An 89,098-nucleotide genomic window follows, 5' to 3' on the forward strand; every position below is an offset into this window, starting at 1 on the left:
CCGCCGGTGCCGCCAAGCGAAACATTGACGGCTCCGCCAACACTCATCCCGCCGGCTGCGCTCGCGGCAACCGAGAATCCACCATTGCCGCCACCGCCGCCAATCGACTGGGCCAGCACGCCATGCGCCTCATCGCCGCGCGTGATGATGTGGTCCGTTTGGGTGACCGTGACGGTCCGGGCATAGGATCCGGCCCCGCCGCCTCCGCCAATGGAGACGCCAACGCCGACACCGGCCGTGCCGCCGGCGGCGACATTGCCCGTCGCAGACCAGCCGCCATTACCGCCACCGCCGCCGATCGACTGGGCCGCGATTCCGTGGGAACCGGTCCCGGTCGTCTCGACCACGCCGGTCGATGCAACCCTCACATCATCTGCGTGAGCACCGTCACCAGCCGCACCACCAAGCGCGACATTGACCGCTCCGCCGGCTGTGCCGCCTGCCGCCAGGGATCCCGAGAAGGCAAAGCCGCCATTACCGCCACCGCCGCCAATCGATTGTGCCAGAATGCCGTGGGAAACATTGCCGAAAGTGAAGACCGTCCCGTCCGACGTGACCACCACGTCGCCATTGACGATTCCACCACTGCCGCCATCACCGCCGAGCGAGACACCGACACCAACTCCAGCCGTCGCGCCCAGGCTCATTGTTCCTGTCGCCGACCAGCCGCCATTACCGCCACCGCCACCGACCGATTGCGCGAAGAGACCGTGCGAATTGTCGCCGGAAGTCGCGATAATGCCATCGCTGTTGAGCGTTACCTGGCCTGAATAGGATCCGGCTCCGCCATTGCCGCCGAGCGCGACATCCACGCCGACGCCAGCGACACCGCCGCCGGAGAGCGAACCGGAGAATGAGAAGCCGCCATTGCCGCCGCCGCCACCGATCGACTGGGCAACCAGGCCATGGGCATTGCTACCCGAAGTGATGACATTGCCGGTCGCGTCGATCAGCACGGTGCCGCCAAAGCCACCCGCTCCACCGCTGCCGCCGAGGGATACACCGAGGCTGACAGCCGCGCCGCTGGAAACCGCGAGGTTGGCGGTACCGGTCCAACCCCCATTGCCGCCACCGCCGCCGACCGACTGGGCCAGCACGCCGAAGGAGTTATTGCCACTGGTCTGGATCGTGTCTGCGGTCCGGACCGTGACGGAATCCGAGTCCCCCCCGGCTCCGCCATCGCCGCCCACGGCCACCGAGACAGACGCTGAGGCGCCAACGCCGGCACTGACTGCGCCGGCAAAGCTCTGGCCACCATTACCGCCACCGCCGCCGACCGACTGTGCCAAGACGGCATGCGCATTGTCGCCAAAGGTCAGGACCGAGCCGTCGAGATCCATCTCGACAACGCCGCCCATGCCGCCGGCTCCTGCGTTGCCGCCAACGGCCACACTGACCGACCCGAATGCCCCGATGGAGCCGGCAACCGAATAGCCGCCATTGCCACCGCCGCCACCGACCGATTGCCCGACAATTCCGGTCGAGCCATGGCCGCGGGTTTCGATGAATGTGCCATCGGCACTATTGACCCGCACAATGCCGCCTTCACCACCGACCGCGCCATCACCGCCGACTGCGACACTGGCGAAGAGACCGCCGGAAACCGCGCTACCACCATTGCCGCCGCCACCGCCGATCGACTGGGCGATGATGCCGTTCGAGTTCTCGTTGGTCGTCAGGATATTGCCATTGGCGTTGACCGTAACCGTATTCGCCGAATTTCCGGTTCCACCTTGGCCACCGACAGAAACCATGCCGCCGGCGCCGCCGCCATTGCCGCCACCGCCGCCGATGGACTGGGCAACGATCCCGGTCGCGCCATTGCCCTGGGTCTGGATCAGACCGCTCGTCGTAACGGTGACTGTATTGCCGGTACCGCCGCCGGATCCGTCACCGCCGATGGCCCCGATGCCGCCGCCGGCGCCGCCATTGCCGCCACCGCCACCGATGGACTGGGCGAGAATGCCGAATGCCCGGTCGCCCTCGGTGAGGATGCTGCCCATGGTGATGTCAACAACACCGCCATCGCCGCCGACATCGCCGTCGCCGCCAATGCCGACAATGCCGCCGCTGGTGCCGCCATTGCCGCCACCGCCACCAATGGCCTGTGCCAGAACGCCGTGCGCGTCGGTTCCGGTCGTCGAAATCGTGCCGGTCCCCGTCACCGTGACCGTCTCGGCGCTTCCGCCCGCATCACCGTCGCCGCCTATGGCTGCCAGACCCACGGTCGAACTGCCATTGCCGCCGCCGCCGCCGATCGATTGCACCAGAATGCCCAGCGCGCCTTCGCCGGTAGTCGTGATCAGCCCGTCATTATCGACATGAACCTCGCCGGCCGCACCGCCAGAGCCGCCCGTGCCGCCCAGCGCAACAAGGCCGCCAGTGCCTCGCCCGGAGCCGCCACCGCCGCCGATGGACTGGGCCATGATACCGTGACTGCGATCACCGGTGGTCGTCGTGCCTGTCGAAATAGCACCATCATTGTAAACGGTTACCGTACTTGCATCGCCGCCGGAGCCGGAGCCTGCCCCCAGCGCGGCAATTCCGGCAGAGGCACCGCTGCGGCCGCCACCGCCGCCGATGGACTGGGCGGTGATGCCGACAGCATCGTCGCCGCGCGTGGTGATCGTACCTGTCGCCGCGTTGGTGACAAAAACCAGACCGCCATTGCCGGCCCCGCCGCCGCCGCCGCCAAACGCCACCAAACCACCGGATGCCCCGGCATCGCCGCCAGATCCACCAATACTTTGAGCCACGATCCCGTCGGAATAGGTCCCGGTGGTGATGATGGAGCCGTGATTGGTGACCGTGACAGTCGAGCCATTGCCCCCGGTGCTGCCGGAATCGGCGTCACCGACAATGCCGAAACTCGAGCCGGCATCGCCCGCTGCGCCGCCCATGGACTGGGCCAGAATACCATTGGCACTGAGGCCGGTGGTGCTGATGGCGCCATGATTGACGACTGTAACCGTTCCACCTTGGGATGCCGGTCCGGAAGATCCTCCGTCAGACCAAATAAATCCGCTACCGCCGTCACCGCCCGATCCGGCGCGGCTGAGGGCGAACACGCCATGCCCTTCATCGCCAGATGTCGACACGTTGACATAGGTCGTCAAGGAAACCGTTCCGCCGGCGCCGCTGGCCCCACCTTCATAGCCATCGAAGCCGAATCCGGCCGCATTGCCGCCATCGCCGCCATCGCCGCCGATCGAAACCGCACTGATGCCAGGCAGGTTGTCCGATATGGCGTCAATATCGCCATGGCCGGATGAGGTCAGGGTATGGATGACGTCCGGCCCGACCCCACCGTCCTCACCCGGATCACCATTCTCACCGATCGTGAAGCATTTGATGATGCAGATACGGGCGCCCCAGGCATTATCGCCGTCCGAACCGTGCGATCCGACCTGGCGGTCAGAGAAAATGTTCGTGTTGCCAGCCGGTATAGCCGGATTGACCGTGGTCGCGGGCGAGCCCGGAGACCCGGTGATCCCGGACGAGGCCGTCGTGATGTCGCCGCTGCGGGAGGTAACCGACGAGAAGGTGAAGCTGTTTCCGTCAGCGTCTTCTGCCGTGTACGAAACGATATTGGCGAACGGATCGACATTCACCGCGGTGACCGTGTAGGTCGTCGCAGCGCCCGCCGTATCGGACGTTGCAGTGGGGTCAACAATGGTGTCGCCGACGGCTGCACCGACAATGATCACATTGAAGACATCCGTCATGACGACATTGTCGCCGAGAATCGCCTCGACGGTTTCATGTACACCGGTGATCGGATTGACAACGGTATCGCCGACATCAACCGCCCAGGCCGCCGGACTGGCGATTGCCGCCACACCAGCGCTGGCGAGCGCCAGGCTCAATGCTTGAGGGGAGGTGCCGAGAAGCAGGTTTGAAACACGGCGGGACCGCATCGACTGGCTCCCGTCGGAAGCCTTCAGAAACTTGTACAAACCAATCCCCCCGGAACACACAACTGACGCTAGTCTCGGGGTTTACGCAATATTTGTACCGCCCCCCATGGGAGCTTAACGCAAGCTTAACCTTTTAGCGACCACCCGCTCCTGAATACTGAAATTTCGGGTGGGGGCAACGACCGGAACGCTGGGCATTCCATCACTAAAAATCCGTCCGTGCCCCAAATCAACAGCTCAGCCTTCATCGCCCTTGGGCGCAGGATCGTCATTGGTGGACAGGCTATTCCGGCGCCGCCAGAACCAGAAACCAGCGCCTGCGGCGGCCAGGCCCAGCAGGCCCAACACCACCTGGAAGAATAGCGACATACCGCCCTGTCGCCGGCCTTCGACCACACGCGCGAGCTCGCTGGCAACCGTTTCCGCCTCATTGGCAGCCCGCAGATCGACGCCGAGCGCATTGCCAATCTGGGCCAGTTGGTAGAGCGAGGGGTCATCCGCCTCGACTCCCAGCGTGATCAACTGGCCTTGCATCCGGGCAATCGGCTCGACCATGACAATTTCGAGGGACTTGTAGCCATCAGTCTGCCGGTCCTGCCAGGCCCCCGGGTCTGTCACACCGACAAACACCGGTCGACCGCTGACCTCAACATAGCGCATACCGCTCCAACCGCCATTTTCCGACGGCGAGACGTACAACAGCTCGCCATCCTCATCGGCCACGCGAATTTCCGGCCCGGCATAGCTTCCGGTCCAGGCATGAAGCTGGATACCAAGCACGCCGCGGCGAGGCGGATCGACCCGGAACCAATCCCAGTCCTGGTTGGCGATCCTGATGACGCTGTGGAAGGGAAGGTCGATCGCGCGCGCCTGGCCGATCCGGTCATTGGGCTCGAAAGCGTCATTGGGCGGTCGAGCGGATAGCCTGCCCTGCACAAGGCCGCCAGCCGGGCCGTTCGGGCCCGATCCAGCAAGTTGCAGGCGGTGCCGGCCCGGCCCCAGGACCAACACTTCACTCGTGGTCTGTTTGCCCTCGCCTTGGTCGTCGGTGCCGTCGTGGATGGTGATTTCGGCCAATGAATCGGGACCCGAAAACACATCGAAATGAACCTCGGCTGCCCGCTCCAGTCGCAATGCAATCTCGGCCGTGCCGTCGCCATCCAATTCGATGGTGATAATCTCGTTTGGGTCCAAGCGGGTCTGTGCTCGCGACATGGGAGCGGCAAGCAGGACCACGCACACCGCCACAATGACGATGCCGATAAAGCCACCGTCTGATGGACGAGAGCGATTGGATGACATCACCGGCATCATCCGTTCTCCGGTTCGGCCCGGGAAACCGCATCCCCGACGCGCTGGCGCGCTTGTGGCAGGGACATCAGTCCGCGGCGCGCCTGATTGGCACGGTTTCGAACCCGGTCCATATCCGCCTGTCCCCGAGAGCTGCGCCCGACATCGGATATTGTCTCGCTTGGCCGGGAATTGATGCCCCAGCGCAGGCCCGACTGTCGGGTACGACCATAGTACACGCCGTAATCCTTGATCTCATACACAGCGAGACATCGCCCGTCCGGCAGGACACGTTCGATATAGTTGTGCTCGGTCAATGTGATACGGTCCAGATGACGGCCGCCGTCCTCGATCTCGACGGCATAGCCCGACCAAGTCTCAGCCTGACAGTTGAGTGGCGTCTGTGGTGCCGCAACCCGATCCGGCTCAGGCGGCGGCGTCGCGTCCGGCGCCTGATGCCGGGACAGGACTGATTCCAGATCGCGGATCGCCCCGGTCACATTGCCCTCACAAGTCTCGGCGCCATCGGTGAAGCTGGCATAGCGCCACTCCTCCGCCCGTGGATCGGCAAAGCTGGTGAACAGCCCGCGCGCCTGGGCATGGGCAGCCGCCAGCGGAGTGCCTCCCCCGGCAGACGCCGAAACCAGAAAATCACGAATGCCCTCGGCGTCCCGCGTGAAACGCCGGGTCGTGAAACCGCCACAACCACTGAAGACCACCGCCGCAAATTCGATCAACTGATCTTCGGGAAGATTTTCAAATGTTTGCGTGATTCCTGCCCTCGCATTGGCGAGCCGGCCACCCTCATTCATCGAGCCCGACCCGTCGAGAATGATCAAAAGCGAAAGCGCCGGCCCCTCACCCAACCTGTGCCAGGTGTCAGGCCCGCCACTCGCGGCCGTCGCCCCGGCCCGCAGCGCCTCCAGTCCGGCCCAGTACAGCCCAGCGCCCCATTGTGCAGGATCATTGATCGTGACCGCGGTCGCCGGATCAGCATCAAGCGGCTGGTCAGTGAGGCTGACGGTGACCGCGAGATCTCCGTTCTCGTCGCGCAGGCTGGACGCTTCCTCCAGATCGAAATGCGCCTGCCAGCGATCCTCGTCACCACTGACTTCGGCTGTCGCGCCACCGATTGTAACAGTCGGGGCGTCGTCCAGTGGCGCGGAAAATTCCAGACGCATCCGGCCCTCGCCGCTTTCACTGACGGTGCGCGCCACATCGACATCGAGTGTGCGCACAGGCGCTCCCAGCGCAAAAGTGGTCAGCTCCCTCTCCGCGTCATAATCCGGGCCGCCGGACCACTCAGCGCGGTAGGCAGTGCGACCGCCAGCACGCACTTCGATACGTGTCAGATGAACGGGAATACGGTCGACCAGCAATTGATGGTCTTCATTCGGCTGGGCACCGCTGGTTTGCCGATCCGCATCGGTCCAGGCGCCGCGGCGCGATTGCACGCTGACCCGCAAAGGCAGGGGTCCGCGCATGGCGTCATAGGCCTCATCTTCCGGTATTTCGTACCGACCGCGCCAGCGTCGCGCATCCAGCCATCGCCCATCAAGGGGCTCACCGCCCAAGGTCAGGATTTGATCTTCCGCATCGCGCTCAATCTCACTGTCGAAACGCAGCTCCACGGTCAGCTCTGCGCCCGGACTGACAGGTCGGAATGCCCTGTCTTCCGGATCGGAAGGCTCCTCTGGAGGCGTATCAAACAACCGCTCCGGCTCGGTCAATTCAGTCTCGGCAACGGGCGGCGCGGAGTAGGCATAAACCGGCAGGTCCTCGCCTCGGGCGGAGACCTCGACCGTGACCAGACGGGGGATGTCCACCTCCCGACGCAACACAAAGCGACCTGCGCTGGCGCGGCCCGGGTCCTGTGCATCAGAGGCTGCCCGGGTCACGAAAACATAGGTGTAACTGTCGCCACTGCCCGGGCCGCCAGCCGGGTCGGCGAAGCTGACATCGCTGAAAATATCATCAATCCGGAAGCGGATACGGCGGTCGCTCCAGTCGACAATATCGGTCACGAGGATGGCACCGTCCGGGCCCAGGCCAAGACGCAAATCCCCCGCGCTTTCCCCGAAATGCCGACCCCGAATTTCGATGGTGTCGCGGGTGTCTTCCAGGACCGCGACAACGCCGTCGGCCGCGAGATCATCCTCGTCGACCACATCAACTATCGGCGTCCGGTCACACCAGTTGGCAACTGACTGCAGGGCCAGCCCAGCATCATCCATACTGAAGGCAAGGCTCTCATCGGCACTGAAATCCCAGCTCACATAGCCGGGATGCAGCGTGTCGACCCGATCATCGCCAAAGCCGGGAGCGGACCAATTATCATTGACGACTCGGCACAACGGCTCTGTTCGCTGGCGTGTGCCGTTGAGCTGGACGAAGGCGTGCTCGGTTATGCCGGCGCCTTCGTCTGTCTCGTCATACAGGCGCTGGGCAAGGATTCGGCAGGTGGCCCGTTCAGACTCTTCCGCCGACCCGCGCAGATCAGGCAATAGCGTATCAGACTGGCGGCAGAAATAATCAGCGTGGGACCGATTGAAAAAGCCGAATACCGTTTGTGCGTCCCGCCCCCGCGGATCACGATCAGGCAAGGTTGTGATCGCCGGCGGTTCGAGATAGCTGGCGACCGGGTAAGTGTCGCCGGTCGGCACACCCAGCAGTGTTCCCATCCCGCCCTGCGCCATGTTCAACCCCGACGGATCGGCGAAGGCCGCCATCTGGGCACGGACATAGATGCGGGTCACGGAAAGCGTGTCATTGCGGCTGTAGATGAAGCCCCGGATCTCCGGCGGCAGATCAGAGGTCGAGGCATTGCCAGTGACTTCATTGATCACATTTCCAATGCGGAAACCGGCCTGGGCCATGGTCGAGATCGCGCCCGCGGCGGCGAATTCACTTCCCATGCCAAACACAATGGCCTCATTGGTCGCCCAGGCATTGTAGCAATGTGGCCCAAGGCTCTCTCCGGCGCCATTGCTGACCGTCGCGCCATCAACACCAAAACCGCTGCCATTGCGGCCAAAGGCCCGGATCACGTCCCGAAAGCCAGCACTCGAACAGGCCATCAACTCATTATACTGACGCTGTACAGGAAGGGCCGTTTCGGAATTGTATTCGACGATATAGCCGGGCAGGCTGACGCGGGCCGCATAGCGCCCCCGATGCATGTCCCACGCTCGATAATCCCCCACACCAGGATGCTCTTCCTCATCTCCAGCGCGGCGCCAGTGAGCGATCTCGAGCCTGGCGGCCGGCGGATCGCCCGGCTCGGTCAACCCGAGGCCTTGCCCGATCCAGTTGAGGCTACGCTCCGCCAGATTGACCACGGTATTGACGACACCGACCTCCGGCGAGGACAGGGCATCCGGCACGTGCGCGACCGACTGGTACCCGTGAATGATCCCGGTGAAGGCGCCTGCCATGAGGGCTCGCGTCGGGTCCAGGGCAATGCCATTGGCATTGTATTCCGGTGAACCCCAACGCTCGAACATGTGGCCCATGGCCCAGCGATCCTGCAGGAAGTGCTGGGCGTAGCCCTCAAAGGCCAAAGCCTCCATCTCGGCTTCCCGGACCACATCACGGTAGGCTTCCATGTTGGCCGGATCGGCTTCGATTCGTTCACGCAAACGGCGGGCCCGCGCAGCGAGCCCCAACGCTGTCGCGTGAAGCCGCTGGTAGGAGCGGGTCGCTTGCGAGCCGAAGTGCGAGGCATTGAAACCGCCGCCCTGCCAATAGGAATAATTGTGGCAATTGGCCGGCGTTCCTGCCGGCATTTCACCACTGGGCAACGGTGGGCAGAGTTCGTTCCGGTTGATCCAGTCATAGAGGGAATAGCTGAAATCAGGGATACCGGCGAAGTTTGCCGCACCGGGAACCGTACGTTGCGGCAACCCCATGATATCGTCAGGATCCCAAGTCGATCCCTCGCGTTCACGGCCGATTTCCGGACGGAAATACCCGGTGGCCAGATCACGGACCACCAGGCGATTGTCCGGCGAGAACCCCCATGGAGAGCCCGGCGCAGCCCTGTCGAGCGCGACCTGGGCCAGCCAGGCGTGTTCGTTTTCATGACAGCTGTCGCGCGCACTTTGATGGCAATAATAGATGCCATGCCACTTGTCGGCATCTGTCACATGCCCGCTGTACGCTCCGGCGCGGGCCGACTCCTTGGTGTCGTACGCGGTGGTCAGACCCAGCAAAGCCACCACAAGCCCCAATCGCGCGACATGGGCGACGCGGCGCCATCCGGTCTGTCTCGGTGGCAGGATCATTGGACGGGTGCGCACCAGGCCTCCTCCGCGACAAAAATCGCATCAAACTCGGCCATCGCGCTTTCGAGCGCGGTTCCGGCCCGGTCCGCAAAGCGGTCGCGGCAAGCTTGCGGGCATTCCGCCTGGGCAACGCAAGCCCTCAACCTGCCGGCCTTCTCCTCGGGCGTCGCTTCCGAAGCGGGGGCGAGACAGGTCAGCACGCTGTCCATGCACTGGCCCCATTGGGCGATTGGATCATCCAGACCCGGATAGTGGACTGCGGTCAGGACCAGGTCGCCGTCAGTCGGACTGCCATGTCCAACCGGTCGTGCCTCCATGAAAACCGGGCATTCTGCAGTCCCTGCGACACAATCGGGATCAGCCACATAGTTGCCGTCGGCCCACAAATCGGCCGGGGGGGCATCGCGCGAACTCATGAACCACCACACGACAATCGCAGCCAGCATGAACAGTGCTGCCGACAGCAGCAGGGCTACAGGCATCGGGCGCCGTGCACCAGCAGCGCCTGGAGCGGCCTGTTCGTCCATCCGGTCTGGGTCTGGTGTTCGGTCTTCGCTCATACAGCCTCGCTGACACGGCCCAAGGGAGCCCTGCAATTGGTCAGAAAACGCGGAACACGGAAGGCTGAAGCTTAACACGCTAACCGGGAAGGTCGAGGCCCATATTGGCGCCACGACGGGAGGTAAGATGCGCTGACACACCGGCCCACAATCAAGTCCGGCGCTGACCCAACTCGCCCGTGGCAGCTCTTTTCCGGCAAAGACGAACGCCTGGTCCGGTCGGGCTCACACGATTTCTGCGTGCCGTTCTGACGATTTGTCATTTCCGGCACGCCGCCATGCGAAGATGTCGCCGAAGGACATTTGGGCGCGGCTTGACTCCTACAGACCCTCATCCGGTGGGCCGTGCCCGATAAATTGTAGGACATCATCACTTTGCGGGTCGGAGTGGCTTTTTTAATTCAGGCATTGGTTGTAGCTTCGACGGCATTCGTTCCAGCGTGGTCGGGTGCCTACAGGGCAACTACGTGGCGGAGCAATTTTTCGTAGCTTGGGGGTCCGGGCTCGATGGGGGAATGTATGAGCAATTTTCTGTCCGCAATCGCGACGGCGATGTTGGGTTTTTCCAAACAAGGTTCCGTCCAGACGTCAGCCGTTCGGACAATGACGCCGCCACGTGCCAGTCAATTGTCCGGACTGGCGGCCGTTGCGCTTGCCATTCCGATGCTTGCAGCACCAGCCGAAGCCCAAACCTTTGGTGAAAGTGCCCTTTTCGAAGCGAATGACGGCTCTCACGTGGACCCAGGGGAAACCTTCGGCGTCACGCTCTCCTTCTACAGCGATTTTGCCAACACACTCGCGGATGTATCCACCGGACTTGACCTCGATGGCGTCATTCCGGGCGCGGCCCTGACCCCGGGGTCTCTCGCGTTTTTCGGTTGCGGCGACAATGCCAAATTTGGCGGCTCTGGGACCCTGACATTTGAAGACATAGACATTGCAACCACTTTCACGCTTTGCCGGATTACTTTCGACGTCAGCGTCCCCGCAGGCACGGCCAGCGGCGATTATGTTTTTTCGACTGAGCCTCTCACCGGCACGGCCACGCCCGACGGCGCATTTGTGTCCGACCTTGGCGACTTCACCGTCCCGGTCGACAACGACACTGTTGCCCCGTCATCAACGATCACCGGCCCGGCCGGTCCGGTAAGCGCGGCGTTCAACGTTTCTGTGTCCTGGTTCGAGAACATTAGCGGCACGCCTCCAGAGGCAATTGACGGATTTTCCCCGTCGGACCTGACGGTGACCAATGCAACCGTGGCGTTCGCCGACCTGGGCGGCGATGGCGCGCAATCTGGCGACGACACGGAGGGCGTAACCATCGAAGTCACGCCAACCGGCGGCACACCCATCACCGTCCTGCTTCCTGCCGCGACGGTTCAGGACCAGTCTGGCAATGACAACCTGGCATCGAATACCTACAGCGTCGTCTACAGCGCGGCCGGCGACCCGGCCGATGATGTCGACTTTTCGATGCAGTGGTTGCCGAACAGCGTTGATGCCGGCGACACGGCCACAGCCCGCTTCACCATTACCAACAACTCCGCACTCGCCCTGACCGCAGGAGCATTCTCATTCGACATCGACAATCCGTCGACGTCAAACTTCGTCGGCGTTCCGCCGCTCGCCACGCCATGCGGAGCGGGATCCTCAACGTCCTTTTTTAACTCCGATACATTCGCCCAGTTTAGCGGGCTAGAGCTGATAGCGGGTGGTTCCTGCACGTTCGATCTGAGCGTGACAACCGATGCGGGCCTCGCGAATACAAGCTACGGATTCGTGACGGGTACCCTGTCATATCTGCTCGATGGCGACGCCGTCACCGACACTAACGCGGCTGCCAGCCTGGTCATCGGCGGTGCCGAAGGTGGCGCGGGCGAGATTGAATTCACCAAGACATTCGACGCAGCCAGCGCTGCGCCCGGTGACTCGATCGATCTTGAATTCTACATTGGCGCAACAGCCGACTTCTCGGCTACCGGTCTCAGCTTCACAGACGACCTCGACGCAATGCTTTCTGGCGCAATTGCGACCAACACACCAATCGCAGACGCATGCGGTTCCGGCTCGACCTTGAGCGGGACGAGCACCCTGACCCTGACGAGCGGCAGTATTGGTGCCGGCGAGTTGTGCCGTTTCACAGTCACTGTTTCAGTTCCCGGAGGCGCGACCGACGGCACCTACACCAATACAACCGGCACGCTGTCCGCTACCCGTTCCGACACCGGCGCCGAAACCATTGCGGCAGCCAGTGACTCATTCGATGTGGTGAGCCCCGCTGCCACTCTTCCAACAACAACCATTTCAGGCAGCACAGATGACCTGGGTGTTGGGTTGGACAGAGATCTCGACATTCGTTTCAGCGAGGCGATCGACAGTCTCGAACTCGCGGATTTTGACCTGACGAACGCCACCGCCAGCGCCCTCACTGGATCCGGCACCGACTGGCAGGTCACCGTCTCACCAATCGCAACGGGAGCTGTCACAATTCAGGTCCTCGCCAACATCGCCCAGGACGCCGAAGGTGATTTCAACCAGATATCCAACCCGTTCAGCTTTACGGGCGTAACCCCAACGCCGGAGATCAATGTCACGGGCAACTCCGTCTCGATTCCGGACGGTGACACACTGCCCATCGCGGGCGACCACACCATCTTTGCGTCGGTTGACGTCGCGGCCGGTCTGACGTCTCGCACGTTCACAATCGAAAACCTTGGGACAGGGCCCTTGAGCGTCACCAATGTGGCCATCAGCGGGACCCACTCTGCAGACTTTACCGTGTCGGCTTCACCGGCTGCCAGTGTCGCTGCTGGTGCGAACACAACATTCCAGATCCAGTTCGACCCGAGTGCGACTGGATTGCGGCAGGCGACCGTCACAGTGACCAATGATGATGCCGACGAAGCCAGCTACGATTTCGCGATCGAGGGAACGGGTTCATCGGCTCCAGAAATCACCGTATCCGACGCGTCGGGTGCTGTTGATATTCCCTACAATGACACCACACCCAGTGTGGCCAAAGGCAACGATTTCGGGTCCACCGCCGTGGACGGCGGAACAGTTTCTGCGACGTTCCGCATCGACAATATCGGAACCGCCGACCTGGTACTGGGCGCCGATGCCGTCAGCATTTCCGACTCCACGGACTTCACCGTGACCGCGCAACCGGCCAGCACGATCACATCGGGCTCGTCCTCGAATTTCACGATTCAGTTTGACCCGTCTGCCGTCGGCTCCGGAAGCGGCACAGTTTCCATTGCCAATAATGACTCCGACGAAGCGCCATTTTTGTTCGCTCTGACCGGAATCGGAACCGACAACGCGGCCCCGACCGGGCATTCGGTGGCATTCGATGCGAGCACCTATGGCCCTACCACATTCACCGCGGCCTCTTTCACGATTGATGATCCGGAAGTTCTGGCAACATTCGCCTATTCGATCAGCACCTCAGGCGGCGGGGACCCGGTTACGGGCAATGGAACGATTCCGACTCCAGCACCGGGAAGCCCCTCCGAGTACCAGGTGACAGGTATTGACGTGTCGTCTCTCTCTGACGGCACGCTGACAGTCAGCGTCACCCTGACTGACCCATCTGGCAATGCGGCAGCAGCCGTTACCGATACGGCTGATCTCGACCTGACCGGCCCTACCCCTGCCATCACCACGGGGGCCGCCGATCCGGTCTCCGGAGCGTTCAGCGCGTCCATTGATTTCGGGGAAGCGGTCACCGGTTTTGCGCTGGGCGACATCGACGTTGCCAACGGCGCGGCATCCGCGTTCACCGACGCTGGCGCCGGTCTCTACCCCGCCACCATCACCCCGGCAGGTGACGGGCCCGTCACCGTCGACGTCGCAGCAGGCGTCGCCCAGGACGGGGCCGGCAATGACAACACTGCCGCAACCCAGTTCTCCATCACCAATGACGAGACAGCGCCGAGCGTCGCGCTCAGTGGTCCCACGGATGATCAAACGGGAACCTTCACGGTCACCGCGGTGTTCTCGGAGAGCGTGACAGGACTTGGTCTGGCTGATTTTTCAGCCACCAATGCCACAGCGTCCAACCTCACAGGCTCGGGCACCAACTACACTGTCGACATGACACCCACCGCGACAGGCACCGTGACCGTCAACCTCCCGGGTAATGTTGCCCAGGACGCTGCCGGAAACGGGAATACAGCCGCAGTCGTGTTCACAGTCGATGCCGACCTGAATTTGCCGACTCTCGACAGCTTGATTGTTTCGGATGCTGACCTTCGCCTCGAAGATGTCGGGACTACAATGACACTCACGGCGACATTCAGTGAAGCGATGGATCCGGCAACCGCTCCAACATTTGCTTTCAGTTCGGACATGTCGACGACGCTCGCATTCCAGAGCGGCGCATATTCGGGAGGCGATACGGTCTACACTGCCACTTACACGGTTCTGGACGGCAATCAGGTCGCACCGGATGTCGATGTCAGTGTTGGCACAGCAACAGACGCCGCGGGCAATGCCATGGCCGACAGCACTGTGGCCGACCTGTTCAGCGTTGAAATGCGTCGTGGATCGCTTTCCGTCTCAGTGGCCGTATCGGGTGCTGTTGACGGTGCGTTCGAGTTCGATGGCGACCTCGGCGCCTTCACCGTCACGACAACCGGACAGACGGGTACAACCAGTTTTGCCGACCTGACGGAAGGTTCGTACAGCTTTACAGGCGCGACGGCCGACGGCTTCAACCTGGACAGCATCACTTGCATCGGGGGCACCGCTTCCAGCGATGTCACCACCGGAGCGGTCACCATCACGCTTGAGCCTGCGGGCTCCATTTCGTGTGAGTTCACACAAATCGCGGAACCGGATGTCGATGAAACCCAGATTCCGGAAGTCAGCATCGAACTTCCCACCCTGACCGATGACCCGACCACCGCGACCAGCGTGTTCAGCCTCAACAATGTCGGAGGCGAGGCCTTCTACTTCACGGCGTCCACGGACCAGCCGTGGCTTGTTATCGATCCTACATCGGGCTCCATTCCTGCCACTGGAAGCCTCGATTTCACCGTCAGCTTCACAGCCGCAATCCTCGACCTCGAGCCGGGCACCTACAACGCCGTCATTACGGTCTCCGAAGTGAGCCCTGCTGGACAGCGCGGCACGGTAAGCAAAGCCAATTCTCTGGAAACCATCAACATCCCAGTTAGCGTTTCTCTCGAACCGAGACTGGGCGAATTGACCATCGTGACAAACACAACCTCCCAGGAAGAAGGCGAAGGCAGCTTCACATACGCTTCAACGCTCGCCGCGCTTGACGGTCAATCGGTCACCACTGCCGGAGGCACAGCAAGCATTTCAGCCACTGATGTCCTGAGAGGAAATTACGCGCTGACCCAGCTGGTGTCCGAAGGGTGGGACCTGGCCTCGCTCTCCTGCACCGGCGATCTCGACGGCGGCAACGTCTACGACCTGGTCAACGGCGAAGTCCAGATTGACCTCGATGCAGAGGAATCGATGGTCTGCACGTTTACCAACCGTCGAAACGAGGACTACATCCGCGGCATCACCCTCTCGGCGATCCGTAATTTCATGGCAACGCGCGCCGACCTTATCCTCACCAACAGCCCCCGCCTCACAGGCCGGATGCGTGGAGATCGGACGTCTGGCACGCCAAACCGGTTCGCCGCAGATTTCCAGGACGGACGGCTGCAGGCTCAAATGTCGACCAGCCTCAGCGCCTTGCGCAAAGCCGCTGAGAACGACGCACCGCAGGTTCCGGGTTCCGAGCAATTCTCATTGGCGGGCCGGACCGGGGCAGCCAGCCTCGACGTCTGGATGCAGGCAAGCATGTCAAATGTGTCCGACAATCGCGCCGGATTGAACTCCGAAGCCGATTTCTCGATCGTCCATATCGGTACCGATATGATGGTCTCGGACTCGCTGCTCGCCGGCGTGATGCTGCAGTACGACCAGGCCGACATGACGACCGGAGCCTGGAACAGCTCTGTCGAAGGCAATGGCTGGATGGTTGGCCCGTACATGGTCACGCGCCTGGCCGAGGCGACCTATCTTGATGTCCGGGCGGCCTGGGGCAAGTCGGACAACACGGTCAACCCGATCGGCACCTATACGGACAGCTTCGAGACGGACAGGTGGTTGCTGGAAGCCAATCTGACAGGCGATATCCTTCACGGAAACTGGCGCGTATCGCCTGGCATTGGGCTCGCCTATTTCAATGAAACCCAAAACGCCTACACGGACTCTCTGGGCATCGTCATTCCAGGACAGACCATCACCATTGGCCGCCTGACAGCAGGGCCGGAAGTCGCTTACCGGTTTGCAAGCGAGAACGGCGGTTTCGTTGAACCGTATCTGCAACTGAACGCGCTCTACGATTATGATGACGCAGACGTATTCAATGCAGCGGGACAACTTCAGACCCTCGGTCACTTCCGCGCCGATGCTCGATTGGGCATCGCCGCCGAATTCTCCAATGGAGGCCGATTGGCTGGCGAAATCTCGGTACTGGGACTGGGTGAAGGGCAATTTGAAGCCAACAGCGCCATGATCCGCGTAAGGCTTCCCCTGAGCCTCCAGCAATAAACCGGCGAGGCGACCATCAACGGGACTACCAACGATGGTCGCCTCACCGACATGTGCCCGCTAAGCTGTCGTGGCCATGACCGATACGCTTGCCCTCTCTGACCGCATCCGCTTGGACCGTATGGTCGATGCAGGTCTGATTACCCAGGCAGAATCCGTGCACGCCGCGGCACTGCAGCGCCAGACCCGCGAGCCTTTGGACCGTGTCCTCGCTCAAGCCGGACTGGCGACAGAGCTGCGCATCGCGCAGTTTTTTTCCGAGGCATATGAAACGCCGCTGGCGGTGCTACCAGAGACACCAGCCTGTTCAGACACACCCGGCCTCGATGCGGTATTCGGTCAGCTAAACCCACTCTTTCTTCAATCGGAGCGGATATGGCCGCTCGCTCTGGAAGGCGACGATCTGATTGCCGGAATTGTGGATCCAGACAATCAGGATGCCCTCGCTGGGCTGGAATTCGCAACAGGCGTGCGAGTCAGGCCGATGGTCCTGACCCAGACGCAATTTGAGGCTTGCAGTGCGTCAACCAGATCGGCGGATGCCGAACTCACTGATGCAACAGACCTGGACCTGGCGGCCGATACCGAACGATTGCGGGACATGGCCACCGCGGGCCCCGTCATCCGCCAGCTGGACAATGTGATCTCGGCCGCAAGCCGGTCCCGGGCGTCGGACATACATATCGAGCTCCAACAGCGCGATGCCAAGATCCGTTTTCGGGTGGATGGGTTGTTGCGAGACATGGAAACCTGGGGTCTGGCCCAGGCCCTGGCTGTAATTTCACGCGTCAAAGTTCTCGCTGACCTAGACATAACGGAACGGAGACGGCCGCAGGATGGACGCTTTTCCGTCCCCGTATCCGGGCACTCGCTCGACCTCCGGGTGTCGGTCGTTCCCGGCCAGTACGGTGAAAGCCTGGTCATCAGATTGCTCGACACCAGTTCCACTTTGAACACGCTCAGCGATCTTGGCATGTCGAAAGCTGTAGCGACTGTCGCGAAAGAAGCCCTGGCCAAACCACATGGCCTGATTTTGGTCACCGGCCCTACCGGCAGTGGCAAGACAACGACCCTTTATGCATTTCTCCGACAACTAGCGACCACTGAACGCAAAATTCTCACGATCGAGGATCCGATCGAATATCGCCTGAACGGCGTTGCCCAGTCTCAGACTAACTCGGCCATCGGAGTGACTTTTTCAAGCGCACTCCGGGCCTTTCTGCGCCACGACCCTGATGTGGTGATGGTTGGCGAAATCCGCGACGACGAGACCGCTCGAACCGCTGTTCAAGCGGCTATGACGGGACATCTCGTGCTCTCAACCCTACATACCAATGACGCGGAGTCGGCGGTCTTGCGACTTCGGGACATGGGGATTGAAGACTATCTCATCGCGGCGACCCTTGTAGCGGCATTCGGTCAGCGTCTGATCCGCAAGACGTGTGTGAACTGCCACGGAAACGGGTGCGCTCATTGTCAGTCGACCGGGTTTTCTGGCAGGGCCGCGATTTCGGAAGGCTTCCTGGTTGATGATCTGGTCCGAAGCGCCATCCGAAGCGATAACCCGGAAACGGCGCTGGCCTCGGCCCTGGCTCAGGGCGGTTACAAGCGAATGTGGTCCGACGGGCTGTCCAAAGTGAAATCCGGTTTGACAACAATGGACGAGTTGACCCGAACGCTCTCTGATCTCCGCCTCGCAGACAATATGCCTGTCCATGACGACTGACCCCATCTCATTTCGTTTTCTGGGTGAAACGGCCCAAGGAAAGATGGAAAGCGGCGAACTGCGCGCGACCCACGTCGATCACGCCCGCCAAAAGCTGGAAGCCCGTGGTCTAGCTGTCGTCGAGCTGAAGCCAGTCAGGCAACGACAGGGCCTGTTTTCCAGACGATCAAGTCTCAACCAGCCGATGCTCACGGAGTTTACGCGGGGCCTCGCAGATATGGTGCATTCGGCCGTTCCGGTTCCTGATGCGCTGCAATTCATTATCGAAGCAGAACCCCAACGCCCCATTCGGCTGTTCGCCGAACGCATCGAACAGGCAGTGCGCGCCGGCACTTCGCTGAGCCACGCGATGGAACAAGACCCGGCCCAGCCAGACCGTCTCCTGGTATCTGCGGTCGCGGCCGGCGAACGATCGGGTCAGCTGGGTGTAGCACTAGGATATGTAGCCGACCGACTAGAAAGAGCGCGCGAAATTCGAGACATGCTTGTCGGCCAGATAGTTTACCCTGTAATCCTGATGAGCGTCATTTTCCTCACTCTGCTATTCCTCTCATTCTTCATCCTTCCGCAATTCGAAGCGATTTTCTCCGCAGCCGGGGCCAACCCACCGGTCGAAACGCGTTTGGTTCTGTCGGCAGGGTCTTTCATCCGACAATTCGGCATATGGTTGCCCGCCGTAGCGGCGGGCCTCGCTTGGGGTGTCTTGCAAATCTGGCGACGAAACCCTTTGCTCGCCGGGCGTCTGCAGCGATCGGTTCCCGTTCTGGGACCTGCTCTTACAGCCCTGGATGCAGCCGGTTACAGCCGCACCATGGGGGTCCTGCTTGGGACCGGCGTTCCGCTGGTCCGCGCCGCAGAGGTGGCCGCAGAATCCGTCACCAATGTTGGCAGCCGGACCAATCTGCGAGCAGCCATCGGGGCCGTTCGCGGGGGTCGCCCCCTTTCACAGGCGTTGACGCAGGCCGGTGGGATGCCCGAAGCTCTGATCAGGCAGATCCGCTTGGGAGAAGCGAGTGGGGATCTGGGTCGGGTCTTCATCCGGGCCGCCTCGCGGTATGAGCGGGAAGCCGAGGGACGGTTGAAGCGATTGACAGATTTGCTGGGCCCGGCGCTTATCCTCGTCTTGGGCGGCTGTGTGGGAATTGTGATCGCCGCGGTCCTGTCGGGAGTATTGAGTCTCAATGATGCCATCTACTAGGCCTTCGAAGGAGCGCGCGCCGAAAGAAGCCGGCCTCACCTTGTTCGAGCTTCTGGTCGTCCTTGTCATAATCGGGATTCTCGGGACGATTGTCGGCCCACGAGTGATCGGATATGTGGGCCGGTCGCGAACCGACGTGGCGGCGGCTCAACTGGGCTCGATCCAGACTTCACTTGAACTCTACTACCTTGATGTTGGCCGCTATCCGACGGCTGAGGAGGGTTTGAGCGCGCTGGTCACCGCGCCCGAGAACGTCCAATCTTGGCGCGGACCGTATTTTGGCCAGGAATCGGGTCTGATTGACCCTTGGGGACGCCCCTACCTGTATCAAATGAACGCGGAAACCGGTCGGGTCACAGTCGGTACGTTTGGACGAGATGGTGTCGAAGGCGGAAGCGATGAAGCGGCTGACATCTTCCGAAACTAGGTCAGCAATCCCGGGCCCGATCGATGCGGGAGTGACGCTACTTGAGACCATGGTCGCGTTGGCCATCCTCGCGCTATCGACAAGTCTGGTGACTGTCACGCTCCTGCCCCGGCAATCCGAACGGGAGCTGGAAAGTATTTCAGGGCAATTGGCGTTGAACCTCCAGGCAGCGGGCGCCGAGGCTCAAATAGCGGGCGCGTCCATAGAACTAATTGTGCTGGAACATGGCTATCGAATTCCGGCGTTGGGCAGAGATGTAGAGTGGGCGGAGTCTGTGGGAGCGCGTTGGCATATTGCGACCCCGGATGGCTGGAGGACGATGTCCCGTCTGTCGCTAACCGGACCGTCGCTCACAGCCCGGGAAACCCGTATCGACCTCTCGTTGGGCGATCAGACCCGGACGGTTCGGATAGAAGCGCTTTCGGCGCGTGTCAGTCATGACTGAACGGACACATCACCACGGATACGCTTTGACCGAGACATTGGTGGCGATGGTTATCGCCATGGCGACTGTGGTCACGGTCATGGCGGGCCTCGCCTCCGCCTCCGAGAGCTCACGCGCAGCCGCAGGGCGGCAACAGGACATATTGGCGTTGCGCAATATCGAAGCCCGGTTGCGGGCCGGAATTTCACCAAACGCGATCGCCGACCAATACCCGGCCTGGCGAATTGAATTGTTGCCGGCTGATCGACCTGCCGATCCACAAACCGGTGCGGTCTTGACCGTCGCCTTCATCAGTCGACACGATGCCCGGGGCTCTGATCTCGAGGTCGTGTTTCTCGAACCCGGCACACGAGCGGTCGGAGGTCGGCCGTGACAGCCGCTCTCAAATCCTCACGAATGTCCGGTTTCACCCTGATCGAGGCCCTCATGTCGGTTCTCGTCCTTGCAACGATAACAGCGTTGCTGGTCCCGGCCGTATTTGGCGGCATCAGGCTGGAAAGGGCCGTCGCCACCCGGTTGGCGGTGCGAGAGCAACACTACCGTCTCGACACGCTGCTGAGCGAAGCATTGCTCCACACGCAGCCCTTGCCGGCGGACTTCGGGGCGCCGGCTCTCGAAGGCGACGCGCGCAGCATCAGGATCGCCACGAGAATTCAGGACTCTGGGCACCTGTCTTGGCTTGTCGTCACTTTTTCAGGGACGACTGCGACGCTGGAACTGATCCCGTTCTTCGGCCGGTCTCCTAGTCTTACCTCCATCACGCTTGACGCGGTCGGCCGCAATCCGCGCTTCCACTATTTCGGTCGGGACCCAGCGCGCGGTCAATTGGCCTGGACCGACGAGTGGTCCTATAGTCACTTGCCCAGGCTTGTGGTTCTCGACTTTGATCCTGTTGATGGCGACAGTCGCCGACTGGAAATAGCCGTGCCATCGAATGGCGGCTTTACATGCAGTTTCGATTCAGGGCTGGGTGCATGTCTGGGGGGGGATCCATGGCACTGAATCCATCATTGTTCGATCTCGTACGCACAATTGATGAAGTCCAGACTTGGGCTTTCGATAAGGTTTGCCAACAGCTTCCCCGCCCCATCGCACGCCTTGGCAATCGGGCTGTCGCCCGACTGGCACAACTGGACGAGAGGGGTCGGATATCGGAGCGCGGCATTCTTGTGCGATCATGGTTTGGCGATGAACATGTTGTCCAGAAACATCCCCGGTCCGCTGCACTGCCGCTACGCCTCGCCCTTCCGGTGAGCCGTGTATTCAGTCGGCGCGTCGCGATTCATCCGGCAATCATTGCGCGGGGAGAGGCCGCCATCAGGACACGCTTGGCAAGGGTCACTCCGTTGCCGGAGAGCGAGGCGATGCTGGTGTGGTCTCTCGCCGGTAAAACGACCGCAGACCAAGCCGACATCAAGGTTTGGGTGGCCCACAAGGAACAAGTAGAGCAGGCAGCCAACCTTGCTAGCGAGGCGGCCAACGACTGGGAAGTGGTCCCTGAGGACACCTTGGCTGGTGAGCGTTGCCCTGCGTTTATCTCCGCCACCCGCTCATCCCTTTTCAGGGCGATGAATTCCACACTGGTTTCCGGCCTGGTTGTCACGGCTGTTGTCTGCGCGGTTCTGATAGCTGCAGATTTTAGACAGGCTCGCGCCCTGGATGCGACCATTGCGGCCCGCGAGGCAATGCTGATCAGGGCAGCGCACCTTCGTGACCTTGCCGAAATTCGACCCGATGTCGATGCAGTTCTGGACGTTGAAAATAGCTACACTCGGCCGCCAGCCCTGCTGGGCCTTCTGCAGGAATTCGCCAGTTCCGCTGCTTCACCGATCGGGATTTCGAGGATGGAACTGATCGACCCGTCAACCCTGCGGGTCTCGGTCGCCGACACGGACAGCCCCGCAATCGACTACAACCTGCCCGGTCAGGAAACGCCCGATGATCCGTGAGCTAATGCGCAATTTGCCGCCACGCTGGGCCATCTGGGTGGCCTGGTTTGCCGTCATCGTTCCTGTCCTGGCGCCGCTCGCCTTGGTGGGCACCCTGGCACTCCCTGTGATTGCTCGGACAACCGAGTTGGCCGACGCGCGCCAACAAGTCTCCCTGCTTGCCGAACGCCTCGCCGCTGGTGAATCCGAATTCCGGGCCTGGCATGAGGGCCTCGCTCGCACGCCGAACGAAGTCACCGAATATTTTGATCGAGAGCGATCCCGCGAAGTTTTTGAAGCTGCGTATGACCGCTTTGTCGACGCCGCAGAAACCTCCGCCGTCCGAACCAGGCAGGCCGGGGCTGTTCGCGAAATTCCAGTCAACGACACGGTCGGCGATTTCCAAGCCCTTTGGGTTGGACGAGGGCCGCCAGAAGCTGTCTTCGAGCTCCTTCTTGACCAGCAGGAAAGCCCGCTCCGGATTGCGAGCTTCACCTTGCGTTCGACAGATGCCCAAGGAACGGTCGAAGTCGATGCGGTCATCGAGTTTCGCAAATCCTTTTTGCTGAACGGAGCTACAAACTGATGCGCTGGCCCCTCGCTTTCATCGGGACCGGTATCGCCGTCACGGTCGCGCTCCTGGCCTGGCCACAGGATGAGGCCAGACTTGATAGCGCAGACCTTTTCCCCCACCAGGCCGTAGCCCGTGTGAATTCCGGCGAATGGTCCCGCGCCCTGGCCAACCGTTTCGTTGCATCATCGCGAGCCGATCGGCCGACTTCGCAAACCCAAAACAGCCCGCTCGAGTCCGTCTCCCTGATTGGAACGATCGAGGACGAGCGCGGTGGTTGGGCGCTGCTAATGCGGGCGGGGGAGCTGACCACACTGGCAATCGGCTCCGAGATTGATGGGTACGTGCTGGTCGAGCTGACGCCGGAGGAAGCCGTGTTTGAACGAAACGGGTCCAGAATCTCAATTGCACGCGCAAGCTGACGCGGCGGCAAACTTTGCTGGCTAGGACTCGAACTGCCCGGTAGGCTTGCGAGCCGTCAACATGAGGAGGCGATAAAGTGTTTGAGCGTGGTTTGGTGCGAGCGATTGCGCTCACAACCTGCATCGTCGGCATTTCAGGGTGTGCAACCCTGACTCCGAATGCGGCGAACGTACACAATGATCAATACGCGCGTCAGCCACTTGCCTCCCATACCACTCCAGAGCCATCGACGCCGGTACAGGCGGAGGGGTCAGACCGCGTATCATCTTCCGAAGCCGCCAATGCAGTACGTGAGGCGGACAGGCTTGTGTATTTTGACAGGCGCGTCGGGTCGCACCTCAGTGGCCGCGCCGTCACTGGAGACCTGACCGGTCGCACACTGAGATTAAACTTTACCAATGCGCCAGTAGCTGAAGTCGTCCAGGCCGTAGTCGGCGATGCCCTGGGTCAGACCGTGATGGTCGCCGATGGTGTCGACGGGCGAATTTCGCTGACTTCTCCAGAACCCGCGCCCGCGCTTGCTGCGTTGGCCGCGCTTGAAACAGTGCTCGCCGAGTCAAACCTGGTGCTCGCCGCCCGGGAATCCGGCTTCCTGCTCGCGCGACTCTCCGACTCCCAACCATCACTTGATGGGATGTGGGGAGAGCTGGGGTATGGAGGCCGGGTTGTCTCGGTACGGCATACGGCCCCGTCTGCCATCATTTCGCTGATTGATCCGTTCCTGTCGGACCGGGTCGAGGCGGTGCCCCACGACGAGTTGGGCATCCTTATTCTGGCTGGCCCCGGATCCGATATAGATGCTGCCCGGGATGCCGTTGAAACGTTTGACCGTCCTCTCCTTACCGACCGGATCGTCGGTCTGTTCGAGCTTCGGTACGTATCGGCGGAAACTGCCGAGACGGAAATCGATACGGTGCTCAACGGTTTGGGAGTTTCGTCGCAGTCGGTTCAAACGATTGCCATGCCGAGACTGAACATGTTGCTCATTAGCGCGCGTGAACAGTCCCAGTTCGAACAGGCCCGCGGGTGGATCGAACGCTTTGACCGTCCGTCTGCCGGATCCGAACGGCGCCTGCGCTATCATCTTGTGAACAATACGCCTGCAACAACACTCGCCACACAGATCACGGCGGCCTTTGCAGGCGGCCAAACCGGCGACGGAGCGGTGTTCGAGCCTCGGTTTGCTGACGACTCGGCGACCGAGCGGAGCGAGGAGGCCGACAGGGCAGGTCGATTGGCCATCATTCCGGACGAGTTGAACAACGCACTCATCATCCGGGCCACTGACCAAGAGTATCGCGAGATAATCGAGCTCGTCGAACGCATGGATGTTATGCCGCCTCAAGTCTTGATCGAAGCCACCATCGCCGAAGTACGACTGGCTGACGGGCTCGACTTCGGGGTCCGTTGGTTCTTCGAAAATACCAATGGAAGCGAAACTTCTACGGCGAGCTTTTCCGACAGCACAACCGGCGGGACCGACCCGACCTTCCCGGGCTTCAATTATGCGTTCTCCGGAACAGATATTACGGCGACGCTCAGTGCGCTTCGGTCGATCACGGATGTGACGATCCTGTCGGCCCCGTCGATCATGGTACAGAACAATCAGACAGCCCACCTGCAAGTCGGCGACGAGGTTCCGATCGTGACGCAGACGGCCACCTCCGTCAGCGAAAACAACGCGCCGATAGTGTCATCCGTCGAGCTTCGCGAAACCGGCGTCATTCTACAGGTTACCCCGCGGATCAACGTCAACGGGATGGTGGTTCTCGAGGTCAACCAGGAAGTCTCGAGCGTCCGCCCCACTACAACTTCGGGAATAGATTCTCCAACGATCCAGAAGCTCGAGTTCACGAGTACCGTATCGGTGCGCAGCTCCAGCACGATAGCCTTGGGTGGCCTGATCCGTCAGTCACAGTCAGACAATGAGGCCCGCATTCCCCTGTTGGGCGACGTGCCCGCAATCGGCAACATGTTCCGCAGCCGTGGAATATCGAGTGAGCGAAGCGAACTCGTTATTTTTCTCACCCCGAGGATCATCCAGTCCGAAGCGGAGTCGTCGGCCGCCCTCATCCACGTCCGCCGACAACTTGAAGCCCTGGAGGCACGACAACCCGACCTCTTCGACCGATGAAACGCGCCATGTCCGGGGATGATCGCGGCTCTGCGCTGATCTTTGTCCTCTGGACGTCAGGCCTGCTCGCCGCCTTATTGTTGGCGGTCACCGCGTTGGTGCACGTCCACATGCGGACGGCCAGCGCAGCTCAGGGCGAATTGACTGCGAATTCCGTCCTGCGTTCCGCGCTAGAGGTCGCAGCATTCGACATCGCGACCGGCGGCAGGACCCAACTGGCGAGCTTGCCAACAACTTTGCAAATGGGCGAGCATGCCGTGACTGTACGGCTGGCCCAAGCCCAGCACCTTTTGGACGTGAACATGGCAGATCAGCAGCAATTGAGCGCCCTGTTCGAACAATTGGGAGAGTCAGAACCGGCCGCAGCCAGGCTGGCAGATGAGATCCTCGACTGGCGGGATTCAGATGACCGGGTTCGCGCGTTGGGCGCCGAAGCCACGGAGTACGCAGCCCGAGGCGAGGAAGCGCCACAAAATCGGCCCTTCGTGTCCATCGAGGAAGTTGGGGCTGTCCTGTCTGTGACGCCACGCCGACTGGCTTGCCTGGCTCCGTTCGTGACCGTCCTGGGCGGCACTCCCCCACCAGCGAGGGACTCGGGGCGCTTTGCGGCCACATCGGAGATTGAGGGAATGCGCGTGGCGCTGGAGGCAAGCCTCACCTTGCCCTCTGGACATCGCCGCTCAATGGTTGGACTGGCAGCTTTCAGAGTCCGGCCTGACTCACCCTATCAATGGATCGCGTTCGGCGAGGATTCACTACAGACCGAGAGGTGTACGCCAAGATGAACAAGACAAGTTTGCGAGCAGACCTGATCCGGGGCGACCAGTCGAAACGATTGGTTTTCGCCGCATTGGTCATGATTGCACTGGCGACCTTCTTCTGGACGAGTTCACGCTACCCATCCCTCGACGAGAAAGCGATGATGAGCGGCGCCATCCAGCTGGAGGACCCACTCGGCTTCGAAGCCCTCATTGCCCTCGACCCAACAGCCAGCACGATTGAACGGATTGGCGTTTCGACCGTGAACTGGATCAACACCAACAAGAAGGGAATGACTTTCGGCTGGCTATTCGGCGCTGCGTTTCTCACGCTGCTCGGCTATTTCCGGCGACGCAACTTCAAGAATAGTTTCGCCAATTCCGCCTACGGCCTTGTTATCGGTGCGCCCTTGGGTGTGTGTGTGAATTGTGCCGCGCCGATTGCGCGCGGGCTGTTTCAAGGCGGGTCAAGGGCGGAGACGACCCTGTCCGCAATGATCGCCTCGCCAACCCTGAATGTTGTCGTCCTGACCATGGCGTTCTCCTTGCTGCCATTCTACATCGCGATCACAAAAGTGGTGTTGAGCCTGTTCGTCATCCTCGTCGGCGTTCCGTTGGTCTGTCGGCTGTTGCCGGCCGAACGTCTGCAACGCACCGTCCCCGCTGAGACGCCTGTGCCGCAGGCCCCGTCGCTGCCGGAACCGGGCGCCGAGACCCTCTCCGCCTCCGCAATCGGCTTCCTGACGGACTATCTTCGAAATTTCTGGTTCATTATCCGGGTGACCGCGCCACTGATGTTGTTGGCGGGTTTTCTCGGCGCGGTAGCCGGCACCCTGATCTCGCCTGACCTCGTAAGCGGCCGGGAGTTCGGATTGCTTGGCGTGCTCGCCGCTGGAGCTGTCGGGACTTTCCTGCCTGTTCCGATCGGTTTTGACGTTGTGGTTTCCGGCGCTCTGCTCAACGGTGGCGTCGGCCATGGATTCGTAATGACCCTGGTTTTCACGCTCGGAAGTTTCAGCATCTACTCACTGTTGATTGTCGGTACATCCGTCGGCTGGCGGGCCGGCGGACTGTTGGCCCTCATGGTCGCAACGCTCGGAATCGCCAGCGGGATAGCCGTCGATGCCTACCACAAGTATCAGACACAACGTGCCATTGAGTTGCTCACTTCGGAGGACGAAGTCGGGTTGAGGTTCGATCTGTCGCCCCAGGGCCTGGGACTGGGGTTGACGGTGCAGTCCGCCGAAACCCCACAATCCGCTCCGCCGACAGATGCGATAGTCGTGGAGCGAGTCCCTTATGCAGACCGCCCTCAGGACGACTCGCCATTCACACGCGTTGAGGCTTGGCATCTGGGGATTGACCAACCGATCGAGTTCTCGTTTTCCGACATGTGGCCCCCGTTCTGGGAAGGTCGCAGTGTGGCCAGCGGTGATCTGGACGGCGACGGTCATCCGGATCTGGTGTTCGCATCCACTCGAGTTGGACTTTACATCTACTTCAATGATGGCGACGGCGGGTTTCGCGGCGGAGCCGTCGAAGATGAGCGCCTGGGTTCGCTTCCCGTATTCAATGCGACGATTGTCGACATCGACAATGATGGCTGGCGAGACGTATTCCTGACCACCTACCAGCAGGGAAACTTCATCCTGCCCAACAGGAATGGGCGCCTTGACCCTTCCAGCCTGCAGCCCGTCACAAATCGTCCGGATGCCGTATTGACCCTCGCCACAAGCTTCGGGGATATCGACACCGATGGCGATCTTGACGTGGCACTCGGGAACTGGGCCGCCGGTTGGTATCGGCGAGTCCCCGGGGAGGAGTCCCGAAACCGGATCCTGTTCAACGACGGCGGCGACCTGAACGGTGAACAATTCCTGGAGCTACCGGGCATACCGGGTGAAACGCTCTCAATACTCATGAGTGACGTAGACAGTGATGGAAATCCGGACCTGATAGTTGGCAATGATTTCGAGGTCCCCGACTACGTCTACATCGGTGATGGGGCTGGTGGATTGTCGGCGGTCACACACCAGGACGGTCGCATCCCAATGACCACCAACACAACCATGTCGGTCTCTGCGTTCGATGTTGCGAACAATGGTAGGATGGCGCTGTACTTTGCCCAGATCGCCGGTCGCGCGGACGGCGTGTCCGACCGATTGCGGATGCAGCCGATTGACCGCTATTGCGATGACATCGAGCGGGAGTCTGACCGGGCAATCTGCGAACAGAACATGTCCATCAAGGCGTGGTACCGGCCGGGGAACAGTCTTGACCCTTCAAATGCGCGCCGGTGTTCGGGTTTTGATGAGCCATATCGGTCAGAGTGCCGCGGCATGATGATCAAGGATCTGGCCATCCAGAATGACAATCCGGACATGTGCGACTTGATTCCGGTGAGCCAGCCCAGGATTCAGGCCTATTGCAACATGCACTTCCGACCCGTTCGCCCGATGTCCCGGGACGAGCAATCGGCTGCACTTCCTCAAATTATGTCCCGGAACGTCATGCTCGAGCCCGACGATTCCGGAACCTATCTGGAAACAGCCCAAGTGCGCGGCGTGGAAATTGGCGGGTGGAGTTGGGACGTTTCGGTTGGCGACTTCGACAATAATGGTTGGCAGGATCTCTACATTGTCAACGGCACCTGGGTCCCCAATGAAGTCTCGCCGTCCAACATCCTCTTGAGCAATACCGGTAATGGCTTTGAGGAGAGCACCGAGCAATGGGGCATGACGGACTTTGCCCTCACCGCCGCCGCCAGCGTTCTCGATCTCGACGGTGATGGCGACCTCGACATCATCACCGTGCCTGTGAACGCACCGGTGACCGCGTTCATCAACAATGCCGGTAGCAACTCGATTAGTGTTCGGCTCGAAGACCATGTCGGAAATCGGGATGGAGTTGGCGCGCGAGTGGAAATCATCGATCAACAACTGCCAACCGGATTGCAGTCCCGAGAGATCCAGCTGGGCGGCGGCTTCATGTCGTTTGACTCCACGACAGTGCATTTCGGTCTGGGCGGGCTCAATTCCGTTGACGGACTGAGAGTTCGCTGGCCAGACGGTGAAGTATCGGACATTGAAGGCCCGCTACCGGCGTCAACAACCTACTTGGTTCGACGCCTCTCGCGTGAAGGAGTGACAGAATGAGTCGTCGGTATTTGTATGGTGCAGCCGGACTGGGGGTCTTGGCACTCTCGATTGCCGGCGCTTTCATTCTGTATGGGGCGGGCAACAACCACCGGCTTTCCGACGAACAAATCGAAACGCGTATGGCCGATGCGACCGAAGCATACGGACAGGCCCGCTATCAGGAAGTTGCAGAAATACTCGCCGAACTGGCAACGGCGGAAGTGCCCTTGGCGCAATACAGGCTCGGCATGATGCACCAGCAGGGGCTTGGCGTACCGCGCAATACTGCCAGGGCTATTGAATTGCTCGACGCAGCTGCGGCCAATGGCATGGGTGACGCCCGGGACGCCTTGGTAGAAATCCTTTTGGAGGCGGCTGAAAACGCTGACAGCCCCGAATCCGGCGTCCCCTACTACGAACACGCGGCTTCAATTGGCGACGTGCGGGCCAAAGCCATCCTTGGCTCCTATTATTTTAGTGGGCAAGTCTTGTCCCAGGACCTTGGACGCGGTGTGAACCTGCTGCGGGAAGCTGCAGAGGGCGGGGACGTACGCGCCCAATCAAACCTTGGGTATGCCTATCGAACCGGAACCGGCGTGGTTCGCGACGACGCGGCGGCATTTCGCTGGTATCTCGAAGCGGCGGAAGCCGGCATGGTCCGAGCACAAGCCGCAGTCGGCCTCCTTTACGAGGAGGGTGCCGGAACAGAGCGAAACCTTACGGAAGCCGTCCGCTGGTATCTCAACGCCCTTGAAGCCGGTGCGCCAGGCGTCGCTGTCCGCTTGGGACGCCTCGTCGCTTCAGGAGAGATTCAGGCGGGAAACCACGATGAGGCTGTCGATTGGGTAACATCAGCCGCACGCGGCGGTGACGCGACGTCGATAGAGTGGATTCAAAACGAGTCGGAATCCGGAGATGTTGCTGCGCTGTACGCGTTGGCAACCATGTATGACGTCGGCGAAGGCGTGCCGCAAAACTCGCGTCTCGCCGCCGAAAGCTACCAGCAAGCTGCGGAGCGGGGTTCACCTCCGGCTCAACTGGTAATGGCTCGCCGCATGGCTGCGGGCGAGGACGGCGATCCCGATTATGTTATGGCGCATGTCTGGGCGAACCTGGCGGCGGCCAATGGCGTCGAGGGCGCAGCCGCAGAGCGTGACCTGTTCGGACAATTCCTTTCTCCGGCCGAACTGACCAACGCCCAGGATCTGGCCGCGAGCTGGCGACCCGTGGAATAAGTCGGACATGATGATCAATTCCGCATACCGCTGTACTGGCCGTCTGCTTATCTTGGGGGCCGTATCTGCGCTTCTGGTCACATCGGTCGCTGGCGCACAGGAAACATCCGGGCTGCCCGACGTCGAGGCCGCGCTCGACAGGCAAGCGTATCACTCGGCACTCGAACTGGTTCGGCCTCTCGTGGAGGAAGGCAATCCGGACGCGACTTCCATGCTGGCGCACATGTTTCGCCGCGGCTTGGGCCTTCCGCAGAACTACACCCGGGCCTATGAGCTTGACCGGATAGCCGCGCGGGCTGGCGTGGTCCGCTCGCAGAACGCTCTTGGACACGCTCTGTTGGCTGGTTTCGGTGCCGAGCAGGATATCGAATCTGCGTTGTACTGGTTCGAACAGGCCGCGCTATCCGGGGATCCAGATTTCCAGTTTGACTATGCCGCCACACTAGCGGGCCTGCCTCAACCTGATTTCGAGGCTGCCGCCCGTTGGTATTCACTGGCAGCCGAACAGGGGAATGCCGAAGCCCAGGCCAATCTCGGCGTGCTGTACCTGCAGGGTGACGGAGTAGAGGCCAATGAGGCCGAGGCTGCACGACTGTTTCGAGCTGCCGCTGAATCGGGCAATGCCCAGGCCCAGAACAATCTGGGCCTGTTGCGGGTCCGCGGGATCGGTGTCGAACAGGACTACGAGGCTGCGGCCCACTGGTTTGGCCTGGCTGTGGACCAGGGCTTGGCCGAGGCCATGAGAAACCTCTCCATTCTTCATGAATCAGGCTTCGGAATGCCCGTCGACGAGGAAGCCGCGAGGGCACTTCTGGGTCGAGCCAGGGCGGTAGAGGTCGGGAATGTTGCCAGCCTGATCGAACAACTGGGTGTGCCATTCGACGACAGACTGGTCATGCCGGACTGGAGTCTGCCGATGGACCCCGCCGAGAACGCCGCAGCCGAGGCCGGTGAAACTGTCGCGCTCTATCGGACGGCCTTCAGATATCTTGACGGATTGGGAGTCCGGCAGGACACAAGGCTGGGCCTCGCCCGATTGCAACAAGCTGCGCGCCAGGGGTCCGGCGCCGCAGCGCTCAATCTTTGCGTACTTTATGCCCGGGGCTCCAGGGTTCCCCAGAGCTATCGAACCGCGCTGGTCTGGTGCAGCATCGCGTCCTATCGCGGTCAGGCGCGTGCCGAGCTGTTGCGCGACCGTCTTATTCTCACACTTCCGCCAGATGTCGTCGCAGCAGCCCAATCACAAGTCCCGGACCTGTTGGCGGCCAATGACGGCGGAAACCGGCCCTGATCGCAGAAAACGTAATGTCGCCAAGTGCGAAGGATTGTGTCGCAACCAGCTTGTGTATATGATTCCGCTCGAAATGAGAGGTACTCAATGCGGGTGCAAAATCTGATCTTCCTGGTGGTTGCTGCCATTTGGTTTGTGTCACCATCAGGAGTGGCGATCTCCCAGTCAGATGGCGAGACGTCAGCGGACTCTATTTCGGTCCGACTGGCCGGTACGCGATTGTACTTCGACGGCGAGCCGGGTTTCTTCAATTATTCGGTTCGCGTGACCGGACCCAATGGGTATCTCGGCGAGGTGTTTTCAGCGCGCCGCCCACCGAGTTTCCGTCTGAGCGACCATGGCACCGTTGAGGACGGTGTCTATCGATATGAAGTCACGGCCGCCACCCGCGAGGTGGTCCAGTATTCGACTCCAAGGTCACGCAGCACCAATGGGCGCGATGCGACGTCGCAAGAACCGCGCATTGGAATTGCATCCGACGGCAACTTTCGCGTCGTCAATGGACAAATTTTCGCCTCGTCCGAGGCGGAGTCAGAAACCTGATTATTGCCGCAATGGGGGGCATTCTCGTGAAGCAGTTTCGTACCATAGCCAGTTCGCTGGCCCTCGCTCTCGGACTCTCAGTGGGGGGCCCTGGAGCGACCTCGGCCGACTATCAGCATCTTGATGATGTCATCATCACTTTCAGCCTTTGCGTCGGCAATGACTGCGTCAATGGTGAGAGTTTCGGATTCGACACCCTGCGGCTGAAAGAAAACAATCTCCGCATCCATTTCAACGATACCAGTACCTCAGCCAGCTTTCCCACACGGGACTGGCGTATCGTCATCAATGACTCGGGGAACGGTGGATCCGATTATTTCGCGATCGAAGACTCTGATTCCGGTCGTCAGGTTTTTCGCGTCGATGGCGGAGCGCCATCAAATTCACTCTACGTCGACAGCAGCGGCGAAGTTGGCGTCGGGACCTCGACCCCGGTGACGGAAATCCACGTGGTTGACGGTGACTCTCCGACGCTGCGCCTTGAGCAGAACGGCTCCAGCGGCTTCACCCCGCAAGTCTTCGACCTGGCAGCCAACGAGGCCAATTTCTTCATTCGGGACGTTACCAATGGCAGCCAGCTGCCCTTGCGAATTCAACCGGGCGCCGACAGCAACGCGTTTTACATTGCCTCCAACAACAATATCGGGTTGGGCACAGCAAGCCCCGATGACAACCTTCACATCATCGACTCGTCGGACGGTTACTTCGGCATCACGTTGGAAGATACCGGCGCAACCGGCGGAACCGGTTCCTGGCGCATGGTTCATGGTGGCCAGAACACGACGTTCCGGATTTCCCGGGCCGGTAGTGGCCTGTCCGAGCTCATCCTTTACGAAGGCGGAAACCTGACAATCGGCGGCACGCTCACGACCGCGGGCAGCTGTAGTGTCGGCTGCGATGCGGTGTTTGAAGAAGGCTACGAACTCCCATCGATCGAAGATCACGCCGAAGCCATGTGGACCAATCGTCACTTGCCGAATGTCGGCCCCACGGCCGAGCAAGGCCCGATGAACATCTCGGACAAGGTTGGTGGTATTCTCAATGAGCTTGAGACTGCCCACATCTATATCGAGCAACTTCATCGCGAGCAGCAGGCCTCGCAGGCGCAGATTGCCTATTTCGAGGAACGCCTGACCCGACTTGAACAAAACTGACGGGGCGGGAACGCAAGTCAAATGCAGGGCAGGCCCGTCCGTTCGATGGGCCTGCCCTTTTTTTGACGCCCCGGCAGAGAATCGGGAAGGTCGACATATTCACGCGCAGAGTCAGGCGAGCCCCGCCTGATCCGCGTCTCAACCGAAGTTCGGCGACAACACCGTTCCACTCCGAGATCTTGCGGCCCGGTAGATCAAGGCGCCAACCATGTCATCACAGCATTCACTTCGCGCGCCTCGACCAGACATCAACAAAAGAGGCCTGATGGTCCTGACCACGCTGCTGCCATCTGTAGCGATGGCACTGGCAGTTCTCTATCTGCTGCCTCGTGGAGTCGAGTTCAGCGACACGGGCTTCTACTACAACTCCATTTTCAACCTGCGGGAAATTGACATGCAGACCACGCAGTTTGGCGTTGTCTGGCATGTATTTTCATTCTCCGAATCCTTCCTGTTCCACCGCATTGCGGTGTTTGTCCTCATCTGGGCTGGCGCTTACTTTCTGATCCGGCAGAGCCATGAGTTTTGTGTTGGATCCACCCCGAGCCACCTGACAGAGGCAAGCCATGTATTTCTGGCAGGGCTGGCCGTAACGCCATTTTACCGCAACTGGGTACCGGACCCGTCCTATAACGCAATTGGATACATCCTGCTGCTGATGGTCACCGCGCTGGCGCTCAGGGTTTCAGTCCGCTTGAGACGGTCGGACACGTGTTGCCGCACCGAAATGCTGGTGACGGGAAGCCTGTTGATTCCCCTTTTTCTGACCCGGCCCTTGGCGCCACTGATCATCGCCCTTGTCGCCGTACCGCTCGTGCTGGGCTTTTCCCGACCCGATCTGCCTCGTCTTGCCAAGGCCGCAGGCTGGTTGCTCGCCGGGGTTGCCGGCTACCTTGTTTTCCAAACCCTGACGGTGGAACCGCCTTGGACAACATTGGAGCGGATCGATGGCGGATTGGAGCGTCGTGTCCTGCTTGAACGCGACGGAGCGCTGGGCCGAGGACTTGAACGGTTTTTCGAAGACATCTCGACATTTGGCGGACGGGATTGGGCTACGTATTTGCCATTGGCTGCGTTTGCGGCCCTCGTTCTGGGTCGCAACCTGATTCCGCCTGCCTTATCCCGAACTTCTGATTGGGTCGGGGTCGCGTTATTGCTTGGAGCGGTACTGAGCCTCGCATTTGGTCCAACCGACCTCCGAGCGCTTTACACCCAAGCTTGGTCAGGCTCTCCTGATTTCGGAGCCATGGGATTTGCTATTTTGGTTTGTGCCGTGTCGGCCCTGGTCCTTATCCCTGTGATCGCCCTCTGGCGCCGTGCGCCGTTTGACCACTGGCTCCGGGACTGGGCGGTATTACTGGCGACACTTGCGCTTTGCGTGGCCGCCTTCTTCGGAACCGGCAGTAATTGGCTGGTGAAGTTCCAGTTCTTTGCAGGCACTCTCATCGGCCTGTTCGCCATCTTCCTGATCGCTGGCAGTGGAGGCCGGCTCTGGAAGTCGACCGCCATCTTCCTGCTCTTGGCCTTCGCATACGTATTTCTTTCGATGAAGCACGCGTATCAACTCCCCTACCGCCTGCCGTCGGACCTCTCAACGCAGAGCGAACCAGTAGAGTCCGCGAGGGGGATGACGTTCATGCGGGTAGACCCGTCCACCCGAGGTTTCATCGAGGATATTACGTCACTACAGGAACGCCTGCCCGAGGCAGGTCCCAATCCCGCACTGATTGACCTGTCCGGTCGTTTGCCGATGGTTGCGTTTTTACTTGACCTGTCCACGCCACGAACACCCTGGGCCTTGTCAGGCTATTCAGGCTCACAGGCATTGTTCGATCATACAATTGCGAGCCTGGACCGTGCGACGGTCCGCAATGCCTGGGTCCTCCAAAGCCCCGCCCGCGAGAATTCGCACGACCCGGCGGTTCTGGCCCGGCACGGGCTGACTTTTCCAGACGATTACGAGGCCGTCCTCGAGACCTGGTCTGACTATGTCCAGTCGCCGATCATCATCTGGATTCCGCTCCAAAACGCAGAACCGCGCGCGAACGGGGCTGGCTCAACCGAACAGGATCAATAAGGGTTCAGCCCGGATGTGTCCCTGTATGGAATTCAGCCGTGGGCCCCGAATTTCGGCAGACTATCCAGCCAGTGTCGGACTCCGGCGGGACCGACACTCGCGATATAATCCAGAATCGACATGTGAGAGTGAAATTCTGGCCCATTCTGTGAGTACTCAGGATGGACAAAGTCCTGAAATGTCACCGACACGCCATTCTGCGCGAGAAATCCGGTATCCACATAGGCAACACCTTTGGCGCCGAGATACAGGTCGGTCGCGTCATTGGCTTGCGCAATCTCCAGCAAACGAGCGGTCAGGTCCGCGTCGGGTGCACGCGGCACATCGCTCGCCCGGCTGAATGTGCTGGCAATCGACAGATGCGAGGAAAGCCGCTCAATCAATGGAATGGTCAGGTCCGTCAACCTCTCCGGCTGCGCCTCAAACGCCTCTTGGAGCATGGCGATGACTGGCGCGACAAATGGTGATGACGCGTAAGCTTGGCTGATGGTCAGGATCTGCTTTCGCGCCCAATTGCGACCATAGTCAATTCGACTCTCATGCAACCTTGTATGCAATCCATCCCGCTTCACAGGGACAATCAGCCATGTCGGCCCGGCTTTGGTGCAAATACGGTTGCGGTTTCTCCAGTCGTTCTTGGTGTATTGAACATCATCCTGAAAAACAAAATGATCAACATATTCAATTTGTTCGAAATAGCCGATCCAGGGCAGATAGACCGGCTGCAGGATGCCGATGCATTTCTTCGCCCGGGCGTCATCTGACCGCCGTGCCACTACCCACTCACCTTGCCGGACCGGCTTTCCGTGAACTCGACACCGTCAATGTCCCGGATGAAATAGGCCGGCTTCCTCGATGAAATATTGAGAATTCGCAACAGGTATTGGCCGATGATGCTCATGGCCCCCAGCTGAAGGCCACCAATCAGCAATACCGCTACCATCAACGACGACCAGCCCACCTCAACCGGTACGCCCGACAGTTTCCGCACGACTATGAATGCTGCCAGCGTAAGGCTACCGAACATGATAAAGAAGCCCAGCGCGCCGAGCCACCGCAACAACAGATTGGAGTTCCCGACAAGCAGGTTCGAAAACTGGCGCAACCGTCTCGAGAAAGTGTAGCGGGAACGCTCATAGGCGCTCGCATGATGCACTACATCGACGGCAACAATGTCCGTCGTCACCTGCTGGATAAGTGCGGGAATGAACGGGCGGTCACTCGAGTTTCGGAGCATGCCTTCCACGACCTGTCGCCTGATGAGTTTCATCGGGGAGATCGGGAAATCATAACCAAGAATGACGCTGTCAAATTTCGCCTTGATGCGGCTGGTCACCCGCTGCATGAGATCGTGCTTCTTGTTCCGGTAGCGCGCGATGACCACGTCATGGTCGTTGTGTTCCGCAAGCCTCTCGAGATCTTCAGGGGCTTGCTGCAAGTCATCGTCCAGCGTCAGGACCCGATCTCCCTGGCTGCGGGACAGACCACAGATCACAGCACCCGGCTTGCCGAAATTCCGGGTCAACCGAATGACGGTCACACCAGGACGCTTGCCGACCGATCGAAGCGTGGCTGGCGCCTCCAGGCTGGGCGACCCATCATCCACAATGACGATCTCGTATCGTTCGACCTTCATTGTGGTGAACGTTTGCTCCAGCCGCTCGACCAGTTCGACCAATGGAGGTCCGGGATTGTAGGTGGGAATGATGACCGAGTACTCGCACCTGTCAGGAGATGTCATGGCCGGACCTCTGGCTGATTGATGACCCGGGAGATCAAAGCCAGACGGCGCTCGCGCCGCTGCGCCTCTGCATCAGACATGGGACGCTGCGCCTTACCAGATGACAGGCGGCCCTCGAGGCTGACGAGCATCCGTTCCCGCTCTGTGGGAGCAATCGATTCGACGTCATTCAACATCGCGTATCCGAATTGTTTCATGAGCTTGGCGCACTTCAGCTCGATGTACAGGACGTCATCATCGGTCAGGACCGACCTGAATTTTCCCGCATTCTGACTCATCACGGGGCGCTGAAGATTGGACCAGGCATCGACTTGCTTGGCAGTCCTGGTCGTTCGCGGATTCTGGTGGGCGGAAAGCATCCCGGCATCAAATTCCACCTCCAGATGGCGGCAAACGCCGTTCAGGACCTCGGATGGATGCGTGATCAGGTCTTCATACCGGATCTGGGCCGTCTTCTCTTCCAGACGGGGTGCAGAGAGGCATTCAATTGTCTGACTCTGGTCGGCGCACCAAATCGACACCGCTTCCTTTACCCCACCAGGCACACTGCTGGTGTTGACCCAGCTTGCAGCAACGTCACGGGGGTCGCGGACCTGGAAGACGAACCGGGCATCGGGCCAATGGTCGAGCAGAAAGGGGATAAGCCTGTAAGTATGGTTCTCCTTTACAAAGGCTTGGCTGGCTCCATCTGAGTCACACTCGCGGCGGTACATAAAGTCAAACGCCGCGGCCATGTTGGGCGAGTCGCCACACGCCTCCAAGAGTTCATCGGGCGTGAAACTGGTGTTCCAATCACCAAGAATGGTTGATCGGGCATCGTGGAAATCTGTCAGGAAGCGTGCCCGGGACTCGGGGGTGAAAGGCAGATAGTGACCTTTGTTAAGGCCGAACAACCGAAACATGTGTGTCGGTGGTGGCCCGGAAAACAGCGGATGGCCACTCATCAAAGAAGTGACCAGATTGCTCCCCGACCGCTCGCTGCAAATCAGAAACGTGTATCGCATGCCTCAACCTATCCCGCTGACGCGTGCGCCAGATGCTCAACGACGATTTCTGAAACACGGGCCGCTTGATCCAAGGAAAAGTTTTTATCATTGAACAAGTTGACGGTCGAGCACTGGACCTCATGGGCAACCGGGCATCGCCTGGCATCGCGGTGACTCCGAAAAGAGCGGAAATGCGCGGAAGCGAACAGTCCGGCCTCGAACACCTTCTCCAACAGACGGTCTCTGTCGGGGACACGGATATTGTAGCGCCAAAGATGTTCCGCCCCAGGCAGGACGATCTGCGCGGGCAGTTGAGCGCTGTAGACTTCATTGAGCCGGCGCTTGTGGTCCAGCACCTCTGGCAAGGCTTGCTCGACGTCTCGCCGCAAGGTTTTCCAGACAGGGCCCGAAGCGATCGGAAGCCAACTCGCCAACCAATCTGAAACCTGCCGATCGTTTCCGGCTTGCAGCTGACTGTCGGGGTCGACCTCCGTGCGGAGCGCTTCAATCAACCCCGCCTCGGCGCCGGGATCGAAGACACCCGCGGCAGATTGTAGCGTGAGCTGTTCCCTCACGAAGGCATGTCCGCCACGACCGAGGTCGAGAACCTTGCCGTATCCCGTACTGTAGACAATCGCATCAGCCTGGCCGACGCCGGCTGGTTCCGGATCAACCGCAGGCGAGCAAAGGCAGCGATCATCAATGATGACCGTTTGTGACCCGGCGGCTTCGCGCAACCTCCCGATATCCGACGCCGCAGATCCGGAGGCGCCATAGCCGTGAATGTAGATCAGGCCGGCATGCGGACGGCCACTGCTCAGCTTCGCAATGGCCTGGTCAACATCAAGACAGTAATTGTCAGGACTAATGTCAACGACGTCGAAGCTGGCACCTGCGCTCATCAAACTGAGATAAACTGCATCGCATGCATTCGCCGGAACCAGCCAGTGGCGACACTCGGGACGACGGGAGATCTGGCCCGCGACGATTGCATGGATCAAATGCGAGGCTCTGGGAGCTGTGACGATCCTGACGGTCATCGAGTATTTCCCGCGGTCCGCAGTCGGTCATAGGCGCGCTCGAACAGGAAGGCCTTGGGGAGAAAGCCGCAGTCCGGCCGTTGGATAGCATTGAGTCTCGACAGTTCTTCATCGCGACGGCTTTCATTCCACAGGTAGTGCGAAAGCTCTGCCCGCCCGTTCTCGGCATCTTGAAAGCCACGTTCAATAGTGATTTTCCGTTCACCCGGTGTCAGCGAGGTTTCGTAGCCAAGCGCGCTCATTTCAGCGGCGCAGATTGCCTCGATAAAGGCGTTGGTCTTTGCTGAAAGATGCGTCTTGTGACGGCCTATTGTCTGCGTCGAACCCACACTTGTGTCACTGAAAGAGGAATTGCGCGGTGTACCATCAGCGGCCCCGATTTCATCGGCATCGGGCGCGATTTCGGGTGGAAGTCCGTCGCACAGGGTGGAGACCGGATTCCGGGCGAGCGACTCGAAGCGCACGGTGTGAAACCCGGGTGTACCGCTCATTGCCAACGCAAACAGCGCGGATTTACGCCATTGGCGGCAAACGAACAAAAGCGGTCTTGGACCACCCACGAACTGCTCGCCTCTCCCGGCGAACTGTGAGGCAATGCTGTCTCTCGGGTCTCGAACAATAATGAGGCAATGATGCCCCGCCGCAAGAAGACCCGGCACGAACTCTTCCGCAAACGTCTCTTTCCATACGATGGATTTTACCGCACCCGGCGTCTTGTAATTCGCGATTAGATAGCGCGAAAACGCCTCCAAAGGCGGCTGTCCCAGCATGGCCTCGACCCCGCTCAGCGGCGTTGCGGGGCGGGTGTACTGTCCGGAGTAGCCGTCCATGGAATCGAGCCAGCGAGTCCAGTCCTCCCGCGTTGGGATCGCCTTTTCGAGGTAGGATGTGAACTCATCTGGCGATGTGTAGGTCGCAAATTGCTGGTCTGACAATGGATAGGCCGTCGGCTGCCCCGGCGCTGCCCGGCGGGTCAGAAACGCCTGCTTCAATCCAGACAGGACCAGCGGCACGGGCTGCGGTATGCAACGTCGCCCCGGCCCTGCGGCCATGCGATCGGCGAGCAAGCCGGTCCCGGACCTTGGCGCCCCTGTGACGAAGATGAGGCCCGCCATTTCAGGTTTCCTCCGCAATTTGCGGGGGCCATACACGGGCGGCAACCGACGCGGCCGCCCATACAGCGACGCAGGTTCCTGCCGTCATCAGACGCGCCAGAACAGAAATGGATATGGCGGTCGGCGCATCGAGTCCGAATCCAACCAGCAGGCCGGCGACCACGGCTTCGCGGACACCGACTGTTGTTCCAACGAGAGGGAGAATCGTCACGATCAACGCCAGACCGCCAACAAGAACCGCAACATCCAGGCCGAGGGTTGCTCCGACGGACTTCGCGCTAACCCAGAGGAGGACAGATCGGGCAATCGCCGTACCCAGGCCCAACACGACGGCCATTGCGAGGCGATGCAAGGGTGTCGCCCGGATGGTCAACGCCGTGTCACGGAGGAATTGGCGCAAATTGCCGGCCATTGCTGTGTTTCGCAACACCGCAAAAACGAGACCGGCGCCAACTGCAAGTCCGCCTCCCGCGACCAAAACCCAGCGAGCCCCCTCCGAACCGAATGTCAAACCGGCGCCATTGGTCGCGGGCGCCAGAAGCAACAAGGCGATGCCGGTCGTGCCGAGCGTCGCGGCCAGACCGATGACCCGGGAGAGTAGAACCGCCGAGATCGCACCGCTCCACCCTATTCCCATCCTCGCTGCGCCATGCCCCCTGTAGGCGTCACCGCCAATCCAGCCGGACGGGAGAAGCGAAATGGCGCCTGCGGCAAATGTAAGCTTCATCACCGAGCGCCAGGCCCCGACGGGAATTGTGCTGAGACACATCAGGCGGGCAGCCTCGGTCGACTGGACAACGAAAACAGCAACCGCTGCCCAGATCAGCCACGACAGATCTGACGCATCGAGGACCGCCACCCACTGGTCCAACGGAACCAGCCACAAACCAATCGCGCCGAGAACCACAAGCAGAACTGGCACCGTCAGTCTCAACTCCACCCCCAAGAGGCTTGGCCATCAGCCTGAAACAGCCGGCACACGCCGTTCGAAATATTGGGCTGGTCCAACCCGGTCCGGTCGCGTCCGCCGGTTGGCGGGTCGCGCGTTATTGGCTACTGATTCAGGATCGGCTCCGTTATGACCACCGGATAACAGGCTGGGACGACCGGCTAACCAAGGCAGACTTCCTACCATGCCATCATCGAATGACAATCGCGTCTCTGTCCCGTTTTGCAAGCCGGATTATTCGCCACTTGAAATGGCGCACCTGCACGCGTCTGTGGACGAGGGCCGCCTGGAAGGCGGCGGTCGTTTCACCAAGGAGTGCGAAACGCGCATCTCCACGCTCTCCGGGTGCCGCGAAGCCTATGTCGTGCCATCTTGCACCGCCGCACTTGAGATGATGTGCCTTATCGCCGGAATGGAACCGGGCGATGAAGTCATCATGCCGTCATTCACCTTCGTTTCCACCGCGAACGCGTTTGCCATCCGGGGTGTGGTTCCGGTGTTTGTCGACGTCGATCCGGCAACCCTGAACATTTGCCCGGTGAAGGCCGAGGCGGCGATTACCGATCGGACCCGCGCGATCATGATCGTTCACTATGCCGGTGTCCCCTGCGACATGCGTAGCCTGTGTGCCTTGGCCGACGCGCACGGGATCGACCTGCTCGAAGACGCAGCGCAGGCACTGGGGTCCGACTGGATGGGTCAACCTCTCGGCAGTTTCGGACGCTTCGCGGGGATCAGCTTCCACCATACCAAGAACATCTCCTGTGGAGAGGGGGGTGCGCTCCTCGTCAACCACGAGGAAGACCGACAAAGGGCCGAGTTCATTCGGGACAAGGGCACCAATCGGGCGGATTTCCTGCGCGGCCAGGAAAGCAAGTATGAATGGCTGGTCCTGGGATCCTCATATCTGCTCAGTGAATTGGCGTCGGCTGTATTGCTCGGACAACTGGAACGGGTTGATGATCTCAACGCCAAACGCATGCGACTGTGGACGCGATATCACCAGGCCTTCGACAGTCTTTCGGGTATCAGAACGCCGAGCATTCCGACCGGAGCCGGACACAACGCCCATATCTACCATTTGCGTCTTCCCACCCCTCAACTACGGGACGCCTTCTGCCAGACGATGAAGGCAAGGAACATTGTAGCGGCGCCGCATTATGTGCCCTTGCACCAAACGCCTGGCGGCAGACTCTACGGGCGGGCGCACGGCAAGCTCGACGTCACATGTGACGCGGCCGAAACGCTGGTGAGGCTGCCCCTGTTCAGCGCCATGACCGACACCCAACAAGCCTACGTGATCAACAACGCACGCGACTTCCTGAGCGCCAACGATCTTATGTAAGTTGCTGACGGGGGTGGTGTCAGACAGGGAGATGTCGGGGGGATAGTGGCGGAGAGAGAGGGATTCGAACCCTCGGAACGCTTGCGCGCTCAACGGTTTTCGAGACCGCCCCGTTCGACCACTCCGGCACCTCTCCGCGGGGAAGCGGGGTTTTGACTGACTGGGCGGATAAAATCAAGGGGGCATCACCGTGCATGCGCAGGCATGGACATGTACCGGTATACTGCCCTTTTCGTTGACTCTCTGACCGGCATGCGTATAACGCCCGCTCCTGCTCGTGCGGCTTGCCGTCGCGGGCCCATAAATCATGAACAACGCTCCGGGCATACGGAGTGAAGAAAAAGGACCCGCCGGGCGTTGTGGATCAAGGTGATCCCGCGGAACCGGACGGATCGGACAAAAGGACAAAGAAGATCATGTTTGCAGTGATCAAGACTGGCGGTAAGCAGTATCGCGTTGCGGCCGGAGACGAAATTCGCATCGAGAAACTCGAGGGCGCCGCTGGCGACACACTCGACCTCGGTGATGTGCTGATGCTCGGCTCGGACGCCGGCGTCACGGTTGGGTCGCCGACCGTTGATGGCGCCCAGGTGATCGGCGAGCTGCTGGACACCAATCGCGCCCGCAAGATCATCGTCTTCAAGAAGCGTCGCCGCCAAAACTACCGTCGCACCAAGGGCCACCGCCAGTGGGGCACGGTCGTGCGGATCGCCGAAATCGTCGCACCGGGCGAGAAGGCCAAGACCGCGCTGAAGTCGACCACGGCCGCACCGAAAGCCGCTGACGCGCCGAAGGCGAAAGCCAAGGCTGCTCCGAAGGCCGAGAAAGCTGCTGCACCGAAGGCTGAAAAGGCTCCGGCCAAGAAAGCCGCAGCGCCGAAGGCCGCAGCCGCCGACGCGCTGACCGAACTGGCTGGTGTGGGTCCGGCCCTCGCCACCAAGCTGAATGAAGCCGGCATCACCACGTTTGCACAGATCGCAGCCTGGACCGATGCTGACCTGGACGCCCTGGGCGAGACCATCACGGGTCTCAAGGCCAAGGCAGAGAAAAACGACTGGATCAACGCCGCCAAGGCGCTGGCCAAGTAATCGGAGGACTGATCAATGGCTCACAAAAAAGCAGGCGGTTCATCCCGTAACGGTCGCGACTCCGCAGGTCGCCGCCTTGGTGTGAAGAAATATGGCGGCCAGGAAGTCATTCCCGGCAACATCATCGTGCGTCAGCGCGGCACCAAGGTGAATCCGGGTGCCAATGTCGGCATGGGCAAGGACCACACCCTTTTCGCGCTTACCGAAGGCCGCGTGGTCTTCGCGAAAAAGTCCGGCGGCAAGGCCTTCGTCTCGGTAGAGCCGATTGCCAAAGCAGCAGAATAAGCGGTTCGCACATATCCGGACCGTGTCTTGAACAGGCAGGGTCCGACAGCGCCAGACGCGTTAAAGGGGAGACGGACCACCGCCTCCCCTTTTTGTTTGTTCCCCCCGCGAGGAGAGGCTCATGGGCCCGCGGATTGAAACAGAACGCCTGGTGATGCGGCTTCCCGAACTGGGAGACGCCGAGAACATCTCGACCTATCTGGGCGATTATGACGTGGCCAAGAACACCGCCCGCGTTCCCCACCCCTATCCGGCCCTGGCGGCCGAGATGTGGGTGCTTGTGACCCGCGCCAGCTGGCAGCCGGGCGGAAATGTCTCACTGTCGGTGGAAATGGGCGGCGAGGTCGTTGGCGGTGGTGGTGTGTTCAAACGCACGACCGACGCCGACTGGGAGATCGGCTACTGGATCGGCAAGCCCTGGTGGGGGCGCGGCCTGGCAACGGAAATGGGCCGCGGGCTGATCAACCATGCCCGCGACACTCTGGGCACGCGCCGTGTGATCGCCGGCTATTACAAGGACAATCCCGCCTCGGGGCGGGTGCTGGAAAAGCTGGGCTTCGCCCATGAAGGCTCGGGCACTCGCGCCTTCTCGATGGCCCGCATGGGACCGGCAGACATGCATCAATTGTCCCTGGCGCTGTGAGACTCGAAGGCGGGCGCTTGGCCCGCCTTCGCTCGCATCCATCTAGTTCCCCACGAAAACGACATATTCGGCGAAGCTCACAGAACCATCATCGTCTAGGTCCTGTAGGGCAATATGGCCTGCGGCGCTGTCGAATGGTGGCGGCGCGTCGCTCGGTACGGCACGAGCAAAATGCTCGGGTGAGAGAGTCTCTTCATGCGCAGCCCACTCCCGCTCTGCGGTACAGGCCGTGTCAGGCAGGCGGAATGACGGGCGGGCGCGAGACGGGGGGCTGGCCTCGGGCCGTTGCCTGTCACGTGCCACCCACAACGCCGGGTCAAAATCAGACGCCGACAGCACGCCATTGCCGTCCACATCCTGCATCGAGAATGTCCGCCGCATTCTTCTCAGCCTGGCGTCAGAATATTCGCGCGCTGTGACAGTGCCGTCCCGATCACGGTCCCACTCGGAAAATTCGAACTCCAACGCCCGGAAGCGCACCTCGTCCATAGCGGCCCAACATGTCGCGCCCACCCGGTCAATCTCGTCGCGGAAGTGTGAAGGGTCGAGTCCCGCCGGAATGAAGATTTGCCCGAACATGGCACCGCTTCGGCTAGCCAGGGTTTCCCTGTCGGGCGCCGGTATTGAGGTCGGATCGGTCTGGCGAGTTGCCATCTGCTCGAAGGTTTCGCGGACCGTCCCTGAACGATCCAGATATTCATCCAGCGTCAACTCGCGGTCATACAGGCCCGACACGGCGTATGCGTTGAACATGCGCATGCCGTAGAGTCGGTCGGGCTCTCCCGCTTCGGCGCTCTGGGTCATCTGGATCAGGAAGAAAGCGCCGAGACTGGCGCCGACGAAGGCTGATGCAATCATGAGGGTGCTCCTGGGTCGGCGCGCCATCGGACCGAAACTGGCATAGGCGCGCATGGCATCGCGAATGACCGAGCTCGCCGACCGGCCCGCCGCACGACAGACCTCAAGAAAAGCCGCCTTTTCCTCGGGGGAGACGCGGACTTCAAGCATTCCCGTCTTCTTCGACGGACGCCTCCGGTTCGGTTTTTGCTCAGTCATTCAGCCATCATGGAAGGCTGTGCCTCCCTTCATATTCCAGTGTTTTCGGGTTCATACAGACCCAGTTTCTTGTATGAACACCGCAATCTGACCGTTTGCTCACCGTGACTGCAAGCGCCGTCGTGTCCGGACAGCCATTTTCCGGCAGCCGTCATGCGCGAATACGGAAGAAACGCGCTGAATTCATCCGCGTTTTCCTATAAGAACTCTCGGTTCCACCAGATCGCCAGAAAAAGCTGACACCATGAAATTCCTCGACCAAGCCAAAGTCTATGTTCGCTCCGGCAATGGCGGCGGCGGCTGTGTGTCGTTCCGGCGTGAAGCCTATGTCGAATATGGCGGGCCGGACGGCGGCGATGGCGGCAAGGGCGGCGATGTCTGGGTGGAGGCCGTCGAGGGACTCAACACGCTGATCGACTATCGCTACAAGCAGCATTTCAAAGCCGATACCGGCATGCACGGCATGGGCCGCAACCGCACCGGGTCCGGCGGCGAGGATGTGGTGCTGCAGGTTCCCGCCGGCACCCAGCTGCTCGACGAGGACAAGGAAGAAATCCTCGCTGACCTGACCGAAGTCGGACAGCGCGTCCTGCTGGCGCGCGGCGGTGATGGCGGCAAGGGCAATTCGCATTTCAAGACCTCGACCAACCAGGCGCCGCGCAAGACCATTCCGGGCTGGCCGGGCGAGGAGCGCTGGATCTGGCTGCGCCTGAAGCTGATCGCCGATGTTGGCCTCGTGGGCCTGCCCAATGCCGGCAAGTCGACCTTTCTGTCGGTCGTCAGCAAGGCCAATCCGAAAATCGCCGCCTACCCCTTCACGACGCTCTATCCCAATCTCGGCGTGGTGGATCTGGGTCCCGGCTCACGCTTCATCGTGGCCGATATTCCCGGCCTGATCGAAGGCGCCCATGAGGGTGCCGGGATCGGTGACCGCTTCCTCGGCCATATCGAACGCTGCGCCTCGCTGATCCACCTGATCGATGGCACCCAAGACGATGTCGTGGGCGCCTACAATACAGTCCGTGGGGAATTGGAAGCCTATGGTGACGGTTTGCCCGAGAAGCAGGAAATCCTGGCGCTCAACAAGATCGACGCCATGGACGAGGCGATGGTGGCCGAGAAACGCGCCGAACTTGAAGCGGCCAGCGGCAAGACCGTCATGACACTGTCGGGCGTCTCCGGCGATGGCGTCAAGGCTTTGTGTGGCAGCGCCTGGGACATCGTATTGCAGAACCGCCGCGCCGAAAAAGCCGCCGCTGAGGCAGCTGAAAAGGGCGAGGAGGGTTGGTCGCCGTCATGATGCGACCTGGCTTCGACGCGGCACGCTGCATCGTGGTCAAGGTCGGCTCCAGCCTCATGCAGGCTGGCGACGCCGTGATCGCTGCCATCGTGTCCGATGTCGTTGCCCTGCGAAGTCGTGGCGTTCGGATTATCCTCGTCTCCTCGGGGGCCGTCGCCCTCGGCCGGATCAGGCTCAGCCTATCTGCTGGTGACCTCAGTCTGGAGCAGAAGCAGGCCGCCGCCGCGGCCGGGCAACCGCTCCTGATCGGACTATGGGAGCGCGCCTTTGCGATGCATCGCGTGGTCACCGCTCAAGCCCTGCTCACGCTCGATGTTACCGAGGACCGGCGCAGCTGGCTCAATGCCCGTGCCACCCTGTCCGCCCTGCTCGATCTCGGCGCGGTACCGGTGGTCAACGAGAATGACACCATTGCGACCGATGAGCTGCGCTATGGCGACAATGACCGGCTGGCGGCCCGGGTCGCGCAGATGTCAGGCGCCGACTTGCTCGTGCTGTTGAGCGATATCGATGCCCTTTACGAAGCCGACCCCCGACTGACACCCGATGCCCGGGCAATTCACGACATTCCAGAAATCGACGACCGAATCCGGTCAATGGCCGGCGACGCCAATGAACGTGCGGGCGTCGGGACAGGTGGAATGCGGACCAAGATTCTCGCCGCTGAATTGGCTGGCGGCTCCGGCTGTGCCACGGCAGTCGCGTCTGGACTCGCAAAAAACCCGTTGATGAGCCTCGCAAGCGACGAGCATGGCTCCTGGTTCTACCCGTCGCGCTCGTCTGCCAGTGCGCGTGAGCGCTGGATTTCCGGCGTGGTCAGCCAAAATGGCGCAGTCCGGGTGGACGCCGGCGCAGCGACGGCGCTGGCGTTGGGCAAGTCCTTGCTGCCGGTCGGTGTCCAGAGGGTTGAAGGACAGTTCGAGCGCGGAGAGACCATCCGGATACTCGGGCCGGACGGACAGGTGATTGCGCGCGGCGTAACAGCCTACAGCGCCGCAGATGCCCGCCTGATCGCCGGATGTCGCAGCGACGAAGCCGAGATACGACTGGGTTATCGCCGAAGCTCCGCTCTGATCCACGCCGACGACATCGTACGCACCGGCCCCGCGGAGGCTGCGCGATGAGACAGGGGCAGGCACTGCGAGGCGAGGGCCTAAGTCGCGGCATGCGTGTCGGCCTGTTCGGCGGTAGTTTCGATCCGCCGCATAATGGCCATCTGCATGTTGCACGCACAGCGTTGCGCCGGCTGGGTCTGGACCAGGTCTGGTGGCTGGTCTCGCCACAAAATCCGCTCAAGGGTACACCGGCTGACGACTTCGCCCGGCGGTTTTCCGCTGTCAGCAAGCTGGCCCGACACCCCGGTATGCGCGTATCCGATATCGAAACCCGCCTCGGTTCGACCCGGACCATAGACCTGCTGACGCACCTCCAAGGCTCACATCCCGGCGTCCACTTTGTCTGGATCATGGGCGCCGACAATCTCGCCAGCATTCATCGCTGGGCCCATTGGACCCGGATATTCGAGGCCTGCCCGGTCGCCGTGATTGCGCGGCCACAGGACGCGGTGCGGGCACGCCTGTCACATGCCGCCCGCCAGTTCGCCACTTCACGCATTCGTGAGAGTGAAGCTACAGCTCTGCCCCTGCAAACGGCTCCGGCATGGACCTATCTGACTGAGCGGTTACACTCGCACTCCTCGACAGCGCTGCGCGCGCGCAACTGACCCTCCAAACGACGCTGACAGGACAAAACCATGCACGACCGGGTCTCCGGCCGCCCGACCGGCCACGCTGCGCTCGCATTCTTTGAAGACCAGCACCCACCCGCCGGCGATTTTCTCGCTGACGTGCTGGACGGTTTTTCCCGCTCACCGAAACAACTGGCGCCGGTCTATTTCTACGACGCGGCCGGTTCCGCCATTTTTGACGAAATTACCCATCTGCCGGAATACTATGTGACCCGGACCGAGCTCTCCATCCTGGACCGGATCGGACCGGAACTGGCGACGCTGGCCGGCCCCGGGGCTGTGGTCATCGAGCCGGGGTCCGGCTCGAGCGTGAAAGTCCGGAAACTTCTCGACGCCCTGCCTGACCCTGCTGCCTATGTCGGACTGGATATTTCGGGCGATCACCTGAAAGCGGCCTGCCTGGAAATCGCCGGAGCCTATCCGGACATGCAGGTTGGCGCGGTCTGCGCCGACTTCACGCAAGGTCTGGAACTCGCGCACCTGCCTCTGGATGACGGCAAGCGTGTCATATTCTTCCCGGGCTCCACCGTGGGGAATTTCGAACCTGACGGGGCCCGCCGCCTGCTCGCTGGCTTCCGCCGGGCAATGCGGCCCGGGGATGCCGTCCTGATCGGCGCTGATCGCGTGAAAGACCCGGCCCGGTTGGTAGCTGCCTATGATGACGCCCTGGGAGTAACGGCCCGGTTCAACCTCAACCTTATTCACCGGATCAACAGGGAACTGGACGGATCGATTGACCCGGATGGCCTGTCACATCGGGCGGTCTGGAACACCGACAGGGCGCGTATTGAAATGCATCTGGTCGCCGAACGGGCCCAGGCGTTTGAAATCTCGGGTCGACCGTTTCATCTGCATGTCGGCGAGAGCATCCATACTGAAAATTCCCATAAATTCACGCAGGAAAGCTTCACTTCCCTTGCAGAATCAGTGGGTTTCACAGTGCGGTCCAGCTGGTCGGACGATGCTGAACTGTTCTCGCTTCACTGGCTCGAACCGACAGCCAAAGCGTGATATGAATAGCCATTGTGTTTGGATGACAGAGAGGACACTGACCCTGTCTACAGAATTATCGCGCCGCGCTGAGCAGGAAACGGCAGCCGCTGTTCGCGTCACCGGCGATGACGGTCCCACCGAGGCCCTGGAAACCCTGATCCTCGACTCGCTTGATGACGACAAGGCCGAAGACATTGTCGCCATCGATCTGCGTGGAAAATCATCCATCACCGACATCATGATCATTGCATCCGGTCGCTCAGCCAGGCACGTCGCCTCGCTGGCCGATCATCTTGTGCGCAAGCTCAAGGACTCCGGTTGCGGCAAGGCCCGCATCGAAGGGACACAGACCAATGACTGGGTCTTGATCGATATTGGCGATGTGATCATCCACCTCTTCCGTCCGGAAGTCCGGGAATTCTACAATCTGGAAAAGATGTGGTCGGTCGAGCCGGATGCGTCGGCATCCTGAGTGAAACTCCGCATCGCCGCCCTCGGCCGGATCAAATCCGGCCCTGAACGCACCCTGGTTGACGACTATCTTGAGCGCGGCACGGCGACAGGACGGTCCGTCGGCCTAGGGCCGCTCGTCGAAAGCGAGTTGGACAACCGGTCACTCAAGTCGGCGAGTGATGAAAGCCGGGCCCTGGCGACCAGCCTGGACCCCGGCGCCCGGCTGATCCTGCTCGACGAACGCGGCAAGGCATTGGGCTCGCGGCAATTGGCCCGGCAGATCGGTCAATGGCGCGATGAAGGATGCCGCGAGGCGGTGTTCTGTATCGGCGGCGCCGACGGTCATGACCGCAGCCAATTGCCACAACCAGACCTGATGCTGGCCTTCGGTCCTGCCGTTTTTCCCCACAAGCTGGTTCGGGTCATGTTGGCAGAACAGTTGTATCGGGCGGTCTCGATCCAGGCCGGCACGCCATATCACCGTGATTGAGCGTTAACCGCCAGCGAGATAGCCTTTCGACCATGTTGAGCCTGATCGCAGCCCTGCTCCTGCTCCAGAACCAGCCTACCACACCTCCCGATGTGGATGAGGCGGCACGTCTTGAAGAGGAAGAACGCGAGAACGCGGCCCAGGCTGAAGCCGCCAGGCTCCAGGCCGAGGAACTGGCGGATGAAGTCGCGTTGATGCAGCGCCAGCTTGTCGATGTGGGCGCTCGCGTCGGGGCCAGTGAAAATGCGGCTCTCGACGCCGAACGTGAACTGGCCAGACAGGCCGCTGTCGAGGCCGATCTCCTCGCCCGACTGACCGCCGACCGCGAAACCCTTATCGACATTCTGGCTGCGATCCAGCGGATCGAGAGCCAGACGCCACCAGCGGTCCTAGCGGCACCTGACGACGCTGCCGAAGCAGCTCGTGCCGCATCGCTGATGGCGGAAGTCGCGCCGGCGCTGCGGCAGCGGGCCGATCAGATTGCGGGGCAGTTGATACAATTGCGCGAGGTCCGTGCGGCAATTGAATCCGAGCGAGCCGCGCTTGGCGCCGCCGAACAGACCCTGGCTGCCCAGCGGTTGGAGCTGGAAATGCTGATTGCCGAGCGCCGGGCGCTGGAAGCCCGGCACCGCAATGAAGCGGTAGCCTATCTGGAAGCCTCCAGCACGGCTGGACAGCGCGCCCGGTCTATCCGGTCACTGATAGGCGAACTGTCCAGAATGGCTGAGGTCATGCCGACGCTCAGCCCGCGCCGAATTCCGTCTGAGACCTCCATTCCGGCACCGCGGCCACGACCGCCACGAAATCTTGTGGCCGCCCGAGTGCCGAACGCGCCGCTGGAAACCTTGAGATTTGCCGACGCGCGTGGACGGTTGCGGCCACCCGCATCAGGCGACATCATTCGCGGGTTCGGCGAACTGGCCGAAGATGGCACAGCATCTGAAGGAATTTTCATTCGGACCCGGCCTCGGGCGCAGGTAGTATCGCCCTTCGATGGCCGGGTTGAGTTCGCCGGACCGTTCAATACATACGGCGGTCTCTTGATACTCAATGTTGGCGATGGCTACTATGTCGTGCTGGCAGGCATGGCCGTTACTTATGCCAGTGTCGGGCAGAGCGTGTTGGCGGGTGAGCCGATAGGCGCGATGTCCGAAAACGCCCAACCGGCATCAGACTTGTATCTGGAGCTGAGACGGAATGACGATGCAATCGACCCGGGCCCCTGGTTCCGGACCTGATTGCAGACGGGCTTTGCCCATCGCGCTCAAAGGACGCGAGATTGCATGCGTATCAATGTCTTCGCTTCAATGGTGGCCTTTGCCGTTGGCGCCGTGGCTATCGCGGTGTCTGCAGAAGGCGCCCAGGAAGACCGGTCGGCCAGTTTCCGCCAGATCGAGCTCTTTGGCGATGTCCTGAGCCGGATCGAAGCGGACTATGTTTCCGACACCGATCAGGCCGAACTCATCGAAGCCGCGATTGAAGGCATGCTGTCCTCGCTGGACCCGCACTCGGCCTATCACAGCCCCGACGCCTATGAGGACCTCCGCGTGACCACCCGCGGCGAGTATGGCGGGCTGGGAATGGAAGTGGTCCGCCGTGACCAGTACATCACCATTGTCTCTCCCATTTCCGACACGCCGGCCGAACGCGCCGGCCTGCGCACCAATGACCGCATCATTGCCGTCGACGGTGACGCCATTGTCGGGATTTCGGTTGACGAGGCCGTCGCACTGATGCGCGGCGCTGTCGGTGATCCGGTAACCATCACGATCGCCCGGCAGGATGACGACCCGTTTGACGTGACCCTGGTCCGCGACACAATCCCGTTGCGAACCGTGGCAACCCGAATCGAGTCAGGTGTTCCATATATGCGGATCGCCGGCTTCAACGAACGCACGACCGAGATGGTCCACGAAGGCCTCACCGAATTGCGCGACGAGTTCGGCAGTGACCTGCCGGGACTCATTATTGACATGCGCTACAATCCCGGTGGTCTGCTGGACCAGGCAATCGGGGTCACAGATGTCTTTCTCGACGGCGGTGAAGTCGTCTCCACCCGCACACGGGACCCGCGCGACACACAGCGCTACAACGCCCGCCCAGGCGATCGCCTCAATGGCGCGCCAATCGTGATCCTGGTCAATGAGGGGACTGCAAGTGCCGCCGAAATCGTCGCCGGCGCCCTGCAAGACCGTGAACGGGCCGAACTTGTCGGCATGACAAGTTTCGGCAAGGGATCGATCCAGACGATCATTCCGTTGAGGGGTGGCCGCGACGGCGCCCTTCGCCTGACCACCGGTCGCTATTATACGCCGGCCGGCCGCTCAATTCAGGCAACAGGCATTGTCCCCGACCAGCAGATTTCGGCCTGGGCGCTCAGCGATGACGACGAGGCGGAAGTTCCACAGATCGGTTCCGAAGCCGATCTCGACGGGGCCTTGGCGAATGAAAACGGCGTCGAGCGCGAGAACACCGATATCGCTGCCGTGGAGCAGCCGCCGGTCGATTGGTCAGAAGACGAGGATTATCAACTGCATCGTGCGGTGGAAATTCTGGGCACTGCCATGGAAACGCAACAAGCGTCTCTGCGTCCCTGACGGACGTTGCCATATCGGAAAAATGGTTTGAACGGCGACAGGTGTGAACCTGTCGCCGTTAACCGTTTCTTACAGCACACACAGGCACATTGGGTCCCAACCGAAGGTCTGTCCGGCCTTCAATCCGGCAATCCTTGAACCATGCTGTATCCATGTCGTCCGCCATTCTTCGCCACGCGCAACCTCTCCTGACCTTGCGAGCCCCCCTTTTCGCCGGACTTGCAGCGGCGGTCCTGCTAAGCGTGGTGATTGGCGGCGTAGCCGTATTCGGGAATGGGGAGATTGCCCTGCCGCGCGCCGTCGGCGGTGTCCAGCCTGCGCCGGTCATCGTGGCTTCCAGCCATGATGTTCGCCCGGATAACGGGTTGGACGATGAGGGTATTCGGTTCCTTGATCCCGAGGGCGAAGGTGAAGTCAGCCTGTCAGGCGTCCGGGAAGACTTTTACGCGCCAGCCGTGACCGAATCGCCGGCCGATACCCGCGGCTCTGACCCGGCTGACGCTGAGGCACGTTTGTCAGCCGTCTCGACCAATCCGGATGCACTTGCCCGGGCCCCGATAGCTGGACTGACCGAGCCGGGTCCCGGCGGGCCGCTCCCGATCATCGCCGGGAACGGCACCCGCCCATCACGCGCCTATGCCCGCCCCTATCATGGTGACCCCGGCGCTCCGACCATTGCCGTCGTCGTCGGCGGCATGGGTCTCAATTCAACGGTGACCCAGGCAGCGATCGACGAGTTGCCGCCCGAAGTCGCATTGAGCTTTGCTGCCTACACCCGGGATCTCCAGGGCTGGATTGACCGCGCACGCGCGGCCGGTCACGAAGTGCTCATTGAGGCGCCGATGGAACCCTTTGACTACCCCAACAACGACCCTGGCCCGCACACTCTGCTTGCCGACGGAACGGCCGAAGAGAACAGCCGTCGCTTGTCCTGGGTCTTGAGTCGTGCGACCGGCTACTTTGGCGTGACAAACTATCTCGGCGCCCGCTTCTCGGCGTCACAGGGCGCCATGAGACAAGTCTTCGGCACGCTGGAAAGCCGTGGGGTCGCCTTCCTGCATGATGGCGCCGGACGTCGGTCGACCATCGAGGCTGCCGCCGATGCAACCAATATCACCTATGCCGTCGCCGACCGGATTCTCGACGAAGACCTGTCGCCTGACGCGATCGATGAGCGTTTGCTGGCGCTTGAAGCCCTAGCGATCCAGAACGGGTCTGCACTGGGTACCGGCTTCGCCTACCCGGCGACGGTCGAACAAATACGCGACTGGGCGATAAGCCTCGATCTGAGAGGCTACCAGTTGGCACCTCCATCAGCTGTCATGGCAAGGCGACGCCTTGAGGCCCGCCTTGCCGAGGAGGCCGCTGCGGCAACAGATCATGATGACACAGCATCGACCGACCATCGTTGGGCCCGAGATCCGGACGGGACCGGTGCGAACGATCTCCATGCCGCTGCCGCCGATAGCGGGCATTGATGTCGACCGCTCACTCCGATCCCTACCCGAAACACCGGGCGAATGTCGGGATCGCGCTCTTCAACGCCAAGGGCGACGTCTGGCTTGGTCGGCGAGACGCAACGCCGGGACCATGGAACTGGCAGCTTCCGCAAGGCGGAATCGATCCCGGTGAAGACCATCAGGCCGCTGCGCTGCGCGAATTGAGCGAGGAGACAGGAGTCCGGCCTGACCTCGTAAACTATCTCGGTGAGATAGACGGGTGGCTGGCCTATGATTATCCAGCTGACGTCCGCGACGACCCGCGCTTCCGTAAGAAGCGGCACCTTGGTCAGAAACAGAGATGGTTTGCCTTTCGCTTCACCGGCAATGATCAGGATTTTGACCTGGCTGGCCATGATGAGGTCGAGTTCGACCAATGGCGTTGGGGTCGGCTCAGCGACATCCCGGACCTGATCATTCCATGGAAGCGAAACGTCTATGTGGCCGTCGCAGACAGTTTCGCGAAGTTCAGCCGCCAGGCGCCAACCTAGCGAGCATCCCCACCCTGGCGCGCCGAAAGTGCCTCGCGGCGCAGTTTGCGGCCTCCGACCCACACCGTTTGAATGGAATTCATCGCCTCCATGCTTCGGCGAGGGTCTTCCGTGAGGAGTATCAGGTCAGCTGCATATCCCTGAGCAATCAGCCCATGCGTATCGCCAATTCCGAGCGCCCGTGCATTGCTGACTGTGGCTGCGGCCAGGATGGCCTCCGCTGGTACGCCGGCACGCTCCAGGTCCAGCATCTCCCAATACCCGGCCAGTCCCGGCGGCGACGCCCATCCAAACCCGCCGACCGCTGTATCTGTTCCAAACAGCAGCTTTCCGCCGTCACGCACATAGTTGGCGACAAGGGTCTGATATCGCCGAACGAAATTTCGTTGCAGGTCCGGCAGGTCGTTTGGCGTTCCGCCGCCGGCGAGAATGAGATCTCCGAAGCGTTCGATGAACTGACCACGCTGTACCTGTGCATCGGTCCGTAGATGCTCAATGAGCTCGGCGGGCATCACATCCAGCCAGGCAGGGTCATTCAGGAGATCGGGCTGAAACAACGAACGGGTGTTTGCCAGTGTCCGAATGGTCGATTGCACACTTTGATCACTTGCGACGAGCGACTCCATGAGTGACACGACCTGCGGCCCCGGTCGCCGCGCTAGAAACCCGTCCTGAGGCCATTCCCAGGGACCGTGCGCAAAGAAGTCAATCCCCGCCGCCATTCCCAGTTCAAACCCCGCCGGGGACGTCGCGTGAAGGAAGACCGGCATCTCTCGTGCGTGTGCCGCCGCCGTCAATTGACGAACAATCTCCGCCGACGGTAGGGCGAAGTCGGGCGCGCCGCCCGGCCACCAAAGCGCCTCCTCATAGTAGAGTTTGACGCAAGACCCGCCTGCGGCCTCAATCACGTCGAGGATCGCGTCGGGCGTATGGTCGACCGCGCGCATTCCTGGCAACAAGGTACCGCGGCCGAACGGGTCGTGAAGCAATGCGGAAAACGCATCGACCACCTGATCCGGCGCGAAGTCGAGAGCCATGAATCCGTCCGGCAAAACGACTCCCGGGCCGCAGTGCAGCAAGTTTGGCCGGGCAGGCGAGGCAAGGAACCTGGCGTTGATCTGAGGGTCGGCGTTCAGTTCCACGACGGTGGTGAAACCATGGAACAAATAGCTGCGCGGCAGCTGCTCCATGTAAGCCGCATGAAGGTCTTCAAACTCGGGCGTATCCCGGCGGCGCAGCCCCGTCGCGTGGTAGAGATGCACGTGGCTGTCAATCAAGCCGGGCAGCAAGTAGAGCCCATCTGCGTCAATGACATCGAATCTTCCATCAGGAATTTCTGCGTCCACGCTCATGACCTGGCCATTGGAGACCAGCACGTCGGCAACCTGCCCGTCGTGCGGACTTTCAGGCGATATGATTGTCGCGCCGCGGATTATGAAGCCCCCTTGCGCTGACGGCGGCCGATCCTCTGCCGTGGCCGTCCCACTGACAGAAACAAGCAGCGATACCGTCATGACTAGGCGCCCGGAGCGAACCAATGACCGGATCACATCCACGACGGTGGCAAAGGGCCATGAGGGCACGAAATGGCTATGGCGAGCGCGATTGAGGCCTGGGATGGAAAAAATTGGGCGCACGAAGATCTCCTGGAATGGCGTGCTCCCAAAAGGCTCTATTTCCTGATTTCAGGCTTCCTGAATCGCGATCTTGGACACCCTGACCTTCATCGTCTAAATGATCACATGCCTTGGCTCGTGCCAGTTTCCGCCATGCTTTCTGTCATCATGGCGCTATATCTTGCCACGCTTGATGGTCCCCGGCGGCGATCATACCGATGGCTTTCGGGCGCCATGGGCCTGCTCGCGGTGCTCATTTCACTTACCGGGCTTGTCGTGCCCGACGGGGGGCCGGCCATTGGGCTGGCGCGCCCGGTTCTGGCAATGGGCTTTCCACCCCTCCTGTTCCTGCACGTTCGGACGCTCAGCAAAGACGAACCGGTCCGGGCGGTCTGGCATCTCGCAGGGCCGGGGCTAGTTGGCGGCATTGTCCTTTTAGGGATTGTCACCGGGACCCCGACCGGCACCGCAATTGACCTTGCATTACTCGTTGGCAGCCTGGCCTATGCCGTCGCTTGCACTCGGCAAGTCGACCCGGAACAGGCACCGTCGACCCGACGCTGGATCCGGATCGTTGGTGCCTGGCTCGCGACCATGGCCTTGGCCGATCTGATCGTTGCCCTGGAGTTGCTCGGAAACAAGCCGGCGTCGGAATCGCTTGGTCTGGCGATTGCGCTGGCCGGTCTGGTTGGCTTTCTTTCCTACTTCCTCGTTTCGAGCCTTCATCAGGTCGGGCCCGTGTCGTGGATGATGGCGCGACTGAAACGAGCGCCCTCCGGCAGCCTCGACGATCTCGACAGGCACATGCGTGTTCGCGAAGCCTGGCGCGACCCTGATCTGACCGTAGCGCGAATTGGCCGCCAGATCAGCTGGTCACAGCGACAAGTGTCCGAGTGCGTCAACTCCCAGGCCGGTCAATCGGTCAGCAACTGGATCAACACCTATCGCGCGGCCGAAGCAAAACGCCTGATGGTGCTGTCCCCGGATCGGCCACTCGTGGAGCTTTGTCTGGATTGTGGTTTCCAGACCCGCTCCAACTTCAATCGGGCGTTCAAGGGCATCACAGGAATGTCGCCATCGGCATGGCGCAAGGCCAACAAAAAAGACCGCCCCTGACGGGCGGTCTCATTCATCATGTTATCGAAAACATGTGCCTAGTGAGACACGACCGACAGCATCGCTTCAAACTTGGCCACCCGGGCCGCGGCGAGATCTCGCTCTTCGTCATCCTTCGCAGCGGTCACGTCCTCGCGAGCATCTGACAGGTTTTGCGCCAATTCATCGGCATTGATATCAGCGACGGCGACGGCCTCTTCAGCAAGGATGGTCAGGCCGGCTGCCGTCACTTCGGCAAAACCACCATGGATGAAGGTGCGGGTTTCCGAACCGGCATCGATGACCGTAATCGCGCCAGGACGGATCACCGACATGAAAGGTGCGTGGTTCGGCAACACACCGAAATCGCCTTCTTCACCGGGAACGACAACCTGATCGACTTGACCGGCGAACAGACGACGCTCCGGGGAGACGAGATCAAATTGGAGTTTGTCAGCCATGAGACTACCCTTCGATATTCCGCGTCCGTCTAGCAGGTTATCCAAAGCTTGTGGACCCCCTTCATTCAGCCCGCGACGGGGCGTTGCAGCCGGTCAGTGACAGTCGCGAATACCGTCGGTGATAATCTGCCAGAGGTCGGCGACTGCCCGGTTGCGGACGCCATCAATACGGACCGTCACTTCTGCCCCTCCATACGCCTCGACAGGGATTTCGACAATCTGGCGGATATGAATTGGATAGGGCGGCAATTGGCGGGGCGGCGCCGCTCCTGAAACGGGGGCCAGCGCCAGTGGGTCCTGGGTAGCCAGACGAATTTGCCAGCTCCCGACTGCTGGACAATCGCTCTCCCAGGCGACCTGGACCAGGCGTGTCGGCTCGAGCAATGTTTGCAGGTGAACCAATCCGGGAAAGCCGACTGCGGAGGCGTCGGACAGGTCGGCTGGCAGGATCCCACGAGCGCGAAGACTTGTGGCAATGGCCGGACCGTCGAAACTCGCTGCCGCCAATTCATGGAAATCTTCCGCACGGGCTGTCAATCGGCCACTCCGGTAGACCCACTCACAGGTCCCGGTGGACGACTCGCAGAGCCGCACGAAACCCGCCTCGAAACCTTCAGTCCAGTAGCCTGTCGTTGTCGTCGTGACAGGTCCATCCATATCATGGCGCCACCCGTCCCGTGCGGTTGCGGCGGCAAAAGCAGCATCGAGTTCCGCTACCGCGCTGGCCCGCACCCATGCTGTCCAAGCACGCCACAGGTCCGGTCCATCATAACCGTCATGAACGATTTGTGCCTCTTCCGGGGGGCCTTGCGGTGGAGGTGGAGGTGAAGAATTTCCTGCCAGTAGTCCTGCCAATAACGAGACAAGCATGTCCGCAACCCTTTCATCCGGTTGCTCCATCAGGAGCAATTGCAAATTGCCTCTCCCGCCCCAAAAAGAAAAGGCCAGCTCCGCTAGGAGCTGGCCTTTTCAGTCAGATCATCAAGAGAGCCTTAGGCGGCTTCGGCAGCCAGCTTCTCGGCCTTCTTCACAGCGTCGTCGATGGTGCCAACCATGTAGAAGGCGGCTTCCGGCAGGTGGTCGTATTCACCGTCGCAGATGGCCTTGAAGCCCTTCACGGTATCGGCGACAGGCACCTGGATGCCCGGGAAACCGGTGAAGATTTCGGCAACGTCGAACGGCTGCGACAGGAAGCGCTCGACCTTACGGGCGCGGGCCACGGTCAGCTTGTCTTCTTCCGACAGCTCGTCCATGCCCAGGATCGCGATGATGTCCTGCAGGGCCTTGTAGCGCTGGAGGATTTCCTGGACGCGACGGGCGGTCAGATAGTGCTCTTCACCGACGATGCGCGGCTCGAGGATCCGTGAAGTGGAGTCGAGCGGGTCAACAGCCGGGTAGATACCCTTTTCCGAGATCGCACGGTTCAGAACCGTGGTCGCGTCGAGGTGGGCGAAGGTCGTGGCCGGAGCCGGGTCGGTCAGGTCATCAGCCGGGACGTAAACGGCCTGGACCGAGGTGATCGAGCCCTTGTTGGTCGAGGTAATGCGCTCTTGCAGGGCACCCATGTCGGTCGCGAGTGTCGGCTGATAGCCCACGGCGGACGGGATGCGACCCAGAAGGGCGGACACTTCGGAGCCGGCCTGGGTGAAGCGGAAGATGTTGTCGACGAAGAACAGAACGTCCTTGCCTTCTTCATCACGGAAATATTCCGCTTGGGCGAGACCGGACAGGGCCACTCGGGCACGCGCGCCCGGAGGCTCGTTCATCTGGCCGAAGACGAGAGCGCAACGCGAACCTTCCGTGGAGCCATCATGCTCCTTGGGGTCCTTGTTCACGCCGGATTCGATCATTTCCCAGTACAGGTCGTTACCTTCACGGGTCCGCTCACCAACACCGGCGAAGACCGAGTAACCACCGAACAGCTTGGCGATGTTGTTGATCAGTTCCTGGATCAGAACCGTCTTGCCAACACCGGCGCCGCCGAACAGGCCGATCTTGCCGCCCTTGGCGTAGGGGCAAAGCAGGTCGACGACCTTGATGCCGGTCGGCAGGATTTCCGCTTCCGTGGCCTGCTCCGCAAAGGACGGGGCCGGACGGTGAATCGGAGCCTTCATCGTGTGCGGGACATCACCAGCTTCATCGATCGGCTGACCGGTGACGCTCATGATGCGGCCAAGCGTACCCGGGCCAACCGGAACCATGATCGGGGTGCCGGTGTCGGTGACAACGGTACCGCGTTGCAGGCCCTCGGTGGCATCCATGGCGATGGTGCGGACCGTGTTCTCGCCGAGGTGCTGGGCAACCTCAAGCGTCAGGGACTTGCCATCATTGGTGGTTTCCAGGGCGTTGAGAATGTCCGGCAGGGTGCCGTCAAATTCAACGTCAACAACAGCGCCGGTAATCTGGACGACGCGTCCTTGGGAAGTGGTCATAGCGTGTGTTCCTCTGCCTAGAGGGCCTCGGCGCCGGAGATGATTTCAGTCAACTCCGTGGTGATCTGCGCCTGACGGGTGCGGTTATAAACAAGGTTGAGTTTGTCGATCAGTTCGCCGGCATTGCGCGTGGCGTTGTCCATGGCAGCCATCTTGGCACCCATTTCGCCGGCGACGTTCTCCAGCAGGGCAGACAGGATGACTGTGTCGGCGTAACGCGGCAGCAGCACGTTGAGGATTGTCTCCTCGTCCGGTTCGGCTTCGTAGACGGCACCGCCAAGGTCCGGGCGCTCAACACCTTCATCGATGGCGTCGATCGCCGGGATGAGGACTTTGGCACGCGGCTTCTGGGAGATGACCGAGACGAATTCAGCCGAAACGAGTTCACAAACGTCGAACTCGCCATTCTCGAACATGTGGCGGATCTTGTCGCCGATCCGCGCCGAAGTGGCGCCGGAAATCGTCTTCTCGGCAGACAGGTCCATCTTGTCGACGATCAGCGAGGCAAAGGTACGCTTGAGCTGGTCAGCGCCCTTCTTGCCCACGCAGATGATCTTGACGTCCTTGCCCTCGGCTTTCAGCGCATTGATGCGCTCGCGGGCCTTCTTCACGATATTCGTGTTGAAGCCACCGCACAGGCCGCGGTCTGCAGTCATGACGACCAGCAGGTAGGCGTCCGACTTGCCGGTCCCGACCAGAAGCGGCGACGCCCCCGGAGTTCCCGACATGGCGGTGGACAGGTTGGCCATCACGGCCGCCATGCGCTGGGCATAGGGGCGCGCGGCTTCCGCAGCTTCCTGCGCACGGCGCAGTTTCGCTGCGGCGACCATCTGCATCGCCTTCGTGATCTTCTGCGTCGACTTGACGCTTTCGATCCGGTTTTTAAGGTCCTTAAGGCTCGCCATCAGGCTCTCCTCAGCGGTTGATCTCGATCAGGCTCACGCGAAATGTTCGGTGAACTTGTCGAGTGCCGCCTTCAGCTTGCCTTCGCTGTCGTCGGTCAGCTTCTTCTCGGTGCGGATCGACGTCAGCAGCGCGGCGTGCTCGCCATGCAGGTGACGAAGAAGGTCCGCTTCATAGCGCTGCACATCGGCGGTCGGCAGCTTGTCGAGATAGCCACGGGTACCGGCGTAAATCACGCAGACCTGCTCTTCCATCGACAGCGGCGAGAATTGCGGCTGCTTGAGGAGCTCGGTCAGGCGCTGACCCCGGTTCAGAAGCTTCTGGGTGGCGGCGTCGAGGTCCGAACCGAACTGGGCGAAAGCCGCCATCTCGCGGTACTGGGCCAGTTCGCCCTTCATCTTGCCGGCAACCTGCTTCATGGCCTTGGTCTGGGCAGCCGAGCCAACGCGCGACACCGACAGACCCACGTTCACGGCCGGGCGGATGCCCTGGTAGAAGAGGTCGGTTTCCAGGAAGATCTGACCATCGGTGATCGAGATCACGTTGGTCGGAATGTAGGCCGACACGTCGTTCGCCTGGGTTTCGATGATCGGCAGAGCCGTCATGGAACCCGAACCGTTCGCTTCATTCAGCTTGGCGGCGCGCTCGAGCAGGCGGGAGTGAAGGTAGAAGACGTCACCCGGATAGGCTTCACGGCCCGGCGGGCGACGCAGAAGCAGCGACATCTGACGATAGGCAACGGCCTGCTTGGACAGATCATCATAGACGATCAGCGAGTGCATGCCGTTATCACGGAAATACTCGGCCATGGCACAGGCGGTGAACGGCGCCAGGAACTGCATCGGAGCCGGGTCCGAAGCGGTAGCCGCAACGATGATGGTGTAATCCAGCGCGCCATTTTCCTCGAGCGTCTTCACGATCTGGGCGACGGTGGAGCGCTTCTGGCCGACGGCAACGTAGATGCAGTAGAGCTTGGCGCTCTCGTCATCGCCTTCGTTGATGGCTTTCTGGTTGAGGATGGTGTCGAGCGCGATCGCGGTCTTGCCGGTCTGGCGGTCACCAATGATCAGCTCGCGCTGTCCGCGGCCAACCGGGATCATGGCGTCAATCGCCTTGATGCCCGTCGCCATCGGCTCGTGCACGGATTTACGCGGGATGATGCCCGGCGCCTTCACGTCGACGCGGCGACGCTCTGCGACGTCCGTGAGCGGACCCTTGCCGTCGATCGGCTCACCGAGACCATCGACGACGCGGCCCAGCAGGCCCCGACCGACAGAGGTGTCAACGATCGAGCCAAGACGCTTGACGGTGTCGCCTTCCTTGATGCCCCGGTCATCACCGAAGATCACGCAGCCGACATTGTCGCGCTCGAGGTTCAGGGCCATGCCCTTGATGCCACCCGGGAACTCGACGAGCTCACCGGCCTTCACCTCATCGAGGCCATAGACACGTGCAATACCGTCACCGACGGAGAGCACGCTACCAACGTCCGAAACTTTCGCTTCGGCGCCGTAATTCTTGATTTGATCCTTGAGGATCGCAGAGATTTCTGCGGCACGGATGTCCATGGACCTAGGCCTCTTTCATCGCGGTCTTCATCCCATCCAGCTTGGCGCGGAGGGAAGAGTCGAACATGCGGGAACCGACCTTGACGATCAGTCCGCCCATCAATTCAGGCCGCACTTCCGTACGGACCTCGATTTCGCGCCCGAAGGCACTTTTCAGCGAAGCCGCAAGGGCTTCGGTCTGTTTCTTGGTCAACGCCGCGGCTGTCTGCACATCGGCAGTGACAACACCGCGATCGGCAGCAGCCAGTGCCGCGTAGACGCGCGCCAGGTCACCCAGGTCACCGGCTCGGCCGTTGCGGGCTGCAACGCCAAAAGCGTTCGCTGTCAGGGCATTGAACTTGGCCTTTTTGGCCAGCGCCGAAAGCACTCCGACCTTGACCTCGACAGCGTGCAGCGGCGAGGCCAGCACGTCAGCGAGTTCGTCGGATTCAGTCAGCATGGCGCGCAGGGCTGTGAGATCGGCCTCGACAGCTTCCGCAGCACCCTCGGATTTCGCCAGCTCAAACAACGCGGTCGCATAGCGGCCTGCGGCTTCGGCTGTCATGGCGTCTTCGCCGGTCTTCACCGTGACGTCACTCTCTAGCTGGATCAGCGCTCATCAGTTTGTCGCGAACGACATAAACGCTTGATGTTCAACGATATTAGAAACGAGGCGTACCGTGTTGCACTGCAAGCCCCTCAGGTTCGGCGCTGCGATAGCACAGGGGGGAGCAGGCAGCAAGCCACTGGCACCGGGTGTTTCAGCGCATTGAGGCTTTTCACGCAGACCGCCTACCCGTCCACATCCTCATCCCACGGCAGCTTTCGCCTTCCGGCGCTTGCGCGCCATGATGTTGAGCACCTCGACCAGCAGCGAGAAGGCAATCGCAAAATAGAGATAGCCTCGCGGGATGTGGAAACCGAGACCATCAGCGATCAGCGCTACGCCCACCAGCAGGATAAAGCTGAGCGCCAGCATCTTGGCTGTCACATAGCGCTCCAGGAACCCGGCCACGCTCTTGGCCGACAGGACCATGATGATCGTCGACACCACGACAGCGGAGACCATGACGAACAACCGGATGCCGGCGCCATCCTCACCACCAAGATCGCGGGTCATGCCGACCGCGGTCAGCACCGAGTCGAGCGAAAAAACGAGGTTGATCACCGACATCTGGACAATCACCGAAATGAATCCCGACACCTTCCCCTTGTTGCCGGCATCGTGATGCCCCTCGATGGTGTCGTGGATTTCAATGGTTCCCTTCCAGAGAAGGAACAAGCCGCCGAGCAGCAGGATCAGGTCCTCCAGGGTGACGTCGATCAGCATTTCGGGATGGTCCGGATCGGCCAGCCCGTGCAGGAATTCCGGCAGGCTGAAGAGGGTCGCGTGCGTCAAACCGGTCAGCCAGACCAGCGCGAACAGCAACACCACCCGCATGGCGGCGCCGGTCCAGATACCGATGTCCCGACCACGCGCCTGCTCGTGCTTGGCCAACTTCTGGGAAGCCACCGAGACGAAGACGACATTATCGACACCCAATACCACTTCCAGAAAGGTCAAGGTCAGGAGCGACATCCATACAGCGGGTGAAGTCAGAATTTCGAGCATGGCGACGCAGTTCCTGGGTCAGCTGTCAGATGAAGCTATACGGTTCAACATCGATTGAAACCCGTACTGACGGCGGTGTCTTCACCCGGTCCTTCCAGGCCTTGAGAAAAGCCGAGATGTCGATTCCCTTGTCGGCACGGACGAGGATGCGTCGCCGGTGCCAGCCGCGAATCATGGCCCGGGGCGGTTCGGTCGGCCCCCAGATTTCCACCCCCTCCGAATTCGGGGCCTTCGCGGCATAGTCGTTGGCCGCCATGTCGAGAGCGTCCGGGTTCATCGACATGAAACCGATCGCGGCGAGACGACCGAAGGGCGGCAGCCCCAGCGACTCCCGGACCATCGCCTCCATCTCCAGGAAAGCGTCCCGGTCGCCGGCGACCAAAGCCTGGATGGCGTCGTGCTCGGGCTGGTGGGTCTGCAACAGCGCCCGCCCCGGTCGCTCGGCCCGGCCGGCCCGACCCGCAACCTGAACGAGGGTCTGGAAGGTACGCTCCCCAGCCCGCGGATCGCCACCGGCAAGGCCCAGGTCGGCATCGACCACGCCAACGAGGGTCAGACCCGGGAAATTGTGCCCCTTGGCGGCGATTTGCGTGCCAACAAGAATGTCGATTTCTCCGCGCTCCATAGCCGCGACGATCTCGGCACCCGAGCGACTGTCCGACGAATAGATTTCGACCTTCGCGTCCGGAAAGGTGAGTTTAGCCTCCTCGGCAACCCGCTCGACGCCGGGGCCGATCGAAGTCAGGCTGTCTTCGGCATTGCATGCGGGGCAGCGCTTTGGCTTGGGCATCGAGAACCCGGTGACATGGCAAACCAAGCGACCGGTATAGCGGTGTTCAACGAGGTAGGATTGCGTGTCCGGCGACACCATCCGGTGTCCACACGACCGGCACAGGACCAGGGGCGCATAACCACGTCGGTTCAGATAGAGCAGGCTTTGCTCACCTCTCTCCAGAGTTTCACGGACGGCCTCGATCAGCGGCGGCGACAGCCAACGGCCGGTCTCGGCCGGGTGCTCGCGCAGATCGATCGTGCCGACTTCCGGGAGCACCGCCGTACCAGGGCGTGCGGCCAGCCTGACATGCACATAACGGCCCGCCAGCGCGTTTGAAAGACTTTCCAGGGAGGGAGTCGCCGAAGCAAGGATCACCATGGCCCCTTCAAGCTTCGAGCGCACGACCGCCAGATCACGCCCCTGATAGGGCAGGCCCTCATCCTGCTTGTAGGTCGGGTCGTGCTCCTCATCCACCACAACCATGCGAAGCTTGGGAAACGGCAGGAATAGTGACGACCGGGCTCCGATCACGATTCTCGCGCGTCCCTCGGCGACCTCGCGCCAGGTCCGGCGACGGGCCTTGGGGCCGGCGCCCGAATGCCAGAGTGCCGGCTCGACCCCGAAACGGGTTTCGAACCGTGACAGAACCGCCTCGGTCAAGGCGATCTCAGGCAACATGATCAGGATTTGCGCATCGGGCTCGCGACGGAGCACTTCGGCAATGGCCTCGAAATAGACTTCCGTCTTACCCGAGCCCGTGACCCCGTCCAGCAACGCCGCCTGGAAGCCACCAGCGCGCACTAGACGGCGCAGGACGCCGGCAGCCTCAGCCTGCATCATCGTCAGCGTCAGGCCTTCGCGCTCCGGGTCGGGGAGGCCGAAGGGCGGATCAACCGGTCGCGTCAGTTCGGCAAGGGCCCCGGATTTCGCGAGCCCCTTCACGACCGACGCTGTCACACCGGCTTCGCGGGCAAGATCGGCAGCGCTGGCTTCGTGCAGTACCTCGATAGCATCAAGGACACGTCCGCGCGCATCTGTCATACGGTCTGGTTCGCCGCTGCCACGTCGATACACCGTTTCGGTCGGAGAGGGTTTGAGAGCCTCGTTCGACCGCAACACCGATCGCAGGACGATCCCCGGTGGCTGGACCAGATAACGTGACAGCCAGTCAACGAAACGAAGGGTTCCGTCGGGAAGCGGCGGCCCTCCGGCTGGTCGCTCAATCGCCTTCAGGGACCGCTCGCCCGGGCCTGGCTTGACCGCCCAGACAACTCCGCGTGCCGCCCGTTTGCCCAGCGGCGCAATCACATGGTCACCGGGCTGGAGGGACATGTCTGCGGGCACCAGATAATCGAAGGCTTCCGGCAATGGCAGCGGGAACAGGATGGAGACTCGGTACGGGCTGTCAGCGGTCAAGGTCGGGGCCTGCGGAGTGGGCGATGGAATCAGGGCTGGTATCTGGAACGACTATACCGAAACGCCCGCTTGTTTTCGTTGGGCGAAGGCATTTATTCGCGGCGACGGCTCGCCCGGTTTGCATATCGTAAACCGAATGCGCCAACAGTGAGCGTTCAAGTCGAGGGAGACAATGGCCATGTCCGACAATGCCGACAGTCCAGACACGGACATGATCCGGGAGTTTCTGACCGGCAATCCGGATTTTGTTCGCGAAGACGCCGAGCTGTTCTCGATAATTGTCGAGACCGACCGTAAGGATGGTGCCATAGACTTGGGCACCGCCGCCCGGGACAAGCTGCGAAACGAGATCCGGCAACTCAAATCCTTGAATGCATCAATTGTCGAAACCGCGCGCGCCAACCTCGCGACCCAGTCCCAGATCCACATGGCCGTGCTTGCACTTCTGGAAGCCGAGTCGCTGTCCGGTCTCGACAAGAAGATCTCCAATCGGCTGACCGGCGCGCTCGGCGTGGACGTGTGTCGGGTACTGATCGAAGGGCATGCCCCTCTACAGACAGCCGAATCGATACTCGGTGCGGCCGAGGGCTTTGTCGGTGATGTCCTTGGCGACCATGTGGAATTGCTTGGACCAGTGGATGCCGCAAATGCTCACGCACTATATGGCCAGCAGGGCGCGCGCGTCAGTTCGCAGGCCATCGTGCGCCTTGATTTCAATGGCCATGATGGATTGATGGCGCTGGCGGCACGCGATGCTCATTTGTTCCAATCCGGGCAGGGCACCGAGCTCCTCAATTTTCTGGCCCGGGCAGTTGAACGGATGGTGGTCCAATGGCTGCATCAGAGCTGACCACCCCCTGGAACGATGCGCTTGCGACATTCCTCGAACACTTGGCTGGTGAGCGGCGCCTCTCGCCTCGCACACTGGACGCCTATCAGCGTGACCTCGACACTTTTGGCGACTTTCTTGCCGTACATCATGGTCGGTTGCCGGATCTGCGGGCCTTGGGAAAGCTGTCATCACGAGACTTCCGCGCCTTTATGGCGTCGAGGCGGCGTGACGGGTTGTCGGCACGATCCCTGGCAAGGTCCCTTTCCGCCATCCGGACTTTCTTTGACTACGTCAAGAGACGATGGGGCATCGACAACCCGGCGCTGTCATTGGTCGAGAGCCCCAAGCTGACGCGGACAGCCCCCAAACCGGTCAGCGAAAACGCCGCGAAAATGCTGATCGCCGAGACCGCCCTGCGCGGTCAGCCGGACTGGGTATCTGCCCGCGACACAGCAGTACTGTTGCTGTTGTACGGATGCGGCCTCCGGATTTCGGAAGCGCTCAGCCTGACTGGAAACGACCTTCCCGTCGGAGACACGCTGCATATTGCCGGCAAGGGGAACAAGATGCGGGTTGTCCCCGTCCTTCCCGCCGTCGCCGAAGCCATTTCGCATTACGTGGAGGCATGCCCCTTTCCGGTCGACAGAGATTTTGCGCTGTTCCGGGGCCTTCGCGGTGGCGCCTTGTCTGCGCGCAGCATCCAATCCTTGATGCAGGATCTACGTGGTCGGCTCGGACTGGCAGAAACAGCAACACCACACGCCCTGCGCCATGCTTTCGCCACCCACCTGCTCGCTCATGGCGGCGACCTCCGCGCGATCCAGGAATTGCTTGGCCACGCCAGCCTCTCGACGACCCAGATCTACGCCGATGTCGAAAACGCTCGCCTCCTGGCCGTTTATGACGGCACACATCCACGCGCCCGCAAGGGCTGACACGCCACGCTCGCTTCGGACCGTTCAGTCCACCTGCCCACTTGTTCGGCTCTTCGAACGCTGATACTTTGTTTATTAAAGTTCTTGAGGAAGCGCCATGACTGAGCAAACTGATCTCGAATTTCTCCGTGACGTCGCTGCCAGCGGCCAGCAGGCACCGTCGCTGAGTGGACGGTTTTTCGTTTGGTGGGGAGGTCTCGCGGCCCCCGCCTTGCTGGCTCATTGGTCAATCATGACCGGGATGATTGGCGTGCCGGGCGAGTTTGTCGGATTCGTCTGGCTTGTGTATGGCGTCGTTGGCATGATCGGATCAGGTCTTCTGGGCCGCAGCCTGCAGGGCAAACCCGGCCGTGGCGCCGTCAACAACCGCGGTGAAGCGGCGGCCTGGCGGGGCGTAACCTGGATGATCGCTGCCTACGCAATCGGCGCGGTTGCTGCCAATCTGCTCGGGCGCGGCCACCCAATCCTGTTCGATACCATTCCCCTTGTCGCATTTGCCGGCTATGGGCTCTCTTTCCACGTCAGCGCCCAGTTGGGTGGCGCCCGCTGGATGCAGGGCGCCGCCGTACTGGCTTGGCTGGCCAGCGGCGTCGGGCTCAGCATGACAGGAAGCTCGGACCTGTATCTGTTTTCTGCGGCAGCGGTTGCTGTCCTGGCCATCATTCCAGGCATTGTATTGTTGCGCGGGGAGCCGGCGGCGGAGGCCGGGTGAATGTCTGCACCATTTGATGCCACAAATCTCGATGACGTAATCCATGGCAAGCTCCGCCTGGCAATCATGGCGTATCTGTCAGCGGCCAGCGACGCGACGTTTGGAGAAATCAAACAACGAACCAGCGCGTCGGATGGCAATCTGTCGGTGCATCTGCGCAAGCTGGAAGAAGCCGGATATATCGACATCGAAAAACGATTTGTGGACCGGAAGCCGCAGACCCGAGCCGCATTGACCGCATCAGGCCGGACGGCGTGGCTGGCCTATCTCGATCAGTTGCGAACGCTGATTCAGCCCTGAAGCCGCCAAAATTCAGGCGGCGTGGCGGTCGGGTCGGTGGTGCCAAGCTATGACATCAACACCGTGATTTCGCCGCGTTTCACCCTGACGAAAGCCGGCCTTCTCAAGCACACGGTGAGATGCATCGCGGTCATCGCGCGTATGTGCGACCACTGATGTCACCCGCGCGTGCGAATAGGCCCAGTCGAGGAGTGCCATCACACCCTCGGTTGCCAGCCCTTGTTCGCGATAAGATATCAGCATGGAATAACCGATCTCGATCACCCCATCCCGGTCTGGCCCGCCCTTGAATCCCCCCACACCGAGCAAGCGATTCATCACCGGCGAGATGTACACCCACGAATACCAGCCTGTGTCGGACGGGTGAGCCAACAGCTGTTCTCGGGTCCACTCCATGGCTTGCTGGTCCATCAGTTCGGGCGGCCATGTCGGTTCCGGCTCGACACCAAGCACACGAAAAAACGCGGCCCTATCATCAAGCTGTAGCGAAGCGAGCTCGGCATTGAGCGCGAGAAGCCGCAGACGCGGCGAAGCGATTTCGATCGGCTTCGGCATAAGCGTGGAATCCATGATTTCAACCAAACAGACTAGCCGCAGCGAGTTGTTCTGGCCCGAGCTGTACAATAGCGCGCCAGATCCGGCCCGACTACAACCGCCTCGCGTCGTAGCCAGCACTCAGACCCGGGTCGCGCTCCAGTCCAACTGATCCGCTATATCTGCGACACGGTGATGACGTCGCCCAATTCGGTTCGCGGGTATCTGGTCAGGATTGCATCGTCCAGCCCTCAACACCCATCGCGGCCTGACGAATAGCCTCGGTCAAAGTCGGGTGCGGGTGACACGTTCGTGCAACGTCCTCGGACGCCGCGCGGAACTCCATCGCCACACACAACTCTCCGATCATTTCGCCGACATTGGCACCGATCATGTGGGCGCCAAGTATTTCATCGGTTTCGGCATCCGCGAGGATTTTCACAAAGCCGTCGGTAGCGTGGTTGGTGCGCGCCCGGGAATTGGCCTGGAAGGGGAATTTGCCCTTCTTGTACTTTCGTCCCGATGCCTTGAGCTCATCCTCGGTCAGTCCGACGCTGGCGATTTCCGGTGCAGTGTAGACGACGCCCGGAATCACGCCGTAGTTCACATGCCCCGCCTTGCCGGCAATCCGTTCCGCGCAGGCGACGCCTTCATCTTCGGCCTTGTGCGCCAACATGGGGCCATGCGTGCAGTCGCCGACAACCCATATATTGTCCGCCGAAGTGCGGTAGTGATCATGCGCAATGAAGCCGCGCTGATCGGTCTCGATACCGACAGTTTCCAGCCCCAACCCTTCGGTGAACGGACGGCGGCCGATACAGACCAGAACGGTGTCGGCCTCGATCGTCTCGGCATCCCCCCCAGAGGCCGGCTCCAGCGCTACCGCGAGGCTTTCGCCAGACGAATCGACGCCGGTCACCTTGGTGCCCAATTTGAAGTCCATGCCCTGCTTGGCAAATGTACGCTGTGCGGTCTTCGCCAACTCGCTGTCCATGCCCGGCAGAATCCGGTCGAGATACTCCACTACGGTCACTTGGGCGCCAAGGCGACGCCATACAGAACCGAGTTCAAGCCCGATCACGCCGGCACCAATCAGGACCAGCTTTCCAGGTACCTTCTCCAGCGCAAGGGCACCTGTGGACGACACAACCCGCTTTTCATCAATGGTGACACCAGGAAGCGGCGTTACTTCCGACCCGGTCGCAATGACAATGTTTTTTGTCTTGAGCGTCGAATTGCCCGTCTCCGCCTCAACCTCGACATTGCCCGGGCCTGCGATCCGACCGCGCCCGCGTATATAGTCGACGCCGTTCTTCTTGAAGAGGAACTCGATTCCCTTGGTCAAACCGTCGACGGCTTCATCTTTTTGCCCAAGCATGGCGTCCAGATCGAGTTCGACAGGCCCTGTCTTGATGCCAAGATCGGCGAATTGTGTGCTGGCTGTTTCAAACAGTTCGGAGGCGTGCAGCAAGGCTTTCGAAGGGATGCAACCTACATTCAGGCAAGTCCCGCCCAGTGTCCCCCGCATTTCGACACAAGCCGTTTTCAGGCCGAGTTGGCCGGCGCGGATGGCGCAGTTGTATCCACCGGGCCCGCCGCCAATGATTACGATATCATACGTGTCGGACATGCTCGCCTCGTTCTGCTCACCGCAATCGCGGCCTGTTGATCCTATATGCCCCCGCGAGGGCCATGGTGTAAGGGGTAAAAGCGTGTTGCCGCAGCCAATCAGCGGTTCCGGAACAGATGCCTCGGGATGGCCCCGGCCTGGCGCAGGATGATCATTACGATCAAGCCGACGAGAAGCAGTCCATTGACAACCCAATCCGCCGGCGCAGGCGTTGAAGCCACCCAAAGGTCGTACGTTGAATTTGACGAGTAGACCACCCATCCGGTCAGATCAAACACCACCGCCGCCGTGTAGACGGGCAGCACCGCTGCGTATCGAAGCGCCAACAATACAGTGCTCGCCGCGTAACAAACTGCATTCGCGACAGTGAGCAAGACCAGCAAGGGTCCCATCGTCTCCACGACAATGATCAGACTTGGATTGATACCGGCAGATACCGCATCTCCAAGTTTGATGGCGAGGACATCGAATGCGGACGACAGCTGGTTGAACGCCCAGGCGCCAATCGCAACAACCAGCACCCACCTAGCCGAGAACAACGCCAAATTCATTGTCAAACCCAAGCCCCTTGTGTTGGACACAGCCCGCTTTTCCAAAACTTGGCTGCCGGCCACTACGGCATCGACCCCCAATGGGCCGATCACGCCTTGCCGGGAATTACGCGCAAGCCAAGCGCAAGCGCTCCAGCCGCGATGAGCGTTTCCACTGTAAACAGGAGCCAGTCCAGCAAGTCCGGGTCAAGAAACTCATCAAACCTGGCTTGTTGATGGGCGGCCACATCCTCGGGCCGGACACTGAAACCGATCCACATCGCCTGATCGACCAGATAAACAGCCATCGTGAGCCATACCAACCAACGCGCGCCGCGCCAGATCGCCCAAGCAAGAACAAAATAGCCAATCTGGAGTGCCAGGGACAATGCCGACAGGACCAGTCCGGTTTCAGCGAGCATCCGTGTCACCGAGACCGAGTAACCAAGCTGCCCCTCGACCCCGGCCTGGTGCAGAAACCCGGCGATTGGTGACCGCATCCCGTACACGCCCCGCAAGGCCGCCAGCATGACAAGGACATGTCTGAGCAGCGGCACGGCCTGTCTCCTACAGGTCGAACATCATGCGTTGAGGATCTTCCAGATTCTCCTTCACCCGCACGAGGTAGGTCACGGCTTCCTTGCCGTCGACGATCCGGTGATCGTAGGACAGGGCGAGATACATCATCGGCTTGATGACGACCTGACCATTCTCGGCCATCGGGCGCTCCTGGATCTTGTGCATTCCCAGAATGCCCGACTGGGGCGCGTTGAGGATCGGCATCGACATCAGCGAGCCATACACACCGCCATTCGAGATGGTGAAGGTCGCGCCCTGCATCTCGTCGATGGAGAGCTTGCCATCACGGGCCCGCTTGCCGAGACGGATGATCTCTTTTTCAATTTCGGCGAGGGTCATCTGGTCAGCGTCCCGGACGACCGGAACCACCAGACCGCGATCAGTACCAACCGCGACACCCATGTCATAGTAATTCTTGTAGATGATGTCGGCGCCGTCGATTTCGGCATTGACCGCAGGCACTTCCTTTAGGGCGTGGCAACAAGCCTTCACGAAGAAGCTCATAAAGCCCAGCTTGACGCCATGCTTGGCGACGAAGGCCTCCTGATGCGCCTTGCGGGCCGCCATGATCGCCGACATGTCGGCTTCATTGTAGGTCGTCAGGATGGCAGCGGCGTTCTGGGCATCCTTCAATCGCTTGGCGATCGTCTGGCGCAGGCGGGTCATCCGGACGCGTTCTTCGCGAGGCCCCGTCTCGCGAGGAGCAGCAGGCGCGGCAGCAGCAGCCGGAGCGGCTTTTGGCACAGCCTTGGGGGCCGCCGGCGCACTTGCAGCGGCCTTCAGCGCATCACCCTTGGTGATACGGCCATCCTTGCCGGTCCCGTCGATCGCGCCGGCATCCAGCTTGTTCTCTTCGATGACCCGGGCCGCGGACGGCATGGTCTTGGTTTCGTTCGCGTTCGTGGCGGACTGGCTTTCTGCGGCTGGCGCAGCATTGGCAGCACCACCCTCGCCAATACGGGCGACCGCATCGCCAGGCGCAACCGTGTCGCCCTCGGCAACCAACAGCTCGGAGACAACACCAGCAACGGGAGACGGAACTTCAACCGCCACCTTGTCGGTTTCGATCTCGACCAGCGCCTGGTCGATCTCCACCACGTCACCGGCTTTCACGAGCCACGCTCCGATTGTTCCCTCGGTTACGCTTTCACCCATCTGCGGCACGGTGGCTTCGACGGTCCCACCCGAGCCGGCGGCCTTGGGCTCGTTGTCTTCCGGTTCCGCAGCGGCCGCCGGTGCCGCAACCTGGCTGTCCTCAGCCGGTTCGCTTGCAGCTGGCGCACCAGCGCCCGCAGCCTCGATCACGGCCAACTTGGCGCCGATTTCAACATTGTCGCCTTCAGCCGCGAAAATCTCGCCCATAACGCCATCCGTTTCGGCGCGGACCTCAACGGCGACCTTGTCGGTTTCCAGCTCAACCAGGACATCATCCCGGGAGACCGCGTCGCCGGTCTTGACCATCCAGCTGCCCACGGTGGCTTCGGTGACGCTCTCGCCGAGCTGCGGCACGGTGATATCGGTCATGTCTCTCGTCTTTCCTTCAAAAAGGTTGGTCGGCCCTTACGACAGGGCTTCGTCGACCAGGGCGTCTTGTTGCTGCTTGTGCTTGGAAGCAATGCCGGTCGCCGTCGAGGCCGTCGGCGCGCGGCCGACATAGCGCGGCCGCTGGGCCGTTCCGCCGACCTTGCCCAGCACAAACTCGATATTCGGCTCGACAAAGGTCCAGTAGCCCATATTGCGCGGCTCTTCCTGGCACCAGACAATCTCGGCGTTCGGGAACCGCCCCAGCTCGGCGATCAATGCCTTGTAGGGGAAGGGGTAGAGCTGCTCGACCCGCATCAGGTAGACATCGTCTGTGCCCCGACTTTCGCGTTCTTCCAGCAGATCATAATAGACCTTGCCGGTGCACAGCACGACGCGCCGGATCTCGTCATCGGCCTTCAGCTTGACCGAAGTCTGCCGGATCTCACCCTCGGGACGCGATGCCTCGTCGGCATCATCCCAGAGCACCCGGTGGAAGGACGAACCCGGCCCCATGGCGGCGAGCTGCGAGACACAGCGCTTGTGCCGCAGCAGGCTCTTGGGCGTCATGATGACCAGAGGCGTCCGGAAGTTGCGGTGGATCTGGCGACGCAGGATGTGGAAGTAGTTCGCCGGCGTCGAGCAATTCGCCACCTGCATGTTGTCTTCGGCGCACAGCTGCAGGAAGCGTTCGGGGCGCGCTGAAGAGTGCTCGGGCCCCTGCCCCTCATAGCCGTGCGGCAACAACATGGTCAGACCGGACATGCGCAGCCATTTGCGCTCACCGGACGAGATAAACTGGTCAATGATCACCTGGGCGCCATTGGTGAAGTCACCAAACTGGGCCTCCCACATGACCAGCGTGTTCGGCGCCGACAGCGAGTAGCCATACTCAAAGCCAAGCACGGCTTCTTCCGACAGCATGGAGTCGATGACTTCATACTTCTTCTGATCCGCCGTCAGGTGGTTGAGCGGCGTGTATTTCTCGGCGTTTTCCTGGTCGATGATGTGCGAGTGGCGCTGCGAGAATGTACCGCGGCCGCAATCCTGACCCGACAGGCGAACCGGGAAACCCTCTGTAAGGAGGGTGCCGAAGGCCAGATGTTCAGCGGTCGCCCAGTCAATGCCGGTGCCAGTCTCGATCGCTTCCCGGCGGCTGCCGATGACGCGTTTCAGGGTGCGATGGATATTGATCCCGTCCGGAACCTCGGTCATCGCCATGCCGACCGTCATCAGGCTCTCTGTGGTGGCCGATGTTTCGCCGCGACGGTCATCGCCCTCGGCCAGACCCAGACCGGACCAGCGCCCGTCGAGCCAGTCGGCCTTCTTGGGCTCGAAATCCTTGCCGGCGTTGAATTCCTTCTCGAGGAAGGTGTCGAACTCGTTCTCGATCGCCTCGGCCTCGGCGGCGGTCAGCACGCCTTCGGCGAGAAGCCGGTCCTGATACTTCTTTTTGACCGGCGGCATGTCCTTGATGATGCGGTACATGATCGGCTGGGTGAAGGTCGGGTCATCGCCTTCATTGTGCCCGTAACGGCGGTAGCAGATCATGTCGATGACCACGTCCTTGCCGAACAGCTGACGGTATTCCGTCGCCATGCGGGTGGCATGGGTCACCGCTTCCGGATCATCACCATTGACGTGGAAAATCGGTGCCTGGACCATCAGGGCCACATCCGAGCAATACGGGCTGGAACGGCTGTCCTTGGGGTCGGTGGTGAAGCCGATCTGGTTGTTGACGATGAAGTGGATCGCCCCGCCGGTGCGGTGGCCGCGCAGGCCTGACAGGCCGAGACACTCGGTCACGATGCCCTGGCCGGCGAAGGCCGCATCACCGTGCAGGAGGAGAGGCAGGACGCTCGATCGCGGCGTGCCCGCTTTCTTGCGGCAGTTCTCTTCCTGCTTGGCCCGGGCCTTGCCGAGCACCACCGGATCAACCGCTTCCAGGTGGGACGGATTGGCGGTCAGCGACAGGTGAACCTTGTTGCCGTCAAACTCTCGGTCCGACGAGGCCCCCAGGTGATACTTCACATCACCGGAACCGAACTCTTCCTCGCCCTGGGTATTGCCGCCCTGGAACTCATGGAAGATCTGGTGGTAGGGCTTGCCCATCACCGAGGCGAGCACGTTGAGGCGGCCGCGGTGCGGCATGCCGATGATGATGTCCTCGACGCCCATCGAGCCGCCACGCTTGATGACCTGCTCGAGCGCCGGAACCATGCTCTCGCCGCCATCCACGCCGAACCGCTTGGTACCCGGGTAGCGTTTGTGCAGGAATTGCTCGAAGCGCTCGCATTCGATCAGCTTCGACAGGATCGCGATCTTGCCTTCACGGGTGAAGGAGATGTCCTTGTCCGGTCCCTCGAAGCGCTCCTGCAACCAGGATTTCTCCTCGGGATTGGAGATATGCATGAACTCGACACCGACCGGTCCGCAATAGGTGCGCTTGAGAATGTCGAGCATCACCCGCGGGGTCGCGGTCTCAAGACCGAGATAGCCGTCGATGAAGACTTCCTCGTCGAGCGCCGCGCCCGTGAAGCCGTAGGTCGCCGGATCCAGCTCGGCCTGATAGCCGAAATCGGTCAGCCCCAGCGGATCGAGATCGGCCGCCAGGTGGCCGCGCATCCGGTAGGCGCGGATCATCATGATGGCGCGGATCGACGCTTGGGTGGCCGAGCGAACGTCCTCGGCGCTGGCGCCGGGATTGGTCGCCGCGACATGATTGGCCACCTTGTCGACCATCGCGCCTTCGTCCGGACCGATATCGCCGAGAGCCGACACCATTTCGCCATTGGCCTGACGCGGCCAGTCGGCGCGCTTCCAGGCCGGGCCGCGGGCAGCATGCGAGCTGTCGCCCGGCGCATCGCCCATGGCAGCAAAGAAGGCTTTCCAGCTGGGTGGTACCGAATTCGGATCCGAGGCGTAGGCGGCGGCCATCTGTTCAAGATAGACGGCGTTGGCGCCCTGGAGGAACGAGGTGTCCAGGAAGTTCTGGTTTTCTTGGGAGCGGTTTTGGTCAGACATATTGGGGGGAGGCCTGAGTCAGGAGTGTGTCTGGATGGGGTTAAACCGAGTGGGTTAACCAACCCTCTATGCCCAATCCGGTCAGCACGAAAGGGATTCGCACGGGTCTGCTGCCAAGATGGTGACAAAACAAAACCGCGCCCCGGAAACCCGGAGCGCGGCTTGTCGACATCGCGATGGTGTCGGCAATCAGCCCTTGAGGACATCCGCCAGGGTCGTGCCGAGACGCGCCGGGCTCGGAGAGACCGTGATGCCAGCTGCTTCCATGGCCGCGATCTTGTCTTCCGCGCCGCCCTTGCCGCCGGAGACGATGGCGCCGGCATGGCCCATGGTCCGGCCCGGAGGCGCTGTGCGACCAGCGATGAAACCGACTGTCGGCTTGGAGCGGCCCTTCTTGGCCTCATCGGCCAGGAATTGCGCGGCATCCTCTTCGGCCGAGCCACCGATTTCACCGATCATGATGATCGACTTGGTTTCGTCATCGGCGAGGAATTTCTCCAGCACGTCGATGAATTCCGTACCCTTGACCGGGTCACCGCCAATACCGACCGCCGTGGTCTGGCCGAGGCCGACCTGGGAGGTCTGGAAGACGGCTTCATAGGTCAGCGTGCCCGAGCGAGACACGACCCCGACCGAGCCCTTCTTGAAGATGGAACCCGGCATGATGCCGATCTTGCACTCTTCCGGGGTCAAGATGCCGGGGCAGTTCGGACCCAGCAGCATGGAGTTCGACTTGTCGAGACGATCCTTGACCTTGACCATATCCATCACCGGAATGCCTTCGGTGATGCAGACGATGAAGGGGATCTCGGCATCAATGGCCTCGATGATCGCCGCACCGGCACCGGCCGGCGGAACATAGATCACGGAGGCGTCGGCGCCTGTGGCTTCCTTGGCTTCACCGACAGAGGCGAAGATCGGCAGGGAGGCTGCGCCGTCCATGCCGGCTGACCAGGTCTCGCCACCCTTTTTCGGGTGCACGCCGGCGACCATCTGGGTGCCGTAATACTCGAGCGCCTGCTCGGTGTGAAAAGTCCCCGTCTTGCCGGTCAGGCCCTGGACGATGATCTTGGTGTTCTTGTCTACGATGATCGACATGAATTCGCCTTCCTAGTTTGGCGTTGCGACAGCAGACGGGTTGGAAACCTCGCCGATCGCAGAGAGAATCGATGAAATATCAGTCGCGGTGAGTTCTCGAAGCTCCTCATACGCGGCTGACGTCGCCCGCTCGTCCCCAGTACCTTCGCCGCGCAGCCTGTAGGTGCCGTCCACGAACGCGAGGAAGAAATAAAACGGATTTGCAGGGCTGGAAGGGGTTGAAACGAAGACAATGGATTTGTCGTCACTACATCCGTAGACCAGCCACGAATTGCCACCATAGCCCTGCTCAATCGGTCCACGGCTGCACTCCAACCGTGGCTGACCTTGGCCAGCTTCGGAAGTCTGCAGCGTGACAGCGAGCAGGGCCGCAACAAACATCAGCCTTTAACAGCCTTTACAATTTTCTGGGCAGCGTCGTCGAGATCATCAGCGGCGATCACATTGAGACCGCTTTCATTGATGATCGACTTGCCCTTCTCGACATTGGTGCCTTCGAGGCGCACCACCAGCGGGACCTGGAGGCCGACATCCTTGACCGCGGTAACCACGCCTTCGGCGATGACGTCACAGCGCATGATGCCGCCGAAGATGTTGACGAGGATGCCTTTGACGTTCGGGTCAGCGGTGATGATCTTGAACGCCGCCGTGACTTTTTCGGTCGTGGCGCCACCACCGACATCGAGGAAGTTGGCCGGCTCGGCGCCATAGAGCTTGATAATGTCCATGGTCGCCATGGCGAGACCGGCGCCATTGACCATGCAGCCGATATCACCATCGAGGGCGACATAGGCGAGGTCATACTTGGAAGCCTCGATTTCCTTCGCGTCTTCCTCGGTCGTGTCACGGAGCTCCATGATGTCCGGATGACGGAAGAGTGCATTGCCGTCGAAGGAGACCTTGGCGTCCAGAACACGGACATGGCCATTGTCCATGACGATGAGCGGATTGATCTCCAGCATCGACATGTCCTTCTCGCAGAAGGCTGTGTAGAGGATCTTTGCCAGAGCCATCATGTCGTCGCGCGCCTGGCCTTCCAGCTTCAGCGCGTCGCACACAGCGGCGGCAGAGGCATCGGTCACGCCGGTCGACGGGTCGATATCAATGGTCTGGATCTTCTCCGGCGTTTCCGCCGCGACTTCCTCGATATCCATGCCGCCTTCAGTGGAGACGACAAAGGCGACCTGGCCGGTTTCACGGTTCACCAGCAGCGAGCAATAGAGCTCGGTAGCGATGTCGGCGCCGTCCTCGATATAGAGGCGATTGACCTGCTTGCCCTCAGGGCCGGTCTGGTGGGTGACCAGTGTATTGCCCAGCATGTCCTTGGCGTTGGCAATCACGTCTTCCTTGGAAAAGGCGAGACGGACGCCGCCCTTGGCGTCAGGACCAAGTTCCTTGAATTTGCCTTTGCCGCGTCCACCAGCGTGGATTTGCGACTTCACCACCCAGAGCGGTCCGGGCAGCTTGTCTGCGGCTGCGGCTGCCTCGTCGGCAGAGAAAATGGCGACACCTTCAGCGACCGGTGCGCCAAAGGATTTCAGGACGGCTTTCGCCTGATGTTCGTGGATATTCATGAAGGGGCCTCGCGGGAGGAAGGAAGCGACAAAACGGCCAGAATGGACTCGCCTTATAGCACTGGGCTGCTGCGGTGCAACGCACTCGCAGCGTCTAATTGTCAGTCAATCTCGAATGTGTGGTCGCCTTCCTCATCGTCAGTCGGGGGGGTGAGAATATCGGCCAGGCTAAGGCGCCGAGCGGCGGCCGGCTGGTCGGTTTCCGGCCCGATCACAGGACCCGAGAAATACCGCACCCCAGCGGACATGGCCGCCTCGACGAGAGCCGGGTTGCTGATCTTGGTGAGACAGGTATCGGCGCTCAAGGCGCGGCCGGCTGTCACCCAGTCGACGCACGCCAGGAGATCCTTTTCGCTCACGCCCCCGTCATTCATGCGCTTGGGCGTCTCTGCGCTGAGCACGCCGATGCCGCAGCTTTCGAAACGGTCCAGCCGCTGGGAACCAAATGTATGGTGAGCCAGAACATAGGCACCGAAATGCTTCATCGACCGGAAAACTTCCTGCATCTGCGCCATCGGTGCGCCATCCGGGATACCATCCACCCGCAACAGGAAAAATTTTCGCGCCGGCTCCGGGATGGGGTGCAGCGCGTTGAAATATTCCATCCGGCGCGACACCGATGACAAGCTGTCATAATGCACCGGAACAACAATCATGCTGGCACGGCCCGCCGCGCGGGCACGCTGGAACCCACGCTGGGCTGCCAAGGCGATCGCGCGGTCGAGTTGACGGTGCTGGTCGCGGTCGGCGGTTCCCGACAGGGTTTCACGCCCATAATAGGCGAAGCCGTCGATCACCTTGCGGGCCACACAGTGACTATGGCTGATCGCCGACTTCCGACTGTCCCAGCAAGGTTTGAAAACAATGTCGTCCCAGCTCGGTTTCGGACCCGCCGACTTGGCTTCGGCGCCTGCAAGCATGGACGGTCGGCCGCGCGGTTCGGGCCTTGGCCCCTCGACCCAACGCGTCCGGTCGTCATCATCACGTTCCTGCGCGGGCGCAGCGCGCCAAGGCGGCGTCTGCTCACCGTTTGCTACCGCTTTGGGCTCAACTGGCTTGGAGGACTCGGGTTCAGGGTCATGAGGCTGCGACCGAGCGACAATATCAAGGAGCTCATGGGTCGGGACATCGCGGGCCTCTCCTTCGGCGCGGACATCAGTGAGCTCGGACTGGCCGAGGAAGAAAGCATTCAGCTCGCCGGATATGGCTTCGACCATCTCGTCTGACGCTTCGACATCAGCCGCTTCGAAAATGATCAGAAATCCGCCCTGAACCCGCAGCATCACATCGTCGGGACTGATCCGCCGTTCGATGAACTGGGTCGAGGTTTCATAGACCTTCTCGCGCAAGCGCGGCCAGTCAGCGCCGGCCCGCGCGCGGACACGCTCCAGATTCAGAAACTGGAATTGTCCCATGTCCACAGAGGCTCGGCCGGCGAGGGCCTTTTTCAGTTTTTGGCGCAATTCTGGCGACATGAGCGGTCGATCCGTCCCAGGCAATCCCGATCATCCACACTCTGCGGTCGTACTTCTTGCGATTTTGTAAGTCTGCCTGCGTGATAATTGCCCTGATCGCGACTATTTCAATGTCGCGACTATCGCACCGTCAATCGAGAACGCTCCGCCCCCGCGGGCAAAAAGGTAAAATCCGGCCGCAGCCAGCACGGCGACCGATGTCCATGCGTCCGGCATCACCCAGAACGCATACACGCCACAGGCGATCAGCAGAACGAACCCCACCAACCGAGTCAGAAAGCCGACCAGAAACAGGAAGGCGATCAACTGAGCGCCCCAAACGGCAATCTGGGCGGTCTGCGAAGCAGAAAAAACAGGGATATCCCAGATCGCAGCAGCGGCGACCGTATCGGGCATCACTTCCGGCCAGACGCCGGCATTGGCCCTGCCCCAGGCCCACAGGCCGGGCACAAGGGCGAGCCGGATTGCGCCGCCGACTATCCAGTCCGGCAGAAAACGTTCGGCCCGCGCCGATTGTCCTGTCGTATCCATTTGCCCCCCCGGGCCGCTTCATCCGGGCCAGCCGACCGCAGATCCTGAGCATGCCGCACGGGGCATCAGGGGGCAATCAAACGCACCTATCGCGCGAAAAATCGCGCAGCCTGATGATCGACAGAGAGACGTCCCGGTCCAGTGACCACGATGAACAGGGCGATAACCACCCACAATGCATGCGTTGACCACCACGCTTCAGGGAAGACAAACACCTGGATGATCAGCGTCATGATCAAAAGGCTCAGTGCACTGAGACGGGTCAGGATGCCGAGGACCAGCAGGACCGGAAACACCAGCTCTGCCAATGTCGCCATCCACGCCGCCAGGTCTGGAGGGAGGAGGGGCAAGGCGAAGTCTCCGCGAAACTGCTGCAGCGCCGCCGGCCGCAACTCGAGGGGCAACTCCGGCAACCGCACGCGCGCCCGCTCGACTTCGAAATCATTGATGAGCTCGGTAAATGTGAACAACTTCACCGTACTGACCTTGGTCAGAAGCGAGCGCCAGAATACTCCGGCCAGCGCCAGGCGCGCCAACAGGGGCAGGACATCCTGGCCGAGCCAACGGTTCGCGAAACTCGCCGCCCCCGCATGCAGGGCTTGGGCGTTCTTGAGTAAATTCATGTCGGGCCTCCAGCCAGATAGCCGGCAGCCAAGGCGTCACCAAACGCCGCAGCCACATCGAAGTTTGGGTCCTGAAGTGAGGCAGTAATGCTCGACTGCTCGATTGAGTGTCCTGCGTCAAGTTGATCAAGGAAAACCGCGATCGCCCGGGTCAACCGCGCGCTGCGGACCTGCAAGCGCGGACGGTGAACGATCACGGCCTCGGGCTGCGGAGTGAGGCGATATTCGCCACCCTCGCGGTCAGCGCGGTGCGCTTCCCAGACATCGTATACAGGCCAGTCGAGGTGAAGAATGCGAACCGACGGGTGCAGTCCCGGAGCGAGAACCGGTACATCCTGAGGCGGCATTGCAGCGATTGTCCGGGCCTGGCATGGCTCGACATCAACAGCATGAAGCGCCTCCAACCAGACGCGATCGAGACGAGCGATGTCCGCCAGATAGGGCAAGGAACTGGCTGGTTCGTATCGGCGCACATGATCCGCAAAACCGGCGCCATACAGCGTCAACGTACGTGTCCGCGGCGGATGGTCCTGCCAATAGGCTTTCGCCATGGGCGAAAAGAACTGGTCCCCGGTCAGTCTGTTGACTGCCGGATATGCCGCTCTCAAGGCTTCGATTGCTGCCCTTGCGACATTGTTGCGATAGATTGCCAACAACGAGGCATCGCTGACAGGAGCGCGGATCGTCGTCGCGGCTGCGCCCCCGAGCAACATCGCGGCGAAGTCAGCATGGAAACCCTCAGACATGGGCCGGCTCGGGTCGACGGGCGCGGTCGAGATGGCGTTGGGCGATAGCCCGCTCGACCAGCAGCGCCTCGAATGGCGGGAGGTTGGCATCACGCTCGATCAGCGTCGGGCGGGGTCCGATCACCGCGAGCACCTGCGCAAACAGCGTCCAGACGGGGTCAGCCACATCGGCGCCATGCGTATCGATCAGGAGTCCCTTGCCGATCGCCTGATCATCCTCATGTCCGGCGAGGTGGATTTCTCCGATCGCCTCATGGGGCACCCTGCCCAGCCAGGCGATGGGATCGACGCCCAGATTGTGGGCCGAGATATAGAGATTGTTGACGTCCAGCAGCAGGCCGCAACCGGTGCGGCGGACCGATTCGGCCAGGAATTCCGCCTCGTCGAATTCATCTTTGAAAGACAGATAGCGCGCCGGATTCTCGATCAGCACCTGGCGCCCCAGCGCTGCCTGCATGATGTCGATATTGCGACAGAAGCGGTCGAGGGCGAGACGGGTCATCGGGACCGGCAGGAGATCTGCAAACCAGATGTCATCAAATGCCGACCAGGCGAGGTGCTCGGATATCCGCACCGGTTGGTAGCGCTCGACCAGGCGGCCCCAACTAGCGAGGTGGCCGGGGTCCGGTCGCTCGAGTCCGCCCAGAGACAGCCCGACGCCGTGCAGGCTCAGGGCATGTTTTTCCCGAATGGCATCGAGCCAGCGCAGGCGTGGCCCGCCCTCTGTCATGTAGTTTTCCGGATGGACCTCGAACCAGAGGCCGTCCGCACGGGCATCCAGCGCCGAACGAAAATGCTCGGGCTTCAGGCTTACGCCTGCGAAGGGGGACAGATCGGGATGCGTCATGACAGACGGCCTCCACGGGACGGTCACCCGGCCCCGTTCGCCAGAGGTCAAGATATCAGGGCCGCTCAACCGGCGTCAGCGATCCATTGCCATAGGGCGTTGCAATCGACTCACAGCTTCCCTCCGGGACATAGGTCCAGGCATTGCCCTGATAGTCAGTCGTGGACGTGCCGGCGCAGGAGGTGCCCGGTCCGGCCGCGCAATCATTCTCGCCCGCCAGGGCGATGCCGTAACACTGCTCCATTTCATCGTCGACGCTGAGCGTGCTGGCCTGGGCCGCGGCGGCGGACAGCGAAAGGGCAAGAGCTGAGGCGGCGACGGCCGCGGTTCGCGTAGGTGCGTTCATTGTGTGCAATCTCCAGATTGGGTGATGTCCGGGCGAAGAGGTGTGCGACGCCCTGACGCCCGGAACCTGCCGCGAGCCTCCGCCCGACACCAATCACGTCCCCGCGCGGACCGTCACCATCACGTGACCCGCCGTCAGAACCGTCTCAACGCCTTGTCAGAAACCGGTGAGACGGAACCGCCATGCCTCGAAAACTACTGGAGATAAGCTGTGAAACGCGAAACGTTCGTCCGGAAAACATGCGCTTCAGCGTGAACAACGCGGCCCGTGGGACACGCCGCATCGGTAGCCGCAAATGGTCCATCAACCCCGTCCGGCATACAAATGCGCCGATCAACGTCCTCATTGTTTCGGCCCACCGCACCGACCAGGACCCGATTGCCAGCCGGAAACCCGCGATAGAGATCCGCGCACTCGCCACTGGCCAATGTCTGCCGGGCCACCAGATCGTAGGCTCCGTCTGCCCTGGGCAGAAGGACCACGGTGTCGGCTTCGCCCCGACCGCCATGGCAAACCTCAAGCGTGCGCACAATCTGGGCCAGACCTCGCTCATCGCGCGGTGCGCCGACGCACAGCGCCGCATCGTCCACGGAAAGGCGGTCGCAGCGGACCCGGTAATCAACCTGTCCGATACCGCGGTATCGACTGGCCCCGATCGGCAGCCGGACATAATTTCGCGCCTGGCTCGCCCCTGAGCAGGGCTCGCCGGTTGCCTGTGCGAAGGTCGACGCGGCTGGCGTGCAATAAACGGCATCGCCGGACCGGGCGGGCCAGCGCCACTCACCCGACATCACATGAATATCCAGAGAATGGCCGACCACATTGTTGACAGCCCCTTCCAGACATTGCCCCGGCTCGACCAGGAACCAACTGCGCAATGTCCGGCTCTCCGTCGAAGTCGTCCGGTAGGCCGCAGCAATTGCCACGCTGAAACCAGCCTCGTTACAGACATTGAGAAGGACATCACGCTGCGCCAGCGCCTTGGCAGGCGACATCGCAAACAACAATCCTGCCAACAGGGTTAGGGCAAAAAGGCGAACAACAAGCATGAACCCAGCTCCGTGATTTACTACTGGACGTCGCAAATGCACGCGCAACAGTCAATCACGAGAGAGCCCGGTTGGTAGCCGCCTATCGACTCGCCGGCGCGACAAACCGCATGGGCTGGCCGCCTATGTCGATCCGAACAATGCGCCCCGTGTCGCGGTCTATGAAAATGTCGTTGGCCGGCGTTCCGCCCCGCTGCTCAATCCGCAGCGCATCATGGGTCCCAGCCGGCGTCTCAATTACAACCGTTTCGACCGCGCTCAGCGTCACGTCGGCGGTCGAATTGCCCATCGGGGCGTACCAGCTGAATGTGACTTGTTCGCCAGTTTCCATCGGCAAAGCCGCCGCCAGCACGAAAAAGCTGGCCCGCAGGATTGCCCCGTCCGGCAGTGCCGTGTCGATTGCGTGGGTGGCATCCGCCTGACCGGGGCGAACCACACGTGTGCTGCCGGTCACCCGGCCAGGTTCGAAATCACCATCAGTGACAAAGTACTGGCCTGCCTGATGAAAGCGGATATCGACCGAGACCGGCTCCAGATCGGCCAAGCGGACCCTCGCCTCCATGGATTCGTAGATTTCACGCGACGCCCACATGGTACGGTCATAGATCGCGATTTCATCGCCCTCGACTTGCCAGCCGAGCCGCATGAATCCATCGGCTTCGCCTTCGTATTGAAGCTGGAGATAGATTTCCCCCGCCGCGAGGCGGTCAGGATTCATCCGGGACCGCCAGTCATCGCCCTGCGCTTCGGCCGGCAAGGTGATGAAACTCGCTGCGCAGATCGCAGCCAAGCAGAAATTTCTCATTTGTGGTCTCCCAACGCCCAAGCCGGGCCGACACGCTTTCACGCGCGCGATTTCGGCAGCCTTTCCGGCACATTAACTCGGAGCGTCGGAGCGAGCCGTCAGCCTGAGCGCCAACACCCGTGAAATCCGAAGGGGCAGGCATAGGGCAGTCGCCAGCTGGCGACCGGACCATCGGACAGATGCTGCGCATTGAAGGCATGCAATTCGGTTTGTTCGTCCCGCGTATTCAGCGCGGTGTGGAGAATCCAGCCTTGCCCTTCCGGCGCAACTGGGGACGCGGGAATGAATAGCGGCTCCTCGACAAACACAGCTTCGCCATGATCGAACACATCACGGTCGCCCGTGTGAAGGTTGCGACGCTCGATTCGCGTCGCACCTCGCGGCTGGTCCGCATCCCAGGCGATGTGCCAGGTTTCCCGTCGACGCAAGCCGGTCAGGCGCGGATCCACCTGCGGGAACTCGATATACCCGTCCCCGAGCGACTCGATTCGGCTACGCCCACCCGGTGCCAGCGTCACCTGCATGTGCCGCGCTTGTGAGTCGGTCTGGGTTTCTGCCTGGCCGCGCATGATGTCGTAAGCACCCGCCATCGCAAATCGCGCGTCCTGGGACAGCGCCGCATCAAGCCGGATTGTCCCGTCCGCCTCCTCCCAGGCGCCGCCGAAATGGAACAGGAAACCGGGCGGCAGCTCCCAGGTGCGGCGACGGGTCCAGTCATTCTTGTTGATCGCGATCGCGATCATCGGCGCCTCGGCGTCGAAGGCGAAACTGTCGAGGAAGGGCAAGCGCATATCCTGGAACCGATAACTTCCGACCAGAAAAACCAGCGAATGCTCCGTGATTACAAAGTCATGCACCATCCCGCCGGGGACATCCTCGACCACGCCCGCCTGCAACAGGGTGCCATCCGACGCTAATTTCCAGATGATCATGCGGTCACGGATGGCGTCCTGCCCGAAATTCCAGACAATTCCGCTGTCCGGCTCGCGTTTGGGATGAGCCGAGAACGGGACTCCGTCCAGGCCATTGCCCCAGCGACGTGCTCCCTGGCTTTCCAGCGTGTCCGGATCGACTGCCCAGGCCGAGCCGCCTTCCCAGAGAGCCAGCAACTCATCTCCCAACAGGAGCACGGACGTGTTGGCGACATTCATGTCGTCCGGACCACTCAACCCGCCGGGTTGAGGCGGCACGGACGCCAGTGCTGGCACGATGAACCGGCCGGCGGCCTCTTCGGCCTGCCACTTGTCGGTCTCGATGAAACGGCCTCGGTGGCGCACCCCGTTCGGCCCCAGATTCCACGACTGAAGGAAACCGTCTCCGTCGAACCAGTGACGATAGCGCCAGTCCTGTCTAGAGAACCGTCCGGGACCGTTCCGGAACAAGGTGCCGGTCAAACCGTCAGGAGCGGTCCCGGAAATCAGGGTCGCCTGACTGTCGAAGCCCTCAGCCGGGGCATCCCGGACAACAAGCGTCCAGGGGTCGGTTCGGCTGGCGGCCTGATAGTCGGCGAACACCGGATCCATTTGGCGCGCCGCGGCAGTCACCGGCATGGTGGCGACGCTTCCGGCCGCGGCCAGCAGTTTGAGGGCCTCTCGGCGTGAGGTCGTCACCATGCGCCCCTCCTATTCGAAGCTGACCGAATGAACGGAACTGTCCGCGGAAACTTCGAACGCAGCAGCGTTCCATTCGGGCGGGCCGAACCGGCCGTGTGCATTGTTGGAGAACGCGAAGGGCTCGCTGGGGATGCCCATCAGATTGGTGTCCATCTCACCGTCTGCATCGACGTCGTGATACATTTTCACGCCATATGTTCCGGCGGGCAAATCCGTGAAGGCGACGGTCAGCTGGTCGCCGTCCACGGAGGCACGCGTGCCGGCAACGGCCGCGCCGTCATTCCACCCGGCCTCGCTGTCATAGACGCCGATCATCACATACCCGTCGGACGGAGCTACGCCGCTGATCTCCAGGGGCAGCGTGACCATGCCATCATCGGGTCCTGCTAGGCTCGCGGGCCTGCCGACAAGAGGGGCTGTCAGGAGGGAGGAAGTCATGAATTTCA

75 protein-coding genes, 1 tRNA gene and 1 pseudogene are annotated in these 89,098 nt (G+C 61.3%); 37 read left to right on the top strand and 40 right to left on the bottom strand.

The window, feature by feature from the left end; translation table 11 throughout:
- The 4 genes from ACN0X9_RS08205 to ACN0X9_RS08220 form a co-directional block, all read right to left on the bottom strand.
- A partial coding sequence (locus tag ACN0X9_RS08205) for a beta strand repeat-containing protein (RefSeq protein ID WP_417487129.1) occupies nt 1–3,917 on the bottom strand: 3,917 nt, incomplete at its 3' end.
- A gap of 237 nt (nt 3,918–4,154) precedes the next feature.
- Nucleotides 4,155–5,231: a hypothetical protein gene (locus tag ACN0X9_RS08210; RefSeq protein WP_417487130.1), complete on the bottom strand. Its 1,077-nt coding sequence runs from the start codon at nt 5,229–5,231 to the stop codon at nt 4,155–4,157.
- A complete protein-coding gene (locus ACN0X9_RS08215; RefSeq protein ID WP_417487131.1) occupies nt 5,228–9,505 on the bottom strand; it encodes a hypothetical protein in 4,278 nt (1,425 codons plus the stop codon). The genes ACN0X9_RS08210 and ACN0X9_RS08215 overlap by 4 nt, the downstream gene beginning before the upstream one ends.
- Entirely contained in the window at nt 9,487–9,972 is a 486-nt protein-coding gene (locus tag ACN0X9_RS08220; RefSeq protein ID WP_417487132.1) for a hypothetical protein, read from the bottom strand. The genes ACN0X9_RS08215 and ACN0X9_RS08220 overlap by 19 nt, the downstream gene beginning before the upstream one ends.
- A gap of 681 nt (nt 9,973–10,653) precedes the next feature.
- On the opposite strand from ACN0X9_RS08220, the gene ACN0X9_RS08225 reads away from it, so the two are divergent.
- From ACN0X9_RS08225 to ACN0X9_RS08310, 18 genes and pseudogenes are all read left to right on the top strand, one after another.
- Entirely contained in the window at nt 10,654–16,626 is a 5,973-nt protein-coding gene (locus ACN0X9_RS08225) for a choice-of-anchor D domain-containing protein (RefSeq protein ID WP_417487133.1), read from the top strand.
- 76 nt (nt 16,627–16,702) lie between these two features.
- Complete coding sequence (locus ACN0X9_RS08230) at nt 16,703–18,352, top strand: GspE/PulE family protein (RefSeq protein ID WP_417487199.1); 1,650 nt, start codon at nt 16,703–16,705, stop codon at nt 18,350–18,352.
- On the top strand, nt 18,342–19,550 hold the full coding sequence (locus tag ACN0X9_RS08235; RefSeq protein WP_417487134.1) for a type II secretion system F family protein: 1,209 nt from the start codon (nt 18,342–18,344) through the stop codon (nt 19,548–19,550). The genes ACN0X9_RS08230 and ACN0X9_RS08235 overlap by 11 nt, the downstream gene beginning before the upstream one ends.
- On the top strand, nt 19,534–19,977 hold the full coding sequence (gene gspG / locus ACN0X9_RS08240; protein WP_417487135.1) for a type II secretion system major pseudopilin GspG: 444 nt from the start codon (nt 19,534–19,536) through the stop codon (nt 19,975–19,977). The genes ACN0X9_RS08235 and gspG overlap by 17 nt, the downstream gene beginning before the upstream one ends.
- Nucleotides 19,949–20,062 (top strand): annotated as a pseudogene (locus ACN0X9_RS08245) (prepilin-type N-terminal cleavage/methylation domain-containing protein); the annotation flags it as partial. The gene gspG and the pseudogene ACN0X9_RS08245, both read left to right, overlap by 29 nt.
- A gap of 385 nt (nt 20,063–20,447) precedes the next feature.
- Nucleotides 20,448–20,795, top strand: coding sequence for a hypothetical protein (locus ACN0X9_RS08250; RefSeq protein ID WP_417487136.1), 348 nt, complete (start codon nt 20,448–20,450; stop codon nt 20,793–20,795).
- The gene (locus tag ACN0X9_RS08255) at nt 20,792–21,424 is read left to right on the top strand and encodes a type II secretion system protein (RefSeq protein WP_417487137.1); all 633 of its coding nucleotides are present in this window, start codon (nt 20,792–20,794) and stop codon (nt 21,422–21,424) included. The genes ACN0X9_RS08250 and ACN0X9_RS08255 overlap by 4 nt, the downstream gene beginning before the upstream one ends.
- The gene (locus ACN0X9_RS08260) at nt 21,415–22,371 is read left to right on the top strand and encodes a hypothetical protein (RefSeq protein WP_417487138.1); all 957 of its coding nucleotides are present in this window, start codon (nt 21,415–21,417) and stop codon (nt 22,369–22,371) included. The genes ACN0X9_RS08255 and ACN0X9_RS08260 overlap by 10 nt, the downstream gene beginning before the upstream one ends.
- The gene (locus ACN0X9_RS08265; protein ID WP_417487139.1) at nt 22,361–22,936 is read left to right on the top strand and encodes a hypothetical protein; all 576 of its coding nucleotides are present in this window, start codon (nt 22,361–22,363) and stop codon (nt 22,934–22,936) included. The genes ACN0X9_RS08260 and ACN0X9_RS08265 overlap by 11 nt, the downstream gene beginning before the upstream one ends.
- Nucleotides 22,936–23,343, top strand: coding sequence for a hypothetical protein (locus tag ACN0X9_RS08270; protein WP_417487140.1), 408 nt, complete (start codon nt 22,936–22,938; stop codon nt 23,341–23,343). Before ACN0X9_RS08265 ends, ACN0X9_RS08270 begins: the two co-directional genes overlap by 1 nt.
- Nucleotides 23,344–23,420: 77 nt before the next feature.
- The gene (gspD, locus tag ACN0X9_RS08275; protein ID WP_417487141.1) at nt 23,421–25,478 is read left to right on the top strand and encodes a type II secretion system secretin GspD; all 2,058 of its coding nucleotides are present in this window, start codon (nt 23,421–23,423) and stop codon (nt 25,476–25,478) included.
- A gap of 8 nt (nt 25,479–25,486) precedes the next feature.
- Nucleotides 25,487–26,263, top strand: coding sequence for a general secretion pathway protein GspK (locus ACN0X9_RS08280; protein ID WP_417487142.1), 777 nt, complete (start codon nt 25,487–25,489; stop codon nt 26,261–26,263).
- Nucleotides 26,209–29,391, top strand: coding sequence for an FG-GAP-like repeat-containing protein (locus tag ACN0X9_RS08285; protein ID WP_417487143.1), 3,183 nt, complete (start codon nt 26,209–26,211; stop codon nt 29,389–29,391). Before ACN0X9_RS08280 ends, ACN0X9_RS08285 begins: the two co-directional genes overlap by 55 nt.
- A complete protein-coding gene (locus ACN0X9_RS08290) occupies nt 29,388–30,608 on the top strand; it encodes a tetratricopeptide repeat protein (protein ID WP_417487144.1) in 1,221 nt (406 codons plus the stop codon). Before ACN0X9_RS08285 ends, ACN0X9_RS08290 begins: the two co-directional genes overlap by 4 nt.
- A gap of 7 nt (nt 30,609–30,615) precedes the next feature.
- Nucleotides 30,616–31,899: a tetratricopeptide repeat protein gene (locus ACN0X9_RS08295; RefSeq protein WP_417487145.1), complete on the top strand. Its 1,284-nt coding sequence runs from the start codon at nt 30,616–30,618 to the stop codon at nt 31,897–31,899.
- Nucleotides 31,900–31,986: 87 nt separating this feature from the next.
- On the top strand, nt 31,987–32,442 hold the full coding sequence (locus ACN0X9_RS08300) for a hypothetical protein (protein ID WP_417487146.1): 456 nt from the start codon (nt 31,987–31,989) through the stop codon (nt 32,440–32,442).
- Between the two features lie 26 nt (nt 32,443–32,468).
- Nucleotides 32,469–33,596 carry a hypothetical protein gene (locus ACN0X9_RS08305; RefSeq protein WP_417487147.1) on the top strand — a complete coding sequence of 376 codons (1,128 nt, stop codon included), beginning with the start codon at nt 32,469–32,471 and terminating at the stop codon, nt 33,594–33,596.
- Between the two features lie 265 nt (nt 33,597–33,861).
- The gene (locus ACN0X9_RS08310) at nt 33,862–35,673 is read left to right on the top strand and encodes a hypothetical protein (RefSeq protein WP_417487148.1); all 1,812 of its coding nucleotides are present in this window, start codon (nt 33,862–33,864) and stop codon (nt 35,671–35,673) included.
- A 32-nt stretch (nt 35,674–35,705) separates the two neighbouring features.
- Here ACN0X9_RS08310 and ACN0X9_RS08315 read toward each other — a convergent pair whose 3' ends face one another.
- From ACN0X9_RS08315 to ACN0X9_RS08340, 6 genes are read right to left on the bottom strand one after another with little or no spacing between them, the layout of a single operon-like run.
- Nucleotides 35,706–36,449 carry a WbqC family protein gene (locus tag ACN0X9_RS08315; RefSeq protein ID WP_417487149.1) on the bottom strand — a complete coding sequence of 248 codons (744 nt, stop codon included), beginning with the start codon at nt 36,447–36,449 and terminating at the stop codon, nt 35,706–35,708.
- Entirely contained in the window at nt 36,449–37,414 is a 966-nt protein-coding gene (locus ACN0X9_RS08320) for a glycosyltransferase (protein ID WP_417487150.1), read from the bottom strand. The genes ACN0X9_RS08315 and ACN0X9_RS08320 overlap by 1 nt, the downstream gene beginning before the upstream one ends.
- Nucleotides 37,411–38,418, bottom strand: a complete 1,008-nt coding sequence (locus tag ACN0X9_RS08325) for a sulfotransferase family protein (protein ID WP_417487151.1) — start codon at nt 38,416–38,418, stop codon at nt 37,411–37,413. The genes ACN0X9_RS08320 and ACN0X9_RS08325 overlap by 4 nt, the downstream gene beginning before the upstream one ends.
- A gap of 8 nt (nt 38,419–38,426) precedes the next feature.
- Complete coding sequence (locus tag ACN0X9_RS08330) at nt 38,427–39,440, bottom strand: hypothetical protein (RefSeq protein WP_417487152.1); 1,014 nt, start codon at nt 39,438–39,440, stop codon at nt 38,427–38,429.
- Nucleotides 39,437–40,555 carry a hypothetical protein gene (locus ACN0X9_RS08335; protein WP_417487153.1) on the bottom strand — a complete coding sequence of 373 codons (1,119 nt, stop codon included), beginning with the start codon at nt 40,553–40,555 and terminating at the stop codon, nt 39,437–39,439. Before ACN0X9_RS08335 ends, ACN0X9_RS08330 begins: the two co-directional genes overlap by 4 nt.
- A gap of 1 nt (nt 40,556) precedes the next feature.
- On the bottom strand, nt 40,557–41,477 hold the full coding sequence (locus tag ACN0X9_RS08340) for a lysylphosphatidylglycerol synthase domain-containing protein (RefSeq protein ID WP_417487154.1): 921 nt from the start codon (nt 41,475–41,477) through the stop codon (nt 40,557–40,559).
- Between the two features lie 211 nt (nt 41,478–41,688).
- Between ACN0X9_RS08340 and rffA the strand changes: the two genes are divergently transcribed.
- A complete protein-coding gene (gene rffA, locus ACN0X9_RS08345; protein WP_417487155.1) occupies nt 41,689–42,849 on the top strand; it encodes a dTDP-4-amino-4,6-dideoxygalactose transaminase in 1,161 nt (386 codons plus the stop codon).
- 46 nt (nt 42,850–42,895) lie between these two features.
- Here rffA and ACN0X9_RS08350 read toward each other — a convergent pair.
- Nucleotides 42,896–42,985, bottom strand: a tRNA-Ser gene (locus ACN0X9_RS08350).
- Nucleotides 42,986–43,265: 280 nt separating this feature from the next.
- Between ACN0X9_RS08350 and ACN0X9_RS08355 the strand changes: the two genes are divergently transcribed.
- The 3 genes from ACN0X9_RS08355 (at nt 43,266) to ACN0X9_RS08365 (ending at nt 44,865) form a co-directional block, all read left to right on the top strand.
- Nucleotides 43,266–43,937: a 50S ribosomal protein L21 gene (locus tag ACN0X9_RS08355; RefSeq protein ID WP_417487156.1), complete on the top strand. Its 672-nt coding sequence runs from the start codon at nt 43,266–43,268 to the stop codon at nt 43,935–43,937.
- Between the two features lie 15 nt (nt 43,938–43,952).
- Nucleotides 43,953–44,222, top strand: a complete 270-nt coding sequence (gene rpmA / locus ACN0X9_RS08360; RefSeq protein WP_011644711.1) for a 50S ribosomal protein L27 — start codon at nt 43,953–43,955, stop codon at nt 44,220–44,222.
- Nucleotides 44,223–44,343: 121 nt separating this feature from the next.
- Complete coding sequence (locus tag ACN0X9_RS08365) at nt 44,344–44,865, top strand: GNAT family N-acetyltransferase (protein ID WP_417487157.1); 522 nt, start codon at nt 44,344–44,346, stop codon at nt 44,863–44,865.
- Nucleotides 44,866–44,907: 42 nt separating this feature from the next.
- Here ACN0X9_RS08365 and ACN0X9_RS08370 read toward each other — a convergent pair whose 3' ends face one another.
- Entirely contained in the window at nt 44,908–45,921 is a 1,014-nt protein-coding gene (locus tag ACN0X9_RS08370; RefSeq protein ID WP_417487158.1) for a hypothetical protein, read from the bottom strand.
- Between the two features lie 244 nt (nt 45,922–46,165).
- Between ACN0X9_RS08370 and obgE the strand changes: the two genes are divergently transcribed.
- The 10 genes from obgE (at nt 46,166) to ACN0X9_RS08420 (ending at nt 55,491) form a co-directional block, all read left to right on the top strand.
- A complete protein-coding gene (obgE, locus tag ACN0X9_RS08375; RefSeq protein ID WP_417487159.1) occupies nt 46,166–47,221 on the top strand; it encodes a GTPase ObgE in 1,056 nt (351 codons plus the stop codon).
- On the top strand, nt 47,218–48,345 hold the full coding sequence (gene proB / locus ACN0X9_RS08380; RefSeq protein WP_417487160.1) for a glutamate 5-kinase: 1,128 nt from the start codon (nt 47,218–47,220) through the stop codon (nt 48,343–48,345). The genes obgE and proB overlap by 4 nt, the downstream gene beginning before the upstream one ends.
- Nucleotides 48,346–48,386: 41 nt before the next feature.
- Nucleotides 48,387–48,944 (top strand): nicotinate-nucleotide adenylyltransferase, encoded by a 558-nt coding sequence (locus ACN0X9_RS08385; protein ID WP_417487161.1) that lies wholly within the window; start codon nt 48,387–48,389, stop codon nt 48,942–48,944.
- 30 nt (nt 48,945–48,974) lie between these two features.
- On the top strand, nt 48,975–49,979 hold the full coding sequence (egtD, locus tag ACN0X9_RS08390; protein ID WP_417487162.1) for an L-histidine N(alpha)-methyltransferase: 1,005 nt from the start codon (nt 48,975–48,977) through the stop codon (nt 49,977–49,979).
- 22 nt (nt 49,980–50,001) lie between these two features.
- On the top strand, nt 50,002–50,433 hold the full coding sequence (rsfS, locus tag ACN0X9_RS08395) for a ribosome silencing factor (protein WP_323760958.1): 432 nt from the start codon (nt 50,002–50,004) through the stop codon (nt 50,431–50,433).
- Nucleotides 50,434–50,904, top strand: a complete 471-nt coding sequence (gene rlmH, locus ACN0X9_RS08400; RefSeq protein ID WP_417487163.1) for a 23S rRNA (pseudouridine(1915)-N(3))-methyltransferase RlmH — start codon at nt 50,434–50,436, stop codon at nt 50,902–50,904. It abuts the gene before it with no gap.
- Nucleotides 50,905–50,936: 32 nt separating this feature from the next.
- Entirely contained in the window at nt 50,937–52,142 is a 1,206-nt protein-coding gene (locus ACN0X9_RS08405) for a murein hydrolase activator EnvC family protein (RefSeq protein WP_417487164.1), read from the top strand.
- 45 nt (nt 52,143–52,187) lie between these two features.
- Nucleotides 52,188–53,501 (top strand): S41 family peptidase, encoded by a 1,314-nt coding sequence (locus ACN0X9_RS08410; RefSeq protein ID WP_417487165.1) that lies wholly within the window; start codon nt 52,188–52,190, stop codon nt 53,499–53,501.
- Between the two features lie 152 nt (nt 53,502–53,653).
- Complete coding sequence (locus ACN0X9_RS08415; protein ID WP_417487166.1) at nt 53,654–54,979, top strand: divergent polysaccharide deacetylase family protein; 1,326 nt, start codon at nt 53,654–53,656, stop codon at nt 54,977–54,979.
- Nucleotides 54,979–55,491, top strand: coding sequence for an RNA pyrophosphohydrolase (locus ACN0X9_RS08420; RefSeq protein WP_417487167.1), 513 nt, complete (start codon nt 54,979–54,981; stop codon nt 55,489–55,491). The genes ACN0X9_RS08415 and ACN0X9_RS08420 overlap by 1 nt, the downstream gene beginning before the upstream one ends.
- On the opposite strand, the gene ACN0X9_RS08425 is transcribed toward ACN0X9_RS08420, so the two are convergent.
- Complete coding sequence (locus ACN0X9_RS08425; RefSeq protein ID WP_417487168.1) at nt 55,488–57,005, bottom strand: amidohydrolase family protein; 1,518 nt, start codon at nt 57,003–57,005, stop codon at nt 55,488–55,490. The two genes, ACN0X9_RS08420 and ACN0X9_RS08425, sit on opposite strands and share 4 nt — an antisense overlap.
- Nucleotides 57,006–57,083: 78 nt before the next feature.
- On the opposite strand from ACN0X9_RS08425, the gene ACN0X9_RS08430 reads away from it, so the two are divergent.
- Complete coding sequence (locus tag ACN0X9_RS08430) at nt 57,084–58,223, top strand: helix-turn-helix domain-containing protein (protein WP_417487169.1); 1,140 nt, start codon at nt 57,084–57,086, stop codon at nt 58,221–58,223.
- A 38-nt stretch (nt 58,224–58,261) separates the two neighbouring features.
- Here the strand turns inward: ACN0X9_RS08430 and ACN0X9_RS08435 are convergent, their stop codons facing one another.
- From ACN0X9_RS08435 to ACN0X9_RS08470, 8 genes are all read right to left on the bottom strand, one after another.
- Entirely contained in the window at nt 58,262–58,663 is a 402-nt protein-coding gene (locus ACN0X9_RS08435; RefSeq protein WP_417487170.1) for a F0F1 ATP synthase subunit epsilon, read from the bottom strand.
- A 93-nt stretch (nt 58,664–58,756) separates the two neighbouring features.
- Nucleotides 58,757–59,320 carry a hypothetical protein gene (locus ACN0X9_RS08440; RefSeq protein WP_417487171.1) on the bottom strand — a complete coding sequence of 188 codons (564 nt, stop codon included), beginning with the start codon at nt 59,318–59,320 and terminating at the stop codon, nt 58,757–58,759.
- Between the two features lie 335 nt (nt 59,321–59,655).
- Nucleotides 59,656–61,095 carry a F0F1 ATP synthase subunit beta gene (gene atpD, locus ACN0X9_RS08445; RefSeq protein WP_417487172.1) on the bottom strand — a complete coding sequence of 480 codons (1,440 nt, stop codon included), beginning with the start codon at nt 61,093–61,095 and terminating at the stop codon, nt 59,656–59,658.
- 17 nt (nt 61,096–61,112) lie between these two features.
- Nucleotides 61,113–62,000: a F0F1 ATP synthase subunit gamma gene (locus tag ACN0X9_RS08450; RefSeq protein WP_323760949.1), complete on the bottom strand. Its 888-nt coding sequence runs from the start codon at nt 61,998–62,000 to the stop codon at nt 61,113–61,115.
- 33 nt (nt 62,001–62,033) lie between these two features.
- Nucleotides 62,034–63,566: a F0F1 ATP synthase subunit alpha gene (gene atpA / locus ACN0X9_RS08455; protein ID WP_417487173.1), complete on the bottom strand. Its 1,533-nt coding sequence runs from the start codon at nt 63,564–63,566 to the stop codon at nt 62,034–62,036.
- Between the two features lie 4 nt (nt 63,567–63,570).
- Nucleotides 63,571–64,110, bottom strand: a complete 540-nt coding sequence (locus tag ACN0X9_RS08460) for a F0F1 ATP synthase subunit delta (protein ID WP_417487174.1) — start codon at nt 64,108–64,110, stop codon at nt 63,571–63,573.
- Between the two features lie 243 nt (nt 64,111–64,353).
- Nucleotides 64,354–65,157 (bottom strand): TerC family protein, encoded by an 804-nt coding sequence (locus tag ACN0X9_RS08465; RefSeq protein ID WP_417487175.1) that lies wholly within the window; start codon nt 65,155–65,157, stop codon nt 64,354–64,356.
- A gap of 25 nt (nt 65,158–65,182) precedes the next feature.
- On the bottom strand, nt 65,183–67,348 hold the full coding sequence (locus tag ACN0X9_RS08470; RefSeq protein ID WP_417487176.1) for a primosomal protein N': 2,166 nt from the start codon (nt 67,346–67,348) through the stop codon (nt 65,183–65,185).
- A 178-nt stretch (nt 67,349–67,526) separates the two neighbouring features.
- Here ACN0X9_RS08470 and ACN0X9_RS08475 point away from each other — a divergent pair, with 178 nt between their 5' ends.
- From ACN0X9_RS08475 to ACN0X9_RS08490, 4 genes are all read left to right on the top strand, one after another.
- Nucleotides 67,527–68,198, top strand: coding sequence for a DUF484 family protein (locus tag ACN0X9_RS08475; protein ID WP_417487177.1), 672 nt, complete (start codon nt 67,527–67,529; stop codon nt 68,196–68,198).
- On the top strand, nt 68,180–69,115 hold the full coding sequence (locus tag ACN0X9_RS08480; RefSeq protein ID WP_417487178.1) for a tyrosine recombinase XerC: 936 nt from the start codon (nt 68,180–68,182) through the stop codon (nt 69,113–69,115). The genes ACN0X9_RS08475 and ACN0X9_RS08480 overlap by 19 nt, the downstream gene beginning before the upstream one ends.
- A gap of 97 nt (nt 69,116–69,212) precedes the next feature.
- The gene (locus ACN0X9_RS08485; protein WP_417487179.1) at nt 69,213–69,827 is read left to right on the top strand and encodes a hypothetical protein; all 615 of its coding nucleotides are present in this window, start codon (nt 69,213–69,215) and stop codon (nt 69,825–69,827) included.
- Complete coding sequence (locus tag ACN0X9_RS08490) at nt 69,828–70,127, top strand: winged helix-turn-helix domain-containing protein (protein WP_417487180.1); 300 nt, start codon at nt 69,828–69,830, stop codon at nt 70,125–70,127.
- Between the two features lie 12 nt (nt 70,128–70,139).
- Here ACN0X9_RS08490 and ACN0X9_RS08495 read toward each other — a convergent pair whose 3' ends face one another.
- The 19 genes from ACN0X9_RS08495 to ACN0X9_RS08585 form a co-directional block, all read right to left on the bottom strand.
- Nucleotides 70,140–70,682: a GNAT family N-acetyltransferase gene (locus ACN0X9_RS08495; protein ID WP_417487181.1), complete on the bottom strand. Its 543-nt coding sequence runs from the start codon at nt 70,680–70,682 to the stop codon at nt 70,140–70,142.
- Between the two features lie 208 nt (nt 70,683–70,890).
- Nucleotides 70,891–72,291, bottom strand: a complete 1,401-nt coding sequence (gene lpdA, locus ACN0X9_RS08500) for a dihydrolipoyl dehydrogenase (RefSeq protein ID WP_417487182.1) — start codon at nt 72,289–72,291, stop codon at nt 70,891–70,893.
- A 98-nt stretch (nt 72,292–72,389) separates the two neighbouring features.
- A complete protein-coding gene (locus ACN0X9_RS08505) occupies nt 72,390–72,842 on the bottom strand; it encodes a hypothetical protein (RefSeq protein WP_417487183.1) in 453 nt (150 codons plus the stop codon).
- Nucleotides 72,843–72,931: 89 nt separating this feature from the next.
- Nucleotides 72,932–73,378 (bottom strand): hypothetical protein, encoded by a 447-nt coding sequence (locus tag ACN0X9_RS08510; RefSeq protein ID WP_417487184.1) that lies wholly within the window; start codon nt 73,376–73,378, stop codon nt 72,932–72,934.
- A 10-nt stretch (nt 73,379–73,388) separates the two neighbouring features.
- Nucleotides 73,389–74,924, bottom strand: a complete 1,536-nt coding sequence (gene odhB / locus ACN0X9_RS08515; RefSeq protein ID WP_417487185.1) for a 2-oxoglutarate dehydrogenase complex dihydrolipoyllysine-residue succinyltransferase — start codon at nt 74,922–74,924, stop codon at nt 73,389–73,391.
- Nucleotides 74,925–74,960: 36 nt separating this feature from the next.
- Nucleotides 74,961–77,945 carry a 2-oxoglutarate dehydrogenase E1 component gene (locus ACN0X9_RS08520; protein ID WP_417487186.1) on the bottom strand — a complete coding sequence of 995 codons (2,985 nt, stop codon included), beginning with the start codon at nt 77,943–77,945 and terminating at the stop codon, nt 74,961–74,963.
- Between the two features lie 189 nt (nt 77,946–78,134).
- Nucleotides 78,135–79,043, bottom strand: coding sequence for a succinate--CoA ligase subunit alpha (gene sucD, locus ACN0X9_RS08525; protein ID WP_417487187.1), 909 nt, complete (start codon nt 79,041–79,043; stop codon nt 78,135–78,137).
- A 12-nt stretch (nt 79,044–79,055) separates the two neighbouring features.
- Nucleotides 79,056–79,424, bottom strand: a complete 369-nt coding sequence (locus ACN0X9_RS08530) for a hypothetical protein (RefSeq protein WP_417487188.1) — start codon at nt 79,422–79,424, stop codon at nt 79,056–79,058.
- Nucleotides 79,424–80,617 carry an ADP-forming succinate--CoA ligase subunit beta gene (gene sucC / locus ACN0X9_RS08535; protein WP_417487189.1) on the bottom strand — a complete coding sequence of 398 codons (1,194 nt, stop codon included), beginning with the start codon at nt 80,615–80,617 and terminating at the stop codon, nt 79,424–79,426. Before sucC ends, ACN0X9_RS08530 begins: the two co-directional genes overlap by 1 nt.
- Before the next feature lie 101 nt (nt 80,618–80,718).
- Nucleotides 80,719–82,092: a hypothetical protein gene (locus ACN0X9_RS08540; protein WP_417487190.1), complete on the bottom strand. Its 1,374-nt coding sequence runs from the start codon at nt 82,090–82,092 to the stop codon at nt 80,719–80,721.
- 102 nt (nt 82,093–82,194) lie between these two features.
- The gene (locus ACN0X9_RS08545) at nt 82,195–82,623 is read right to left on the bottom strand and encodes a TQO small subunit DoxD (protein WP_417487191.1); all 429 of its coding nucleotides are present in this window, start codon (nt 82,621–82,623) and stop codon (nt 82,195–82,197) included.
- A gap of 86 nt (nt 82,624–82,709) precedes the next feature.
- A complete protein-coding gene (locus ACN0X9_RS08550) occupies nt 82,710–83,246 on the bottom strand; it encodes a DoxX family protein (RefSeq protein WP_417487192.1) in 537 nt (178 codons plus the stop codon).
- The gene (locus ACN0X9_RS08555; protein WP_417487193.1) at nt 83,243–83,992 is read right to left on the bottom strand and encodes a putative DNA-binding domain-containing protein; all 750 of its coding nucleotides are present in this window, start codon (nt 83,990–83,992) and stop codon (nt 83,243–83,245) included. Before ACN0X9_RS08555 ends, ACN0X9_RS08550 begins: the two co-directional genes overlap by 4 nt.
- The gene (locus ACN0X9_RS08560) at nt 83,985–84,824 is read right to left on the bottom strand and encodes a DUF692 domain-containing protein (RefSeq protein ID WP_417487200.1); all 840 of its coding nucleotides are present in this window, start codon (nt 84,822–84,824) and stop codon (nt 83,985–83,987) included. Before ACN0X9_RS08560 ends, ACN0X9_RS08555 begins: the two co-directional genes overlap by 8 nt.
- A 70-nt stretch (nt 84,825–84,894) precedes the next feature.
- On the bottom strand, nt 84,895–85,185 hold the full coding sequence (locus ACN0X9_RS08565) for a DUF2282 domain-containing protein (protein WP_417487194.1): 291 nt from the start codon (nt 85,183–85,185) through the stop codon (nt 84,895–84,897).
- A 194-nt stretch (nt 85,186–85,379) separates the two neighbouring features.
- Nucleotides 85,380–86,234: a DUF1036 domain-containing protein gene (locus tag ACN0X9_RS08570; RefSeq protein ID WP_417487195.1), complete on the bottom strand. Its 855-nt coding sequence runs from the start codon at nt 86,232–86,234 to the stop codon at nt 85,380–85,382.
- Between the two features lie 82 nt (nt 86,235–86,316).
- Nucleotides 86,317–87,039 (bottom strand): hypothetical protein, encoded by a 723-nt coding sequence (locus tag ACN0X9_RS08575; RefSeq protein ID WP_417487196.1) that lies wholly within the window; start codon nt 87,037–87,039, stop codon nt 86,317–86,319.
- A gap of 98 nt (nt 87,040–87,137) precedes the next feature.
- On the bottom strand, nt 87,138–88,652 hold the full coding sequence (locus tag ACN0X9_RS08580; RefSeq protein ID WP_417487197.1) for a carotenoid oxygenase family protein: 1,515 nt from the start codon (nt 88,650–88,652) through the stop codon (nt 87,138–87,140).
- 9 nt (nt 88,653–88,661) lie between these two features.
- The coding region (locus ACN0X9_RS08585; protein WP_417487198.1) for a DUF2141 domain-containing protein at nt 88,662–89,098 on the bottom strand (437 nt) is incomplete at its 5' end.

This window comes from Maricaulis sp., assembly GCF_048268525.1.
Taxonomy (GTDB): Bacteria; Pseudomonadota; Alphaproteobacteria; order Caulobacterales; family Maricaulaceae; genus Maricaulis.

What these genes read in the sequence shown, in the direction of transcription:
- ACN0X9_RS08210 (WP_417487130.1), bottom strand. Translation starts at nt 5,231, where the DNA reads ATGATGCCGGTGATGTCATCCAATCGCTCTCGTCCATCAGACGGTGGC.
- ACN0X9_RS08220 (WP_417487132.1), bottom strand. Translation starts at nt 9,972, where the DNA reads ATGCCTGTAGCCCTGCTGCTGTCGGCAGCACTGTTCATGCTGGCTGCG.
- ACN0X9_RS08225 (WP_417487133.1), top strand. Translation starts at nt 10,654, where the DNA reads ATGACGCCGCCACGTGCCAGTCAATTGTCCGGACTGGCGGCCGTTGCG.
- ACN0X9_RS08230 (WP_417487199.1), top strand. Translation starts at nt 16,703, where the DNA reads ATGACCGATACGCTTGCCCTCTCTGACCGCATCCGCTTGGACCGTATG.
- ACN0X9_RS08235 (WP_417487134.1), top strand. Translation starts at nt 18,342, where the DNA reads ATGACGACTGACCCCATCTCATTTCGTTTTCTGGGTGAAACGGCCCAA.
- gspG (WP_417487135.1), top strand. Translation starts at nt 19,534, where the DNA reads ATGATGCCATCTACTAGGCCTTCGAAGGAGCGCGCGCCGAAAGAAGCC.
- ACN0X9_RS08260 (WP_417487138.1), top strand. Translation starts at nt 21,415, where the DNA reads ATGGCACTGAATCCATCATTGTTCGATCTCGTACGCACAATTGATGAA.
- ACN0X9_RS08265 (WP_417487139.1), top strand. Translation starts at nt 22,361, where the DNA reads ATGATCCGTGAGCTAATGCGCAATTTGCCGCCACGCTGGGCCATCTGG.
- ACN0X9_RS08270 (WP_417487140.1), top strand. Translation starts at nt 22,936, where the DNA reads ATGCGCTGGCCCCTCGCTTTCATCGGGACCGGTATCGCCGTCACGGTC.
- ACN0X9_RS08280 (WP_417487142.1), top strand. Translation starts at nt 25,487, where the DNA reads ATGTCCGGGGATGATCGCGGCTCTGCGCTGATCTTTGTCCTCTGGACG.
- ACN0X9_RS08285 (WP_417487143.1), top strand. Translation starts at nt 26,209, where the DNA reads ATGGATCGCGTTCGGCGAGGATTCACTACAGACCGAGAGGTGTACGCC.
- ACN0X9_RS08290 (WP_417487144.1), top strand. Translation starts at nt 29,388, where the DNA reads ATGAGTCGTCGGTATTTGTATGGTGCAGCCGGACTGGGGGTCTTGGCA.
- ACN0X9_RS08295 (WP_417487145.1), top strand. Translation starts at nt 30,616, where the DNA reads ATGATGATCAATTCCGCATACCGCTGTACTGGCCGTCTGCTTATCTTG.
- ACN0X9_RS08300 (WP_417487146.1), top strand. Translation starts at nt 31,987, where the DNA reads ATGCGGGTGCAAAATCTGATCTTCCTGGTGGTTGCTGCCATTTGGTTT.
- ACN0X9_RS08310 (WP_417487148.1), top strand. Translation starts at nt 33,862, where the DNA reads ATGGTCCTGACCACGCTGCTGCCATCTGTAGCGATGGCACTGGCAGTT.
- ACN0X9_RS08320 (WP_417487150.1), bottom strand. Translation starts at nt 37,414, where the DNA reads ATGACATCTCCTGACAGGTGCGAGTACTCGGTCATCATTCCCACCTAC.
- ACN0X9_RS08325 (WP_417487151.1), bottom strand. Translation starts at nt 38,418, where the DNA reads ATGCGATACACGTTTCTGATTTGCAGCGAGCGGTCGGGGAGCAATCTG.
- ACN0X9_RS08330 (WP_417487152.1), bottom strand. Translation starts at nt 39,440, where the DNA reads ATGACCGTCAGGATCGTCACAGCTCCCAGAGCCTCGCATTTGATCCAT.
- ACN0X9_RS08335 (WP_417487153.1), bottom strand. Translation starts at nt 40,555, where the DNA reads ATGGCGGGCCTCATCTTCGTCACAGGGGCGCCAAGGTCCGGGACCGGC.
- rffA (WP_417487155.1), top strand. Translation starts at nt 41,689, where the DNA reads ATGCCATCATCGAATGACAATCGCGTCTCTGTCCCGTTTTGCAAGCCG.
- ACN0X9_RS08355 (WP_417487156.1), top strand. Translation starts at nt 43,266, where the DNA reads ATGTTTGCAGTGATCAAGACTGGCGGTAAGCAGTATCGCGTTGCGGCC.
- rpmA (WP_011644711.1), top strand. Translation starts at nt 43,953, where the DNA reads ATGGCTCACAAAAAAGCAGGCGGTTCATCCCGTAACGGTCGCGACTCC.
- ACN0X9_RS08365 (WP_417487157.1), top strand. Translation starts at nt 44,344, where the DNA reads ATGGGCCCGCGGATTGAAACAGAACGCCTGGTGATGCGGCTTCCCGAA.
- ACN0X9_RS08370 (WP_417487158.1), bottom strand. Translation starts at nt 45,921, where the DNA reads ATGACTGAGCAAAAACCGAACCGGAGGCGTCCGTCGAAGAAGACGGGA.
- obgE (WP_417487159.1), top strand. Translation starts at nt 46,166, where the DNA reads ATGAAATTCCTCGACCAAGCCAAAGTCTATGTTCGCTCCGGCAATGGC.
- proB (WP_417487160.1), top strand. Translation starts at nt 47,218, where the DNA reads ATGATGCGACCTGGCTTCGACGCGGCACGCTGCATCGTGGTCAAGGTC.
- ACN0X9_RS08385 (WP_417487161.1), top strand. Translation starts at nt 48,387, where the DNA reads ATGCGTGTCGGCCTGTTCGGCGGTAGTTTCGATCCGCCGCATAATGGC.
- egtD (WP_417487162.1), top strand. Translation starts at nt 48,975, where the DNA reads ATGCACGACCGGGTCTCCGGCCGCCCGACCGGCCACGCTGCGCTCGCA.
- rsfS (WP_323760958.1), top strand. Translation starts at nt 50,002, where the DNA reads ATGACAGAGAGGACACTGACCCTGTCTACAGAATTATCGCGCCGCGCT.
- ACN0X9_RS08405 (WP_417487164.1), top strand. Translation starts at nt 50,937, where the DNA reads ATGTTGAGCCTGATCGCAGCCCTGCTCCTGCTCCAGAACCAGCCTACC.
- ACN0X9_RS08410 (WP_417487165.1), top strand. Translation starts at nt 52,188, where the DNA reads ATGCGTATCAATGTCTTCGCTTCAATGGTGGCCTTTGCCGTTGGCGCC.
- ACN0X9_RS08415 (WP_417487166.1), top strand. Translation starts at nt 53,654, where the DNA reads ATGTCGTCCGCCATTCTTCGCCACGCGCAACCTCTCCTGACCTTGCGA.
- ACN0X9_RS08420 (WP_417487167.1), top strand. Translation starts at nt 54,979, where the DNA reads ATGTCGACCGCTCACTCCGATCCCTACCCGAAACACCGGGCGAATGTC.
- ACN0X9_RS08425 (WP_417487168.1), bottom strand. Translation starts at nt 57,005, where the DNA reads ATGACGGTATCGCTGCTTGTTTCTGTCAGTGGGACGGCCACGGCAGAG.
- ACN0X9_RS08430 (WP_417487169.1), top strand. Translation starts at nt 57,084, where the DNA reads ATGGCGAGCGCGATTGAGGCCTGGGATGGAAAAAATTGGGCGCACGAA.
- ACN0X9_RS08435 (WP_417487170.1), bottom strand. Translation starts at nt 58,663, where the DNA reads ATGGCTGACAAACTCCAATTTGATCTCGTCTCCCCGGAGCGTCGTCTG.
- ACN0X9_RS08440 (WP_417487171.1), bottom strand. Translation starts at nt 59,320, where the DNA reads ATGGATGGACCTGTCACGACGACAACGACAGGCTACTGGACTGAAGGT.
- atpD (WP_417487172.1), bottom strand. Translation starts at nt 61,095, where the DNA reads ATGACCACTTCCCAAGGACGCGTCGTCCAGATTACCGGCGCTGTTGTT.
- ACN0X9_RS08450 (WP_323760949.1), bottom strand. Translation starts at nt 62,000, where the DNA reads ATGGCGAGCCTTAAGGACCTTAAAAACCGGATCGAAAGCGTCAAGTCG.
- atpA (WP_417487173.1), bottom strand. Translation starts at nt 63,566, where the DNA reads ATGGACATCCGTGCCGCAGAAATCTCTGCGATCCTCAAGGATCAAATC.
- ACN0X9_RS08460 (WP_417487174.1), bottom strand. Translation starts at nt 64,110, where the DNA reads ATGACAGCCGAAGCCGCAGGCCGCTATGCGACCGCGTTGTTTGAGCTG.
- ACN0X9_RS08465 (WP_417487175.1), bottom strand. Translation starts at nt 65,157, where the DNA reads ATGCTCGAAATTCTGACTTCACCCGCTGTATGGATGTCGCTCCTGACC.
- ACN0X9_RS08475 (WP_417487177.1), top strand. Translation starts at nt 67,527, where the DNA reads ATGTCCGACAATGCCGACAGTCCAGACACGGACATGATCCGGGAGTTT.
- ACN0X9_RS08480 (WP_417487178.1), top strand. Translation starts at nt 68,180, where the DNA reads ATGGCTGCATCAGAGCTGACCACCCCCTGGAACGATGCGCTTGCGACA.
- ACN0X9_RS08485 (WP_417487179.1), top strand. Translation starts at nt 69,213, where the DNA reads ATGACTGAGCAAACTGATCTCGAATTTCTCCGTGACGTCGCTGCCAGC.
- ACN0X9_RS08490 (WP_417487180.1), top strand. Translation starts at nt 69,828, where the DNA reads ATGTCTGCACCATTTGATGCCACAAATCTCGATGACGTAATCCATGGC.
- ACN0X9_RS08495 (WP_417487181.1), bottom strand. Translation starts at nt 70,682, where the DNA reads ATGCCGAAGCCGATCGAAATCGCTTCGCCGCGTCTGCGGCTTCTCGCG.
- lpdA (WP_417487182.1), bottom strand. Translation starts at nt 72,291, where the DNA reads ATGTCCGACACGTATGATATCGTAATCATTGGCGGCGGGCCCGGTGGA.
- ACN0X9_RS08505 (WP_417487183.1), bottom strand. Translation starts at nt 72,842, where the DNA reads ATGAATTTGGCGTTGTTCTCGGCTAGGTGGGTGCTGGTTGTTGCGATT.
- odhB (WP_417487185.1), bottom strand. Translation starts at nt 74,924, where the DNA reads ATGACCGATATCACCGTGCCGCAGCTCGGCGAGAGCGTCACCGAAGCC.
- ACN0X9_RS08520 (WP_417487186.1), bottom strand. Translation starts at nt 77,945, where the DNA reads ATGTCTGACCAAAACCGCTCCCAAGAAAACCAGAACTTCCTGGACACC.
- sucD (WP_417487187.1), bottom strand. Translation starts at nt 79,043, where the DNA reads ATGTCGATCATCGTAGACAAGAACACCAAGATCATCGTCCAGGGCCTG.
- ACN0X9_RS08530 (WP_417487188.1), bottom strand. Translation starts at nt 79,424, where the DNA reads ATGTTTGTTGCGGCCCTGCTCGCTGTCACGCTGCAGACTTCCGAAGCT.
- sucC (WP_417487189.1), bottom strand. Translation starts at nt 80,617, where the DNA reads ATGAATATCCACGAACATCAGGCGAAAGCCGTCCTGAAATCCTTTGGC.
- ACN0X9_RS08540 (WP_417487190.1), bottom strand. Translation starts at nt 82,092, where the DNA reads ATGTCGCCAGAATTGCGCCAAAAACTGAAAAAGGCCCTCGCCGGCCGA.
- ACN0X9_RS08545 (WP_417487191.1), bottom strand. Translation starts at nt 82,623, where the DNA reads ATGGATACGACAGGACAATCGGCGCGGGCCGAACGTTTTCTGCCGGAC.
- ACN0X9_RS08550 (WP_417487192.1), bottom strand. Translation starts at nt 83,246, where the DNA reads ATGAATTTACTCAAGAACGCCCAAGCCCTGCATGCGGGGGCGGCGAGT.
- ACN0X9_RS08555 (WP_417487193.1), bottom strand. Translation starts at nt 83,992, where the DNA reads ATGTCTGAGGGTTTCCATGCTGACTTCGCCGCGATGTTGCTCGGGGGC.
- ACN0X9_RS08565 (WP_417487194.1), bottom strand. Translation starts at nt 85,185, where the DNA reads ATGAACGCACCTACGCGAACCGCGGCCGTCGCCGCCTCAGCTCTTGCC.
- ACN0X9_RS08570 (WP_417487195.1), bottom strand. Translation starts at nt 86,234, where the DNA reads ATGCTTGTTGTTCGCCTTTTTGCCCTAACCCTGTTGGCAGGATTGTTG.
- ACN0X9_RS08575 (WP_417487196.1), bottom strand. Translation starts at nt 87,039, where the DNA reads ATGAGAAATTTCTGCTTGGCTGCGATCTGCGCAGCGAGTTTCATCACC.
- ACN0X9_RS08580 (WP_417487197.1), bottom strand. Translation starts at nt 88,652, where the DNA reads ATGGTGACGACCTCACGCCGAGAGGCCCTCAAACTGCTGGCCGCGGCC.